At 67.2% G+C, this 111,353-nt stretch carries 107 protein-coding genes (2 of these 107 only partly in view); 56 read left to right on the top strand and 51 right to left on the bottom strand.

Translation table 11 applies throughout. The features are described from left to right. Positions 1-341, top strand: partial view of a DUF2852 domain-containing protein gene (locus tag ACQY46_RS04225; RefSeq protein ID WP_428699050.1) — the 3' portion only. The gene continues 94 nt to the left of window position 1, outside the view; the window shows 341 of its 435 coding nt (coding positions 95-435); its start codon lies off the left edge, out of view; its stop codon occupies positions 339-341. An 88-nt stretch (positions 342-429) separates the two neighbouring features. On the opposite strand, the gene secB is transcribed toward ACQY46_RS04225, so the two are convergent. After that, on the bottom strand, positions 430-921 hold the full coding sequence (gene secB, locus ACQY46_RS04220) for a protein-export chaperone SecB (protein WP_306027824.1): 492 nt from the start codon (positions 919-921) through the stop codon (positions 430-432). A gap of 256 nt (positions 922-1,177) precedes the next feature. On the opposite strand from secB, the gene ACQY46_RS04215 reads away from it, so the two are divergent. Further along, positions 1,178-2,581 carry an ActS/PrrB/RegB family redox-sensitive histidine kinase gene (locus ACQY46_RS04215; RefSeq protein WP_428700410.1) on the top strand — a complete coding sequence of 468 codons (1,404 nt, stop codon included), beginning with the start codon at positions 1,178-1,180 and terminating at the stop codon, positions 2,579-2,581. Positions 2,582-2,641: 60 nt separating this feature from the next. After that, the gene (locus tag ACQY46_RS04210) at positions 2,642-3,196 is read left to right on the top strand and encodes an ActR/PrrA/RegA family redox response regulator transcription factor (protein WP_428699049.1); all 555 of its coding nucleotides are present in this window, start codon (positions 2,642-2,644) and stop codon (positions 3,194-3,196) included. Positions 3,197-3,246: 50 nt separating this feature from the next. Here the strand turns inward: ACQY46_RS04210 and ACQY46_RS04205 are convergent, their stop codons facing one another. The 3 genes from ACQY46_RS04205 to trpS form a co-directional block, all read right to left on the bottom strand. Further along, a complete protein-coding gene (locus ACQY46_RS04205; RefSeq protein WP_428699048.1) occupies positions 3,247-4,122 on the bottom strand; it encodes a glycosyltransferase family 2 protein in 876 nt (291 codons plus the stop codon). A gap of 140 nt (positions 4,123-4,262) precedes the next feature. Next, a complete protein-coding gene (locus ACQY46_RS04200; protein ID WP_428699047.1) occupies positions 4,263-4,757 on the bottom strand; it encodes an MmcB family DNA repair protein in 495 nt (164 codons plus the stop codon). Between the two features lie 143 nt (positions 4,758-4,900). Beyond that, positions 4,901-5,977 (bottom strand): tryptophan--tRNA ligase, encoded by a 1,077-nt coding sequence (gene trpS / locus ACQY46_RS04195; protein ID WP_428699046.1) that lies wholly within the window; start codon positions 5,975-5,977, stop codon positions 4,901-4,903. A gap of 375 nt (positions 5,978-6,352) precedes the next feature. Here trpS and hemA point away from each other — a divergent pair, with 375 nt between their 5' ends. Then, entirely contained in the window at positions 6,353-7,573 is a 1,221-nt protein-coding gene (gene hemA / locus ACQY46_RS04190; RefSeq protein WP_428699045.1) for a 5-aminolevulinate synthase, read from the top strand. A gap of 102 nt (positions 7,574-7,675) precedes the next feature. Here hemA and ACQY46_RS04185 read toward each other — a convergent pair whose 3' ends face one another. The 7 genes from ACQY46_RS04185 to ACQY46_RS04155 all read right to left on the bottom strand — a co-directional run bounded on the left by ACQY46_RS04185 (position 7,676) and on the right by ACQY46_RS04155 (position 14,263). Beyond that, entirely contained in the window at positions 7,676-8,083 is a 408-nt protein-coding gene (locus ACQY46_RS04185) for a Rap1a/Tai family immunity protein (RefSeq protein ID WP_428699044.1), read from the bottom strand. 69 nt (positions 8,084-8,152) lie between these two features. Next, positions 8,153-8,434 (bottom strand): DUF2160 domain-containing protein, encoded by a 282-nt coding sequence (locus ACQY46_RS04180; protein ID WP_428699043.1) that lies wholly within the window; start codon positions 8,432-8,434, stop codon positions 8,153-8,155. A 23-nt stretch (positions 8,435-8,457) separates the two neighbouring features. Continuing rightward, positions 8,458-9,258 (bottom strand): carbohydrate ABC transporter permease, encoded by an 801-nt coding sequence (locus tag ACQY46_RS04175; RefSeq protein WP_428699042.1) that lies wholly within the window; start codon positions 9,256-9,258, stop codon positions 8,458-8,460. Positions 9,259-9,271: 13 nt separating this feature from the next. Next, a complete protein-coding gene (locus tag ACQY46_RS04170) occupies positions 9,272-10,135 on the bottom strand; it encodes a carbohydrate ABC transporter permease (RefSeq protein ID WP_417769090.1) in 864 nt (287 codons plus the stop codon). Positions 10,136-10,148: 13 nt separating this feature from the next. Beyond that, complete coding sequence (locus tag ACQY46_RS04165; RefSeq protein ID WP_428699041.1) at positions 10,149-11,228, bottom strand: ABC transporter ATP-binding protein; 1,080 nt, start codon at positions 11,226-11,228, stop codon at positions 10,149-10,151. 12 nt (positions 11,229-11,240) lie between these two features. Continuing rightward, positions 11,241-12,308, bottom strand: a complete 1,068-nt coding sequence (locus tag ACQY46_RS04160) for an ABC transporter ATP-binding protein (protein WP_428699040.1) — start codon at positions 12,306-12,308, stop codon at positions 11,241-11,243. Positions 12,309-12,526: 218 nt separating this feature from the next. Then, complete coding sequence (locus ACQY46_RS04155; protein ID WP_428699039.1) at positions 12,527-14,263, bottom strand: ABC transporter substrate-binding protein; 1,737 nt, start codon at positions 14,261-14,263, stop codon at positions 12,527-12,529. A 190-nt stretch (positions 14,264-14,453) separates the two neighbouring features. On the opposite strand from ACQY46_RS04155, the gene ACQY46_RS04150 reads away from it, so the two are divergent. Genes ACQY46_RS04150 through ACQY46_RS04135 form a run of 4 tightly spaced genes read left to right on the top strand, consistent with a single transcriptional unit; the run spans position 14,454 to position 18,885 of the window. Continuing rightward, entirely contained in the window at positions 14,454-15,281 is an 828-nt protein-coding gene (locus ACQY46_RS04150; protein WP_428699038.1) for a DeoR/GlpR family DNA-binding transcription regulator, read from the top strand. Next, positions 15,278-16,831 (top strand): glycerol-3-phosphate dehydrogenase, encoded by a 1,554-nt coding sequence (gene glpD / locus ACQY46_RS04145; protein WP_428699037.1) that lies wholly within the window; start codon positions 15,278-15,280, stop codon positions 16,829-16,831. Before ACQY46_RS04150 ends, glpD begins: the two co-directional genes overlap by 4 nt. Before the next feature lie 45 nt (positions 16,832-16,876). After that, positions 16,877-18,085, top strand: coding sequence for a CaiB/BaiF CoA transferase family protein (locus tag ACQY46_RS04140; protein ID WP_428699036.1), 1,209 nt, complete (start codon positions 16,877-16,879; stop codon positions 18,083-18,085). After that, entirely contained in the window at positions 18,082-18,885 is an 804-nt protein-coding gene (locus ACQY46_RS04135) for a citryl-CoA lyase (protein ID WP_428699035.1), read from the top strand. Before ACQY46_RS04140 ends, ACQY46_RS04135 begins: the two co-directional genes overlap by 4 nt. On the opposite strand, the gene ACQY46_RS04130 is transcribed toward ACQY46_RS04135, so the two are convergent. Continuing rightward, a complete protein-coding gene (locus tag ACQY46_RS04130) occupies positions 18,870-20,348 on the bottom strand; it encodes a sensor histidine kinase (protein WP_428699034.1) in 1,479 nt (492 codons plus the stop codon). The genes ACQY46_RS04135 and ACQY46_RS04130 overlap by 16 nt on opposite strands. Beyond that, a complete protein-coding gene (locus tag ACQY46_RS04125) occupies positions 20,341-21,018 on the bottom strand; it encodes a response regulator transcription factor (protein ID WP_428700409.1) in 678 nt (225 codons plus the stop codon). Before ACQY46_RS04125 ends, ACQY46_RS04130 begins: the two co-directional genes overlap by 8 nt. Before the next feature lie 172 nt (positions 21,019-21,190). Between ACQY46_RS04125 and ACQY46_RS04120 the strand changes: the two genes are divergently transcribed. From ACQY46_RS04120 to ACQY46_RS04105, 4 genes are all read left to right on the top strand, one after another. Continuing rightward, positions 21,191-22,291 carry an ABC transporter substrate-binding protein gene (locus tag ACQY46_RS04120; RefSeq protein ID WP_428699033.1) on the top strand — a complete coding sequence of 367 codons (1,101 nt, stop codon included), beginning with the start codon at positions 21,191-21,193 and terminating at the stop codon, positions 22,289-22,291. Between the two features lie 250 nt (positions 22,292-22,541). Continuing rightward, complete coding sequence (locus ACQY46_RS04115; protein WP_428699032.1) at positions 22,542-23,522, top strand: Bug family tripartite tricarboxylate transporter substrate binding protein; 981 nt, start codon at positions 22,542-22,544, stop codon at positions 23,520-23,522. 93 nt (positions 23,523-23,615) lie between these two features. Continuing rightward, on the top strand, positions 23,616-24,134 hold the full coding sequence (locus ACQY46_RS04110) for a tripartite tricarboxylate transporter TctB family protein (protein WP_428699031.1): 519 nt from the start codon (positions 23,616-23,618) through the stop codon (positions 24,132-24,134). A 3-nt stretch (positions 24,135-24,137) separates the two neighbouring features. After that, positions 24,138-25,676, top strand: a complete 1,539-nt coding sequence (locus tag ACQY46_RS04105) for a tripartite tricarboxylate transporter permease (RefSeq protein WP_428699030.1) — start codon at positions 24,138-24,140, stop codon at positions 25,674-25,676. 127 nt (positions 25,677-25,803) lie between these two features. Here ACQY46_RS04105 and ACQY46_RS04100 read toward each other — a convergent pair whose 3' ends face one another. The 11 genes from ACQY46_RS04100 to ACQY46_RS04050 all read right to left on the bottom strand — a co-directional run bounded on the left by ACQY46_RS04100 (position 25,804) and on the right by ACQY46_RS04050 (position 37,011). After that, on the bottom strand, positions 25,804-26,781 hold the full coding sequence (locus tag ACQY46_RS04100) for an ABC transporter substrate-binding protein (protein ID WP_428699029.1): 978 nt from the start codon (positions 26,779-26,781) through the stop codon (positions 25,804-25,806). Between the two features lie 34 nt (positions 26,782-26,815). Beyond that, positions 26,816-27,892: an ABC transporter permease gene (locus ACQY46_RS04095; RefSeq protein ID WP_428700408.1), complete on the bottom strand. Its 1,077-nt coding sequence runs from the start codon at positions 27,890-27,892 to the stop codon at positions 26,816-26,818. Between the two features lie 101 nt (positions 27,893-27,993). Continuing rightward, a complete protein-coding gene (locus ACQY46_RS04090; protein WP_428699028.1) occupies positions 27,994-28,914 on the bottom strand; it encodes an ABC transporter permease in 921 nt (306 codons plus the stop codon). Continuing rightward, a complete protein-coding gene (locus ACQY46_RS04085; protein ID WP_428699027.1) occupies positions 28,911-29,471 on the bottom strand; it encodes a hypothetical protein in 561 nt (186 codons plus the stop codon). Before ACQY46_RS04085 ends, ACQY46_RS04090 begins: the two co-directional genes overlap by 4 nt. Then, complete coding sequence (locus ACQY46_RS04080; RefSeq protein ID WP_428699026.1) at positions 29,461-30,267, bottom strand: ABC transporter ATP-binding protein; 807 nt, start codon at positions 30,265-30,267, stop codon at positions 29,461-29,463. The genes ACQY46_RS04085 and ACQY46_RS04080 overlap by 11 nt, the downstream gene beginning before the upstream one ends. A gap of 129 nt (positions 30,268-30,396) precedes the next feature. Continuing rightward, the gene (hydA, locus tag ACQY46_RS04075; protein ID WP_428699025.1) at positions 30,397-31,854 is read right to left on the bottom strand and encodes a dihydropyrimidinase; all 1,458 of its coding nucleotides are present in this window, start codon (positions 31,852-31,854) and stop codon (positions 30,397-30,399) included. Between the two features lie 77 nt (positions 31,855-31,931). Continuing rightward, positions 31,932-32,564, bottom strand: coding sequence for a LysE family translocator (locus tag ACQY46_RS04070; protein ID WP_428699024.1), 633 nt, complete (start codon positions 32,562-32,564; stop codon positions 31,932-31,934). A gap of 29 nt (positions 32,565-32,593) precedes the next feature. Beyond that, the gene (locus ACQY46_RS04065) at positions 32,594-33,853 is read right to left on the bottom strand and encodes a Zn-dependent hydrolase (RefSeq protein WP_428699023.1); all 1,260 of its coding nucleotides are present in this window, start codon (positions 33,851-33,853) and stop codon (positions 32,594-32,596) included. Positions 33,854-33,864: 11 nt separating this feature from the next. Continuing rightward, positions 33,865-34,152, bottom strand: coding sequence for a cupin (locus ACQY46_RS04060; protein WP_428699022.1), 288 nt, complete (start codon positions 34,150-34,152; stop codon positions 33,865-33,867). A 6-nt stretch (positions 34,153-34,158) separates the two neighbouring features. Then, positions 34,159-35,655, bottom strand: coding sequence for a CoA-acylating methylmalonate-semialdehyde dehydrogenase (locus tag ACQY46_RS04055; RefSeq protein WP_428699021.1), 1,497 nt, complete (start codon positions 35,653-35,655; stop codon positions 34,159-34,161). Between the two features lie 30 nt (positions 35,656-35,685). After that, a complete protein-coding gene (locus tag ACQY46_RS04050; RefSeq protein WP_428699020.1) occupies positions 35,686-37,011 on the bottom strand; it encodes an aspartate aminotransferase family protein in 1,326 nt (441 codons plus the stop codon). 482 nt (positions 37,012-37,493) lie between these two features. On the opposite strand from ACQY46_RS04050, the gene ACQY46_RS04045 reads away from it, so the two are divergent. The 3 genes from ACQY46_RS04045 (at position 37,494) to ACQY46_RS04035 (ending at position 39,748) form a co-directional block, all read left to right on the top strand. Continuing rightward, positions 37,494-38,192, top strand: a complete 699-nt coding sequence (locus ACQY46_RS04045; protein ID WP_428699019.1) for a TetR/AcrR family transcriptional regulator — start codon at positions 37,494-37,496, stop codon at positions 38,190-38,192. Between the two features lie 9 nt (positions 38,193-38,201). Next, positions 38,202-38,843: a TetR family transcriptional regulator C-terminal domain-containing protein gene (locus ACQY46_RS04040; protein WP_428699018.1), complete on the top strand. Its 642-nt coding sequence runs from the start codon at positions 38,202-38,204 to the stop codon at positions 38,841-38,843. A 101-nt stretch (positions 38,844-38,944) separates the two neighbouring features. After that, positions 38,945-39,748 (top strand): lytic murein transglycosylase, encoded by an 804-nt coding sequence (locus ACQY46_RS04035; protein ID WP_428699017.1) that lies wholly within the window; start codon positions 38,945-38,947, stop codon positions 39,746-39,748. Here the strand turns inward: ACQY46_RS04035 and ACQY46_RS04030 are convergent. The 3 genes from ACQY46_RS04030 to ACQY46_RS04020 form a co-directional block, all read right to left on the bottom strand. Continuing rightward, positions 39,745-40,710, bottom strand: coding sequence for a DMT family transporter (locus ACQY46_RS04030; protein ID WP_428699016.1), 966 nt, complete (start codon positions 40,708-40,710; stop codon positions 39,745-39,747). The genes ACQY46_RS04035 and ACQY46_RS04030 overlap by 4 nt on opposite strands. A gap of 4 nt (positions 40,711-40,714) precedes the next feature. Next, the gene (gene preA, locus ACQY46_RS04025) at positions 40,715-42,025 is read right to left on the bottom strand and encodes an NAD-dependent dihydropyrimidine dehydrogenase subunit PreA (protein ID WP_428699015.1); all 1,311 of its coding nucleotides are present in this window, start codon (positions 42,023-42,025) and stop codon (positions 40,715-40,717) included. Positions 42,026-42,090: 65 nt separating this feature from the next. Continuing rightward, entirely contained in the window at positions 42,091-43,446 is a 1,356-nt protein-coding gene (locus ACQY46_RS04020) for an NAD(P)-dependent oxidoreductase (RefSeq protein WP_428699014.1), read from the bottom strand. 449 nt (positions 43,447-43,895) lie between these two features. Between ACQY46_RS04020 and maiA the strand changes: the two genes are divergently transcribed. From maiA to ACQY46_RS04005, 3 genes are all read left to right on the top strand, one after another. Beyond that, complete coding sequence (gene maiA, locus ACQY46_RS04015) at positions 43,896-44,546, top strand: maleylacetoacetate isomerase (RefSeq protein WP_428699013.1); 651 nt, start codon at positions 43,896-43,898, stop codon at positions 44,544-44,546. 93 nt (positions 44,547-44,639) lie between these two features. Continuing rightward, positions 44,640-46,208 (top strand): fused MFS/spermidine synthase, encoded by a 1,569-nt coding sequence (locus ACQY46_RS04010; RefSeq protein ID WP_428699012.1) that lies wholly within the window; start codon positions 44,640-44,642, stop codon positions 46,206-46,208. Between the two features lie 75 nt (positions 46,209-46,283). Next, a complete protein-coding gene (locus ACQY46_RS04005; protein WP_306027783.1) occupies positions 46,284-46,604 on the top strand; it encodes a heavy metal-binding domain-containing protein in 321 nt (106 codons plus the stop codon). An 88-nt stretch (positions 46,605-46,692) separates the two neighbouring features. On the opposite strand, the gene cysK is transcribed toward ACQY46_RS04005, so the two are convergent. The 5 genes from cysK to ACQY46_RS03980 all read right to left on the bottom strand — a co-directional run bounded on the left by cysK (position 46,693) and on the right by ACQY46_RS03980 (position 51,107). Continuing rightward, entirely contained in the window at positions 46,693-47,655 is a 963-nt protein-coding gene (cysK, locus tag ACQY46_RS04000; RefSeq protein WP_428699011.1) for a cysteine synthase A, read from the bottom strand. 192 nt (positions 47,656-47,847) lie between these two features. Then, positions 47,848-48,297, bottom strand: a complete 450-nt coding sequence (gene dut / locus ACQY46_RS03995; RefSeq protein ID WP_428699010.1) for a dUTP diphosphatase — start codon at positions 48,295-48,297, stop codon at positions 47,848-47,850. A 128-nt stretch (positions 48,298-48,425) separates the two neighbouring features. After that, positions 48,426-49,634, bottom strand: a complete 1,209-nt coding sequence (coaBC, locus tag ACQY46_RS03990; RefSeq protein WP_428699009.1) for a bifunctional phosphopantothenoylcysteine decarboxylase/phosphopantothenate--cysteine ligase CoaBC — start codon at positions 49,632-49,634, stop codon at positions 48,426-48,428. 61 nt (positions 49,635-49,695) lie between these two features. Then, positions 49,696-50,913 carry a penicillin-binding protein activator gene (locus ACQY46_RS03985; protein ID WP_428699008.1) on the bottom strand — a complete coding sequence of 406 codons (1,218 nt, stop codon included), beginning with the start codon at positions 50,911-50,913 and terminating at the stop codon, positions 49,696-49,698. Then, positions 50,898-51,107, bottom strand: a complete 210-nt coding sequence (locus ACQY46_RS03980; protein WP_428699007.1) for a hypothetical protein — start codon at positions 51,105-51,107, stop codon at positions 50,898-50,900. The genes ACQY46_RS03985 and ACQY46_RS03980 overlap by 16 nt, the downstream gene beginning before the upstream one ends. Positions 51,108-51,148: 41 nt before the next feature. Here ACQY46_RS03980 and rsmI point away from each other — a divergent pair, with 41 nt between their 5' ends. The 8 genes from rsmI to ACQY46_RS03940 all read left to right on the top strand — a co-directional run bounded on the left by rsmI (position 51,149) and on the right by ACQY46_RS03940 (position 60,314). Beyond that, a complete protein-coding gene (gene rsmI, locus ACQY46_RS03975) occupies positions 51,149-52,111 on the top strand; it encodes a 16S rRNA (cytidine(1402)-2'-O)-methyltransferase (protein ID WP_428699006.1) in 963 nt (320 codons plus the stop codon). Positions 52,112-52,184: 73 nt separating this feature from the next. Continuing rightward, positions 52,185-52,358: a hypothetical protein gene (locus tag ACQY46_RS03970; protein WP_306027777.1), complete on the top strand. Its 174-nt coding sequence runs from the start codon at positions 52,185-52,187 to the stop codon at positions 52,356-52,358. Positions 52,359-52,376: 18 nt separating this feature from the next. Further along, positions 52,377-52,772, top strand: a complete 396-nt coding sequence (locus ACQY46_RS03965) for a YraN family protein (protein WP_428699005.1) — start codon at positions 52,377-52,379, stop codon at positions 52,770-52,772. Positions 52,773-52,950: 178 nt separating this feature from the next. Then, positions 52,951-53,874 carry a glutathione synthase gene (gene gshB / locus ACQY46_RS03960; protein WP_428700407.1) on the top strand — a complete coding sequence of 308 codons (924 nt, stop codon included), beginning with the start codon at positions 52,951-52,953 and terminating at the stop codon, positions 53,872-53,874. A 123-nt stretch (positions 53,875-53,997) separates the two neighbouring features. Continuing rightward, positions 53,998-55,524, top strand: coding sequence for a YifB family Mg chelatase-like AAA ATPase (locus ACQY46_RS03955; RefSeq protein ID WP_428699004.1), 1,527 nt, complete (start codon positions 53,998-54,000; stop codon positions 55,522-55,524). 64 nt (positions 55,525-55,588) lie between these two features. Next, entirely contained in the window at positions 55,589-56,608 is a 1,020-nt protein-coding gene (locus tag ACQY46_RS03950; RefSeq protein WP_428699003.1) for an LLM class flavin-dependent oxidoreductase, read from the top strand. A gap of 215 nt (positions 56,609-56,823) precedes the next feature. Continuing rightward, positions 56,824-59,154 (top strand): ATP-binding protein, encoded by a 2,331-nt coding sequence (locus ACQY46_RS03945; RefSeq protein WP_428699002.1) that lies wholly within the window; start codon positions 56,824-56,826, stop codon positions 59,152-59,154. 218 nt (positions 59,155-59,372) lie between these two features. Then, positions 59,373-60,314 (top strand): GNAT family N-acetyltransferase, encoded by a 942-nt coding sequence (locus tag ACQY46_RS03940; protein ID WP_428699001.1) that lies wholly within the window; start codon positions 59,373-59,375, stop codon positions 60,312-60,314. A 19-nt stretch (positions 60,315-60,333) separates the two neighbouring features. Here the strand turns inward: ACQY46_RS03940 and ACQY46_RS03935 are convergent, their stop codons facing one another. Further along, positions 60,334-60,813: a GNAT family N-acetyltransferase gene (locus ACQY46_RS03935; protein ID WP_428699000.1), complete on the bottom strand. Its 480-nt coding sequence runs from the start codon at positions 60,811-60,813 to the stop codon at positions 60,334-60,336. Further along, positions 60,810-61,112 carry a DUF1330 domain-containing protein gene (locus ACQY46_RS03930; protein WP_428698999.1) on the bottom strand — a complete coding sequence of 101 codons (303 nt, stop codon included), beginning with the start codon at positions 61,110-61,112 and terminating at the stop codon, positions 60,810-60,812. Before ACQY46_RS03930 ends, ACQY46_RS03935 begins: the two co-directional genes overlap by 4 nt. A gap of 259 nt (positions 61,113-61,371) precedes the next feature. Here ACQY46_RS03930 and ACQY46_RS03925 point away from each other — a divergent pair, with 259 nt between their 5' ends. Then, positions 61,372-63,534 (top strand): transglycosylase domain-containing protein, encoded by a 2,163-nt coding sequence (locus ACQY46_RS03925; protein ID WP_428698998.1) that lies wholly within the window; start codon positions 61,372-61,374, stop codon positions 63,532-63,534. Positions 63,535-63,543: 9 nt separating this feature from the next. On the opposite strand, the gene ACQY46_RS03920 is transcribed toward ACQY46_RS03925, so the two are convergent. The 4 genes from ACQY46_RS03920 to hrcA all read right to left on the bottom strand — a co-directional run bounded on the left by ACQY46_RS03920 (position 63,544) and on the right by hrcA (position 67,451). Then, positions 63,544-64,734, bottom strand: coding sequence for a multidrug effflux MFS transporter (locus ACQY46_RS03920; protein ID WP_428698997.1), 1,191 nt, complete (start codon positions 64,732-64,734; stop codon positions 63,544-63,546). A gap of 76 nt (positions 64,735-64,810) precedes the next feature. Continuing rightward, positions 64,811-65,542, bottom strand: a complete 732-nt coding sequence (locus tag ACQY46_RS03915; protein ID WP_428698996.1) for a M48 family metallopeptidase — start codon at positions 65,540-65,542, stop codon at positions 64,811-64,813. A gap of 5 nt (positions 65,543-65,547) precedes the next feature. Then, positions 65,548-66,354 carry a molybdopterin-synthase adenylyltransferase MoeB gene (moeB, locus tag ACQY46_RS03910; protein ID WP_428698995.1) on the bottom strand — a complete coding sequence of 269 codons (807 nt, stop codon included), beginning with the start codon at positions 66,352-66,354 and terminating at the stop codon, positions 65,548-65,550. A gap of 29 nt (positions 66,355-66,383) precedes the next feature. Continuing rightward, positions 66,384-67,451, bottom strand: coding sequence for a heat-inducible transcriptional repressor HrcA (hrcA, locus tag ACQY46_RS03905; RefSeq protein WP_428698994.1), 1,068 nt, complete (start codon positions 67,449-67,451; stop codon positions 66,384-66,386). 298 nt (positions 67,452-67,749) lie between these two features. Here hrcA and rph point away from each other — a divergent pair, with 298 nt between their 5' ends. The 6 genes from rph (at position 67,750) to nagA (ending at position 74,291) form a co-directional block, all read left to right on the top strand. Next, positions 67,750-68,463: a ribonuclease PH gene (rph, locus tag ACQY46_RS03900; protein ID WP_306027763.1), complete on the top strand. Its 714-nt coding sequence runs from the start codon at positions 67,750-67,752 to the stop codon at positions 68,461-68,463. A 7-nt stretch (positions 68,464-68,470) separates the two neighbouring features. Then, complete coding sequence (gene rdgB / locus ACQY46_RS03895; protein ID WP_428698993.1) at positions 68,471-69,112, top strand: RdgB/HAM1 family non-canonical purine NTP pyrophosphatase; 642 nt, start codon at positions 68,471-68,473, stop codon at positions 69,110-69,112. Then, a complete protein-coding gene (gene hemW, locus ACQY46_RS03890; RefSeq protein WP_428698992.1) occupies positions 69,112-70,275 on the top strand; it encodes a radical SAM family heme chaperone HemW in 1,164 nt (387 codons plus the stop codon). The genes rdgB and hemW overlap by 1 nt, the downstream gene beginning before the upstream one ends. A gap of 306 nt (positions 70,276-70,581) precedes the next feature. After that, positions 70,582-72,111 (top strand): polyhydroxyalkanoate depolymerase, encoded by a 1,530-nt coding sequence (gene phaZ, locus ACQY46_RS03885; RefSeq protein WP_428700406.1) that lies wholly within the window; start codon positions 70,582-70,584, stop codon positions 72,109-72,111. Positions 72,112-72,122: 11 nt separating this feature from the next. After that, positions 72,123-72,995, top strand: coding sequence for a BadF/BadG/BcrA/BcrD ATPase family protein (locus tag ACQY46_RS03880; protein WP_428698991.1), 873 nt, complete (start codon positions 72,123-72,125; stop codon positions 72,993-72,995). A 96-nt stretch (positions 72,996-73,091) separates the two neighbouring features. Continuing rightward, on the top strand, positions 73,092-74,291 hold the full coding sequence (nagA, locus tag ACQY46_RS03875; protein WP_428698990.1) for an N-acetylglucosamine-6-phosphate deacetylase: 1,200 nt from the start codon (positions 73,092-73,094) through the stop codon (positions 74,289-74,291). Here the strand turns inward: nagA and ACQY46_RS03870 are convergent. After that, the gene (locus ACQY46_RS03870; protein ID WP_428700405.1) at positions 74,252-75,925 is read right to left on the bottom strand and encodes a sulfatase-like hydrolase/transferase; all 1,674 of its coding nucleotides are present in this window, start codon (positions 75,923-75,925) and stop codon (positions 74,252-74,254) included. The genes nagA and ACQY46_RS03870 overlap by 40 nt on opposite strands. A 274-nt stretch (positions 75,926-76,199) precedes the next feature. Here ACQY46_RS03870 and ACQY46_RS03865 point away from each other — a divergent pair, with 274 nt between their 5' ends. From ACQY46_RS03865 to ACQY46_RS03855, 3 genes are all read left to right on the top strand, one after another. Further along, the gene (locus ACQY46_RS03865) at positions 76,200-77,237 is read left to right on the top strand and encodes a TRAP transporter substrate-binding protein (protein ID WP_428698989.1); all 1,038 of its coding nucleotides are present in this window, start codon (positions 76,200-76,202) and stop codon (positions 77,235-77,237) included. A gap of 111 nt (positions 77,238-77,348) precedes the next feature. Then, positions 77,349-77,873, top strand: coding sequence for a TRAP transporter small permease (locus ACQY46_RS03860; RefSeq protein WP_428698988.1), 525 nt, complete (start codon positions 77,349-77,351; stop codon positions 77,871-77,873). A 6-nt stretch (positions 77,874-77,879) separates the two neighbouring features. Next, entirely contained in the window at positions 77,880-79,202 is a 1,323-nt protein-coding gene (locus tag ACQY46_RS03855; protein ID WP_428698987.1) for a TRAP transporter large permease, read from the top strand. Here the strand turns inward: ACQY46_RS03855 and ACQY46_RS03850 are convergent. The 3 genes from ACQY46_RS03850 to ACQY46_RS03840 form a co-directional block, all read right to left on the bottom strand. After that, positions 79,196-80,212 (bottom strand): lysophospholipid acyltransferase family protein, encoded by a 1,017-nt coding sequence (locus ACQY46_RS03850; RefSeq protein ID WP_428698986.1) that lies wholly within the window; start codon positions 80,210-80,212, stop codon positions 79,196-79,198. The two genes, ACQY46_RS03855 and ACQY46_RS03850, sit on opposite strands and share 7 nt — an antisense overlap. Next, positions 80,209-81,723: a cytochrome P450 gene (locus tag ACQY46_RS03845; RefSeq protein ID WP_428698985.1), complete on the bottom strand. Its 1,515-nt coding sequence runs from the start codon at positions 81,721-81,723 to the stop codon at positions 80,209-80,211. The genes ACQY46_RS03850 and ACQY46_RS03845 overlap by 4 nt, the downstream gene beginning before the upstream one ends. 171 nt (positions 81,724-81,894) lie before the next feature. Continuing rightward, the gene (locus ACQY46_RS03840) at positions 81,895-82,485 is read right to left on the bottom strand and encodes a TetR/AcrR family transcriptional regulator (protein ID WP_428698984.1); all 591 of its coding nucleotides are present in this window, start codon (positions 82,483-82,485) and stop codon (positions 81,895-81,897) included. Positions 82,486-82,630: 145 nt separating this feature from the next. Between ACQY46_RS03840 and ACQY46_RS03835 the strand changes: the two genes are divergently transcribed. After that, complete coding sequence (locus ACQY46_RS03835; RefSeq protein ID WP_428698983.1) at positions 82,631-83,476, top strand: YdhR family protein; 846 nt, start codon at positions 82,631-82,633, stop codon at positions 83,474-83,476. Between the two features lie 75 nt (positions 83,477-83,551). On the opposite strand, the gene ACQY46_RS03830 is transcribed toward ACQY46_RS03835, so the two are convergent. After that, complete coding sequence (locus tag ACQY46_RS03830) at positions 83,552-84,841, bottom strand: amidohydrolase family protein (protein ID WP_428698982.1); 1,290 nt, start codon at positions 84,839-84,841, stop codon at positions 83,552-83,554. Positions 84,842-85,108: 267 nt separating this feature from the next. Next, a complete protein-coding gene (gene pobA, locus ACQY46_RS03825; protein ID WP_428698981.1) occupies positions 85,109-86,332 on the bottom strand; it encodes a 4-hydroxybenzoate 3-monooxygenase in 1,224 nt (407 codons plus the stop codon). Between the two features lie 138 nt (positions 86,333-86,470). On the opposite strand from pobA, the gene ACQY46_RS03820 reads away from it, so the two are divergent. Then, a complete protein-coding gene (locus tag ACQY46_RS03820; RefSeq protein WP_428698980.1) occupies positions 86,471-87,343 on the top strand; it encodes a helix-turn-helix domain-containing protein in 873 nt (290 codons plus the stop codon). Between the two features lie 7 nt (positions 87,344-87,350). On the opposite strand, the gene pap is transcribed toward ACQY46_RS03820, so the two are convergent. Further along, positions 87,351-88,841 carry a polyphosphate:AMP phosphotransferase gene (gene pap / locus ACQY46_RS03815; protein WP_428698979.1) on the bottom strand — a complete coding sequence of 497 codons (1,491 nt, stop codon included), beginning with the start codon at positions 88,839-88,841 and terminating at the stop codon, positions 87,351-87,353. A 234-nt stretch (positions 88,842-89,075) separates the two neighbouring features. Here pap and ACQY46_RS03810 point away from each other — a divergent pair, with 234 nt between their 5' ends. Then, positions 89,076-91,130 carry a VTT domain-containing protein gene (locus tag ACQY46_RS03810; protein ID WP_428698978.1) on the top strand — a complete coding sequence of 685 codons (2,055 nt, stop codon included), beginning with the start codon at positions 89,076-89,078 and terminating at the stop codon, positions 91,128-91,130. Positions 91,131-91,137: 7 nt separating this feature from the next. On the opposite strand, the gene ACQY46_RS03805 is transcribed toward ACQY46_RS03810, so the two are convergent. Next, complete coding sequence (locus tag ACQY46_RS03805; protein ID WP_428698977.1) at positions 91,138-91,425, bottom strand: ArsR/SmtB family transcription factor; 288 nt, start codon at positions 91,423-91,425, stop codon at positions 91,138-91,140. Between the two features lie 164 nt (positions 91,426-91,589). On the opposite strand from ACQY46_RS03805, the gene ACQY46_RS03800 reads away from it, so the two are divergent. The 6 genes from ACQY46_RS03800 to ACQY46_RS03775 all read left to right on the top strand — a co-directional run bounded on the left by ACQY46_RS03800 (position 91,590) and on the right by ACQY46_RS03775 (position 96,790). Beyond that, positions 91,590-92,015: a YeeE/YedE family protein gene (locus tag ACQY46_RS03800; protein WP_428698976.1), complete on the top strand. Its 426-nt coding sequence runs from the start codon at positions 91,590-91,592 to the stop codon at positions 92,013-92,015. 8 nt (positions 92,016-92,023) lie between these two features. Next, complete coding sequence (locus ACQY46_RS03795; RefSeq protein ID WP_428698975.1) at positions 92,024-92,470, top strand: DUF6691 family protein; 447 nt, start codon at positions 92,024-92,026, stop codon at positions 92,468-92,470. 50 nt (positions 92,471-92,520) lie between these two features. Next, the gene (locus ACQY46_RS03790) at positions 92,521-93,414 is read left to right on the top strand and encodes an MBL fold metallo-hydrolase (RefSeq protein WP_428698974.1); all 894 of its coding nucleotides are present in this window, start codon (positions 92,521-92,523) and stop codon (positions 93,412-93,414) included. A 13-nt stretch (positions 93,415-93,427) separates the two neighbouring features. Continuing rightward, positions 93,428-93,865, top strand: a complete 438-nt coding sequence (locus ACQY46_RS03785) for a TIGR01244 family sulfur transferase (protein WP_428698973.1) — start codon at positions 93,428-93,430, stop codon at positions 93,863-93,865. 68 nt (positions 93,866-93,933) lie between these two features. Next, the gene (locus ACQY46_RS03780; RefSeq protein ID WP_428698972.1) at positions 93,934-95,718 is read left to right on the top strand and encodes a SulP family inorganic anion transporter; all 1,785 of its coding nucleotides are present in this window, start codon (positions 93,934-93,936) and stop codon (positions 95,716-95,718) included. A gap of 7 nt (positions 95,719-95,725) precedes the next feature. Continuing rightward, the gene (locus ACQY46_RS03775; RefSeq protein WP_428698971.1) at positions 95,726-96,790 is read left to right on the top strand and encodes a hypothetical protein; all 1,065 of its coding nucleotides are present in this window, start codon (positions 95,726-95,728) and stop codon (positions 96,788-96,790) included. Between the two features lie 36 nt (positions 96,791-96,826). Here ACQY46_RS03775 and ACQY46_RS03770 read toward each other — a convergent pair whose 3' ends face one another. Then, complete coding sequence (locus ACQY46_RS03770) at positions 96,827-98,908, bottom strand: putative bifunctional diguanylate cyclase/phosphodiesterase (RefSeq protein ID WP_428698970.1); 2,082 nt, start codon at positions 98,906-98,908, stop codon at positions 96,827-96,829. A gap of 258 nt (positions 98,909-99,166) precedes the next feature. On the opposite strand from ACQY46_RS03770, the gene ACQY46_RS03765 reads away from it, so the two are divergent. Next, complete coding sequence (locus ACQY46_RS03765) at positions 99,167-99,475, top strand: septal ring lytic transglycosylase RlpA family protein (RefSeq protein ID WP_428698969.1); 309 nt, start codon at positions 99,167-99,169, stop codon at positions 99,473-99,475. A 326-nt stretch (positions 99,476-99,801) separates the two neighbouring features. On the opposite strand, the gene ACQY46_RS03760 is transcribed toward ACQY46_RS03765, so the two are convergent. After that, on the bottom strand, positions 99,802-100,722 hold the full coding sequence (locus ACQY46_RS03760; RefSeq protein ID WP_306027735.1) for a LysR substrate-binding domain-containing protein: 921 nt from the start codon (positions 100,720-100,722) through the stop codon (positions 99,802-99,804). Positions 100,723-100,909: 187 nt separating this feature from the next. Here ACQY46_RS03760 and ACQY46_RS03755 point away from each other — a divergent pair, with 187 nt between their 5' ends. The 3 genes from ACQY46_RS03755 to ACQY46_RS03745 all read left to right on the top strand — a co-directional run bounded on the left by ACQY46_RS03755 (position 100,910) and on the right by ACQY46_RS03745 (position 104,676). Continuing rightward, a complete protein-coding gene (locus ACQY46_RS03755) occupies positions 100,910-102,133 on the top strand; it encodes an acyl-CoA dehydrogenase (protein ID WP_428698968.1) in 1,224 nt (407 codons plus the stop codon). 90 nt (positions 102,134-102,223) lie between these two features. Further along, on the top strand, positions 102,224-103,405 hold the full coding sequence (locus tag ACQY46_RS03750; RefSeq protein WP_428698967.1) for an NAD(P)/FAD-dependent oxidoreductase: 1,182 nt from the start codon (positions 102,224-102,226) through the stop codon (positions 103,403-103,405). A gap of 89 nt (positions 103,406-103,494) precedes the next feature. Continuing rightward, complete coding sequence (locus ACQY46_RS03745) at positions 103,495-104,676, top strand: pyridoxal-phosphate-dependent aminotransferase family protein (RefSeq protein ID WP_428698966.1); 1,182 nt, start codon at positions 103,495-103,497, stop codon at positions 104,674-104,676. A gap of 31 nt (positions 104,677-104,707) precedes the next feature. Here the strand turns inward: ACQY46_RS03745 and pyrF are convergent, their stop codons facing one another. Next, complete coding sequence (gene pyrF / locus ACQY46_RS03740) at positions 104,708-105,463, bottom strand: orotidine-5'-phosphate decarboxylase (RefSeq protein ID WP_428698965.1); 756 nt, start codon at positions 105,461-105,463, stop codon at positions 104,708-104,710. 190 nt (positions 105,464-105,653) lie between these two features. Here pyrF and hisB point away from each other — a divergent pair, with 190 nt between their 5' ends. The 3 genes from hisB to hisH are packed head-to-tail and all read left to right on the top strand — an operon-like array spanning position 105,654 to position 107,516. After that, complete coding sequence (gene hisB, locus ACQY46_RS03735; RefSeq protein WP_428698964.1) at positions 105,654-106,247, top strand: imidazoleglycerol-phosphate dehydratase HisB; 594 nt, start codon at positions 105,654-105,656, stop codon at positions 106,245-106,247. A 33-nt stretch (positions 106,248-106,280) separates the two neighbouring features. Further along, a complete protein-coding gene (locus tag ACQY46_RS03730) occupies positions 106,281-106,817 on the top strand; it encodes a DUF2628 domain-containing protein (RefSeq protein WP_428698963.1) in 537 nt (178 codons plus the stop codon). 48 nt (positions 106,818-106,865) lie between these two features. Beyond that, a complete protein-coding gene (hisH, locus tag ACQY46_RS03725; protein WP_428698962.1) occupies positions 106,866-107,516 on the top strand; it encodes an imidazole glycerol phosphate synthase subunit HisH in 651 nt (216 codons plus the stop codon). Positions 107,517-107,538: 22 nt separating this feature from the next. Here hisH and ACQY46_RS03720 read toward each other — a convergent pair whose 3' ends face one another. Further along, entirely contained in the window at positions 107,539-107,820 is a 282-nt protein-coding gene (locus ACQY46_RS03720) for a hypothetical protein (protein ID WP_428698961.1), read from the bottom strand. A 349-nt stretch (positions 107,821-108,169) separates the two neighbouring features. Here ACQY46_RS03720 and hisA point away from each other — a divergent pair, with 349 nt between their 5' ends. From hisA to coaA, 4 genes are all read left to right on the top strand, one after another. Beyond that, positions 108,170-108,901, top strand: coding sequence for a 1-(5-phosphoribosyl)-5-[(5-phosphoribosylamino)methylideneamino]imidazole-4-carboxamide isomerase (gene hisA, locus ACQY46_RS03715; protein ID WP_428698960.1), 732 nt, complete (start codon positions 108,170-108,172; stop codon positions 108,899-108,901). Between the two features lie 99 nt (positions 108,902-109,000). After that, positions 109,001-109,777, top strand: coding sequence for an imidazole glycerol phosphate synthase subunit HisF (gene hisF, locus ACQY46_RS03710; RefSeq protein WP_428698959.1), 777 nt, complete (start codon positions 109,001-109,003; stop codon positions 109,775-109,777). Between the two features lie 34 nt (positions 109,778-109,811). Beyond that, complete coding sequence (locus ACQY46_RS03705; protein ID WP_428698958.1) at positions 109,812-110,135, top strand: phosphoribosyl-ATP diphosphatase; 324 nt, start codon at positions 109,812-109,814, stop codon at positions 110,133-110,135. 120 nt (positions 110,136-110,255) lie between these two features. After that, positions 110,256-111,221, top strand: coding sequence for a type I pantothenate kinase (coaA, locus tag ACQY46_RS03700; RefSeq protein WP_428698957.1), 966 nt, complete (start codon positions 110,256-110,258; stop codon positions 111,219-111,221). A 28-nt stretch (positions 111,222-111,249) separates the two neighbouring features. On the opposite strand, the gene ACQY46_RS03695 is transcribed toward coaA, so the two are convergent. Further along, positions 111,250-111,353, bottom strand: the end of a protein-coding gene (locus ACQY46_RS03695) for a bifunctional folylpolyglutamate synthase/dihydrofolate synthase (RefSeq protein WP_428698956.1). It continues 1,207 nt past the right edge of the window; only the last 104 of its 1,311 coding nucleotides appear in the window; the start codon falls outside the window, past its right edge — the gene reads right to left on this strand; its stop codon occupies positions 111,250-111,252.

Here is a 111,353-nt window from a genome sequence, read left to right as displayed (position 1 = left end):
TCGGCTTTGTCGTCTTCTGGCCGCTGGGACTGGCAATGCTCGCCTATATCCTGTGGGGCGACCGGCTTCCCGGTCTTGCCCGCGAGGCGCGCGCGCAATGGGATGCAAATCCCGTTCGTCGCGGCTTCGAGACCGGCATGTCCCGCAACACCGGCAATGCGGCGTTTGACGACTACAGGAACCGCGAACTGGGACGGCTCGAGGAAGAGCGGGCCCGGCTCGACCGGATGCGGGCGGAGTTCGACGACTTCCTGAGCGAGCTGCGCCGGGCGCGGGACCAGGAGGAGTTCGACCGCTTCATGGCCAATCGAGGCCGCGGGCCGGTTGGTGACGAGACCTGAACCGGCGGGACGTTCCTTCAAGACATGAAAAAAGCCGCGAACCTCAGGGTTCGCGGCTTTTTCGTTTCATCGATGACCGGCAGTCGGATCAGTTCGGCTTCTGCTCGGCCGCCGCCTGCGCCTGGTCGGCGTTCTGGCGATAGAGCGCCGCAAAATCGATCGGGTCCAGCATCAAGGGCGGGAAGCCGCCATTGCGCGAGGCCTCGGCAAGGATGTTGCGGGCGAAGGGGAACAGCATGCGCGGGCACTCGATCAGCACGAACGGATGCAGGTGCTCCTGCGGCACGCCGAGAACGCGGAACAGGCCCGCATAGACCAGCTCGATGGCGAAGACCGCCATGGTCGAGGTCTTCGCGCTGGCATTGAGCGTCAGCACGACCTCGAACTGGTTCTCGCCCATCGGCTGGGCCGAGACATTGACATTAATGTCGAGCTTCGGCTGCTCCTGCGGCTGCAGCGAGCCGGGTGCATTCGGGTTTTCGAAGGACAGGTCCTTGATGTACTGGGCGATGATGCTCATGCCCGGCGCACCGCCGGCTTCGTTGCCCTGGCCAGCGGCCGCGTCGTTGGTATCGCTCATTCGTCGGTATCCTGTCTCGGCAGTGATGCAATGTCTGGCGCGGACAAGCCGGGCCGGCAAAATGCCCCGCTCCCCGCGCGGGATCGAAGGTTCCGCTAGCATGCCGGGACGGCGCAGCACAAGGCCTGATTGGCCGGAACCCGGCCGCGCGGCGACCCGTGCGCGCCGCTTCCAGGGCATTTGACGTTGCCGGTCCGGCGCGCCACAAGGTTCAGGAGCAGGCACTTGCCGCCCTGACAGGACCTTGAAGGACATGATGCCGGAAACAGACCCGCCCGAACTGGGTTCGCCGCACCGCCGGCTGAAACTCGACACGCTGGTGCGGCTGCGCTGGCTGGCGATCGCCGGCCAGACGGCGGCCCTGCTCTTCGTGCATTTCTATCTGGCCTATCCCCTGCCGCTGTCGCTCTGCGCGGCGCTGGTCGCCGCTTCCGCCTGGCTCAACATCTTCCTGAAGGTCCGCTCGCCGCAGTCGCAGCGGCTTTCGGAACGCTCCGCCACGCTGCAGCTCGGCTACGATCTTGCCCAGATGGGCGGGCTCCTCTACCTCACCGGCGGGCTGGGGAACCCTTTCGCGTTCCTGCTTCTGGCCCCGGTGATGGTGTCGGCCACCGGCCTTTCGGCGCGCAAGACGGTCTATCTGGGCCTGCTGGCCGCCGGCATCGCCACCGTGCTCGCCGTGTTCCACCTGCCGCTCCCCTGGCCGGACGACCAGACGTTCCGGCTCCCGCCCGTCTACGCGACGGGCGTGTGGATCGCGCTGGTCTGCTCGCTCGCCTTCATGGGCGCCTATGCCTTCCGGGTGGCGGAGGAGGCGCGGCAACTGTCCGATGCCCTGACGGCGAGCGAGCTGGTGTTGGCCCGCGAGCAGCACCTTCACGCCCTTGACGGACTGGCGGCCGCGGCCGCCCACGAACTGGGCACGCCGCTTGCCACTGTGTATCTGACAGCAAAGGAGCTGGTGCGCGATCTTGAGAGCGCCGCCGGAGAGTTGCCCGCCCCCGACGCGCTGCGCGAGGATCTCGCGCTGATCCTGTCGCAGGCGGAGCGTTGCCGCGACATCCTTTCGAAACTGTCCTCGCTGCCCGACGACCGCGACCGTCACTTCAAGGGCGAGAAACTGTCGCATCTGATCGAACAGGTGATCGAACCGGCGCGCGCGTTCGGAACGCGGATCGAGGTCGATGCCGGCGGCGAGGGAGCCGAGCCTCTGGTCTGGCGCAATCCGGCCATCCATTACGGGCTCGGCAATCTTCTGGAGAACGCCGTCGACTTCGCCGAAAGCCTGGTCACCATCACCGCCCGCTGGACCGCTGCGAGCGTGGTGATCGAAATCGCCGATGACGGAAACGGTTTTGCGGCCGACGTGATCACCCGCCTTGGCGAACCCTATGTCACGGCACGGGGCAACCGGGAGGGCCGCCCGGGCCAGGGCGACATCGCCGGAGGCCTGGGACTGGGTTTCTTTATCGCCAAAACGCTGCTGGAACGCACCGGGGCGGACCTGCGCCTGCGCAACCGTCCGCCGCCCGGGCGCGGCGCTATCGTCCGCGTGGCCTGGCCCCGCGACGGCCGCTCCCCGTGGCAGGAAGGCGCGGGCGCAAATGCCGCAGACATAGGCAACCACGCGGATTTGCCCCCCGCGCAAACGCACATATAAAGACATCAATACAGGATCCGGCAACAGTCGGACCGATACGGGAAAACGCAGGACGGCGGCATGAACGAGCGGTCACAGACAGAAGACGCGACACCGAGAACCCTGCTGATCGTCGATGACGACCGGCCTTTCCAGCAGCGTCTGGCGAGAGCGATGGAAAAACGGGGCTTCGTCACCGAAACCGCGGACAGTGTGCGCGAGGCGCTGGACAAGGTGAGGATCGCCGCGCCGGAGTTCGCCGTCGTCGACATGCGGCTTGAGGATGGCAGCGGTCTCGACGTGGTCGAGGCCGTGCGTGCCCGCAGGCCCGATGCCAGGGTGGTGATCCTGACCGGCTACGGCAACATCGCCACCGCCGTCACCGCCGTGAAACTCGGGGCTGTCGATTATCTGGCGAAACCCGCGGATGCCGACGACGTGCTTGCGGCGCTGACATCGACTGACGAGGAAAAGGCGGCGCCGCCGGAAAATCCGATGTCGGCGGACCGGGTGCGCTGGGAGCATATCCAGCGCGTCTATGAACTGTGCGACCGCAACGTTTCGGAAACGGCCCGGCGGCTGTCCATGCACCGGCGCACCCTGCAGAGGATCCTGGCCAAGCGCGCCCCGCGCTGACCAGGGCAACGAGGCAGGTCGCCGGCAAGGTCAGTGGCGGGGTTTCGGGCTCAGTCCACCGTTTCGCCATGTCCGTAGAACCGGGGCTTCATGCCCGACAGGCCGACAAGGATGCCGACGGCCGCCGCCAGGTCGACGCCGGCACGCCGCGCGCGCCAGCCGGCACGCGGCGACCAGAACAGGTGATTGACCGCGTAGGCGAGTTTCGCCAGAAACTCGTGCAGACCCGCCGCCACTGCGCCGGCAAGCGTGGCATTTTCCTTGCGCGCACGATTTCCGAAATAGACGCCGTCGCGCAGCCCCCGCCGCAGGATGTAGCGCAAGGTCGCACGCTCGGCCGGCACGATGTCGTAGACGCGCGCCGAAGAGACCACCCCGTAGCGCGCGCCGTTGCTTGAAAGCCTGCCAAGGAACTCGTGATCCTCACCCCCCGTCACGGCATAATCGGGCTGGAACCAGTCGCCCTCACTCTGCGGCAGGCAGGCCAGGCGCAAAAACAGGTTTGCCGTCGTCGGCGTCTCGCACGCCTCGGCAAAGAAGCCGCCGGCGACGATCCAGCCGGCCGGCCTTTCCACGAACCGCGGCTCGATGGGACCGATCTGGATGTCGGCACCGCTCAGTTCGGCGGCCGCAAGATGCGCGGCGAGCCAGTCTTTGTCCGCGCATTCGTCATCATCGATAGAGGCGAGGAAGTCCGCGCCGCTCTCGCGGGCAAGATGCAGGGCACGGTTGCGGACAGCACTCAGCCCCGGCTCGCGCACCCGCTCATGGACAATGTCGAGCACATTTTCGAACGCCTCGACCACGGGCCGGGCCGCGACGCGGCCATTGTCGACGACGAAAACGCAAAACCTTGCCCCGATGCTCTGGTTCACAAGGGACTGCAGCGTACCGCGAAGCTGCTCGTGACGGTCGCAGGTGCACACTGCCACACAAATCCGCACATCCGCCCGCCCTGCTGCAACCGCAGTCGACGGTATTTCCATGCCAGATCCCCGCGCCGCTCGCGTTTCCGCAGGTTTAGTCGCAAAGGCCTGCAGGGATTGCAACGGAAAAACGCGGTCGTTCAGCCCAAACCGCCAGCGGAGGTGCGAAGGTCGGGGTCCAACGCGTCGTGCAGGCGATTGGCCGCGGCCTGGGCGAAGCGAAGCAGCACCGCCTTGCGGGTCGCCGCCGGCAGCCTGTGCTCGGGAGCCGATCGCAGAACCTCCGCGAAGTAGCCATCGGACAGGATCAGGCCCGCGTCCGGCGGAAACACCTCTGCGGGAACATCGGCATGGCTTGCAAAGAAAAGCCGGTCGCAATGGGCGCGGTAGTCCGGCCACTTCGTGTCGGCACGGAAATCGGCAAGCGAGGACTTCACCTCCACGATCCACACGTCCCCTTTCGGTCCGACCGCCGCAAGATCCGCCCGCCGCCCGGAAGCCAGCGTCAGTTCACCGACGCAGGCGAAACCCGCGGCGCGCAGCATCCGTGCCGTTCCACGCCAGACCCGCGCGGCGGCGTCCGACTGACGCCCGTCACTGAGGGGGTCATCCAGCAGGATCCGGTTGGTGATCATGGATACGGGTTTCCGTTCGCGAGATTGTTCCGTCTTTGTTCCGGAGAAGATTAGTCCCCCGCACCCGCAACTGGCAAGGGCCGCACCGGAAATCCGGCGCGGCCCTTGCGTATCGCTCGCTATCGTCGAGAACGGCCAGCCGTTCAGCGGCACTCCAGGAAGCCGCAGATGCGGCGCGCATCGTGCAGGATCGGTTCGGCGATGGCGCTGGCCCGTTCGGCGCCGTCGCGCAAGACGGCATGGATATGGTCCGGTTCGGCCATCAGGCGGTTCATCTCGTCGGCCATCGGCGCCAGCTGCTCCACTGCCAGATCGGCCAGGGCCGGCTTGAACACCGAGAACGGCTGGCCGCCGAAATCGGACAGCACCTCGTCCTTCGTCCGGCCCGAGAGCGCCGCATAGATCCCCACGAGATTGGCCGCCTCTGCACGATCCGCCAGCCCTTCGATGTCGCCCGGCAACGGCTCGGGATCGGTCTTCGCCTTGCGGATCTTCTTGGAGATCTCGTCGGCCGTGTCGCGCAGGTTGATGCGCGACAGGTCGGAGGGATCGGACTTCGACATCTTCTTGGTGCCGTCGCGCAAAGACATGATCCGGGTCGCGGGACCTGCGATCATCGGCTCCGTCAGCGGGAAGAAGAGTTCCCCCGGCAGTTCCGGGCTCGGCGTCGGGTTGGGCACACCGACGCCCAGTTCGGCGATCCGCTCGGCGAAGTCGTTATTGAACTTCTGGGCAATGTCGCGCGTCAGTTCCAGGTGCTGCTTCTGGTCATCGCCAACCGGCACATGGGTCGCCCGGTAGGCAAGGATGTCGGCCGCCATCAGCGTCGGATAGGCGAACAGCCCGACGGACGCGTTCTCCCGGTTCTTGCCCGCCTTCTCCTTGAACTGGGTCATGCGGCTCAGCCAGCCCATGCGGGCGATGCAATTGAAGATCCAGGCGAGCTCGGCATGCTCGCGGACCTGGCTCTGGTTGAAGATGATCGCCTTCTTCGGATCGATGCCCGCGGCCAGATAGGCCGCCGTCACTTCACGCGTGGCGACCGTCAGGGCGGCCGGGTCGTGCTTGACGGTGATCGCATGCATGTCGACGACGCAGTAGATCGTCGGCATCTCGTCCTGCAGCGGGACGAAACGCGAGATCGCGCCGAGATAGTTGCCGAGATGGAGATTGCCGGTGGGCTGTACGCCGGAGAATACGCGCGGCTGGAACTGATTCAAGAAACTGTCCCCCAGTTTGGACCTCGGGTTGAACGCGACCGGGCCTTTCCCGTGCCGCGCGCGGCAGAGTTGTACCGCGTTTGGCGGGTTATGGCGAAGCCGATGCCTGAGCGCAAGGCGGAAGCCGGGACGGCGGCGTTTTCCGCAATTCCCTTGCGTTGACGCCACAGTGCCGGCCTCCTCGCGCGGGCGCCTGGCCGGCCCGCGATCCGGCGCGCCTGCGTCGAAACGACCCTTCAGGGATATTCCCAATTCACCTTGCCCATGTATATGGGCTATAGACTGGAACGAGACTAAAGTGCGAGCGTTTGAATGCACGCGGGAATCGGCGGACAATCTTCGCCAGGGTGGTAGCAAGAGGTCCCGGAGGCCGGAATGGATTACGAGAGCTTCTTTCGACGCGAGATCGAAGGGCTGCATACAGAAGGTCGGTACCGGGTTTTCGCGGATCTGGAGCGTCATTCCGGAAGTTTTCCGAAGGCTACGCGCTATACGCAGGACGGGACCCACGAGGTCGCCGTGTGGTGCTCGAACGACTATCTGGGCATGGGCCAGAGCCCGATCGTGACCGACGCGATGCATGAAGCCATCGACCGCTGCGGCGCGGGAGCGGGCGGCACGCGCAACATCTCCGGCACCAACCACTATCATGTCCTGCTTGAGCAGGAACTTGCCGACCTGCACGGCAAGGAAGCCGCCCTTCTGTTCACCTCCGGCTACGTTTCCAACTGGGCAGCGCTTGGAACCATCGCCGCGCACCTGCCGGGCTGCGTGGTGCTGTCCGATGCGCTCAACCATGCCTCGATGATCGAGGGCATCCGGCATTCGCGTGCCGAAAAGCGTATCTGGAAACACAATGACGTCGCCGACCTGGAGCGCCAGTTGGCCGAGATCGAACCGGGCCGTCCCAAGCTCGTCGCTTTCGAGAGCGTCTACTCCATGGATGGCGACATCGCGCCGATCCGGGAGATTTGCGACGTTGCCGAGAAATACGGCGCCATGACCTATCTCGACGAGGTCCATGCCGTCGGCCTTTACGGCCCGCGCGGCGGCGGCATCGCCGAGCGCGAGGGGCTGATGGACCGGCTGACGGTGATCGAGGGCACGCTCGGCAAGGCCTTCGGCGTGATGGGCGGCTATATCGCGGCCTCCGCCGCGCTTTGCGACTTCGTCCGTTCCTTCGCCTCCGGCTTCATCTTCACCACCGCCCTGCCGCCGGCGCTGGCGGCCGGCGCGCGCGCCTCGATCCGCCATCTTAAGTCGGCGGAAGGCGAGCAGTTGCGGGCTCGCCATCGCGAGCGCGTCGCCACCTTGCGGCGCAAGCTCGATGCGGCCGGCATCCCGCATATTGTCAATCCGAGCCATATCGTCCCGGTGATGGTCAAGGATCCGGTGAAGTGCAAGATGCTCTCCGACATCCTGCTCGACACTTACGGGATCTACATCCAGCCGATCAACTATCCGACCGTGCCCAAGGGGCTGGAACGGCTGCGCATCACTCCCTCGCCGCTGCATGGCGACGGCGACATTGACCGCCTTGTGCGCTCGATCGAGGCCCTGTGGTCACAATGCGCGCTGGCGCGGGCCGTCGCCTGACGACCGGCCCTTTGCCGAAACGAACAAAAGCGCCGGATCTTCCGGCGCTTTTTTGTTGAGGCTTTCTGCCGCGACTTGGCATCGCCGGACGGTGTGTGGGACTCAGCGGGTGTAGGCCGGCATCTGCGCACATGCGGGCCAGGCCGCCCTGAAGGCATCATAGACAAGCATCGGGCCGCTGGCCGACACGCGCTCGGGATGCTTTTCGAGATGCTCGATCACGACCTGCCGAAGGCCGTTGGCATCGGTGCCGGGCGGGACGCAATTGGCCCGCCCCAGCAGGAAGGCGTCCAGCGTTCCCTGAAGGTAGCCAAGGCAGAACGTCACCGCGACGGCGTTGGCTCGAGGATCGGCCCGGCAGATACTGGCGACCTGCGCACCGCTTTGCCATCCGTCGGCCCGCGCCGCAGACGCACCAACGGCACAGGCGAGCGCGGCGAATGCAAGGCCGAAGGAGATCCCTGCCGCTCGCAACCCGCCCGCGCCCCGCATCGCTTTCCTGCCAATCATCCCGTCTGCCCCGGACCGTTTACCTCCCGGTAACAATCCCGGGAGTCGCCGGATCAGGCAAGCCCGGCCCTAAACCCAGCGAAAGACGCAACCGGCATAGATGACCGCAATCGCCAGCGGCGCCCAGAGCGGCGTTCCGACGAGACCGAGCCATGCAAGGAAAATGAACGCGCTGCCAAGCAGCGAGATGAACAACCTGTCGCCGCGTGTCGTGTCCAGCCCGAGCGCGCCATGGCGCGGGCCGCCGCCGGGGGCGACGTACTCCCACACGGACATCGCGGCGAAGCACAGCGCAATGAAGATGAAGAAGGCGGCGGTCGGCCCGGTCCAGGCCATCCAGCTCAGTCCCATGACATGTCTCCCAGACGAGCCGCCTAGACGCGGCCGAGCGCGAAGCCCTTGGCGATGTAGTTGCGAACGAAATAGATGACGAAGGCACCGGGGATGATGGTCAATGTTCCCGCCGCGGCGAGAAGCCCCAGCTCATAGCCGGACGTGCTCGCCGTTCGCGTCATCGTCGCCGCGATCGGTTTCGCCGCGACGGAGGTCAGCGTCTTCGCCAAGAGCAGTTCCACCCAGGAGAACATGAAGCAGAAGAACGCCGCGACGCCGATGCCGGCGGCGATGGTCGGCACGAAGATCTTCAGGAAGAACGACCAGAACGAGTGACCGTCCACATAAGCGGTCTCGTCGAGCTCCTTCGGCACGCCGGACATGAAGCCCTCAAGGATCCAGACCGCGAGCGGAATGTTGAACAGGGTGTGGGCCAGCGCCACGGCGACCGGCGTGTCGAACAGGCCGATCGCCGAATAGAGCTGGAAGAAGGGCAGCGCGAAGACGGCCGGCGGCGCCATCCGGTTGGTCAGCAACCAGAAGAACAGATGCTTGTCGCCGAGGAAGCGGTAGCGCGAGAACGCATAGGCCGCCGGCAACGCCACCACGACCGAGATCGCCGTGTTGATCAGCACATAGGTCAGCGAATTGACATATCCCATGTACCAGGTCGGATCGGTGAAGATCGTCACGTAGTTCTCGACCGTGAACTGGTTGGGAAACAGCGTGAACGACCCGAGGATCTCGTTGGTCGTCTTGAACGACATGTTGACGAGCCAGTAGATCGGCAACATCAGGAAGAGGATATAGAGCGCCGGAACGAGGCGTGACATGCGTTTCATCGGACAGTCTCCGTCACTGCTGCTCGTTGCGCATCATCAGGGTGTAGAACACCCAGCTGAGCAACAGGATGATGAGGAAGTAGATGAGCGACATGGCGGCCGCCGGCCCCAGGTCAAACTGGCCGAGCGCGATCTTGACCAGATCGATCGAGAGCAGCGTTGTCGCGTTGCCCGGTCCGCCGCCGGTCAGGACCGAAAGCTCCGTGTAGATCATGAAGCTGTCCATGAAGCGCAGCAGCACCGCGATCGTCAGCACCCGCTTCATCTTCGGCAGCTGGATGTAGCGGAAGATGGCGAAAGGCCTCGCCCCGTCGATCTTGGCCGCCTGGTAATAGGCGTCCGGAATCGAAACGAGGCCCGCATAGGCGAGCAGAACCACCAACGACGTCCAGTGCCAGACATCCATCAGGATCAGCGTGAACCACGCATCTCCCGGCTGTCTGGTGAAGTTGTAGTCGAAACCGAGCGCGTTGAGGCTGCGGCCGAGCAGGCCGATATCGGGCAGGGCAAAGATGTTCCACATCGCGCCGACCACGTTCCACGGAATGAGCAGCGGCAAGGCCATCAGCACCAGGCAGACGGGAACCCAGGGGCCCTTGCGCGGCATGGTCAGCGCGATGGCGACCCCGAGCGGTATCTCTATGAGGAGGATCGTGAAGGTGAAGATCAGCTGCCGGGTCAACGCGTCATGGAAACGCGGGGACCGCAGGATCTGCTCGAACCAGGTCACGCCCGCCCAGAAGAACACGTTGTCGCCGAACGTTTCCTGGACCGAATAGTTAACCACCGTCATCAGCGGAATGATGGCGTTGAAGGCGACGAGCGCCACCACCGGAAGGACGAAGAGCCAGGCCCTGTTGTCGTGTGTCTTGTTCATCTCGCTCTCCCCCTCAGGCCACGATCCAGCCGTCGCGATAGACGGCGGTCCGCTCCGGATCGAAGCGCAGGGCGGTCTCCTCGCCCGGAATATCGGCGCCTTCGGGCACAAGCAGCTTGACCGCCTGGCCCGCGGCCTGCGCCTCGACGATGCGATAGCGCCCGGCATCGCTGACCTTCACGACCCGTGCCGGAAGGACACCGTTCTCGCCTTTCTCCGCGAAGGTCACGAATTCCGGGCGAACCCCGACCTCCAGCCGGCCGGCGGCAGCGGCCAGATCGCCCCCGGATGTCGTTCGCAGGGCAACGCCATTGACCCGGGCGCCGCCGTTCGAGACATCGCAAGGCAGCACGTTCATGCCTGGCGAGCCGATGAAATGGCCGACGAACGTGTGCTGCGGCCGCTCGAAGAGCTCGACCGGCGTGCCGATCTGCACGACCTCGCCCTGGTTCATGACGACCACCTTGTCGGCGAAGGTCAGTGCCTCGGTCTGGTCGTGGGTCACGTAGATCATCGTGGTACGCACCCGCTGGTGCAGCTCCTTCAGCTTCGAGCGGAGCTGCCATTTGAGGTGCGGGTCGATCACCGTCAGCGGCTCGTCGAACATGATCGCGTTGACGTCCGAGCGCACGAGGCCCCGGCCGAGCGAGATCTTCTGCTTGCCATCCGCCGTCAGTCCGGCCGCCCGGTTCGCCAGCATGTGCGTCAGGTCGATCATCCCGGCGATCTCGCGCACGCGGACGTCGACCTCCGCCTCCGGGACGCCGCGGTTGCGCAACGGGAAGGCAAGATTGTCGTAGACCGTCATGGTGTCGTAGACGACCGGGAACTGGAAAACCTGGGCGATGTGGCGCTCGTCCGGCGGCAGATCGGTGACGTCGCGTCCGTCGAACAGCACCCGTCCCCGGCTTGGCCGCAGCAGGCCGGAAATGATCGACAGAAGCGTGGTCTTGCCGCAACCGGAAGGACCGAGCAAGGCATAGGCCCCGCCGTCCTCCCATTCGAGATTGAGCTCCTTGAGCGCCCAGTCGCTTTCGGAAGCCGGATTGGCCACATAGGCGTGGCGCAGGGTGTCGAGTAGGATTTTCGCCATGTCCGCTTCTCCCTAGGCCACGATGCGCCGGCCGTCCGCATCGAAGACCATCGCCTTGGCCATGTCGGCATAGAGGCGCTGCCGCGTGCCCACCTCGAACGGATGGATGCCATGCGACTGCGAGACCCATGTCTCGCCGTGCACGACGAAATGAATGATGCTTTCCGAACCGGAGAGTTCCGTCACCAGAACCTCGCCATCCACGGCAACCGCCATATCGCCTTGCGGCGCCGGCGCCACATGGTGCGGCCGCACGCCGATCGTGTAGGCACCGTCGGCGAGCCCGGCATAGGCGGCCGGAACCGCGAAGTCCTCTCCGGCGGCAAGACGGAACCTTTCGCCCGTCTTGGTGACCGCCGCGACATTGATCGGCGGGTCGGAAAAGACCTGCGCGCTCGTCAGGTCCAGCGGATTCCTGTAGATGTCGCCGGTCGACCCGAACTGCGTGACGCGCCCTTCGAATAGACAGGCGGTCTGGCCACCGAAGAGCAACGCCTCGACCGGCTCCGTCGTCGCATAGACGACAATGCAATCGCGGTTGGCGAACAGGCGGGGGAGCTCGTCGCGCAATTCCTCGCGCAGCTTGAAGTCGAGATTGGCCAGCGGCTCGTCGAGCAGGACAAGGTCGGCGTCCTTGACCAGGGCGCGGGCCATCGCCGTGCGCTGCTGCTGGCCGCCGGAGAGTTCCGAGGGCCGGCGTTCCAGCATCGGCGACAGCTTGAGCAGTTCCGCCATGGTGCCGACGCGGCGCTTGATCTCGTCCTCGGCGATCCGCGCAACGCGCAGCGGCGAGGCGATGTTGTCGTAGACGGACATGTTCGGATAGTTGATGAACTGCTGATAGACCATCGAGACATTGCGGTGACGCACCGAAACGCCGGTCACGTTCCTGCCCGAGAACCAGACCTCGCCGGAGGTGGGGCGCTCGAGGCCGGCCATCAGTTTCATCAACGTGGTCTTGCCGGCGAGCGTGGTGCCAAGCAGGATGTTGAAGCTGCCCGGCTCGCACACGAGGTCGGTCGCATGGATATGGGTCTCGGCGCCGGCGCGCAGGCTTACGCGCCTCAGTTCAAGGGACATCTGTCGGCCGCCCTTTTTGGATGTGACGATGATCGTGTCCGGACAGCGGTTCCGGTGCCGCGCCAGGTCTCGGACGACGGACAGGACCCTTCTGCGCCTCGCCGCCGGCCGGGACCGGACAGCCGCACACCCGAAACGGTGAATGCCGGCGCGATAGGATCTTTCCGGGAGATGGACCCGGGGTCGCCCCCGGGTCGCTCAGTCGCGGAAAACCGCGATCAGTTGGAGGCCCACTGCTTGACGAGCTCATCGTAGTTGATGGTTTCGCCCTTGGGCTTCTCGTTCTCCAGCTTCGCCTTTGCGCCACCCTTGCCGAGCCATTCGGACGGATCCTTCGGCTCGTTCAGGCGCGGTCCGCAACCACCATAGGTGTTGCTCGCCTCGTCGGCCCGCTGCATGCGGCCCATGATGGTGTCCATCTCGCCGGCGAGACGATCCATCGCCTCCTGCGGCGTGAAGGCGCCGGAGTTCACGTCACCGATCTGCTGCCACCAGAGCTGGGCAAGCTTCGGGTAATCGGGAACGTTGACGCCGGTCGGGGTCCACTGGTCGCGTGCGGGCGAGCGGTAGAACTCGACGACACCGCCAAGCTTGGGGGCACGTTCGGTGAACGACTCGTGCCGGACCGAGCTGTCGCGGGCGAAGGTCAGGCCAAGATGGCTCTTCTTCAGATCGACGGTCTTCGAGGTGACGAACTGGGCATAGAGCCATGCGGCCTTGGCCCGGTCGGTCGGCGTGGATTTCAGGATCGTCCAGGATCCGACGTCCTGGTAACCGACCTTCTGACCCTCTTCCCAATAGGGACCGTGCGGGCTCGGAGCTGCGCGCCACAGCGGCGTGCCCTCGTCATCCACGGTGTTGTTGCCTTCCGACTTGGGCTTGACCATGTCGGCGAGGAACGCCGTGTACCAGAAGATCTGCTGGGCGACGTTGCCCTGGCTGAGCGCGGGAAGCGACTGGTAGAAGTCGTAGTCCGCCGCACCCGGAGGCGCGTATTTGCGCAGCCATTCGTCCCACTTGGCGATCGCGTAGACCGCCGCCGGGCCATTGGTCGCCCCGCCGCGCGCAACCGAGGCGCCGGACGGATTGCACGACCCCTCCTCCATGCGAATGCCCCATTCGTCGATGGGACGGCCATTCGGCAGGCCCTTGCTGCCGGCACCGGCCATCGACAGCCAGGCGTCGGTCATGCGCCAGCCCAGATCCGGGGCACGCTTGCCGTAGTCCATGTGGCCGTAAATGCGGACGCCGCCGACTTCCTTGACGTCCTCGGAGAAGAATTCGGCGATGTCCTCATAGGCCGACCAGTTGATCGGCACGCCGAGATCGTAACCGTATTTCGCCTTGAACTGCTCCTTCAGGTCTTCCCGGTCGAACCAGTCCTTGCGGAACCAGTAGAGGTTCGCGAACTGCTGGTCGGGAAGCTGATAGAGATCGCCATCCGGCCCGGTGGTGAAGCTCAGCCCCATGAAGTCGTCGAGATCGAGCGTCGGCGACGTCACGTCCTTGGCCTCGCCCGCCATCCACTTGGTCAGGTTGACCGCCTGCTGGAGGCGCGAATGCGTGCCGATGAGATCGGAATCGTTGACATAGGCGTCGTAGAGATTTCGGTTCGTCTGCATCTGCGTCTGAACCGCCTGCACCACCTCGCCCTCGCCGAGGATCTGGTGGTTGACCTTGATGCCGGTGATTTCCTCGAAGGCCTTGGTCAGAACGCGCGATTCATAGTCATGTGTCGGAATGCCCTCCGACAGGACGTTGATCTCCATCCCGCTGAACGGCTCGGCTGCCTTGATGAACCAGTTCATTTCCTCCATTTGCTGATCCTTTGTCAGCGCGGAGGGTTGAAACTCGCTATCAATCCACTTCTTGGCCTCCTCGGAACCGGCAAACGCCGCACCCGAACCGGCAAGAAGAGCGACGGCCGCAACGGCCGTCAGCATCTTATGTCGCATGTGAAGTCCTCCCTTGCATTGCTGCGGCTTGACTATCAAACGAAAAAAAGCGAACGTCAACCCGAAAACCTGCTTGCCATTTTTTACCCAATCGAGGCAAAATCTGGCTGTTCCTAGCGCCTTACTGCACCTGCGAACGAAATCGATGCAAAACAATCAAGAATATCGAAAAAAAACGAAAGGCCGGTAGATGGAGCCGGTTACCCCTCGCCAAACAGAGATTCTCGACCGCGCGCGACGCGCTGGCCGGGTCGACGTGGACGGGCTGGCGCACGAGTTCGACGTCACCCCCCAGACAATCCGGAAGGACCTCAACGAACTGTGCGAACGAGGCATGTTGCAGCGGGTGCATGGCGGCGCGGTGCTGCCGTCGGGGATCGCCAACTATGCCTATGACGCGCGGCGCCAGCTTGCCGCCGACGAAAAACGGCGGATCGGTCTGAGGGCCGCCGGACTGATCCCCGACAATGCCTCGATCATGCTGAACATCGGCACGACGACGGAGCAGGTCGCCCGCGCCCTGCGCCAGCATGACGGGATCATGGCGATCACCAACAATATCAATGTCGCCAACATCCTGCGTGCCGCTCCGGCGATCGAGGTGATCATCGCCGGCGGACAGGTGCGCCCCTCGGACGGTGGCATCGTCGGCGAGGCGACGGCCGACTTCATTCGCCAGTTCAAGGTGGACTACGCGCTGATCGGCGCCTCCGCCATCGACGCCGACGGCACCATCTTCGACTACGACTTCCGCGAGGTGCGCGTGGCTCGCGAGATCATCACCCATGCCAGGCAGACCATCCTGGTCGCCGACAGCATGAAGTTCGAGCGCAGCGCCCCGGTGCGGATTGCCCATATGTCGCAGATCGACATCTTCGTCACCGACAAGATGCCGCCCGGGCCGGTGCTCGACATCTGCCGTGAGCATGGCGTGCGTGTCGAGGTGGCCGGAGAGGGCAGCACCACGGAGACCGCTGCGGCGGCACTGGAAGACGGGCCGGGAGGCCACTTGGAATGAGCGAACCACGAAAACGCAGCGACTTCGATATCCTGATCGTGGGAGGCGGCATCAACGGTTGCGGCATCGCGCGCGACGCGGTCGGCCGAGGCTATTCGGTTTGCCTGGCGGAGATGAACGACCTTGCCAGCGGCACATCCTCCTGGTCGACGAAGCTCGTTCATGGCGGCTTGCGCTATCTCGAGCATTACGAATTCCGGCTCGTGCGCGAGGCCCTGAGCGAACGCGAGCTGCTATGGGCAAACGCGCCGCACATCATTCGCCCGCTGCGCTTCGTGCTGCCGCACCAGAGGGGCCTCAGGCCGCGCTGGATGCTCCGGCTCGGGCTGTTCCTCTATGACCATCTTGGCGGCCGCAAGCTGCTGCCGGCAACCCGTACGCTCGATCTGCGCCACGATCCGGCGGGAGCCCCTCTCAAGGACGGTTTCTCCACCGCCTTCGAGTATTCCGACTGCTGGGTCGACGACGCGCGGCTGGTGGTTCTCAACGCCCGCGACGCGCAGGCCCGCGGCGCGCAGATCAACACCCGCACGAAGGTTGCCTCGGCCGAGCGCGCCGACGGGCTCTGGCACGCGACCCTTCAGGACACCCGGGACAACTCCACGCGCGAGGTGAGTGCGCGCCTCCTCGTCAATGCGGCCGGCCCCTGGGTCGACCGATTGCTGGAGGGTGCCCTGAAACGCAATGACGCCCACAATGTCCGGCTGGTGCAAGGCAGCCACATTGTCGTCCGCAAGCTGTTCGACCACGACCGCGCCTATATTTTCCAGAATGCCGACGGGCGCATCATCTTCGCCATTCCCTACGAGCAGGATTTCACCCTGATCGGCACGACCGACCGCGACTATGACGGCGATCCGGCCGACGTGGCGGCGACCGAAGAGGAAATCGTCTACCTGGCGGATGCCGCCAGCGAGTATTTCCGCCAGCCGATCCCCCGAAGCGACGTGGTGTGGACCTATTCCGGTGTGCGCCCGCTCTTCGACGATGGCGCCTCGAAGGCCCAGGAGGCGACCCGCGACTACGTGTTGCGGCTCGACAGCGGAGGCAAGGGGACCGAAGCACCGCTGATCAACATTTTCGGCGGCAAGATCACCACCTATCGCCGCCTCGCCCTGTCCGTGATGGAACAGATTGAGGAGGCGATCGGCGGCGGCGGCCCGGCCTGGACGGCGAAGGCCGCGCTTCCCGGCGGCGACTTCCCGACCGAGGGCCTGGCCGAGCTGACACGCTCCCTGGCGAAGGGACGCGAGGCGCTTCCCGGCGGACTTGTCGAACGGCTCGCGCGCAACTACGGCACCCAGGCGCATGCGATCCTCGAAGGCGTCGCCACGCAGGAGGACCTGGGCGAGCATTTCGGCGGCGGCCTCTTCGCCCGCGAGGTGACCCACATGATGGACCACGAATGGGCTCGCGAGGCCGAAGACGTCTTGTGGCGGCGCAGCAAGCTCGGCCTTCGGCTTTCGAAGGAGGAGGCGGCAAGGCTTGGCCGCTGGATGAAGGAGCGCTATAGCGGGAAACGTTCCGCGCGCGATGCACGCCAGGCCTGACGGGCCGGCTTACCCCAGTCGGCGCGGCGAACCGAAAGGCGCTTCATGGACGCTTCGCCCGCCACTCCGCTTTCCGGCATCCGCGTGCTCGATCTGACGAATGTGCTGTCCGGGCCGTTCTGCTGCCATCAGCTTGCGCATTTCGGCGCCGAGGTGATCAAGATCGAAGTGCCGGGACGCGGCGATCTTGCGCGCCAGCTCGGCGCCGACCCGGAACTCAACGCCGCGGACATGGGCGTCTCGTTCCTGGCACAGAACGCCGGCAAGAAAAGCCTGACGCTCAACCTGAAGAGCCCGCGCGGCGTGGAGTTGCTGAAGCGGCTCGCCGCCACCGCCGACGTGGTCGTCGAGAATTTCAGGCCCGGCGTGATGGATCGCCTCGGCGTCGGCTTCGACGACCTTGCGCCACTCAATCCACGGCTCGTCTATTGCGCGATATCGGGCTTCGGCCAGGACGGGCCGATGCGCGCCATGCCCGCCTATGACCAGATCGTGCAGGGGCTTTCCGGCATCATGTCGGTCACCGGCGATGCCGAAACGGCGCCGCTGCGTGTCGGTTATCCGGTCTCCGACACGATCGGCGGCATGACCGCCGCTTTCGCCATCTGCGCCAGTCTCGCCGGACCGCGCGAGAAACCTGTCTTTCTCGACATATCGATGCTGGAGGCAACCCTCGCCACGATGGGGTGGGTCGTTTCCAACTGGATGATTGCCGGCCAGCGTCCTGCCGCCCATGGCAACGAGAACACGACCTCCGCGCCCTCCGGAGCGTTCCGTGCACGGGATGCCGCACTCAACATCGCCGCCAACAAGGACGAACAATGGCGGTTGCTGTGCGAGGAGCTGGATCGTACGGACCTGCTCGACCATCCCGACTACGCCACTCGCGAGACGCGCAAGGCCAATCGCCATGCCCTTCGCGCCGAGATCGAGAAGAGCCTCGCCTCCCGCGATGCCGCCGACTGGGTCGCACGGCTCAGCCGTCGCGGGATCCCGGCCGGCGAGATCCTCACGGTTCCCGAAACGCTCGCCCATCCGCAAGTGGCCGAGCGCGGCATGATTGCCGAGTTCAGCGAGGTGCCGGGCGTCGGCCGGCCCATCCGCACGATCCGCACCGGCATCAAGGTCAATGGCACGCCGCCATCCGTCGACACACCGCCGCCGGTGCTGGGGCGCGACACGGTCGATATCCTGGAAGAGCTTGGCATCACCGCCGAGGAAATCGAGCGGCTGCGACAGGAAGGCGCGATATGAGCGAGAACAAGGTCACCGACCCGGTCGCCGACTGGTGGCACACATCCATCATCGACATGGAACCCGGCCGGATCGCCTTTCGCGGCCATCCGGTGGAAGAGCTGATCGGCACTCTCTCCTTCCCGCAGATGATCTGGCACATGGTGATGGGCACGCCGCTCGACGCGGGCCGCGCGCGCCTCTTCGAGGCCGCACTCGTCGCCGCTGTCGACCATGGGCCCCAAGCGCCCTCGATTGCCGCTGCGCGGATGGCCGCCACGTGCGGCGTCGGTCTCAACAACGCGATGGCGACCGGGGTCAACATGCTCGGCGACGTTCATGGCGGGGCCGGTGAACAGGCCGTGGCGCTCTACCAGGACATCGACGGGCGATCGGAAGCCTGCGGGCTTGAAGACGCCACCACACAGGCCCTCGATACCTTCCGCGCCAACAGGGGCAAGTTCATCCCCGGCTTCGGCCACCGCTTTCACAAGCCGGTCGATCCGCGCGCGCCGCGGCTTCTGGGCCTTGTCGACGAAGCCGCGGCCATCGGTTCGGTGTCCGGGCGGTTCGCCGCGATCGGCCGCGCGGTTGAAGCGCGCCTTGCCACGGAAAAGGCCAAGCCCGTGCCGATGAACATCGACGGGGCCACTGCCGTGATCTTCGCCGAGCTCGGTTGCCCGGCGCCGTTGGCACGCGGCTTCTTCTGCCTGTCCCGCTCGGTCGGCATCCTCGCCCATGCGTGGGAGCAGACCTGCCAGGGCGGGCGCAACAAGGGGCCGACGCCGCCGGCCCATCGATGGACCTATGACGGCGTCTGATCCGGCGCCGTCGGCAGTGTGATGCGCACTCGCAGCCCGCGGCCAGTGCCGCCTTCGGACAGTTCAAGCCGTCCGCCCGCCAGCGCGGCGATCTCCGCAACGATGGCAAGGCCAAGCCCGGCGCCATCCGCATCCCCCTGCGACGACAGCCGTTCGAACCGCTTGACCGCCCGCGACCGGTCTGCGGGACGGATGCCCGGACCGTCATCCTCCACCTCGAGAACGGCAACCCCTCCGCGAGGCTCGACACGCACCGTGGCGGCATGCCCCGGACCGGCATAGGCAATCGCGTTCTCGATAAGGTTGCGCAGCATTTCGCCGATCAGCATGCCGTTGCCGCGCACGGCCGGACCGAGGGTGCCGGCGGCCGGTCCCTCATAGCCGAGATCCAGACCCGAACGCGCCGCAACAGGCTCCATTTCGGCCGCCATCCTGCGCGCCAGCCGCGCCAGATCGACGCTTTCCCCACCGGGCCGGTCGACCGAGACCTCGTCGACCCGGGCGAGCAGCAAGAGCTGGGCAAGCGTGCGTTCGCTCTGGGCGACAGCCAGGTCGGCCGTCCTCAGAGCCGCCAGCATCGCGTCGCGCCCCTCGGCCCGGCGGGCAAGCTCGATCTGCGTGCGGATGATCGTGAGCGGTGTCCTGATCTGGTGCGAGGCGTTGCCGGTGAAGCGCCGAAGCGCGGCCAATGAATCCGACAACCTGGCCATGAAGCCGTTGATCGCGCCGACGAGCCGGTCGACCTCGCGCGGCACCGAATGACGGATCGGACGCAGGTCGTCCGGGCTGCGGCGGTCGAGCGCCTCCTCGAGCCGCGCCAGCGGGCGCAGGCCGCGGCGAATGCCGAGCAGCACGGCGACGGCCGCGATTGCAATCAGCAGCACCTGCCGGGCGGCCGAATTCAGAAGCACGTCGCGGGCAAGGTCCCGGCGGGCGGTGGTCGTCTCCGCCACCGCAACCCGATAGGCGATCGAGCTGTTGCCGGAGGAGGCGGCTCCCGAGAGAATCACCATGCGGATCGGCTCGCCGCGGAAGACCGCATCGGCAAACCGCGGCTGATGGGCGACCTGCGCCGCCTCCCCCGCTTCGGGCACCGGCAGGTTGCGATAGCCGGTCACGAAGGTTCCCGGAGGCCCCTCGACACGGTAGAAGACCCGGTCCTCGGCGGCGCTGGTCAGCATTTCCAGGGCGACGTAGGGCACGTCGATCTCGATCGCGCCGTCATTGCCGACCGCGACGCGCTCGGCAATAGCCAGGGCCGAGCCGGTCAACACGCGGTCGAGCACGGTGTTCACGGTCTCCCTTGCCTCGCGATAGGTGTCGAGGAGGTCGTAGGCGGCAAGCAGGCTCAACGGAGCAAGCAGCCAGACCAGCAGGCGGGCGGAAAGCGAGCGCGGACCACGGCGGCGAAGAGCACGCGCGTCACGGCCCCCGGCCTCCTGTCCCGGCGGCGGCTCAGCCATGCCCGTCGGTCGCCTCGAGCGCATAGCCAAGCCCGCGCGCGGTACGGATCCTGAGGCCGCAGGGCTCCAGCCGCTTGCGCAGACGCGAGATGTACTGTTCGACCGCATTGTCGGAGAGATCCGCGTCGAACTCGCTCAGTCGCTCGCTGATATGCTGCTTGGACACGACCCTTTCCGGACGCTGAACAAGGATCTGCAGCACATTCAGTTCCCGCGCCGTCAGGTCGAGCGGCCGCCCGTCGACCGTCGCGATCCGCTCTGTCAGGTCGAAGACAAGACGGCCGCATTCGAGGCGGCCGCCCCGGGCACCGGCATGCCGGCGCAGCACCGCACGGATACGCGCTTCCAGTTCGCCGAACTCGAAAGGCTTGGTCATGTAGTCGTCGGCGCCCAGATCAAGGCCCTTGATCCGCTCATCGAGCGCCCCGCGCGCGGTGAGCACCAGCACCGCGCAAGGCAGGCCGCGTGACCGGATCGTGCGCAACAGCGTCATCCCGTCGGTGTCGGGCAGCGACAGATCGAGAAGCACCAGATCGAAGGCATCGGTCGCAAGGGCCGCCTCCGCATCTTCGCCCTCATGCACGGCATCGACCGCATAGCCCGCCCCGCGCAGCATCTGCGTCAGGCCGTCGGCAAGCGTACGGTTGTCCTCGACGATCAGCAGGCGCACCTGGGCCACCCTTTCGCAATCCGTTGGCGTTTCCAGCCGAAGATCTCATGCCTTCGTGCGGCGAGTTTAACCGCAGGCGCGCAACACAGCGCAAGCGGCGATTGGCACGGGGTCCGCGTTCGGTTGCGGCCATGCTTGTTTCGCTACGCCGGATCGCCGCATACTCGCACCCATGATGCGATCCCTCTCGACCTGGGCCATGGCCCTGCTGCTCCTGCTCGCCGGCGCCCACGGCCTTGCACGCGCCGACATGACGGAAGCCCCCTCGGTCAGCCTCGAACCGCTTTCCCCGTCAGGCGACGCTCGTGTCCTGCGGATCTATTCCTCGCTCGACGCGAAGATCGCCGCCCCCTTGCTCTCCGCGTTCCGGGCGACACGACCGGGCATCGGCATCGACTATTTCGAGCTCCAGACACAGGACATCTATGCCCGCATCATCGAGGAGAGTGACGAGGCCGGGCTTACCGCGGATCTCGCCTATTCCTCGGCCATGGACCTTCAGGTGAAGCTGGCAAACGACGGTTACGCCCAGAGCGTCCGGCTGCCGAACGCCGGTGCCCTGCCCGAGTGGGCGCAGTGGCGCGACACGGTCTACGGCACCACCTTCGAACCGGCGGTGATCCTCTATCACAAGCCGTCCTTTCTCGGAACCGAGCCGCCCCGGACACGCCCGGACTTCGCCGCCTATCTCAAGGCGCGCGAGGCGGAAACCTATGGCCGGGTCGGCACCTACGATGTGGAACGGGCCGGCGTCGGCCTGTTTTTCCTTGCCCGGGACAGGGAGCACAATCGCGAAATCTGGGATCTCTTCAACGCGCTCGGCGCCAGCGGCGTGAAGCTCTATTCCAACTCCTCGGCGATCGTCGAGCGGGTCGCCGACGGACGCTTCGTCCTCGGTTACAACATTCTCGGCTCCTATGCCTCCGCCTGGGCGCGCACCGATCCGGATCTCGGGATCGTGCTGCCGGAGGACTATACGGTGGTCATGTCGCGCACCGCGCTGGTCCCCCGCAACGCCGCCGCGCCGGATCTTGGCGCCGCCTTTCTCGATTTCCTCGTCTCGCGCGAAGGCCAGAAGGTGATCGCCGAGCAGGTCGGCCTTCCCGTCCTGCATCCCGACCTCGATGGAGAGAACACCGCCAACGCCATGCGGCGCGCCTTCGGCAATCGCCTGCGCCCCATTCCCGTCGGACCCGCGCTCGTCGTCTATCTCGACCAGGTCAAGCGCAACCGGCTGATCGAACGCTGGAACCGTGCACTGAAGGTCCAATAGGCCGCGCGACGCCATCCGCGCTGCGTTGCACCTTTTCTTTTTGCGACGCAGCGTCAGCTTCACGTCAGCCAGCCATGTCAGTCTTTCTCCATCGGCGCCGACTACGGAGACGGCATTTGCGATCCGCGGAGACGGGAGGAACCGTTCGCCTGCGCGCATTCGCAGCCGTCGCCGCCGCGCCGCTTGTGTTTGCAAAGGCAACAGTCACCGGCCGCCAGCCGCGGTCCACGGTGATCCTGGGAGGAAAGACATGACCAAGACGACACGGCGCGGCCTTGCGGCCGCCGCAACCGCGTTCGGCCTCTTGTTTGCGGCCACCACCGCGCAGGCTGCGGATCTCGACAAAGTCCACTTCATCATTCCCGGCGGCGCCGGCGGCGGCTGGGACAGCACCGCACGCGGCACCGGCGAAGCCCTGACCAAGTCCGGTCTCGTCGGCCAGGCATCCTACGAGAACATGTCGGGCGGCGGCGGCGGTCTTGCCATTGCCCACCTGATCGAGATCGCCGGCAAGGCCGATGACACGATCATGGTCAACTCGACCCCGATCGTCATCCGGTCCCTGCAGAAGGTCTTTCCGCAGTCCTTCCGCGACCTGACCCCGATCGCCGGAACGGTGGGCGACTACGCCGCGATCATCGTCGCCAAGGACAGCGACATCGCCGACTTCGGCAGCCTCGTGAGCGCAGTCAAGGCCGATCCGACCAAGATGCCGATCGGTGGCGGGTCGGTCGCCGGCGGCATGGATCATGTCGTCGCCGCGATGGTGATGAAGGGCGCGGGCGCGAGCCCCACCTCGGTGAAATACGTGCCCTACGATGCCGGCGGCAAGGCCATGGCAGGCCTTCTCTCGGGTGAGATCAAGGCGCTGTCGACGGGCTTCGGCGAGGCGATCGAGCTTGCCAAGCAGGACCAGGTGCGCATCCTGTGCGTCACCGCGGCAGGTCGTGTCAACGCCGCCAAGGACGTGCCCACCTGCGACGAGGCCGGCGCGACCGGCATCGAGTTCATCAACTGGCGCGGTTTCTTCGGCGCGCCGGGGATGAGCGCCGACAAGCAGCAGGCCTATATCGCGGCTTTCGCCAAGATGTACGAGACCCCGGAATGGGAAGAAGTGCGTGCCCGCAACGGCTGGGTGAACATCTTCAATCCGGGTGAGGACTTCTCTGCCTTCCTGGAAAAGCAGGAAAAAGAGATCGCCGACCTGATGAAGGAACTCGGCTTCCTCTGATCGCGGCAGGACGGGCGCGCGCCGGTCATCCCGGCTCGCGCCCTTTTTGCAGGCATCTTCCCCTCGACCCTCTTGCACAGATCGGCCCAAGCCATGCTGACCCGCGACCGTATCGGCGCGCTTCTCATGCTCGCCTTTTCCATCGGCTACGGCGTGATGATCTTCCGGATTCCGCTGCTGCCGTTCCAGATGAACGACGCCTTCACCGCCCGCTCGATGCCCCAGGCACTCGCCGTTCTGGGTTGCGTGCTGTCGCTCGCCATCCTGTTCAAACCGATGAGCGACGCCGACCGGACCGAAAACGCACGCTGGGTGGATGCCATGAAGCACCTTGCCCGGCCGATCGCCGGCCAGGGCTTTCCCCTGATGCGGGTCATCGTGCTTTGCGGCCTGATGGTCTTCTACGGCCTGACGGTCCGTCCGCTCGGCTTCCTGGTCTCGACGTCCGTGTTCCTGATCACCTGCATGCTGGTTCTGGGCGAGCGGCGCTTCATCATGGTTCTGCTCTCCTCGGTGAGCATCGTCGTCTTCTTCTGGGTTCTGATGACACAGTTTCTCGGCGTCTATATCGCGCCGCTGCCCGAAGTCCTTGTCGACATGATCGGAGGCTGAGCCATGCTTGACGGTATTCTTGTCGGTCTGTCGACCGCCGCTTCCCCGATCAACATCCTGATGGTGGCGGTCGGCTGTTTCGCCGGAACCTTCATCGGCATGCTGCCGGGCCTGGGTCCGATCTCGGCCATCGCCCTGATGATCCCGATCACCTACGGCTTCGAACCGGCCACAGGCATGATCCTGATGGCCGGCGTCTATTACGGCGCGATCTTCGGCGGTTCCACGTCCTCGATCCTGATCAACGCCCCTGGCGTCGCCGGCACCGTGGCGACCGCTTTCGACGGCTATCCGATGGCCAAGCAGGGTCATGCCGGAAAGGCGCTGGCGATCGCTGCCTATTCTTCCTTCTCCGGTGGCACCATCGCAGCCCTGTTCCTGCTCGTCGCGGCGCCTTCGCTCGCCGTCGTCTCGCTTGCTTTCCAGTCGACCGACTATTTCGCCCTGATGGTCCTCGGCCTCACCGCCGTTGCCGCCTTCGCGGGACGCGGCAAGGTGCTCAAGGCGCTGATCATGACCGTGCTCGGGCTCATGTTGTCGACAATCGGCACCGACGAGACGCAGGGCATGCAACGCTTCACCTTCGGCATTCTCGATCTGATCGACGGCATTTCCTTCCTGCTGCTGGCCATGGCGACCTTCGCCCTGTCGGAAGCGCTGATGTCCGTCCTCAGGCCGAAAACCCCGGAGGAGGCCGCGCGCGAGAAGGATGCCAATGCCAGCCTCGGCTCGATGCGTCTCAACAAGGAGGAAGTGCGCGAGATGGTGCCCGTCATCGGCCGGTCATCGATCCTCGGCTTCTTCGTCGGCGTCCTGCCGGGAGCCGGCGCGACGATCGCATCGTTCCTTGCCTACGGCATGGAGCAGCGGATCGCCGGCCCGATCAAGGGCAAGCTGTTCGGCCACGGTTCGATCCGCGGCCTTGCCGCTCCGGAGACAGCCAACAACGCCGCCTGCTCGGGCTCCTTCGTGCCGCTTCTGACCCTCGGCATTCCGGGGTCGGGTACAACGGCGATCATGCTCGGCGCGCTGATTTCCTACGGCGTGCAGCCGGGGCCGCGCCTGTTCACCGACAACCCGGAAGTGTTCTGGTCGGTGATCATCTCCATGTATCTCGGCAACGTGATCCTCTTGGTGCTGAACCTGCCGCTGATCCCCTACATCGCCCGTGTTCTGGCCCTGCCGCACACCGTGCTCGTGCCGATGATCCTGTTCTTCTCCCTGATCGGCGTCTACTTCGTCACCTTCAACACGTTCGACATCCAGTTGATGGTGATCTTCGCGGTCGGGGCGATGGTGCTCAGGCTTCTCGACATGCCAATGGCGCCGATGTTGCTCGGCTTCATCCTCGGCGGCATGATGGAGGAGAACCTGCGCCGGGCGCTGATCATCAGCAATGACAGCTGGGCCTTCGTGTGGGAGCGGCCGCTGACCGCCACGATCCTGGCGATCGCCTTTCTGATCCTGGTGGTGCCGATGCTGACGCCGATGCTCGGCCGGTTGATGGCACGCCGCCGGGACGCTGCCGGCGAAGGCGGCTGAGAACCGGAACTGTCCGCCGCGACGGCAACGCCGCCAAGACAGGAAAGGCCGCCGGGACCGGATCCCGGCGGCCTTTTTGCTTGTTGAAACGACCGGCCGGCTCGCGAAGCGGCGGGCCTGTCCGCTTTCAGAGCTTGTCGGTCACCACGGTGGTGGTGGCGCCCGAGGGCTCCTTGGTGATCACCGGGTCGGAACCTCCGCCCAGCAGCGTGTTCACCGTGCGCTGGTAGTCCTCCATGTCGAGACGACCATCGGAGCCTTCCGTCAGCTTGTTGATCTCGCGGACCATGCGCTTCTGGTGGGTCTCGGTCTGCGCACCGGTGGCATCGTTCTCCAGAACGATGTCGGCTGCCTCGTCCGGATTCTCGCGGGCATAGTCCCAGCCCTTCATGGAGGCGCGAACGAAACGGGCCATCCTGTCGACGAAGGCCGGATCGGAGAGCTTCTCCTCGACCACATAGAGACCGTCTTCAAGGGTCGCGACGCCCTGATCCTCGTACTTGAAGAGCACCAGCTCGCTCTCCGGGATGCCGGCGTCGATGACCTGCCAGTACTCGTTGTAGGTCATGGTCGAGATGCAGTCGGCCTGCTTCTGCAGCAGCGGGTCGACGTTGAAGCCCTGCTTGAGGACCTTGACGCCGTTGTCGCTGCCATCGGTCGGAATGCCGAGCTGGCTCATCCAGGACAGGAACGGATACTCGTTGCCGAAGAACCAGACGCCGAGCGTGCGGCCGCGGAAATCCTCCGGCTTGGTGATGCCGGTTTCCTTCAGGCAGATCAGCATCATGCCCGACTTCTTGAACGGCTGGGCGATGTTGACGAGCGGCACGCCGCGCTCGCGACTGGCCAGCGCCGAGGGCATCCAGTCGACGATCACGTCGGCACCGCCCCCGGCGATCACCTGCGGCGGGGCGATGTCGGGACCGCCCGGCTTGATCGTGACATTGAGGTCTTCCTCGTCATAGAAGCCCTTGTCCTTGGCGACATAATAGCCGGCGAACTGGCCCTGGGTGACCCATTTGAGCTGCAGCGTCACGTCGTCGGCCGCATGGGCCGGCCCGAAGGCAAAGGCAAGCGCTGCCGCGGCAAGCAAAGTCTTCTTCATGTCCTACTCCCTCTGGTGTGGCTGCCGCCGCCCGTTATCCCCGGACTGACGGATGCCAGAACGTGACCACCCGTTCGACGAGGGTCACCAATCCGTAGAAAAGAGATCCGGCCAGCGCCGCTACGGCGATCGAGGCCCAGACCATGTCTACATTCATCCGCCCCACCTCGGTGGAGATGCGGAAGCCCATACCGACGATGGGCGTGCCGAAGAATTCGGCAACAATGGCCCCGATGAGGGCGAGCGTCGAGTTGATTTTCAAGGCATTGAAGATGAAGGGCATGGCCATCGGCAGGCGCATCTTGACCAGCGTCTGGCGATAGTTTGCCGCGTAAGTGTGCATCAGGTCGTGCTGGATGCGGTCGGCGGCGGCAAGGCCGGTGACCGTGTTCACCAGCATCGGGAAGAAGGTCATGATGATGACGACGGCCGCCTTGGACGGCCAGTCGAAGCCGAACCACATGACCATGATCGGGGCGACACCGATGATCGGCAGGGCCGAGACGAGATTGCCGATCGGCAGCAGGCCGCGGCGCAGGAACGGTACCCGGTCGACCAGGATGGCGACCAGGAAGCCCGACCCGCAGCCGATGGCGTAGCCGACCAGCACGCCTTTCAGGAACGTCTGTCGGAAATCCGCCCACAGGATCGACGGCGAGGCGAGGAGCCGGGTCCAGATGTCGTCTGGCGCCGGCAAAAGCACCCTGGGAACGGCGAAACCCACCACCAGAACCTGCCAGAGGATCAGCAGCCAGACGCCGAAGGAGAGCGGAATGGCAAGCGACACCAGCCGGCGTACCAACAGGTTGCGCGGCGACAGGGCCGCCATTTCCTCCACCGAGAGCCATGCCATCGCCCAGGCAACCGCGACATAGGCCCAGAAGCCGTGACCGGCCATGCCCGGATGGCGGCCGATCAGGGCGATCAGGGCGAAGGCCAGCCCGTAGGAGACGCCGGCAAGCGCGAGAACCGCGAGGGGTCCGTGGAAGAAGCGGAACCGGTAGGGCGTGAGCACGAGGACCGCGGCCAGCGCCGAAACGGCCAGGAACGGGCTTTCGAAAAGGCCCAGAAACGCGGCCTCGCCGGAAATCAGCGGCAACATGCTCGCCATCACCGCGAGGACGAGGGCGGCGGTCGAAAGCAGCCGTGTCACCGGCGACAATTTCGCGCCCATGCCGAGCGAGTCCGGTCCGCCTGGAAGCTGTGCCGTGTTCATTGCCCCATCCCCATGCGCTTCAGGACAATCCTCTCGGCAACCCCGATCAGCGCCACCAGCGAGGCGGCGATCACCGCGGCGACGATCAGCGCCGACCAGATCTGAACCGTCTGGCCGTAATAGGATCCGGCGAGAAGCCGGGCACCCAGCCCCGCCACCGCACCCGTGGGAAGCTCGCCGACAATGGCGCCGACAAGGCTCGCGGCGACGCCGACCTTCATCGAGGCGAAGAGATAGGGCGCGGCGGAGGGCAGGCGCAGCTTCCACAGTGCCTGGGCGCGGCTTGCCGAATAGGTCTTCATCAGGTCGAGCTGGATCGTCTCGGGCGAACGCAGGCCCTTCACCATGCCGACGGTGACAGGGAAGAAGGAGAGATAAGTCGAGATCATCGCCTTGGGCAACAGGCCGGAAATGCCGATCGCGTTGAGCACGACGATGATCATCGGCGCGATGGCGAGGATGGGGATCGTCTGCGAGGAGATCACCCAGGGCATCAGGCTCTTGTCGAGCACGCGGCTGTGCACCACGCCGATGGCCAGGACAATGCCGAGCCCGGTGCCGAGGACGAAGCCGAGCAGCGTCGAGGAGAGCGTGATCGAGCTGTGATAGATCAGGCTGCGCTTCGAGGTCACGGCCTTGTTGGCAGTGGTCTCCCAAACCTCGACGGCGACCTGATGCGGCGACGGCAGCACGGGCCGGTCCTGCGACAGCGTGTCGGCGACAAGCTGTGCGAGCGAGGCATCCTCCGCTCCGCCGCGCTTGTAGATGTCGCGCTGGAACGGCGTGTTGAGCAGAACGGCGGCGAGATACCAGATCGCAATGATCGCCGCGACGACAACGATCACCGGCCCGGCCGTTCCCTGCATCAGGCCGGCCATGGGCGAGCGGGAAGGTGCGGAAAGCGCTGCCGAACTCATGGGGTCCCCTCCTCCCGTTCCATCCGCGCCAGAATCGCGCCGCGCAGGGTCTCGGCCTGCTCCAGCGTCACACCGGACACCAGCCGCTGCGCCGCAGCCTCGCCAATCTTCACCTCGAGGCCGTAGCCTGGCCAGTCGACCGGCTTGGTCTTGGCCTTTCCATATTCCGTTTGCAGCGTCGAGACGCGCGACAGCGCGTTGAGCGGCCATTTTCGGGTCGGCCCCAGCGGCACTGTCCCGATGCCGGGAAGCACCAGCATCGAGGCTGCCTCGACCTCCCTGCCGAGACGCAGCAGAACCACGCGGAAATTCACCCGCACGAGTTCGAAAAGCATGTAACCGACGAGACCGAGCATCAGGAGCGCGACAACATCGGCATGCGCCGTGACGTAGGTCGCCGTTGCCCCGCCAAGGAGTACGACGGGAACGCCACCAATGATCGTGGCGGCGGGCTTCTGACTGGAAGCAACCGTGAAGAGATCGCTTTCGCCCTCACGCTCGTGGCGCATGGCGGTCGAGTGCCATCCGATCCGGTTGCGCGCCGCCTCAATCATCATAGCTGTGCCCCGCCCTCAAGCCTTCGCGAACGCGGTGGGCGATCTTCAGAAACTCCGGCGTCTCGCGGATGTCGAGGGTGCGTTCGCGCGGCAGGTCGCTCTCGATCACGTCGTAGATGCGGCCCGGACGCGGGCAGAGCACCACGATCTTGGTCGACAGGAACACCGCTTCGGGGATCGAATGGGTGACGAAGACCACCGTCTTGCTGGTCTTGGCCCACAGTTTCAGCAGCTGCTCGTTGAGATGGTCGCGGACGATCTCGTCGAGCGCGCCGAAGGGCTCGTCCATCAGGAGCAGGTCCGGGTCGAAGGAGAGCGCCCGGGCGATGGACGCGCGTTGCTGCATGCCGCCCGAAAGCTGCCAGGGATACTTGCGCTCGAAGCCGGACAGATTGACCAGCTCCATGTTGCGGCGGATGCGCTCTTCCCGCTCGACCTTGGAAAAGCCCATGATTTCCAGAGGCAGGGCGATGTTGTCGGCGATGGTCCGCCACGGGTAAAGGGCGGCCGCCTGGAAGATATAGCCATAGGCGCGCTTCAGCCGCGCCTCGTCCGGCGTCATGCCGTTGACGGAGATCGAGCCACCGGTCGGCGTCTCCAAGTCGGCGATCACCCGCAGAAGCGTGGTCTTGCCGCAACCGCTCGGCCCGATGAAGGAAACGAAATCGCCGGCATCGATCCTGAGATCGATGTCGGAAAGTGCATGAACCGGACCGTCATTGGTCTCGAAGGTGAGCGAAAGCTTGGCGATGTCGATGACGGGCGATGCCGCCTCTTCCGCTGGCTGTGCTTGCATTCCGGCACTGTCTCCCTCGATCCGCGGCCGCATGCCCCGCCGCCGCTGTCCTGCCTTGTCAATCCGTCCGCCTGCCATGTCAGGAGAGCAAGGAGCGGGCCATTTTGACCAGCGGCCCGCCCTTTCCCCTCACACGCCGCTTTGCGGAATACCGGACCGCTCCACCTTGCGCGGCGCGGTCAGGTCCTTCCAGGTCGACAACGCCCTGTTGACCGCCTGGAACGGCTGGCGCGCGACGAACTCTCCGTGGCCCTCGCGGGTCTTCACCGCGCCGTCGTCGATCGCCACCTCGCCGCGGGTCAGCGTGAAGCGCGGCAGGCCCTTCACATGCTTGCCCTCGAACACATTGTAGTCGATGGCCGACTGCTGGTTCGACGCGGAAATCGTCTTTTCCTTCGCCGGGTCCCAGACGACGATATCGGCATCCGCCCCGACCAGGATCGCACCCTTTTTCGGGTAGATGTTGAGGATCTTGGCTATGTTGGTCGAGGTGACGGCGACGAACTCGTTCATGGTCAGCCGGCCGGTGGCAACGCCCCGGGTCCACAGCATCGGCATGCGATCCTCCAGGCCACCGGTGCCGTTGGGGATCTTGGTGAAATCGCCAAGGCCCGTGCGCTTCTGCTCCGTGGTGAAGGCGCAATGGTCGGTCGCCACCACCTGCAGCGTGCCGGCCTGCAGGCCGGCCCAGAGACTGTCCTGGTGCTTCTTGTCGCGGAAGGGCGGCGACATCACGCGGCGTGCGGCATGGTCCCAGTCGGCGTTCCTGTATTCGCTGTCGTCGAGCGTCAGGTGCTGGATCAGCGGCTCGCCATAGCAGCGGATGCCGTTCTGCTTGGCCCGGCGGATCGCCTCATGCGCCTGCTCAGAGGATGTGTGCACCACATAAAGCGGCACGCCGGCCATGTCGGCGATCATGATCGCCCTGTTGGTGGCCTCGCCCTCCACTTCCGCCGGGCGCGAATAGGCATGCGCCTCCGGGCCGTTGTTGCCCTCGGCCATCAGCTTGGCCTGAAGCTGGGCGACCACGTCGCCGTTTTCCGCATGCACCATCGGCAATGCGCCGAGTTCTGCACAGCGCTGGAAGGACGCGAACATCTCGTCGTCATCCACCATCAGCGCGCCCTTGTAGGCCATGAAATGCTTGAAGGTGTTAATGCCCTTGTCGCGGACGACCGTCTCCATGTCATTGAAGACCTGCTCGCCCCACCAGGTGACCGCCATGTGGAAGGAATAGTCGCAATTGGCCCGTGTCGACTTGTTGTCCCACATGGTCAGCGCCTCAAGCAGCGACTGGCCGGGCGCCGGCAGGCAGAAGTCGACCACCATGGTGGTGCCGCCGGCAAGCCCGGCGCGGGTGCCGCTTTCGAAGTCATCGGCCGAGTAGGTGCCCATGAAGGGCATTTCCAGATGCACATGCGGGTCGATGCCGCCCGGCATCACGTAGCAGCCGGTGGCATCGAGCACCTCGTCGCCGGAGAGACCTGCGCCGATCTCGACGATGCGACCGCCCTCGATCTTCACATCCGCTTCGTAGCTCAGGTCCGCGGTGACGACCGTGCCGCCCTTGATCACTTTGCTGGCCATGTCTGGTTCCCCTCGTGTTCCGGTGTGTCTGGTCGCCAGGATCCCGTGGCTCCCGACCGTTCCTTCCGTTTTTGCCCCTACGGCTCGTAGGTCGCCAGCCTGGCGCCGAAGCCGAGGAACACGACCCCCGTGACGCCCTTGATCCAGCGCTGGAACGTCCCGCCCCGCGCCGCCGCCGCAAGTCTCGAAAAGGCCATCACCATCAGGCTGAACCAGACGAGATTGAGCATCGAATGGATAAAGACCAGCGTGAACGTGTTGGCCGGCGTCGCCAGTCCGGGCGGCAGGAATTGCGGGAAGGCCGCCAGGTAGAACATCGAGACCTTCGGATTGAGCGCGTTGGTCAGCAACCCCTCCCAGTAGGCGATGACGAGCGTGCGCCGACGCCGCGCCGGGGAGATGTCGGTCGGGGCAATGGTGCCGCGCCATGCGTCCCGCAGCGCCTTGAGGCCGATCCAGCACAGATAGGCGGCGCCCAGCATCTTCACGGCGAAGAACAGTTCCGCAGAGCGGACCAGAAGGACCGAAACACCGAACACCACCAGCGCGCCATGCAGGTAGAAGGCGGTGATGAAGCCGGCGATATTGGCAAAGCCGGCCAGCCGGCCCGAGGTCGGCACCGTGCGCGCGATGAGCACGCCGTTGGGGCCCGGCGACATCACCAAGAGCCCGGCAACCGCGACGAAGGAAAGCACTGTCGAAAGATCCATCAACCTGTCCTCAGTTGGCGCCGCGGCGCCTATTCCGTGATTTCCGCCGCTTCCAGCACCGCATGCAGCAGCACGTCGGCGCCGGCCCGGGCCCAGTCCTTGGTGATGTCCTCCGCCTCGTTGTGCGACAACCCGTCGACGCAGGGGCACATGATCATCGCCGTCGGGGCGACCTTGTTGACCCAGCAGGCATCGTGGCCGGCACCCGAGATGATGTCCTGATGCGAGTAGCCGAGTTTCTCGGCCGCATTGCGCACCACCCTGACGCAGGTCTCGTCGAAGGTGACCGGGTCGAAATGACCGGCGACCTCGATGGTGACCGAAAGTCCCAGGTCCTCGGCGATCTTCGGCGCCTTCTCCTCGAACTCCGCCTTCATCGCGTCGAGCGTCTCCTGGTCGGGCGAACGGAAATCGATGGTGAAGACCACCTTGCCGGGAATGACATTGCGCGAATTGGGATGGACGTCGCAATGGCCGATGGCGCCGACGGCGCGCGGCTGGTGCCGCATGGCGATCTCGTGCACGAGTTCCGTCATGCGCGCCATGCCAAGCCCGGCGTTCCTGCGCATCGGCATGGGAGTCGAGCCGGTGTGGCTGTCCTTGCCGGTGACCGTCACCTCCAGCCACCACAGGCCCTGGCCATGGGTGACGACGCCGATATCCTTGCCCTCTGCCTCCAGGATCGGCCCCTGCTCGATATGCAGCTCGAACATGGCGTGGATCTTGTCCTTGCGCGCCCCGACCTCCTCATCGCCGACCCAGCCGACGCGCTTCAACTCCTCGCCGACGGTCTTGCCGTCCGCGTCCTTGCGGGCATAGGCCCAGTCGAGATCGTGAACGCCGGCAAAGACACCGGAGGCGAGCATGGCGGGCGCGAAGCGCGTGCCCTCCTCGTTGGTCCAGTTGGTGAGCACGATCGGCCGGCGCGTCCTGATATCGAGGTCGTTGAGGGCGCGGATGACCTCGAGCCCGCCCAGAACGCCGAGCACGCCGTCATATTTGCCGCCCGTCGGCTGGGTGTCGAGATGCGAGCCCATATAGACCGGGTCGGCGTCCGGATCGGTGCCGGGCCGCGTCATGAACATGTTGCCCATCGTGTCGACGCCCATGGTCAGGCCGGCCGCCTCGCACCAGGTCTGAAACAGCTTGCGACCCTCGTTGTCGGCATCGGTCAGCGTCTGGCGGTTGTTGCCACCGGCAACGCCGGGGCCGATCTTCGCCATCTCCATCAGGCTGTCCCAGAGCCGGTCGGGATCGATCCTGAGATTCTGGCCCGGTGCTGCTGCCATGATGCGCGCTCCTATTTCAGTTCGGTTTCGATGAAGGACATCGTCGCCGTGCCCTCGTTGATGACGTTGTGCTCGACGCCCTCGTCGCGCCGGTAGACGGTGCCGGCCGGGACCAGCACCGAGCGACTGGCGCCGCCCGGCTCCTCCAGCAGCATGTGGCAGTCGGTCAGTGTCGTGATCACGTAGTCCAGCCCGTGGCGATGCCAGCCTGTCTCCGCGCCGGGCACGAAGTCGAAGCGGGTGACGCGCACCTTCGCATCATCGATCAGGGTCGTGGCCTCTGCCGTGGCACGGTGCATTGCTGATCACTCCATGTTCGGGAAGGTGTAGACCGCGCCGTCCTTGATGCCGGCGGGCCAGCGCGTCGTCACCGTCTTCAGCCGCGTGTTGAAGCGCACGCCTTCCGCGCCGTAGATCGCGTGGTCGCCGAACAGCGACCGCTTCCAGCCGCCGAAGGAGAAATAGGCGACCGGCACCGGGATCGGCACGTTGATGCCGACCATGCCGACCTCGATGCGGTCGGCAAAGGAGCGCGCGGCATCGCCGTCGCGGGTGAAGATCGCCGTGCCGTTGCCGTATTCGTGCTCGTTGATCAGCGTCAGGGCCTCCTCGTAACCCTTGGCGCGCACCACCGAGAGAACCGGACCGAAGATCTCCTCCCTGTAGATCGTCATGTCACGCGTCACCCGGTCGAACAGGGTGCCGCCGACGAAATAGCCGTTCTCGTAGCCCTGCAGCGAGAAACCGCGACCGTCGACGAGAAGTTCGGCGCCTTCCTTCTCGCCCTGGTCGATGTAGCCGAGCACCTTGCGCATATGCTGTTCGGTAACCACCGGGCCCATTTCGGCGTCCTTGTCGGTCGCCGGCCCGATCTTCAGCGCCTGGACGCGCGGCACGAGCTTTTCCACCAGGCGGTCGGCGGTCTCCTCGCCGATGGGAACCGCCACCGAGATCGCCATGCAGCGCTCGCCGGCGGACCCGTAGCCCGCGCCCATCAGCGCGTCGGCGGCCTGGTCCATGTCCGCATCCGGCATGACGATCATGTGGTTCTTGGCACCGCCCAGTGCCTGCACGCGCTTTCCGTGCGCGGTGCCGGTCGAATAGACGTATTCGGCGATCGGCGTAGAGCCGACGAAGGACACCGCCTTGACGTCCGGATGGGTGAGGAGGACGTCGACCGCCTCCTTGTCGCCATGCACGACGTTGAGCACGCCGTCGGGGAAGCCTGCTTTCTGAAAGAGATCGTAGACCACCATCACGGCGGACGGATCGCGCTCCGACGGTTTCAGGATGAAGGTGTTCCCGCAGGCGACCGCGATCGGATACATCCACAAGGGCACCATGGCGGGGAAGTTGAACGGCGTGATGCCGGCGACGACGCCGAGCGGCTGGCGGTCGGAATAACTGTCGATGGCGGGGCCGACATTGCGGGCGAACTCGCCCTTCAGCAGATGCGGGATGCCGCAGGCGAATTCCACCACCTCGATGCCGCGGGCGACCTCGCCGAGCGCGTCGTCATGGGTCTTGCCGTGCTCGGCCGAGACCGCCCGGGCAATGTCGTCTGCATGGGCGGTGAGCAGCTCCTTGAAGCGGAACATCATCCGCGCGCGCTTCAGGGGAGGCGTGTCGCGCCAGGCCGGGAAGGCCGCCTTCGCGGCGGCGACGGCCTCGGCGACTTCGTCGGCCGTCGACAGCGGCAGCGTCGCCGACTGCTCGCCGGTCGCGGGATTGAACACGCCCTGCGTGCGGGTCGAGCGGGAGACGGCACGCTGGCCGCCAATGGCATTCTCGATGGTGGTCATGGTCTGTCCCGGTCGGAGCTCGCTCCGGTTTCAGTCTAGGCTTTCCAGCACGTCGCGGATCGTGTCGACGAGCTGGTCGATATGCCCCTTCTCGATGATCAGAGGCGGCGACAGCGCGATGATGTCGCCGGTGGTGCGGATCAGCACGCCCGCCTCGTAGGCTTTCAGGAAGGCGGAGAAGGCACGCTTGGTCGGCTCGCCGGCGATCGGCTGCAGCTCGATGGCGCCGATCAGGCCAATGTTACGGATGTCGATGACATGGCGGGTGCCCTTGAGCGAATGCAGCGCGTCGGCCCAGTAGGGCCCGAGTTCCGCGGCACGGGTCAGCAGGCCCTCCTCCTCATAGGTGTCGAGCGTGCCGAGCGCGGCCGCGCAGGCGACCGGATGGCCGGAATACGTGTAGCCGTGGAAGAACTCGATCAGGTGCTCGGGCCCGGTCATGAAGGCCTCGTGCACATGGCTGGCGCAGAACACGGCACCCATCGGGATGACTCCGTTGGTGATGCCCTTGGCCGTCGTCACCAGATCCGGCGTGACGCCGAAATGGTCGACGGCGAAGGGCGAGCCAAGGCGGCCGAAGCCGGTGATCACCTCGTCGAAGATCAGCAGGATGCCGTGCTGGTCGCAGATGGCCTTCAGCCGCTCCAGATAGCCCTTCGGGGGGATCAGCACGCCGGTGGACCCGGCCACCGGCTCGACGATGACGGCGGCGATGGTCGAGGCGTCGTGCAGCTGGATCAGCCGGATCAGGTCCTCGGCATATTCGGCGCCGCTCTCCGGCTGCCCGCGCGTCCAGGCGTTGCGGGTGATGTCGTGGGTGTGCGGCAGGTGGTCGACGCCGCCCAGAAGCGTGCCGAACATCTTGCGATTGGAAACGATGCCGCCAACGGAGATGCCGCCGAAATTGACGCCGTGATAGCCGCGCTCGCGGCCGATCAGCCGCGTCCGGGAGCCTTCACCTCGCACCCGGTGATAGGCGATCGCCATCTTCAGCGCGGTCTCGACGGATTCCGATCCCGAATTGGTGAAGAACACATGGTCGAGCGGCGAGGGCATCAAGGCCGAAAGGCGCGCCGCCAGTTCGAAGGCATGCGGATGCCCCATCTGGAAGGCCGGTGCGTAGTCGAGTTCGGCGATCTGGCGCTGCACGGCTTCGGTGATGCGGGGCCGCGCGTGGCCGGCATTGCAGCACCACAGGCCGGCGGTGCCGTCGAGCACGTCGCGGCCGTCGGCGGTCTTGTAGAACATGCCCTCGGCGCCGACGAAGAGCCGCGGGTTCTGCTTGAACTGGCGGTTCGCCGTGAACGGCATCCAGAAGGCGTCGAGATTGTTGCTGGTAAGCGCCGGCTTCGACATGTTGCTCCTCCCCCGCCGCCCGTCCCGGTCGCGGGACGCGGCGCACCTCTAGTGACTGCATTCGGCCGGGCCGGATCCGCTGCCGGAGGCCTTGCGGGCCAGGCCCGCATGGCGCCCGGACGGCTCGTCACCGCCGGCCGGTTCCCGTACCCGGATATCGCGAGAGGACATGCGCCCCGCCTCGACGCGAATGCGTCCGGCGCGGCTGCGTGTTTCTGTTGCCCGGGCGGCCGGCTGCCCTGCTTGCGCATCGTGGCGGTCCGGCCGAAATCTGGAAGTGCGCGGCCACCGGTCTTGTTGGTCTGGCGCCGAAGGTCCGCTGCGTCTTTGCCATTGCGCCAGGCTGAAAAACCTGACCAAATGGTCAAATCGAGCCTAGGAAGGCTTGACCATCCGGTCAAGATCAATTTTCGGCGCGCCTGCCGAATTGGCAGTCACGGACGAAACGGTCTAAGCAATGGGCCAAGCAACGGCCAGGAGCGATGCGCGGCAGCGACAGGACACACAAGAGCGCCATCCGGGCGGAGAACGAGCGCGCGATCCTCAAGGCGGCCGAGGAAGTCTTCGCCGAAAGCGGCTTTCGCGGCGCCACCACCGGCATGATCGCCGACCGCGCGGGCATTCCCAAGGCGAACCTGCACTACTATTTCCCGACCAAGGAGGCGCTTTACCGCCGTGTCGTGGAGCACATTTTCAACATCTGGCTGGATGCCGCCAATTCCTTTGACGAGAGCGACGACCCGGTCGAGGCGCTGACCGCCTACATCTCCAAGAAGATGGACATTTCGCGCGAGCATCCGATGGGCTCCAAGGTCTGGGCCAACGAGATCCTGCACAAGGCTCCGGTGATCCAGGACTATCTTGAGACCACCTTGCGCGACTGGACAGCCTCGCGCGTTGCCGTGATCGAGCGATGGATCGCGGACGGCAAGATCGCCCCGGTCAATCCGCAATATCTGCTCTACATGATCTGGGCGACCACACAGCACTACGCCGATTTCAACCATCAGATCGATACGCTGAACGGCGGCCGGGCGCTCGGCGCGACCCAGTTCGAGGAGGCGAAGCAAACGGTGATCGGGATCATTCTGGCGGGGATTGGCGCCACCGCACCCGCGCTTGGCAGTGCAGCGGCACGGACCGCCCGCAACGGCGACGCAACCGCGCCGGCGGGAAGATAGGCAGGGACCATGGACAGCACCGCCCCGCAACAGGACACTCCGCGCACCCGTATCCAGGAGAAGAACCGGGCGCGGATCCTCGATGCGGCGCTTTCCGTGTTTTCGCGCTTCGGCTACCGCGGCGCCCGCGTCGACCAGATCGCCGAGGACGCGGGCATGTCGAAGTCGAACCTGCTCTACTATTTCGGTTCCAAGTCGGAGATCTACAAGGCGGTGCTGGCCGACCTGCTCGACCGCTGGCTGGCGCCTCTGCGCACCCTCGACCCCGAAGGCGATCCGCGTACTGAACTCACCGCCTATATCGAACAGAAACTGCGCTTCTCGGCCGAGTATCCTGAAGCCTCGCGGCTCTTCGCCAACGAGGTGATGCAAGGCGCGCCGATGATCCGGGACGTTCTGGAAGGGCCGCTGAAGGCGCTGGTCGACGAGAAGTCCGAGGTGCTGCGCCATTGGGCCGCCTGCGGCCGGATACTGCCCGTCGATCCGCATCACCTCATTTTCCTGATCTGGGCGACGACCCAGACCTATGCCGATTTCGCCCCGCAGATCGAGGCGATCACCGGCACCGGCATCGACGATCCGAAATTCCGCAAGCAGGCCCTGGCCTCGCTCACCGACCTGATTTTCGGCGGGCTGCTGCCACGCGCTTGATCTTGGCCTTGCGGCTTGTATCCTGCGTTCCCAAGGCTGGCGTGCGGTCGCGGATCCGGTTGGCGGATCGCGTCGCGCCATGCCACAGGACGGGAGATTCCATGCGCAAGGCCCTTCTCATTGCCGGCATGCTGTTGCTTGCGACCGGAACCGCGGAAGCCGCCAAGTGCGGCAATAATGCCAAGGGGTTTCCCACGTGGCTTGCCGCGTTCAAGCGCGAGGCGGTCGCGTCGGGCATCTCCAGCCGCACGGTCGAGGCCGCGCTCGGGAACATGAGCTACAACTCCAAGGTCATCCGCCTCGACCGGAACCAGAAATCCTTCAAGCTGTCGTTCGAGCAGTTCCTCGCCCGGCGCGCGCCGCCCTCGACCATCGCCATGGGCAAGCGCCGGATGCAGCAGCATGCAAGGGTGCTCGACCGGGTCGAGCGCAAATACGGCGTGCCCAAGGAAGTCATCGTTTCGATCTGGGGGCTGGAATCCGGCTTCGGCAGCTTCATGGGCAACATCCCGATCTTTTCCTCGCTCTCGGCGCTCGCCTATGACTGCCGTCGCTCGGCGTTCTTCACCAAGGAACTGATGAGCGCCCTTCGGATCGCCGACCGCGGCCAGATGCGGATTTCCGACATGAAGGGCGCCTGGGCCGGCGAGATCGGCCAGACCCAGTTCCTGGCCTCCAGCTACGAGCGCTTCGCGGTCGATTTGGACGGCGACGGGCGCCCCAACCTGATCCGCAGCACGCCGGACGTCTTTGCCTCGACCGCCAATTTCCTGCGCCAGCATGGCTGGAGCAAGGGGGGCGACTGGTCGCCGGGCAGCCGCAACTACGGTGTTCTGAAGGACTGGAACCGGGCCGAGGTCTATCGCAAGACCATTGCCCATTTCGCCACCCAGCTTCGACGCTAGAGACCGGAGACAGGACCTCGCGACCGGTCCGGCGCTGCAGGAGGCCGGCGCTGCAGGAGGACGGTCGCGACCGCCGTCACCAGCACGCCGGCAACGGTCCACAGGCCAGGCCAGGGCGCGCCCAGCGCCAGCGTCTCGGCCAGCACGAAGGACGGCAGCAGATAGGTGTAGGCCATCACCGGTCCGGACGGCAGGCGGAGGCTCGCATAGGTGGCGCAGAAGAAGCTGGTCGCCGTCGGAAAGACGGCAAGATACGCAATCCCGGCATAAACGGCCGGCGGCACCGCGGTCCAGTCCGTCGCCGCCAGTTCCTCGCGGCCGTAAACCAGCAGCATCACGGCCCCGCAGACCAATATCCAGAAGTTGAAGTGCTCGAGCGGCTCACCCTTGTTGAGGAGCCGCATCAAGGGTGCATAGAAGGCATAGGCGGCGACACCTAAGAGGTAGATCCGCTCCCCTTCGCCGAACTCAAGCCTTGCGAGCCGCGAGAGATCCGAGCCGAACAGCACAAGCAGCGCACCTCCAGCCCCGACCGCCAGGCAGATCGCCTGAAAGCGCGAGATCCGCTGGCCGAGCAGCATCAGGCCGGCGAGCGCGGTAAAGGCCGGCAGCAGCGTGAAAACGGCGCCCGCGTTGAGGGCGCTCGTCAGCCTCAGCGCCTCGAACATGGTCACGAAGAACACGTCGAGCAGCAGCGCGATCAAAAAATAGACAGGCAGGCGCGCAAGTTTCGGCCGATGCCACTGCCGCTTGGCGGTGGCCATGCCGGCAAAGATCGCCGCGGCGATGCAGAAGCGCAAGGCAGTGAGTACGGCCGGATCGAGCGCGGCGGTGATCGCGTGTCCGACGGGAAAGGATGTGGAGACGAGAAACACGAAACCGAGCATCGCCAAGTGGGCGCGCCCGGTCTCGTCCGTCTGCGGTGCGGTGCCGACCGTCACCGCACCCGCCGTGTCGCACAATGGCTCATTCAGCCGCGTCCTGCACCCGGTTGGGGTTGTTGGGATGGGTCGTCCAGTTGGCATAGGCCGGATCGATCTTGCTGCCCGTGCGGGGATCTGATCCGTCCGTCAGCTGCTCCATGGTGATGCAGTCCTCGACCGGGCAGACCGATACGCACAGGTTGCAGCCGACGCATTCCTCGTCGATCACCTCGAAGTGCCGCAACCCGTCCTTCATCGCGGTGATCGCCTGGTGCGAGGTGTCCTCGCAGGCGATATGGCAGCGGCCGCACTGGATGCAGGCATCCTGGTCGATGCGCGCCTTGACCACGTAGTTCAGGTTGAGCTGTTGCCAGTCGGTGACATTGGGCACGGCACGGCCGACAAACTGGTCGAGCGAGGTATAGCCCTTCTCGTCCATCCAGTCGGACAGGCCGTCGATCATGTCCTCGACCACGCGGAAGCCGTAGACCATCGCCGCGGTGCAGACCTGCACCGTTCCGGCGCCCAGCGCCATGAACTCCGCCGCGTCGCGCCAGTCGGTGACGCCGCCGATGCCGGAGATCGGCAGGCCGCGCATCTGCGGATCACGGGCGATCTCCGCCACCATGTTGAGCGCGATCGGCTTCACCGCCGGCCCGCAATAGCCGCCATGGGCACCGCGCCCGTCGATTGTCGGGTTGGGCGCCATCTGATCGAGATCGACCGAGACGATGGAGTTGATCGTGTTGATCAGCGACACGGCATCGGCCCCACCGGCATGCGCCGCGCGGGCCGGATTGCGGATGTCGGTGATGTTCGGCGTCAGCTTGACGATCACCGGCATGCGCGTGTGCTGCTTGCACCAGCGGGTGACCATTTCGATATATTCCGGCACCTGGCCGACCGCCGAACCCATGCCGCGCTCGGACATGCCGTGCGGACAGCCGAAATTGAGCTCGACGCCATCGGCCTCGGTCTCCTCCACGCGGCGCAGGATGTCGATCCAGTTCTGCTCCTCGCAGGGCACCATCAGCGAGACCACCAGCGCCCGGTCGGGCCAGTCGCGCTTGACCTGCTTGATCTCGCGCAGGTTCACCTCGAGCGGGCGGTCGGTGATCAGTTCGATATTGTTGAACCCGATGACGTTGCGATCACGGCCGTGGACGGCGCCGTAGCGCGGACCGTTGACATTGACCACCGCCGGGTCCTCGCCAAGCGTTTTCCACACGACACCGCCCCAGCCCGCCTTGAAGGCGCGCACGACGTTGTATTCCTTGTCGGTCGGTGGCGCTGAGGCCAGCCAGAACGGATTGGGCGACTTGATGCCGAGAAAGTTGGTGCTGAGATCGGCCATTTCGAAAACCTCCCCACGGATGTTTCGGGGGTGAAAGGGAATGTGCTGGAGAGCCCGGCAGCGCCTCAGGCGCGGAGGGCCGCATGGATCGCGGCGGCGGCGATCTTGCCATCCTCGACCGCGGCGACCGTCAGGTCTTCGCCGCCCTCGATACAGTCACCGCCGGCCCACACATCGGGCAGCGATGTACGGCGGTCGGCATCGACGTCGATGCGCCCGCCATCGAGCTGGAGCGCGTCGGCGCCGCCGATCCCGTCCGGCATGAAGGTCTGTCCGATGGCCTTGAAGACCTGGTCGGCTTCCAGCGTCACGGTCTCGCCCGTACCCGACAACCGGCCGGAGCTGTCGGGAACGACCCGCTCCAGCTCTATGGCCCGCACCTGTCCGGCCTCGCCGATCAGGCGCTTCGGGGCCAGACACTCGCGAATGACGACGCCATTGGTGAGCGCGACTTCCTGCTCGTAGGCGCTGGCCTTCATCGCCTCGCGGTCGCGCCGATAGGCGATGGTCACCTCCTCGGCGCCAAGGCGCTTGGCCTGCACGGCGATGTCGATGGCCGTCATGCCGCCGCCGATGACCACGACCTTGCGGCCGATGGGCAGGGTTGCGAGATCGCTCGCCTGGCGAAGGTCGGCGATATAGGCAACAGCGTCGATGACACCGGCAAGGTCCTCGCCTTCCGCCCGCAAGGCGTTAACGCCGGCAAGCCCCATGCCGAGGAACACCGCGTCATGGTCGCGGCGCAGGGCTTCAAGCGTGATGTCGCGCCCGAGTGCCTTGTTACACTCGACCGAGATGCCGCCGATGGAGAGGACGAAATCGACCTCGTCCTGGGCGAAGTCGTTGGTGGTCTTGTACGCGGCGATGCCGAACTCGCTGAGACCGCCAAGCTTCGGCCGCGCCTCGTAGATGGTGACATCGTGGCCCTGGCGCGCCAGGGCATGGGCACAGGCAAGGCCCGCCGGACCGCCGCCAACGACCGCGACATGCTTGCCCGTCGGGGCCGCACGCTCATACGGGTGCTTTTCGGCGCGTTCGAAATAGGTGTCCGTCGCATGCCGCTGCAGCAGGCCGATCGCGACCGGCTTGTCCTCGGCAAGGTTGCGGACGCAGGCTTCCTCGCACAACGTCTCGGTCGGGCAGACGCGGGCGCACATGCCGCCAAGGATGTTCTGCTCGAAGATCGTCTTCGCCGAACCGAGCGGATTGCCGGTGGAGATCTGCCGGATGAACTTCGGGATGTCGATCGAAGTCGGACAGGCGATCGTGCAGGGCGCGTCGTAGCAGAAATAACAGCGATCCGCCTCGACCCGCGCCTCGTGCACACCGAGCGGCGGGTGCAGGTCGTCGAAATTCTCCAGATAATCGTCCGCCGTCAGGCGCCCCGCGCGAATGTCGGGACTAACGAGCGCGTCAGCCATGGCTGCACCTCCGCATTGGCCGGACCGTCCCTGACGGCTGCCCGGCGCTGGTTTACCCCTCTGGACCGGCCGGCGTTCGATCGGAGCCGATGGAACGTCTGGAAGGCCGGTCGACCTCAAAGTCCGGAGCGACGTTTCCGTCTCCGGCGATGCCGGATGCTCCAGGGCGCAGGACGTGCGGTTTCGCGGTTCTTGTCGGGACCGGAAGAGGGTCCCGTTCGTCCAGCGCCAGCTCTGGCGATTGCATGCGGCCCGCGCCTCGTTCGCCGGGTTCGGGTCCGCCGGATGTCATTGGGCCGAATTTTGACCAAATAGTCAAATTTTTTGTCGCAAGGACCGACCCCGACCTGCCGCTACGGCACTCCGGCAGGGCTTGGCCGGGGGTTCCGGCCGTGCGATATCGGGCCAGCGGCGCGGCCTGCAGGCGCCATCCAGCCAGGGAGAACCCCGTGACACGACCCGTCCTTTACGACTACTGGCGCTCCTCGGCGAGTTACCGGTTGCGCATCGCGCTCAACCTGCTTGGCCTCGAGCACGACACGGTCGCCGTCAACCTGCTGACCGGCGCGCACCGGGCCGATGACAACCTTGCGCGCAATCCGCAGGGCCTCGTTCCGACACTGACGATCGACGGCCATGATCTCACCCAGTCGCTGGCGATCATCGAGTATCTGCACGAGACCAACCCGGACCGATCCTCGTTGCTGCCGAATGACGCCGCCGGCCGGCACAGGGTGCGGGCGCTTGCACATGCCATCGCCATGGAGATCCATCCCGTCTGCAACCTGTCGGTCGCGGCCCATGTAGCCGACCTCACCGGGGGCGGCGACGCGGCCAAGAAGGCCTGGATGCAGACTTTCATCTCGAAGGGTCTTTCGGCGCTGGAACGAATGGTCGACCAACCCGCAACGGGACGTTTCTGCCATGGCGACGCGCCGACAATGGCCGACCTCTGCCTGGTGCCGCAGATGTACAATGCCCGGCGCTGGGGGATCGATCTCGCCCCCCTGCCGCGTCTCGTCGCCATTGACGCCGCATGCGCCGAAATGGCCGCCTTCGCCGATGCCCATCCGGACCGGATCGGCCCGCCACAGGCGTAAGGCGCCCCGCATCGCATCCGCTGTTTCGAATTCGTGCAATTTCCGCGCAGCGGACGCTTTGCCCGGCGCCGCGGCAAGGGTAGGCTTCACCGCATGAATGACGTCATCCCCGCCGCCGGCGCGCAATCAGTCCCGTCCGCCGTGCCCTTCTCCTTCCTGCTTGCCGCGCAATTCCTCGTTGCGGCCGCAGGCCTCGTGGTGGAGATCGTCGCCGGACGCATGCTGGCGCCCTATGTCGGCATGTCGCTCTACACCTGGACGGCCGTCATCGCAGTGGTGCTCGCCGGCTTTTCCGCCGGTCACTGGGTCGGCGGGCTCGTCGCCGACCGGCCGGCCCGCTCCGGTCTCGGCTGGCTGGCAATCTCCGGCGCACTCGGCGCTGTCGCCACCATCGCCGCGCTGCCGCTGCTCCGCCATCTTTCGGGTCCGGTCCTCTCGACACTCACGGATCCGGTTGCCGGCATTGTCGCATTGACGGGCCTCTTGTTCTTCCTGCCCTCCTTCGCCGCGGGCATTCCCTCGCCGATCCTGGCGCGGCTCGCCATCGAGGGTCGCGAACAAAGCGGCCGCGCGCTCGGAGCCCTGCATGCCGTCTCCGCCATCGGTGCCATCGCCGGCACGCTGGCCGCCGGCTACCTCTTCATTTCCTGGATGGGAACTGCCTGGACGCTGATCGCGGTGGCTGCCGCCTATGCCTTGTTCGCGCTGGTCTGCCTGTGGATGGCGCACCGCGAACCGGCACACGTCGGCGGAGCGACGCTGCGGGCCGGCCTTGCCGCAACCGTTCTGTCGCTGGCGGCAGTGGCGTCGGGACCGGCCTTGACCACACGCGCCTGCATGGTGGAGAGCCGCTACTATTGCATCCGCTCGCTCGACGTCACCGCCGACTTCGGCGCCCCGACGCGCCTGATGGTGCTCGATCACCTGGGCCACGGCATCAACGTGCTCGACGATCCGGGGCGGCTGGTCATGCCCTATGCCGCGATCATCGACACGGTGACGCGCGCGCGTCTCGGTGATCTGCCGGAACGCGCCTATTTCATCGGCGGCGGATCGCTGACCCTGCCCCGTGCCTGGACGGCGGAGACACCGCGACCCGGCATTGTCGTTGCCGAGATCGATCCGCAGGTCACCCGCGTTGCGGCATCGGATTTCGGCGTCGACCCGACGCGCTTCACCGTCCGGCACGGCGACGCCCGCGCCCTGCTGCGGGGATACAGCGGCCTGCAACTGGTCATCGGGGACGCCTTCACCGACATCGCGGTTCCCGCGCATCTGGTGACCCGCGAGTTCTATTCGCAGGTCGGCTCGGCTCTCGCGCCGGAGGGTTTCTACGCGATGAACCTGATCGACCACATGGACCGGCTGCAGGCGCTCGCCGCAACCGTTCGCACGCTGCGCCAGGTCTTCGACACGGTCGAGGTCTGGGTGGAGGCGGAGGACTTCACCGCCGGCGGACGCACCACATTCGTGCTCGTCGCCGGCCGCGCTCCCACGTCGCAGGCCCGCTTCGTGCTGCCGCCGGATGCTCCGGGGAGCAGTGCTCGCATCCTCGGGCGGATGCCGGCGGCGCGTATCGACGCGCTGGTGGCGACACTCGATCCGCCGGTACTCACCGACGACTATGTGCCGATCGACCGGTTGATGGGACCCAAACCCTGATCCGCCTCCAGCTTGATACCGGCGCGCACCGACGCCATCTCCCGAGCGTACGGACAACGGGAGACCTACCGACCGATGCTGATCACCACGACCAACACGCTGCAGGGCCGCGAGATTTCCGACTACAAGGGGATCGTCACGGGCGAGGCCATTCTCGGCGCCAACATCTTCAAGGACCTCTTCGCCGGCATCCGCGACATCGTCGGCGGCCGATCCGGCGCCTATGAGGAAGAGTTGATGAAGGCCCGCGAGATCGCCCTTGGCGAGATGCAGCAACGCGCCGCGCAGCTTGGCGCCAACGCCGTGATCGGCGTCGATCTCGACTACGAGACCGTCGGCCAGAACGGTTCGATGCTGATGGTCAGCGCGACGGGAACCGCCGTCACCATTCGCTGAGCCGCGCGCAAAACAAAAAACGGCGGGGTCATCCCCCGCCGTCACTGCCTGACATGCATCCCGCCGCGTCTCGCGGCGGCGCCTCACCTCAGTCCAGTCCGTCGAACAGCGCCGTGGACAGGTAGCGCTCGGCGAAGGAGGGGATGATGACGACGATCCGCTTGCCCTTCATCTCGGGACGCGCGCCGACCTTCAGCGCCGCCGCCAGCGCCGCGCCCGAGGAAATGCCGACAGGCAGACCCTCGATGCGGGCCGCCTTGCGGGCCAGTTCGAAGGCCTCGTCATTGGCGACGGTGACCACCTCGTCATAGGCCCCGGTGTCAAGCACGCCCGGCACGAAGCCGGCGCCGATGCCCTGGATCTTGTGCGGGCCGGGATTGCCGCCGGACAGGATCGGGCTGTCGACCGGCTCGACGGCAACCACATGGAGATCCGGATTGCGCGCCTTGAGCACGCCGCTGACACCGGTGATCGTGCCGCCCGTGCCGATGCCGGAAACGAAGACGTCGACCTTGCCGTCGGTGTCGTTCCAGATCTCCTCGGCGGTGGTGCGGCGGTGGATCGCCGGATTGGCCGGGTTCTCGAATTGCTGCGGCATCACCGCACCGTCGATCTCGCCGACCAGTTCCTCCGCCCGGGCGATCGCGCCCTTCATCCCCTTCGGCCCTTCGGTCAGTTCCAGCTCCGCACCGAGCAGTTTCAGCATCTTGCGTCGCTCGATGGACATGGTCTCGGGCATCACCAGGATCAGCCGATAGCCCTTGGCGGCGGCGACGAACGCGAGCGCGATGCCGGTGTTGCCCGATGTCGGCTCGACCAGTGTCGTCTTGCCCGGAACAATCGTGCCGTCCGCCTCCAGCGCCTCGATCATCGAGACGCCGATGCGGTCCTTGACGCTGGAGATCGGGTTGAAGAACTCGAGCTTGCCGAGAATTTCCGCCTCGACGCCGGCATCCTTCGCGAGCCGGTCGAGCCGGACAAGGGGCGTGTCGCCGATGGTTTCGGTGATCGAGGCGTAGATGCGGCCGCGGCCGGGTTTCTTGTCGCTCATGCGAGGCTCCCTGCTTGGCCGGGCCGCGTGGCGCCCGGCATCTCGTTCTCCCGTCAATCTAGGCACTGACTGCGGCGCTGGCGAGACCCCGGCCAATCAGCCTCACTCGAAGAGTGGAACCAGATACCTCTAATCTCCCAATTTACGGAACGAGATTTCACGCAAGGCCCGCAGCGGTCGCGGGCGACCCGGTCAGTGGTGCCCGGTCGATCCGAACCCGCCCTCTCCCCGGCGCGTCTCGTCGAGGACGGAAACCTCGACGAGGCTTGCCCTGGAGACCGGGGCGATGACCATCTGGGCGATGCGGCTGCCACGTTCCACGGTGAAGGGCTCATGGCCGAGATTGATCAGGATCACCTTGATCTCGCCGCGATAATCGGAATCGACCGTCCCCGGCGTGTTGAGAACCGTGACGCCGTTTCGGGCGGCAAGCCCCGAGCGCGGCCGGACCTGGGCTTCCGTTCCCGGCGGCAGGGCAATGGCAATGCCGGTGGGCACCAGCGCACGCGAGCCCGGTGCGATCACCAGCGGCGCCTCGACGGCCGCCAGAAGGTCAAGGCCGGCGGCCTCCTCGCTCTGATAAGCGGGCAGCGGCAGGTCGGCGCCATGGGGCAGACGGCGAACTTGAACGGGAAGGGTCATGGCGTTTTTCCGGGTCGGCAGCTTCGGGAACGGCGCGGGAGGGGTTCCTCCGTAGCGGTGATCGCATCGCACGGCGCCCGGATCAAGCGCTTCGCCCCGCTCTTCCACGCCAGATCAGGCACGCCAGATCAGGAAAGCCGTCGCGCGATCTCGGCGACCAGCCGCCGCGCAACCTCATCCTTGGGAAGCGTCGGCCAGTCCTCCACCCCCTCGCGGCTGACGAGACGCACCGTGTTGGCGTCCCCGCCCATCACGCCGTGCTGGGGGGAAACGTCATTGGCGACGATCAGGTCGGCGCCCTTGCGGTCGAGCTTGGCCCGGGCATTGTCGACGACGTCGTTGGTCTCCGCCGCGAAGCCGACAACCAGACGCGGACGCAATGTCGCGTGGCGCCCCACGGTCGCAAGAATGTCCGGGTTCTCGGCAAGCGCCAGCGCCGGCACCTCGCCGCTGCCGTCCTTCTTGATCTTGCGGCCGCTGGCCTCCGCGGCACGCCAGTCGGCAACCGCCGCCGCCATCACGGCGACATCGGCGGGCAGCGCCGCGTCGACCGCCGCCAGCATCTCTCGCGCCGTCTCGACCCTGATCACGTCGACGCCCGGCGGATCGGGCAACGTCACCGGGCCGCTGACCAGCGTCACCCTGGCGCCGTGACGCGCCATCCAGCCGGCAATCGCGTGGCCCTGCTTGCCCGACGAACGGTTGGCGATGTAACGCACCGGATCGATCGGCTCGTGGGTCGGACCGGAGGTGATCAGGACATGACGGCCGGCAAGGCTCGGCGTCACCGGCTCCAGCATCGCCTCGAGCGCCGCGACGATCTCCAGCGGCTCCGCCATCCGGCCGATGCCGGCCTCGCCGCTTTCCGCCATCTCGCCGGCATTGGGACCGACAATGGCAAGGCCGTCGGCGGCAAGCCGCGCGACATTGCGCCGGGTCGCCGGGTGGTTCCACATGGCAGGGTTCATGGCCGGCGCCAGCAACACCTTCTTGTCGGTGGCAAGCAGCAGCGCGGTCGCAAGATCGCCTGCCAGCCCTGCCGCCATCTTTGCCATCAGATCGGCGGTCGCCGGCGCGACGATGATCGCGTCAGCCTCGCGCGACAGGCGGATATGGCCGACATCATGCTCGTCGTCGCGATCGAAGAGGTCCGTGAAAACCTTGTCGCCGGTCAGCGCGCCGACAGCCATTGGCGTGACGAACTGGCGCGCGCCGTCCGTCATCACCGCGCGGACACGGGCCCCGCGCTCGCGCAGGCGGCGCACCAGGTCGAGGCTCTTGTAGGCGGCGATGCCGCCACCGATGACGAGAAGAATGCGCTTTTGCGAAAGATCCACCCGGATTACTCCCCGGTTCAGACGGCGAATGCCGGTCGGCAACGGCTCGCTCGGGGCCGTGTCAGCTTCCCGAGCCGAACGCACGCGGCGCCGGCGAAACGACACGCGACCCCGACCCCGTGACCTCGTAGATCGCAAGCCCGCGCTGGTTGCCGCCGTCCCGCTCGAAACGGAACACCCCGTCAATGCCGAGGAACCCGTCGCGATTGGTCAGGACCCGCTCGGAAAACCGCGCCTGCCCGGCCGACCGCACAAGCCCGGCGGCAAGGATCGTCGCGTCATAGGCGAGCGAGGCGTTGCGCGGCGGCTGGCTTCCATAGGTGCTGCGATAGCGGTCGGAAAATGCCTGGAAGCCGGCGCTGTCGGGTCCCGGGTACCAGGCACCGGTCAACGGCGAGGCATTGAGAACCTGCGGCGTCTCCCACTGGCCGCTGCCGAGCAGCCGGGTCGTCGCCAGGTTCACGCCGCCGGTGGTCAGCGTCTGCGCCACGAAGGGCGCGACGTTGCCGGCAGGAACGAAGATCGCGTCGATCTGTGCCGCGTTGGCCGCGATCCGGCCGGCCTTGGCAGCAATGTCGGACGTGTCGTTGCCCTGCAGGCTGTAGCGCTCGATCGACACGATGCGTCCGCCGGCCCGGCCGACTTCCTGGCGGAACGCCGCCTCCGCCACCGCGCCATAGGTGTCATCGGGCAAGAGGGCTGCAAAGGACCGTTTGCCCTGGCGAGCAGCATGCGAAACGATCCGCGCCACATCGCTGCGCGGCAGGAAGCTCAGCAGGTAGACCCCGCGCGATCCGACGGATTCGTCGCTGGAAAAGGCAACGACCGGCACGCCGGCCGAGCGCGCGGCCGATCCGGCGCCGCCAACGGCCGGCGCGAAGACCGGACCGATGATCAGTTCCGCGCCCTCGGCGATCGCCGCCTGGGCGGCGGCCTGACCGCCCTGCGCGGTGCCGCCGGTATCCTTGACCAGGATCTGGATGTCGGCGCCCTGGAAGTCGGACAAGGCCAGTTCGGCCGTGTTGCGGAAGACCGTCGCGATCGAGGTCGCGCTGCCACCGCCGCTCATCGGCAACAGCATGGCGACACGGACCGATCCCGTGCCGATGGTCTGGCCGCTCACCGGCGGCTGGCCGCCCGGTGTCGAGGGATAGCCCGGATATTCGCCAAGGCTCGATCCGGAACAGCCGGCAAGCGCCATCGACGCGCCAAGCGCCAACCCCTGCACGGCCCGTCGCCCGCAGCCAACGCCGAAAGTCTCTTTCACAATTCGAAGCACTGGGCCCGATCTCCCCGTATCGGCAGTCCATGTCCGCGGTCCGCCACCCCGCCGCGGGCAGCTTGCGCGCGATCCGCGCGCGCGTTGCGTTCCCGCAAATGCTTACCAGTACGCCCGGCGCGCTGCAAACCTTCGCTGGCCAGCTTGGCCTTGCAGGTGATTCCTGTCAAAACGGACAGGATCGATCCGGCCATCTACGCTTCGCCGGCTCCCGTCTCCCGCTCCCGGACCCGCCATGACTTCTCCCGACCCAGACACTTTCCCCGACGCCGGCGACGGCACAGGCGATCCGGCCGCGCCGGGCGAAACGGGCAGGGCGGGCGACCGGTCCTTCTTCATCGGCGCGCACAGGCTGGACGCCCCCCGCATCGAAACCGGCCTCTACATCGTCTCGACACCGATCGGCAATCTCGGCGACATGACCATACGCGGGCTGGAAACGCTGGCCGCCGCCGACATCGTCGCCTGCGAGGACACCCGCGTGACGGCAACGCTGATGCGCCGTTTCGGGTTGAAGACGCCGCTGACCGCCTATCACGAGCACAATGCCGAGCGCGCCCGCCCGAAACTGATGGCAGCCCTTGCAGAGGGAAAGGTCGTGGCGCTCGTTTCCGATGCGGGTACGCCGCTTGTCTCCGATCCCGGCTACCGGCTGGTGCGCGACGTGGTCGAGGAAGGGCACCGCGTCTTTCCCGTGCCCGGCGCCAACGCACCGCTGGCCGCGCTTGTCGGATCCGGACTTCCCTCCGACACGATCTGCTTCGCCGGCTTCCTGCCGCAAAAAAGCGGCCAGCGCCGAAACCGACTGCAGGAGCTCGAGGCTCTTCCGGCCACGCTGATCCTGTTCGAAAGCCCGCACCGCATCGCCGCCTCGCTCGCCGACATGGCGGATGTTCTGGGTGGCTCCCGGCAGGCGGCGGTGGCGCGCGAACTGACCAAACGCTTCGAGACGTTCGAGCGCGGCACGCTCAAGGAGCTCGGGCGGCGCTATGACGGCGAGGCCGTCAAGGGCGAGATCGTCGTCGTCATCGCGCCGCCGGAGGCGCGCCCGGCTGCAGATGCCGCCGATGCGGACGCGCTGCTGAGCGCGGCACTGGCGACGATGAAGCCGGCGGGGGCCGCCAAGCACGTCGCCGGCCTCACCGGTCTCGATCGCAAGGATCTCTATGCCCGCGCGCTTGCGATCAAGGCCGGCTGAGCGCCCGGTTTTGCCGGCTGGCGGAAAGCATGCTAGGCCAGCCCTGCAATCGGCCCGCTTTCCGGAGACGCGCGTGACCAAGATCATCATGGTGTTTTTCGCCGCCGTCGCCGCCATCCAGCTGATCAAGCCGCTCGGCTGGCCCGGCCTGCACCATCGCCGCGATGCCTGGAAGCTGGCCGCCGGCGGGTTCCTGGTGACCGTCTTCGCGGTGATCCTCGCCGCCATGTTCCAGCCCGCCGCCTGAACAGTCCGCGAGATCGTCATGACACGCCCCGACCGCCCGGACATGCCAAGCGGACGGAGGCGCGGGGCCTATCGCCTCGGGTTGCGCGCCGAGACGCTTGCCGCCGCGCTCCTGCGGCTCAAGGGCTGGCGGATCCTCGCCCGTCGCTACCGGGCGGGGGGCGGCGAGATCGACATCATCGCAAGACGCGGGGCGACCATCGCCTTCGTCGAGGTGAAGGCGCGCGCCGACCGGGACCAGGCGCTTGCCTCGATCACCCCGCGCGCGCAGAGGCGCATCGCGTCGGCGGCGCGGTCCTGGTGCGCCGGCCGCGAGAACCTCGGCGCGGCGACGCTGCGCTTCGACGCGATCCTCGTCCTGCCCTGGCGGCTCCCCGAGCATGTCGCCGACGCCTTCCCCGCCCCGCCCGACTGAGCGCGGGAGGCGGCGCGCACGGGCTGCGACTGGACAAAGCCCCGCGCGGATCGCATATGCTCTTCAACCCTTCCGGGACCGTGTCCCGTCTTTTCCATCCGCCTGTCCGGGCGCCGGAGACCCTCCCATGCCGTCTTCCACACAGCCGACCTCCCGTCCCCTCAAGGTCGCGGTCCAGATGGACCACATCTCCAGCATCAACATTGCCGGCGACAGCGCCTTCGCGCTGATGCTGGAAGCCCAGGCGCGCGGCCACGTCCTGCACCACTACACGCCGGAGCGGCTCGCCATGAACGGCGACACGGTCACGGCGGCGCTCGAGCCGGTCACGGTGCGCGACGAACCGGGCAACCATTTCTCGCTCGGGGACAAGCGTCTCGCCGACCTTTCCGAGATGGACGTGATCCTGATGCGGCAGGACCCGCCCTTCGACATGGCCTATGTCGCGGCGACCCACATGCTGGAGAAAATCCACCCGAAGACCCTGGTGGTCAACGACCCGGCATCGGTGCGCAACGCGCCGGAAAAGCTCTTCGTCACCGAATTCGCCGACCTGATGCCGGAAACGCTGATCACCCGCGACCGGGACGCCATCGATGCCTTCCGCGCCGAGCACCGCGACATCGTCATGAAGCCGCTGTTCGGCCATGGCGGGGCGGCGGTCTTCCGCATCACCGCCGACGACCTCAATTACGGCTCGCTCTATGATTTCTTCGCCGCCACCTTCCGCGAGCCCTGGGTGATCCAGCGCTTCCTGCCGGAGGTCTCCAAGGGCGACAAGCGCATCCTGCTGGTCGACGGCGAGTTTGCCGGCGCGGTCAACCGGGTGCCGCAGGCAGGCGACCTGCGCTCCAACATGGTGCGTGGGGGCGCCGCGCGCGAGGCCGACCTCACCCCGCGCGAGCGCGAAATCTGCGCCCGCCTCGGCCCCGCCCTGCGCGAGAAAGGCCTGATCCTTGTCGGCATCGACGTCATCGACGGCTGCCTGACCGAGATCAACGTGACGGCACCGACCGGCATCCGCGCCGTCGCCCGCCTCGGTGGTCCCGACATCGCAGGCAAGGTCTGGGATGTTGTGGAGGCCAAGCGCGCCGCGATCTGATCCTCCTTCCGCGAGCCGCCGCGCCCGTCTCCCGTCCCGGTTGTGACCGACTTCCGGTTGCGCTAAGTTGCAGTCGATCCAGTTGCGCCGGTCGCGCGCAAGGCTGCGGAGGCGGGAGGGGCGATGGTTTCGCGGGTCACGACGGTCGCGTTCCAGGGAATAGAGGCGCAGCCGGTCGACGTGCAGGTGCAGATCGGCCCCGGCCAGGTCGCCTTCACCATTGTCGGCCTGCCGGACAAGGCCGTCGGGGAAAGCCGCGAGCGGGTACGGTCCGCGCTGCTGGCATCGGGCCTGTCGCTGCCGGCCAAGCGCGTCACCGTCAACCTTGCGCCCGCCGATCTTCCCAAGGAAGGATCCCATTTCGACCTGCCGATCGCACTGGCGCTGATGGCCGCCATGGGCGCGGTGCCGGCCGCCGAGCTGGAGCGCTACGTCGTGCTTGGCGAACTGGCGCTGGACGGCACGATCTCGGCCGTCGCCGGTGTGCTGCCGGCGGCGATCGGCGCCAACACGCTGTCCAAGGGCCTGATCTGCCCGGCGGCCTGCGGTGCCGAGGCCGCCTGGGCCGATCCGGAGATGGACCTGCTCGCACCGGTCTCGCTGATCCAGCTCGCCAACCATTTCAAGGGCACGCAGATGCTGTCGCGCCCGGCGCCGAAGCTGAGCGCCAACCCCGCAGTGCTGCCGGACCTTTCGGAGGTGCGCGGCCAGGAGACCGCCAAGCGCGCGCTCGAGATCGCGGCCGGCGGCGGCCACAACCTCTTGATGATCGGACCGCCGGGCGCCGGCAAGTCGATGCTCGCCACAAGGCTGCCGTCGATCCTGCCGCCGCTCAGCCCGAAGGAGCTGCTGGAAGTGTCGATGATCTCCTCGATCGCCGGCGAACTGGCGGACGGCCGGCTGACCGACCGGCGGCCGTTTCGCGCGCCGCATCATTCCGCCTCCATGGCGGCGCTTGTCGGAGGCGGCATCCGGGCCCGGCCCGGCGAGGTATCGCTTGCGCATAACGGCGTGCTGTTCCTCGACGAGTTGCCCGAGTTCCACCCCCAGGTGCTCGACAGCCTGCGGCAGCCGCTGGAAAGCGGCGAGACGGTCATCGTGCGCGCCAACCACCGCACCAGCTATCCCTCGCGCGTGCAGCTGATCGCGGCGATGAACCCCTGCCGCTGCGGCCATGCGGGCGAACCCGGCCACACATGCCGGCGCGGCGAGCGCTGTGCGAGCGAGTACCAGTCGCGCCTGTCGGGCCCGCTGCTCGACCGGCTCGACCTGCGCATCGAGGTGCCGGCGGTCTCCGCCGCCGACCTGATCCGGCCGGCAGACGCGGAAAGTTCAAGCGCCGTCGCCGGCCGCGTGGCGGCGGCGCGACAACGGCAGACGCAACGGTATTCCGCCCTCGGCGTCCCGGCACGCACCAATGCACAGGCCGGAGCCCGGCTGATCGAGCAGGTCGCCGCCCCCGATGCCGCCGGGATGGAGCTTCTGCAGGGCGCAGCCGACGCCCTGCAGCTCTCGGCGCGCGGTTATCACCGGGTGCTCAAGGTCGCACGCACGCTGGCCGATCTGGACGGCGCCGAAACCGTCTCGCGCCTGCATCTGGCCGAAGCGCTCAGCTACCGGGGTGCCAGTCTCGAGCGCCGGGCGGCCTGAGCCACCGTTCGGCCCTTGGTTGTCAGCTCCCTGCTTCCTAAATGAGGCTCCAACGGAGATCCTCATGCAACATTATTCCCTTCTCGATCTGGCCCCCGTGCCGGAAGGCAAGACGGCGGCCGACGCGCTTGCCAACACCACCGACCTGGCGCGCAAGGCGGAAGCTGCGGGCTATCACCGCTACTGGCTTGCCGAGCACCACAACATGCCCGGCATCGCCAGCGCGGCGACCTCCCTCGTCATCGCCCAGGTGGCGGCGGCGACAACCACCATGCGCGTGGGGGCGGGAGGCATCATGCTGCCCAACCACGCGCCGCTGGTCATCGCGGAGCAGTTCGGCACCCTTGCAACGCTGTTTCCCGGACGGATCGACCTCGGCCTCGGCCGGGCGCCCGGAACGGACATGGCGACGGCCCGGGCCCTGCGCCGGCACATGTCCGGCGAGGACAATTTCCCGCAGGACGTCGTTGACGTCATGGCCTATCTCGGCGATCCGTCCGAAGGCGGGCCGGTACGGGCCATTCCGGGAGAGGGCAGCCATGTGCCGGTCTGGATTCTCGGCTCGAGCCTTTACGGCGCACAGCTTGCGGCAGCTTTCGGCCTGCCCTACGCCTTCGCTTCCCATTTCGCGCCGGCGATGCTGGAGGAGGCGCTTGCCGTCTACCGCAGCACGTTCCGGCCCTCGGAACAGCTTGCCGAACCGCGCGTGATGATCGCCGCCGGCGTCTTCGTCGCGGACACGGATGCCGAGGCCCGTTATCTGCGATCCTCGCAGGTGCTGTCCTTCGCGCGGCTTCGCACCGGCCACCCCGGAAAGCTGCCCGCCCCGGTCGAGGACGTTGGCGCCGAGATCCCGCCCCAGGTTCTCGCGCAGGTCGACCAGGCGCTTAGCGTGTCGGCCACCGGATCGCCCGAAACCGTCCGGCGCGAGCTGGCTGCGATCCTCGACCGCTACCGGCCCGACGAACTGATCGTCACCGGAATGATCCATGACCACGGCGCCCGGGTCAGGTCCTTCGAGCTGGCGGCCGGGATCCTGGACGATCTGGCAGAGGGCGAGCGGCGGTTGGTCCGAGGAGCGTGATGCTCCCGCCTGCGGACGCATCGGCCGCCGCTTCCAGGGAGCCCGCTTCCGGCCGCGCCGGGTTGCATTAAGGCCTGCGACCCGGCTGACGCGCGCCGCGCCGCCCGAGACGCCCCGCCCAAGGCCTTTTGCCGCAACGGTTTCTCAATCTCTCCGACTGACACTGGACAGGCTCGCGCGCCCAGCGCGGACCAGCCGATTGACGAGGAGAGCAGGTGGCCGCCCCGAAACGCCATGACCGCACGGAGCAACGCGACGCCGGAACGACCGCATCCGAGCAGGGCGAGGCTTCGGCGCTCGCCGCGCCGCGCACCCTCGCCGGCGTTCTTGGCGGCCTTGTGCCTGTCGCCGCCTCCTTCGCCGCCTTCTTCGGCGGCGCGGCCCTCGTCGTGGCGGTCGTGCCGGAGACGCTGCGCCTTGCCATTGCCGGCGCGGCGCTTGCGGCAACCGGACTTGCGACCGGCGTCTTCGGCCTGGTCGAGGCCCGCCGCCGCAGCGACCGACAGGCGCTTGCCGACGCCACGGCGCGGATCGATGCGCTGGTTGGCGAGAGACTGTCGCTTGCCCGCGACAACGAACGCCTGCGCGACGAGACCTGGCGGCTGAAGGAAAGCGACGCACGCCTGCGCGACGTGCTCGACACACTCGGCGACGTCGTCACCCGGTGGCGCCTCGGCGGCGAGATCGTCTATGCCAATGACGCCGCGCAGGGGCTGTTTCCCGAAGGATTGGCCGCGGCGCTGCACGGCAATGCGGATCGTACGGCCCGGGAGCCGCTTGCCGGCCCCGTCGAGACGACCAGCGGCGACATCCTGATCGAGACCGCCAACGGGGCCAGGTGGTTCGCGCGCCGCGACGTCGCGGTGCGTGACGGCAAGAGCGGCGAACCGTTGATCCAGACCATGCTGCGCGACGTGTCGGACCGGCGCGGCATCGAGGACGCCCTCGTTGCCGCCCGCAACCAGGCCGAAATCGCGAGCGCCTCGAAAAGCCGCTTCCTGGCCACCGTCAGCCACGAGATCCGCACACCGCTCAACGGCATTCTCGGCATGGCCGGACTGCTCCGCGACACACGGCTGACCGCCGAGCAGCGCAGCTATGTGGAGGCGGTGCGCAGCTCCGGCGAAATCCTGCTGCTCCTGATCAGCGAGGTGCTCGACCTCTCGCGAATCGAGGCCGGACGGCTCGACCTTGTCCCCGACGAGGTCGAAATCGCATCGCTTGCCGAGGGTGTCGTGGAACTTCTGGGACCGCGCGCGCAATCGAAGGGACTTGAGATCGGCTGCTTCATCGCGCCCGACATGCCACGGCGTATTTCCATCGACCCGACCCGGCTGCGCCAGATCCTGTTCAATCTTGCCGGCAACGGCCTCAAGTTCACGGAGACCGGAGGCGTCGAGGTATCGATCGAAACCGTTTCGGCCGACGCTTCCGGATCACACAGGTTCGCGATCGCCGTGCGCGACACGGGCATCGGGTTCGCCGCAGGTGAAGGCGAGCGACTGTTCGAGGAATTCGAGCAGGTCGACCATGGACCGGCGCGCCGTTTCGACGGGGCAGGCCTCGGACTGGCCATCTCGCGCCGACTGGCGCGGTTGATGGGCGGCGACGTCACGGCACACTCGGATCCCGGCAAAGGGGCCTGTTTCCGCGTCGAACTGCCCCTCGAGGTGCTCGAGCACGCACCGGACGGCCTCGCCGATCTCGGCGCGGCGCAAGTTGTCATCGTCTCGGCCAGCCGGATCGAGGCGCCGCTCGCCGCGCGGTCCCTGAAGGCGCATGGCGCGCAGGTCGCGCTGGTAACGCCCGGCGACGAGGCCGGCGACGAAAAGCTGCTTGCCGCCGATCTCGTGCTCCTAGACCCAGCCTGCGTCGCCGATGCAGGCGCCTGGCTTGCCGGTGCCCGCGCCGTCGGGGTCCGGGCGCCGGCCGCTGCGCTTATCGCGCCCGCCGACCGGGACCGGCTGCCGCGCCTGCGCGAGGCCGGCTTCGGCGGCTATCTGATTCGCCCCGTACGCTCCGCGTCGCTGGTGAAGCTGGCGCACACCCTGCTCGGCCACGAGAGCGAATGGTGTCCCTGGGAGCAGGCGAGCGGAACGACGCAGGTCGCCGGCCAGGCACCGGACACGGGGGACACGGCCACAGCGCCGGCACCCGCGCGTCCGTTGCGGGTTCTGGTCGCCGATGACAACGATATCAACCGGATGCTGAGCGAAGCCCTGCTGCGCAAGCTCGGCCACGAGCCGATCGTCGTGGGCGACGGGGCGGAAGCCCTGGACGTGGCCGCGGACGGCGGTTTCGACCTGATCCTGATGGATCTTCACATGCCGGTCGTCGACGGGGTCACCGCGATCCGCCGGTTCCGCGCGATGGAGCATGACGGCAAATGGTCGCGCATTCCGGTGTTCGCGGTGACCGCCGATGTGACCCCGGATGCCGAGGAGGCCGCGCTTGCCGCGGGCGCCGACGCGGTTTTCGCCAAGCCCCTCGACCCCGACCTCCTGAGCCGGCGCATCACCCGGGAACGGGACTCCAACCGGTTCTGACGCCGGCTTGTCAAAAACATCGTCAATTGTCACGCAAGTGTCGGGAAAGTATGATCTACGGCACGCTCGACGCGATTGATCGCGCGATCCGGCATGCTCGTCCGCATTCGGCTCCTTAACCGGGTGACTTGTAAAACGGACGAGGGCAGCCGAGATAATCATAAGCGGGATGCCTTGGAAGCATCCGCTCGGGGGCAGTCAGGGAAGGCATCGGGGCCATGACGAGGAACGCACTTTTGTCGCCGCGCAGTCTTGTGCGCAAGTTCGTTCCCGCAGCGGCCGGCGCGGCCTTGCGCCACGCCTGGCTTCCGGGCGCCAAGACCGCTCCCGCCGGTCGTCATACGCCAAGCCTCGGCCGCATCGGTCCTCTCGAGGTTCGCCTGGCGCGCACCGCCAAGGAGATCCGCAAGGCGCAGGAGCTGCGCTACCACGTCTTCTACGAGGAGATGTCGGCGGTCGCCGACCCGCACACCGCGACACTCGGCCGCGACGTCGACGCCTATGACACGATCTGCGACCATCTTCTGGTGCTGGATCACGAGACAACGGAGCGCAACGCGCTCGGCCGGCGCAAGCCCCGGATCGTGGGCACCTACCGGCTGCTGCGCCAGGATGTCGCCGAGCGCCACGCCGGCTTCTACACGGCCAGCGAATTCGACATCCAGTCGCTGGTGGACGCCCATCCGCGCCTGCAGTTCCTGGAACTCGGCCGCTCCTGCGTCCTCAAGCCCTACCGCACCAAGCGCACGGTGGAGCTGCTCTGGCACGGGATCTGGGCCTATGTGCTGATGCATCGCATCGACGTGATGGTCGGCTGCGCCTCGATCGAAGGCACCGATCCCGAGCGCCTGGCCTCGCAGCTGGCCTTCCTGCACCACAATGCGCGGGCGCCGGAGGAATGGCGCGTGCGGGCACTCGACACCCGCTATGTCGACATGAACCGCCTGCCACGGGCCGAGGTCAACGAACGCCAGGCTCTTCGCGAATTGCCGCCGCTGATCAAGGGCTACCTGCGGCTCGGCGCCTATATCGGAGACGGCGCCGTGGTCGACCATCAGTTCGGCACGACGGATGTGCTGATCGTCATGCCGGTGCAGGCGCTGAACAGCCGCTATGTCAACCACTACGGGGCTGACGCGGGACGCTACGCCCACCAGTAGCCGGCCTGCCGCACCGGTTTCAGATCCGCCGGACCCAGGCCACAAGCCCGCGTGTCCGCGCCAGTTCGCGAATTCCGCCGGCGAGCCGCTCGCCGTCGAGCCGCAGGAACCCCACCCGTTCCAGAAAGGCGTTTTCGCCTTTCGGCGCCAGCGCGACCAGTGCCGGATACTGGGCCCATTGTCCGTATCCAAGGACAGCGGCCAGCAGCGAGCTCGCCAGTCCGCGTCCCCGGCAGGCCCGGGAAACGCCGAACACCGACAGCCACAGGGCCCCGTCCAGATCGCCCGCCGCGGCAAGCGCAACAGGGGATCCGCGCTGAAAGGCCGCCCAGACCCGTCCTTCCGAAGCGAGGATGTCGAGTTCCTCGACAAGCCCCTGACCGCCGGAGGCCGGCCGCCAGTCACCGCGATCCTCGGCCGCCTGCCACAGCGCATGCAGCGCATCGACTTCCGAGCGTTCCACCGGACGCACCACGAAGGCGCCGGCCGGCCGGGTCACGGTTGCGGGCCGTCATAGCCCTCGATGATGACCAGGTCAGAGACCGCCTGCCCGAGACGCAGCGACATGGCGCGCCCGTAGGCCTCGCTCTCGTAGCATTCGAGCGCCTTCTCGTAGCTGTCGAACTCGATGACGACGTTGCGCGCCCGCGCCGCACCTTCCTTGCACTCGAACCGGCCGCCGCGCACGATGAAGCGGGCGCCATAGGCATGAAACGCCTCCGCATTGGCCGCGATATAGTTCTTGTAGGCATCGGCATCCGTCACATCGACCCGCGCCACCCAGTATCCCTTCGCCATGCCGTCTCGTCCCCTGACCTTGTCGCGCACGCCTTGCCGGCGGCTGTTTCGCGTTCAGGCGTAGCCCGCCGCGCCCATGCCTGTAAAGGCGCGCCGGTCGCCGCTTCCGCCGCGACGCGGCAGACTTAACACCCCCTTAAATCGCCGCATTTAAGCTTCACCCCGACATCGGGGACACAGGAGCCTTTCGCTCCCAGGGAAGACACAGACCGCAGGCATGGCACGAGGACCGTCAACCGGAAAACGGCGCGAACCGCGCGTGGAACCGCGCCTCGACAGAGCCGAGGCCGGCACGCTCGACATGCGGCTGACGGGCGCGGACAGGCCGGCGGCCGGCGGCAAGCCGTCCCGCCAGCGCGCGCCCCGAGGACGGAAGGGGGAAGCGGAGACAAAGGGCCGTTCCGGCGGCAACGGCCGCCCGCCCCGCGGCGGCGGCCGGAAGGGCAAGGCACGGCGTCGGCGCGGCGGGCTTGTCGGGCTGATCCGCCGGGCGGTCTACTGGGGCTTCGTGCTGTGCATCTGGGCCGGCATCGGCGGCGCCGGCGTGCTCATCTATTACGCCGCCTACCTGCCGCCGACCTCGGAATGGAAGGTGCCGCAGCGCCCGCCCAATGTCCGCATTGTCGCGGCCGACGGCACATTGATGGCAAATCGCGGCGACACCGGCGGCGAGGCGGTGCGCCTGGAACAGTTGCCGCCCTATCTGCCGCAGGCGGTGATTGCCATCGAGGACCGGCGCTTCCGCTCGCATTTCGGTCTCGATCCGCTCGGCCTTGCCCGCGCCGTGTTCACCAACGTGACGTCCGGGCGTCTCGTACAGGGCGGCTCGACGCTGACGCAGCAGCTCGCCAAGAACCTCTTCCTCGAACCCGACCGGACCTTGAAGCGCAAGGTGCAGGAGGCCGTCCTGGCGATCTGGCTGGAAGCCAGCTACTCCAAGGACGAGATCCTGGAGATGTATCTCAACCGGGTCTATTTCGGTGCCGGCGCCTATGGTGTCGACGGAGCGGCGCGGCGCTATTTCGGCAAGTCCGCGCGGCTCGTCAGCATCGCCGAGGCGGCAACGCTCGCCGGCTTGCTGAAGGCGCCGTCGCGCTACGCCCCGACCCGCAACCCGGATCTTGCAGCGGAGCGCGCCGCGACCGTTCTCGGCGCAATGGCCGAGGAGGGCTATCTCACCGAGCGTGAGGCGACCGACGCCATCGCCGCGCCGATGCGTGTCGTCACCCACCACACCTCGGCCAGCGAGAACTACGTCGCCGACTGGGTGATGGAGCGGCTCCCGGGTTATGTCGGCGCCGTCGATACCGACATCATCGTCGACACGACCATCGATCTCGGCCTGCAGATCATCGCCGAGGACGCACTGCGCCGGGCGCTTGACGAGGAAGGCGCCAAGCGCGGCGTCGGCCAGGGCGCGGTGGTGACGCTCGACGGATCCGGCGCGGTCAAGGCGCTGGTGGGAGGGCGCGACTATTCACGCAGCCAGTTCAACCGCGCCGTCAATGCCCGCCGCCAGCCGGGCTCGGCCTTCAAGCCGTTCGTCTACCTGGCGGCGCTGGAGCGCGGCCTGACGCCAGGCACCGTGCGCCAGGACGCCCCGGTCAGGATCGGCAAGTGGGCGCCGCAGAACTATTCCAAATCGTATCGCGGGCCGGTGACCCTGACCGAAGCCCTGTCGCTGTCGCTCAACACGGTCGCCGCGCGGCTTGCCAACGAGGTCGGCCCGAAGGCGATCATCCGCACCGCGCGCAAGCTCGGCATTTCCTCGCCGCTTGCCTCCAACCTGTCGATCTCGCTCGGCACCTCGGAAGTGACGCCGCTGGAAATCGCCGCCGCCTATGTGCCCTTTTCCAACGGCGGTCACGCGGTCGTGCCGCACGTCATCCGCTCGATCCGCACCATGGACGGCAAGCTGCTCTATGCCCGCAAGGGCGATGGCGGCGGCCGGGTGATCGACCACCGGACCCTGTCGGACATGAACATGATGATGGGCGAAACCCTGATGACCGGCACCGGCAAGGCCGCGCATCTGGGCGGTCGTCCGGCCGGCGGCAAGACGGGCACCAGCCAGGATTTCCGCGACGGCTGGTTCATCGGCTACACCGGCACCATGACCACCGCCGTCTGGCTCGGCAATGACGACAATTCGCCGACCAAGCGGGCAACCGGCGGGTCGCTCCCGGCAAAGGTCTGGAAAGAGGTGATGTCGGCCGGCCACCAGGGCCTGCCGGTCGCCGGCCTCCCCGGCATTTCCGACCGACCCGTCCAGGTGGCGGAACCGGCCACCCCGCTCGACATGCCGATGCGCGACATTCCCGCGGAAGGCGACCCGGCCCGCCGGCTGGCCCCCATGCGTGACGGCGACGGCGAGGGCGGCGGCGGACCGCTCGACCTGCTCAACCGGATCTTCGGAGGCTGAGGCTCCGGGCTACACGCCAGCCGCCCTTGCCCGGCCTGTTGCGAGAAAGACAAATGCGGCGCCAAGGCCGTTTGCGGCGATGATCAGGGCCAGCGGCAGGGCCGTGCCGCCATGGGTCATGCCGACGGCGATACCGACAATGGCTGCCACGCTCATCTGGCAGATGCCCATCAGCGAGGAGGCCGTTCCCGCGCGCCCGGGAAAGGGCATCAGCGCGGCCGCCTGGGCCTGCGGCATGGCAAGACCGACGCCGGCCATGTAGAGCATCATCGGCAGCACGACGGCGAGCATCGAAGGCGCCACCAGCACCGCCACGATCATCGCCGCGCCGGCCGCCCCCATCAGCAGGCAGCCGATCAGGATCGTCGCCTCCGCGCCCCTTCTCGGCGCGAGCCGCTGCCCCGCCAGCGTGCCGGCCACATAGGCGAGCGCACAGATGCCGAACGCGATGCCGAAACCTGCAGGGCTCAGGCCGAAAATATCCTGCAGGACAAAGGACGAGCCGGAGATGAACGCGAACAGGCCGGAATAGGTCAGCGTCACGATCGCCAGATGGGCCGCGAAGGCCCTGTGGCGCAACAGGCCGGCGAAGGCGGACACCAGCGCCCGCGCCGAGAACGGCGCGGTCTCGCGGGCGCTGATCGTTTCCGGCAGGCGCCGCCAGATGGCGACCAGCACCGCGGCGGCGAAGGCGAGCGACACCAGAAACACCAGCCGCCAGCCGCCAGCCGACGCGATCAGCCCGCCGAAGAAGGGCGCAACGGCCGGCGCAAGACCCATGATCGAGCCCATCCGGGCCAGTTCCTGGCCGGCGCGAGGTCCCTCGTAGAGATCGCGGACAATGGCCCGGGCAAGCACCACCGGCCCTGCCGCGCCGAACGCCTGGAAGAAGCGCGCGCCGATCAGCACCTCGACCGTCGGGGCGAGGGTGCAGGCAAGGCACGCGCCCGCATAGATCGCCAGTCCGGTCATCAGGACCGGCTTGCGGCCCAGCCGGTCGGCAAGCGGACCGTAGAAGACCTGACCAACCGCGAAGCCGACCAGGAACACCGACAGGGTCAGCTGTACCGAGGCATGCACCGTATCGAGATCGCGCAGGATCGCCGGCAGCGCCGGCAGATACATGTCCGTGGAGAGCGGCCCCAGCGCCGTCAGGCAGGCGAGCAGGATGGTGAGCGCCCAGGTGTCGGGCTTGAGCATGTGACGAGCACCTTTTCGTGCGGTTGCGGCGGGGTCGTCGCGGGTGAAATCGTGCAGCGACAGCAGGTCGGCGACCCTAGCCGTAGAGATGCAGGCGGCCGCCCTCGCGCCGGAGCCAGCCACGCGCCTCCTCCGTGCGCGGCGCGAGACGCCGGCACAGGGCCCAGAACTGCGGGCCGTGGTTCATCTCGGCGAGATGGGCCACCTCGTGGGCCGCGACGTAGTCGAGGATGAAGGGCGGCGCAAGCACAAGCCGCCAGGAAAAGGACAGGCGTCCGTCGGAGGTGCAAGAGCCCCAGCGGCTGCGTGTGTCGCGCAAGGTGATGCCGGCATGTCGGTGCCCCAGGGCATCGGCATGCAATTCGACGGCGCGGCTCAGGTCCTGGCGCGCCTCGCGCTTCAGCCAGTCAGTCAGCCGGCGCGCGAGATGTTCCTCGGCGCCCGGCACATGCAGCACCGCCTCGCCGGCCTGCTCCCCGACCCGCACGAGACCGCGCAAGCCTCCGGCAGCGGCGATCCGGTGCGGTTCCCCGCGCAGCGGCACGAGCCCCCCCGCGGCAAAGGCGACCGCGTCCGGCCTGCGTTCGAGCTGTGCGGCGAGCCAGTCGCGCTGGCGCTCGGCGAAGTCGCGTGCCGTGGCGAGCGTCCCCTTCGCCGGAACGGTGAGCACCGGATCGCCCCCCGTTGCCGGCAGCCGCAGGATGTAGCGCCGCGCATTGGCGTTGCGGCGCAGCTCGATGCGCTGCTCGCCGCCGGCCAGCGCGACGGTGATGGCCTCCGGAAGCGGCGCCGCGCGCATCCCGAACATGACCCTCACGCGCCCGCCAGTTCGTCGAAACGGAGCGGCGCCGATCCGTTAAGCGGGTTCTTCGCCGACCAGCGGTAGCGGATGGTCTCGAAGCGCATCGAGCGCGCGTCGACCAGCAGCAGCCGGCCGAGCAGTCCCTCGCCGAACCCGGCGATCTCCTTGATCGCCTCCATCGCCTGCATGGTGCCGATCATTCCGGTCAGGGCGCCAAGCACCCCGGCTTCCGCGCAGGTCGGCAGCGCGCCGTCGGCCGGGCGGTCGGGAAACAGGCAGCGATAGGTCGGATTGGGCGTGCCCTCGGCATCCGCCGCGTAGGGCTTCAGCAGCGTCAGCGAGCCGTCGAGGCGGCCGACGGCGCCGGTGACGAGCGGCTTGCCGGCGAAGAAGCAGGCATCGGAGACGAGATAGCGCGTGGTGAAATTATCGGAGCCGTCGACGACAAGGTCATAGCGCGAGATCAGCGCCAGCGCGTTCGTCGCCACCAGCCGCACGGGATGCGGCTCGACGCTCACATGCGGGTTGAGCCGGGCGATCGCCTCCGCCGCGCTCGCCACCTTGGGCTCGCCGAGCTGGTCGGTGTCGTGAATCACCTGGCGCTGCAGGTTGGAGAGCGACACGGTGTCGTCGTCGACGATGCCGAGCGTGCCGACCCCGGCGGCGGCCAGGTATTGCAGCACCGGCGCGCCAAGACCGCCGGCGCCCACGACCAGCACCCGCGCCGCCTTGAGCTTCTGCTGCCCCGGCCCGCCAACGTCCTGCAACACGATATGGCGGGCATAGCGTTCGAGTTCGGCGGGCGTCAGGGTCGTCATGAAGTGTCCGTTGAAAGATTGGGGGCCGGTCAGCGCAGCAGCCGGCCGACCAGGCGTGCGGTGTAGTCCACCATCGGGATGATGCGGGCGTAGTTGAGGCGGGTCGGCCCGATCACGCCGAGCACGCCGATGATGCGCTCGTCCTGGTCCCGGAACGGCGACACGACGATGGAGGATCCCGACAGCGAGAACAACTTGTTCTCCGAGCCGATGAAGATGCGCACACCCTCACCGCCCTCGGCCGCAGCCAGAAGCTGGATCAGGTCGCGCTTGCTTTCCAGATCGTCGAACAGGAGGCGGATGCGTTCCAGGTCCTGTTCCGCCTCCAGATGGGAGAGCAGGTTCGAGCGGCCGCGCACGATCAGCGAACCGGCATCGCCGCCGGATCCGCCGCGCAGGGCGATGCCTGCCTCGACCAGCTTGGCGGTGAGCTCGTCCAGTTCCTTCTGGTGGCGGTCGCGCTGGCTCTCCAGCTCGCGCCGCGCCTCGGCAAGGGTGCGCCCGCGAATCAGGCTTGTCAGATAGTTCGAGGCCTCGATCAGCGCCGATTGCGGCAGGCCGGGCGGCAGGTCGACAATCCGGTTCTCGACCGAACCGTCATCGCCGACCAGCACGACCAGCGCCTTCAGCGGCTCGATACGGACGAATTCGACATGGCGCAGGCGCACATCGCCCTTGTGGGTGAAGACCACGCCGGCGCCGCGCGACAGGCCGGACAGCATCTGGCTGGCCTCGGTCAGCAACTGCTCGCTGGTGCGCTCGCTGCGCGCCGCCTTGACCTGGATCTCGATCTGGGCGCGCTCCTCGCGCGTCAGGTCGCCGACCTCCAGCAAGGCGTCGACGAAGAAGCGCAACCCCCCTTCGGTGGGCATGCGGCCGGCGGATGTGTGCGGCGCATAGAGCAGGCCGGCATGTTCCAGGTCAGCCATGATGTTGCGGATCGAGGCCGGCGAAAGCTGGATGGAGGGCAAGCGGGACAGATTGCGCGAGCCGACCGGCTCGCCGGTCTCCAGATACGATTCGACGATCGCGCGGAAAATCTCGCGCGAGCGCCGGTCCAGTTCGCTCAGGCTGACGGATGGCACGCCAAGTGTCATGCTTCCGGTCCCCGGTCCTCTTGCATCACCGTCCTCTTGCCTCGCCGTTTCCGGCCATGGACGACTTCCCGCCATGCGGCGGACTGCGGGCGGGCTGCTCCGCCCCTTGCGGCGAATATAGTGCGTCTTCGCCGCGATTGCCCACCGCAAACACGCCGCCGCGACGCACGCCGTTGCGTCCCGCTGTTCGAGAAAGCTCAGACAGGCATTTCATTCCGGCCCCATCTTGGATTAAGAGGGACGCCTGACAAGAGCACGGGCACAGCGCCCCTGCGGGACCGGTTTGAAGGGGATCGACATGCGGCCATCCAAACGCGCAGCCGACGAGTTGCGCGCCGTGACGCTGGAACGGAGCGTTTCCAAACACGCGGAAGGCTCATGCCTGGTCAAGTTCGGCGACACCCATGTGTTGTGCACGGCGAGCCTGGAGGAGCGCATTCCGCCCTGGCTGCGCGGCCAGGGTCGCGGCTGGGTGACGGCGGAATACGGCATGCTGCCGCGCGCCACGGGCGAGCGCATGCGCCGCGAGGCCTCGGCCGGCAAGCAATCGGGACGCACCCAGGAGATCCAGCGGCTGATCGGCCGCTCCTTGCGCGCCGTGGTCGACCTGACCGCGCTCGGCGAGCGCCAGATCTCGGTCGATTGCGACGTCATCCAGGCCGATGGCGGCACGCGAACCGCCGCGATCACCGGTGCCTGGGTCGCGCTGCATGACTGCATCGCCTGGATGCGCGCGCGCGACATGGTCACCAAGCCGGTGCTCCGGGACCATGTCGCCGCCATATCCTGCGGCATTCACGGCGGGCAGGCCGTTCTCGACCTCGATTACGCCGAGGATTCGGAAGCCGAGACGGACTCCAATTTCGTCATGACCGGAGCCGGCGGCATCGTCGAGATCCAGGGCACGGCCGAGGGCACGCCCTTCACCGAGGAGGAGTTCGCCCAGCTTCTCGGTCTTGCCAAGGCCGGTATCGGCCAGCTGGTCGACCTGCAGAAACTGGCCATCCTGTGAGACGCGCATGACCGACACGCCCGCATCCGCCCCGACACCGCGCCGGCTGGCGCCGGGCCGTATCGTGCTGGCCAGCCACAATCCCGGCAAGCTGCGCGAGTTCGACGCACTGATGGCACCGTTCGGCTATGATGTCGTCTCGGCCGGCAGCCTTGACCTGCCGGAGCCGGAAGAAACCGGAACGACCTTCGAGGCCAATGCGGAACTGAAGGCGCGGGCGGCGGCCGAGGTCTCGGGACTGCCCGCACTTGCCGACGACAGTGGCTTCTGCGTTGCCGCGCTCGACGGCGATCCCGGCGTCTATTCGGCCCGCTGGGCGGGGCCGGAAAAGGATTTCGCCATGGCGATGCGCACCATCGAGGAAAAGCTCCAGGCGGCCGGCGCCACCACGCCGGAGCATCGCGGGTCCTCTTTTGTCGCGGTGCTCTGCCTCGCCTGGCCGGACGGGCATGTCGAGACGTTCCGCGGCGAGGTCGAGGGAACAGCGGTGTGGCCGCCGCGCGGAAGCGGAGGCTTTGGCTACGACCCGATGTTCCAGCCGGACGGCGAGAGCCGCACCTTCGGCGAGATGCCGACGGCGGAAAAGCAGGACATGTCGCACCGCGCCCGCGCCTTCGCGGACTTTTCGGCACGGTGCCTGGAGGGGTGATGGCTGACACGACGAGGATCGACGGCGGTTTCGGCATCTATGTGCACTGGCCCTTCTGCGAGGCCAAATGTCCGTATTGCGACTTCAACAGCCATGTCCGTCACGCCGGCGTCGACCAGCCTCGTTTTGCCGCCGCCTTCGAGCGAGAGCTTTCCCATTTCGCCGCCCGCACCCGGGGGCGCCGTGTCGATTCGATCTTTCTGGGCGGCGGCACGCCGTCCTTGATGGATCCGGCGACCGTCGGCCGCGTGCTCGATGCGATCGCAGGGTTGTGGAGCGTGGCGCCGGACGCGGAAGTCTCGATGGAGGCCAACCCGTCCTCCGTCGAGGCGGACAGGTTTCGCGGCTACCGCGCGGCCGGCGTCAACCGGTTGTCGCTCGGCGTGCAGGCGCTCAATGACGGCGACCTGCGCCGCCTCGGCCGGCTGCACGACGTTGCCCAGGCGAAGACCGCGATCGGTATCGCCCGCGCCACCTTCGAGCGCATTTCCTTCGACCTGATCTATGCAAGGCCGGGCCAGGATGGCGCGGCCTGGCGGCAGGAACTGAACGAGGCCATCGATCTTGCCGCCGACCACCTGTCGCTCTACCAGCTCACCATCGAGCAGGGCACGCCTTACTTCGAGCTGCACCGGGCCGGCAAGCTGGTGGTTCCCGATGTCGACACGGCCGCCGATCTCTACGACCTGACCCAGGAGATCTGTGCCGGTCGCGGCATGCCGGCCTACGAGGTCTCCAACCACGCGGTGCCCGGCGCCGAATGCAGGCACAATCTCGTCTACTGGCGTTATGGGGATTATGTCGGCGTGGGTCCGGGCGCTCATGGCCGGCTCAGCGGCGGCAACGGCAAGTTCGCCACCGCGACCGAGCGTCACCCCGAAACCTGGCTTGCCGCGGTCGAGGCGCGCGGCGAAGGCACGGTGGAGGATCTCGCGCTGACCCAGGAAGAGCAGGGCGATGAATACCTGCTGATGGGTCTGCGGCTCGTCGAGGGCGTCGATCTCGCCCGCTACGAGGCGATCGCCGACCGCCGGATCGACCCGCGCCGGGTGGCGGACCTTGTCGAACACGGCATGGTGGAGCGACTCAGCGACACGCGCATGCGGGCCACACCGGCCGGTTTCCTGGTGCTCGATGCGGTCGTCGCCGATATCGCGGCGTAATTTTTACCTAGTTCTTTTGCACGATCCCGTCGCTCCCGGCCATCCGGCAGCGGCGCCCGGAAGCCGCTGTGGCGGCGGGTCTTTTCGTCCCTGCATCCGGCTTCATCCCATCTGTTCCCGTGACAAATGCCCCGGTATCTTCTTCGCACCGCGGCATATCGACGTCCGTATCGGTTGATGCGACGCACATCTTTGTCATACTATTTTTGCAATGCGAAAAAATGCGCGGGCGATGTTGCGCCGCGTCCGCCAGACTGCGAGGTCGGTCACGTGTTCTACCAGGTCTATGAATTCAACCATGCGGCAATGAGTCCGGTGCGGGCCACTGCCGACATGACGCGGCTCTATTTCCAGAACCCCCTGAACCCCCTGACGCACACGCCGTTCGGACGCTCGATGGCCGCCGGATGCGAGCTGATCGAGCGGATGACGCGGCGCTACGGCAAACCCGAGTTCGGCCTCGGCCAGACGACGGTCAGCGGCGTCAAGGTCCCGGTGCGCGAGGAAATCGTCTGGAGCAAGCCGTTCTGCAACCTTCTGCATTTCGACCGCAAGCTCGGCGCGAAGCAGCGCAAGGATCCGAAAATCCTGATGGTGGCACCGATGTCGGGCCACTATGCGACGCTGCTGCGCGGCACGGTCGAGACGCTGCTGCCCGGCGCGGACATCTACATCACCGACTGGATCGACGCCCGCATGGTGCCGCTCACGGACGGCCGCTTCGATCTCGACGACTACATCGACTACCTGATCGAGATGCTGCATTTCCTCGGCCCGGACACCCATGTGATGGCGGTCTGCCAGCCGTCGGTGCCCGCGCTCGCGGCCGCCGCGGTGATGGAAGCGCATGACGATCCCTTCGCCCCCGCCAGCCTGACGCTGATGGGCGGGCCGATCGACACCCGCATCAACCCCACCGCCGTCAACGATCTTGCCGAACACAAGAGCATCGAGTGGTTCGAGCGCAACGTCATCATGAAGGTGCCGTTCCCGCAGCCCGGCTTCATGCGCGATGTCTATCCCGGCTTCCTGCAGCTGTCCGGCTTCATGAGCATGAATCTCGACCGGCATGTCAGCGCCCATCACGAGTTCTTCCAGCATCTCGTCACCAATGACGGGGACAGCGCCGAGAAGCACCGCGATTTCTATGACGAGTATCTCGCGGTCATGGACCTGACGGCGGAGTTCTACCTGCAGACCGTGGACACGGTGTTCATCCAGCATGCGCTGGCGCGCGGCACGTACCGCCACCGCGACGAGCTCGTCGATTGCGGCGCCATCCGGCGCACCGCGCTGCTCACCATCGAGGGCGAGAAGGACGACATCACCGGTCGCGGCCAGACCCGCGCCGCCCACGACCTTTGCACGGGCCTGGGGCCGGACATGCAGGCCCACTACATGCAGCCCGATGTCGGCCATTACGGCGTCTTCAACGGCTCGCGTTTCCGCTCCGAGATCGCACCGCGCATCCTCGACTTCATGCGCACCCACTGGACGCGCCCGGAGACCGCGCCGAAAGCCGCGGCCGCCGACGCTCCCGTGGCGGAAGCGCGCAAACCCGCCGCGAAACCAGCCAAGGCATCCGATCCGCTGGCCGAGGTGCTGCTCGCAAAGCCGCGCGGCGTCGCCGACGACCTGACGGCGATCACCGGCGTCGGTCCGAAGCTGCAGACCGCCCTCAACGGCGCCGGCATCTTCCACTTCTGGCAGATCGCGGCGCTGACCGACGTGCAGATCGCCGCGCTCGACAGCCGCCTCGACTTCCGCGGCCGGATCGATCGCGACGGCTGGATCGAGCAGGCCCGCGGCCTCGCCGCACAGCCGACCGCTTCCTGACGACGCGGGCCATGGGCGGCTACCTGATCGCCGTCGACGGCGGCGGCAGCACCTGCCGGGCCGCCCTGGCGGCGCACGATGGCCGCATCCTTGCCCGGGGCCGGGCAGGGCCGGCCAATATCGCCACGGACCCGGGCGAGGCTGCGGCCAGCATCGCGGAGGCGGCCCTTGCCGCCATTGCCGATGCCGGCCTGCCGGCGGACACGATCCGCGATTGCGCCGCCCTGCTCGGACTTGCCGGCGCCAGGCAGGCGGCGGCAACGGTCCGGGCGTTTCTCGGCGACCTTCCGTTTTCCCGAAGCGAACTTACCGGCGATGCCGAGATCGCGCTGGAAGGCGCGCTGGGATCCGGTGACGGCGTCATGGCGATCCTGGGCACCGGCTCCGCCTTTCTGGCCCGGCGCGGCGACGAGATCCGCAGCGTCGGCGGCTGGGGCCTGCAGCTGGCCGACCAGGGTGGCGGCGCGCGGCTCGGACGGGAGGCCTTGCGGACGGCACTGCTGGCCCGCGACGGCGTGCGCCCCCACGGTTCCCTGTCACGGGCGCTGCTTGCCGCCTTCGATGACGATCCCGCGCAGATGGTGGCCTTTGCCGGAGCCGCCCGGCCTGCGGATTTCGGCCGTTTCGCGCCGCAGGTCTTCGACGCGGCGGATGCCGGCGACCCGGACGCGAACGGGCTTCTGCAGACCGCCGTGGCGGACGTTTGCGAAATGATCGCGCACCTCGACTGGCCGGACGGTCCGCGCATCGTCCTGATGGGCGGTCTCGCGCCGCTTTACGCCCGCCACCTTCCTCCTGTATTGCGCGACCGGCTGTCGGAACCGCTGGGCGACGCGCTCGACGGCGCCGTCCGTCTCGCGGTGCGGACCTTCTCAGGGCGCTGAACCGGGCGCGCAGCGCGTCTTGCGCCGGCGCGCCGGCTGGCGCATGAAGGCGGGGCACGCTGTCTTCAGCAAACCGCCCGGAGGATCGCAGCGCGGATGACCGAACTCACAGCCCTTGCCGCCGCACGGATCTTCGACGCGGAACGCTGGCATGACGACGCGGCGCTGCTGATGGAGGGCTCTCATGTCACCGGCATCGTGCCGCGCAAGGACGTTCCCGCCTCCGCCCGCCTGGTGGAGGCGCGCGGGCGGATCATCGCGCCCGGCTTCGTCGACCTGCAGGTCAATGGCGGCGGCGGATGCCAGTTCAACGACGCCCCCGACCATGACACCATCGCCCGCATCGCCGGGGCGCACCGCGCCTTCGGCACCACCGCGCTGCTGCCGACCCTGATCACCGATACGCCGGAGACCACCGCGCGGGCGATCCGCGCCGCCGCCGGGGCCAGCCGTTCCGTGCCCGGCTGCCTCGGCCTGCATCTGGAAGGGCCGCATCTTTCGCTCGCACGCAAGGGCGCCCATGACGCGCGCCTGATCCGGCCGATGCAGGAGGCGGATCTCGACGCGCTTGTCGATGCGGCCCGGCTGCTGCCGGTGCTCATGGTGACACTGGCGCCGGAAAGCGTCTCGGCCGAACAGGTCGGCCGGCTCGCGCAGACAGGCATCCGCGTCAGCCTCGGTCACAGCGACTGCGATTTCGAAACCGCGTCCGCCTATGCGCGGGCCGGCGCGCGGCTCGTCACCCATCTGTTCAACGCGATGAGCCCGCTCGGTCACCGCGAGCCGGGCCTTGCCGGCGCGGCGCTCGCGCTGCCGGGCCTGTCGGCCGGGTTGATCGCCGACGGCATCCATGTCGCCGACCCGGTGGCGGCCCTTGCGCTCAGGGCCAAGGCCGGGCCGGGGAAGATCTTCCTCGTCACCGACGCGATGGCACCGCTCGGTTCCAAGGCGGAAGGCTTCACCCTCAACGGCCGCGAGATCGCCCGCCGGCGGGGGGCGGACGGAATTGGCCGGCTGACACTTGCCGACGGAACCCTGGCAGGAGCGGATATCGACATGGCCGCCTCGGTCGCGCGTCTGGTGGCAGGGCTCGGCATCGCGCTTGACGAGGCGTTGCGCATGGCCTCGCTCTACCCGGCCGAGGCGATCGACGCGGCACAGCGCAAGGGTCGTCTGGCGCCAGGCCACGACGCGGATATCGTCGAGCTGGACGAGACCCTCAAGGTGCGCGGCACCTGGATCGGCGGCAGCCGGTTCTACCCGTCCGGGGAAATGCGCGGCGCCCGGCCGGAATAGACGGCAAGCTCCTCCACCGAGACATCCGTCTCGTCATAGGCACCGATCAGCACGCCGGTATTGCCGGCCGCCCCGCGCCGCCTTGCCAGAATGGCCGCGTCGGAGACCGTGGTCCGCTGGCTGAGGCGCAGCGCCCAGTCCGAAAGCAGGGCGCGCAGCCGCGCCACCTCGCCCGCATGGGCCGGATCGCGGCCGAGGTCGACAAATTCGGACGGATCGCTTTCAAGGTCGAAGAGCATCGGCGGCAACCCGCCTTCGGCGTGGATGAGCTTGTAGCGCCCGTCGAAGACCATGAAAAGACGGGCGTCCTCGACGGAAACCCCGAGCCGGTCGGCCATCGGCGTGCAGGAATAGTCGTATTCGCTGATCGCCGCCTTGCGCCAGCCTTCCGGCGTCTCGCCATGCAGGAAGGGCAGGAGCGAACGCCCCTCGAGAATCTGCGAGGGAAAGTCCCGGGTGCCGTCATCCGCGACCCCGACGAAGGTGGCGGCGAGGTCGATCGCCTCGACCAGCGCCCCGCAGGTCGTGCCGCGCGTGCCATCGGCGGCCTGCGAAGGATCGTAGACGATCAGCGGCACCTTGACCGAGGGCTCGTGGAACAGGTCCTTCTCGCCCATCCAGTGGTCGCCGAGATAGTCGCCATGGTCCGAGGTGACGACGATCAGCGTGTCGTCGAGCGCGCCTGTTTCCTGCAGATGGTCGAGCAACCGGCCGAAATGATCGTCGCATTGCCGGACAAGGCCCATATAGGCGGGGATCGCGGCCTCTCGCACCTCGTCCCGGGAGAAGCTGCGCGACACGCGCGAGGCCATGAAGGCGGCATGGACCGGGTTCGGGTCCTCGCGCTCGCGCGGATCGCGAATGGCCGGCAGCACATGCTCGACCCCGTACATGGCGTGATAGGGCGCCGGCACGATATAGGGCCAGTGCGGCTTGATATAGGAGAGGTGGCAGAGCCAGGGCACGGCGCGGCGGCGGGTCTCACGGCCGTTCAGGAATTCGAGCGCCCGGTCGGTCAGCCAGGGCGTCTCGCTGTCCTCCTCGCGGATATTCGCCGGCTCAAGGGCGTTGCGCATCAGCCAGCCGCTGCCGATCTCCCCGAGCCCGTCCGCGTCCAGCTCCTCCGACAGGCCGGAATTGGCATGGTCGTGCCAGGGATTGCGCGGCGTGTAGCCCCTGGCGCGCAGGAAGTCGTTATAGGGCGAGGGCTTGGCGTCGTAAGGACCATCCGGGCCTTGTGCCCACAGCCCGTCGTCGCGCACATGCGCGTCGAAGCCGCATTCGGCGATCCGCGCACCGATAATCCCCTCACGCGAAATGCCGAGCCGATCAAGGCCGGCACCATCGACCTTCATGTGGGTCTTGCCGATCAGCACCGCATCCATGCCGCGTTCGCGCAGGTGGTCGCCGAGCGTCATCTCGCCCGCCTTCAGCGGATAGTTGTTCCAGGCGGCGCCATGCGAGTGCACATAGCGGCCGGTGTAGAAGCTCATCCGCGAGGCGCCGCAGATCGGCGACTGGACATAGGCGTTGGTGAAACGGACGCCCATCGCCGCCAGCCGGTCGAAATTCGGCGTCGCAAGATGCGGATGCCCGGCGCAGCCGAGATAGTCGAAGCGCAGCTGGTCATACATGACGAAGAGAATGTTGCGGGGATGTCTCGGCACGGCGGCAGCTTCCTCGGCTTCGGACGACATGCGGTCCACGGGCGGCAATTGATCCGGTCTGCCGGCCTCCCCGGCAAGCGGGAAACACGCCGCGAAGGCAAAATTCCCCGACGTTCGGTTATACAAAGCGGCTCAAATCTCATTTTACATTACCATTTGCATGGCCCATCCTTCTGTACTCGAGATCCCGTCGCACTGTCCCATCGACGGACGCGGGTCCGAAGCCGTGGGAGGAGACACAATGATCGGAAAATTCATGACGACGATGGTGGCCGCGACCGCCATCGCCGCGGTCGCCGGCATGTCGGCGCAGGCACAGGACGTGACCCTGCGCGTGCACCAGATGCTGCCGATGCAGGCGGCCATCCCGGCCAAGGCGATCACGCCGTGGATCGAGGCGGTCGAGGCCCAGTCGGGCGGACGCATCAAGGTCGAGCACTATCCCTCGATGCAGCTCGGCGGCGCCCCGCCCTCGCTCTATGACCAGGCCAAGGACGGCGTCGTCGACATCGTCTGGACGGTGCTCGGCTACACGCCCGGCCGCTTCCCCAAGACCGAGGCCTTCGAACTGCCCTTCCTGGGCGCCGGCGGCGAAGCCACCTCGCGCGCCTTCCATGCCTTTGTCACCGAACATGCCATGGACGAGTTCGAAGGCGTGAAGCCGATCGCCCTGCATGTGCACGGACCCGGTCTTCTGCACGTCAAGGGTGATGGCGTCGGCAATCTCGATGACATGCAGGGCCTGAAGCTGCGCGGGCCGACGCGCATCGTCACCAAACTGCTGGAAAAGCTCGGCGCAACCGCCATCGGCATGCCGGTGCCGGCGGTGCCGGAAGCGATCTCCAAGGGTGTCATCGACGGTGCCGTGGTGCCCTGGGAAGTGACGCTGCCGCTCAAGCTGACCGAGCTGGTCAACACCCATACCGGCTTCGACGATCCGCGCGGTCTCTACACCGCGACCTTCGTCTTCGCCATGAACCAGGCGAGCTACGACAAGCTGCCCGACGACCTGAAGGCGATCATCGACGCCAATTCCGGCATCGAGACGGCCGGCATGTTCGGCCGCGCGATGGATGAGGTCGACAAGATCGGCCGAGCCAAGGCGGAGGCGAGCGGCAACAAGATCATCACGCTGGATCCGACCGAAACCGCCCGCTGGAAGGCGGCGGCCGATCCGATCGTCGCCGAATGGATCGTCGAGATGAACGGCAAGGGCGTCGACGGCGCCGCGCTGGTCGAGGATTCGCGCGCGCTTGTCGCCGCCGAGGCCGGCAAGTAAGACAGTAGGGCAGGCAAGCCGCCCGCGCCCGGCAGACCGCCGGCCCGCGTCACCGCGGGCCGGTTTTTCCGGATAGGGTTGCCGGCCGGCGGCGGAGGGAGGGGTCAAAAGGTGCGTCACTCCATCGAACGCGTGCTCGAGCGGCTCGCCGCCGCCCTTGCCATCGCGGGCGGCGCCGTGCTTGTCGCACTGACGGCCACCACAGTGATCTCGATCTCCGGCCGTGCCCTCAACTGGGCCGGTCTCGGCCCCATCCCCGGCGACTACGAGCTGGTCGAGGCGGGTACGGCCTTTGCCATTTTCGCCTTCCTGCCCTGGTGCCAGCTGAGGCGCGGCCATGTGACGGTCGACCTGTTTCTGGCCCGCTTCGGGCCGCGCGCCAATGCGGCGGTCGACGTCGTCTCCAACCTCCTGATGACCGCCGTGTGCGCGCTGATCTGCTGGCGGCTCTGGCTTGGCCTTCTCGACAAGAAAGCCTATGGCGAGACCACGTTCATCCTGCAGTTTCCGCTCTGGTGGCCCTATGCGGCGGCCATGGCCGGTGCCGTTTTCGCGATCATCGTCAGCGCCTATACCGTCTGGCGCAGTCTCGATGAAACCCTTGCCCGGCCGAGCGCCGCGCCGCGCCAGGAGTAGCCAGACGTGACGTCCCTCGAATACGGGCTGTGGTCGATCCCGATCCTGCTGGCGCTGATCTTCGCGCGCATGCCCATCGGCCTTGCGATGTTCCTTGTCGGCGTGGCCGGCACCAGCTTCGTCACGGGCTCGACCGTGCCCATCCTGGCGCAGCTCAAGTCATTGGTCTACAGCACCTTTTCCAACTACTCGCTGTCCATCGTGCCGCTGTTCCTGCTGATGGGCCAGTTTGCCACGCGAGGCGGCATGTCGCGCGCCCTGTTCAAGGCCGCCGAGACGCTCGTCGGGCACCGCCGCGGCGGTGTCGCCATGGCGGCGGTCGCCGCCTGCGGCGGCTTCGGCGCGATCTGCGGATCGTCGCTCGCAACCGCCGCGACCATGGGCCAGGTGGCGCTTCCCGAGATGCGCCGCTGCGGCTATTCCGGCGCGCTGTCGACCGCCTGCCTTGCCGCCGGCGGCACGCTGGGCATCCTCATTCCGCCCTCCGTGGTCTTGGTCATCTACGCCATCCTGACAGAGCAGAACATCGCCAAGCTGTTCATGGCCGCCTTCATTCCGGGCATTCTCGCCGCCGCCGGCTACATGCTGACCGTGTCGCTCTATGTCCGCTTCCGGCCCGAAAGCGCCGGCAGCCAGGAAAAGGCGAGCTGGGCCGAACGGGGTGCGGCCCTGGTTGCCGTGTGGCCCGTGATGATCATCTTCATCGTGGTCATCGGCGGCATCTATTCCGGTATCTTCACGCCGACCGAAGGAGCGGCGGTGGGCGCCGCCGGCACCGGCATCGTGGCGCTCCTCAATGGCGGCCTCGACCGCAAGGGACTGGTGGAGTCCTTCCTGTCGACGGCCAGCGCCACCGGCATGATCTTCTTCATCGTGCTCGGCGCCAGCGTCTACAACGGCTTCCTCGCCTTCTCGCAATTGCCCCAGCAATCGGCGGCCTTCGTCGTCGATCTCGGCCTCAATCCCTGGACGGTGCTGGTGCTGATCCTGGTCTGCTACCTGATTTTCGGCTGCATCATGGATTCGCTCTCGATGATCCTGCTTACCATTCCGATCTTCTTCCCGATCGTCTCGGTTCTGGATTTCGGGCTGCCGCCGGAAGAGTTCGCCCTGTGGTTCGGCATCATCGTGCTGATCGTCGTCGAGGTAGGTCTGATTACCCCGCCGGTCGGCATGAATCTCTTCGTCATCAACTCGATGGCGCCCGACGTACCGCTGTCGCAAACCTTCAAGGGCGTGGTGCCGTTTATCGCCAGCGATATCGTGCGCGTGGCGATCCTGGTGCTGTTCCCCGGCCTGACACTGTTCCTGGTGCGGTTGCTCTACTGAGCCGCCGCATCGCCGGGCGGACGGGCGACGAAACCGGGCAGGCGCAGTTCGGGCAGCATGTACCACTGCTCGACATGGGCGCGCACAAGCGGGTCGAAATACCGGTCGAGCGCCACCACGCCGCCTGAAACCGCAAGGCTTTCCAGACCTTCCCGGTCAAAGACAAGCGGCGCGCCGACCACGAAGCGGTATTGGGCCGTCCCGGTGCGCAGGACATGGACAGGCACGAGCGGCGCGCCGGTCTTCAGCGCAAGCTTGACCGCCGTGACCGCGTTGCCGCGCGCCGGAAGGTCGCGGCCGAAGGCAGGAAGGTGAACCTGCCGGTCCCGGACCTCGTCGACAAAGAGGATCGCGTCGAACCCCTCGGTGACCACAAGCCGGTGCAGGTGGCGGGCCGAACGCTGGCCCGGCGGGAAGGCGAAAATCCCGTAGCGGGCCCTGAGCCTTGCGAGAATGGCGTTGGACGCGTTCGACGGTTCCGGCTGCCAGGTGCCGACAGCCTCGCGGCCAAGCCTGTTGAGGATCGTCTCGAAACAGAGCTCGAAAGGCCCGAGATGGACACAGGCAAAGACCGCCGGTCCATCGCGGGGAAGCGCGGCAATGCTGCCCTCCGGATCGTCGATCTCCAGCCGGCCGGCAGCCCCGAGCCGCTCCAGCGTTGCATACTCGGCGAAAACGGCGCCGGCCCCTTTCCACCAGCGGGCCAGCGCTTCGGCATGCGCCGTACCGGACAAGGGGCCGGCGGCATGCAGCCGGTCGAGGTTCCAGGCGATGCGACGGGCAAAGATGCGGCTGCCATTCATCCGCTGCACGAGCGGAGCAAGCAGCCGCCCCAGGCGCGGAGCGAACCCAACCGGCAGCCGGCGCAGGATCTCGTGCAGGGCCTGCTTGAGAAGATCGCGCGGCCACGCCCGCAAGCGACGGGCCAGCGAGGGTGCCGGGATTTCCGGAGCCCGGGTCTCCCCGAAGGCGACCGGCGGAATGCGGCGGCGGCCGCGGACCGCGCTCACGGTCGGCGCGGAACGAGCCGCATCGGCAGCCTGTCGCCTGGCCGCAGCGTCAGCCGGCAGACCGGCTGGATGTCGACGCCGGTCTCAAGCTTCAGGTCGAAGGCCTGGGCAAGAAGCGCGAGCGACAGGATCGATTCCGTCATGCCGAAGGCAAGACCGGCGCAGATGCGCGGGCCTATGGCGAAGGGCACATAGGCGAATTTCGATTGGCCGCCGCGGGCACCACCGAGAAAACGTTCCGGCTCGAAATGATCGGGCCGCTGCCAGAGCTCGGGATTGCGGTGCAGCAGCCAGGGCACGACCATGACGATCGAGCCCTTCGGCGTCGCCATGCCGCCGACCGTCTCGTCGGCCAGCGCCTCGCGGGCAAGGATCGGCACCGGCGGGTAAAGCCGCAGGGTCTCCTCGATGACGGCGCGGGCATAGGGCAGGCGGGCGATGTCGTCGAAGCCGGGCATCCGTCCGCCGAGCACCTGATCGAGTTCCGCGTGCAGGGCGCGGCGCGCGGCCGGCGCCTGCGACAGCAGGAACCAGGCCCAGGCGAGCGTGTTCGCCGTCGTCTCGTGGCCGGCCATGAAGATCACGGCCGCCTCGTTGCAGATCGCCTCGCGCGACAACGGCCGGCCGTCCTCGTCGCGGGCATCGAGCAGCCCGCCGATCACCGAGGTCTCGCCGTCGCGGCTCTTTTGCTGGTAGCGCGAGATGACCTCGTCGAGAACCTTGTCGATGCGCGCCACCGAGCGGCGGATCGCCCGGCCGCGCCGGCGCGGCAGCCAGTCGGGCAGGCCGAGCAGGGAGAGAAGGTCGATCTGGTCGATATGACGCTGGTAGTCGGAAAAGCTCTCGACCACCTCGGCGGCATAGTCGCGCCCGAGCGCGCTGCCGAAGATGGTGCGGCAGATGATTTCCGCGGTCAGATGCGCCATTTCCTGCAAGGCGTCGACGGGTGCGTCCTCGCCCGCCGCCGCCCAGGCATCGCGCCGTTCGGCCACCGTTTCCGCCATCACCGGGAAGAACTCGCGCACCTTCGAGGCATGGATGATCGGGGCGACAACCTGGCGGCGGCGGCGCCAGGTCTCGCCGTCGGAGACAAACAGGCCGTCACCGAGCAGGGGCTCGAGCGCATGGCGCATCTGGGCGCTCTTGCGCTGGAAGGTCTCGTGCTTCCTGACGAAGGCCTCCTGCACCGTTTCCGGGCTGTTGCAGACGAAGATCTGCTTGCGCAGGACCGCGATCCTCAGCCAAGGCCTGGCAAAGGCCGAGGCCGGCCAGACCGAGAGAAAGCTGCGCCGGGCGAGCCCCAGCAGCCGGTAGACCGGCAGCGCCTTCACATGCCGGAACGGATAGGGCGGCACATAGCCGTCGCCGGCAACCGGAGGCGACCCTGCGGCGACGGGGATATCGTTCGCGGCACCGCCGCCGGCCGCGGGCACAGGCCCTGGATGAACCGGGCACAGCCCGCTCCCCGTCGCGCGCTCCGCACCGCTGTTCGTCCCTGTCGGTTCATCCATGGCTCTCATCCGGCGCGCGTGGCAAGTGGGGCTTTATCGCCCGGACAGGGCCTCTCTCCAAGCCCCGACAGTGGGCAAAATTTCAGCTGAATCCGGTGCAATTTCGACAATTCTCGACAAGAATTTGCGAAAACTTGTTCGATTCTTTTTCGAATTTGCAGCATTTTTGATTCATCGTCGGCCCGGGCCGGCGATTGCCAGCGCCATCTGCCGGACGTTTCCCGCGACCGCATCGGCCTGCGCTCCGTCCGGCATCGCCCGGATGACAGTGAGGCCGCCGATCAGGATCGACAGGAAGCCCCAGGCCCGGGCCTCGGCGTCGCTCTCGCCGGCAAGGCCGCCCGCGACAATCCCCGCAATGCGCGCCATGCGCTCCTGATAGGTCACCCGGCTTTCGTCCGTGCCGCGCATCACCTCGCCGGTGAGCGCCGCCATGGCGCAACCGCAGGCCAGATCGGCGCGATGGGAGGCGCCGAGATAATAGTCGGCGAAGGCCGCCGGCCAGGTCTCGCCATGCTCCCGGCGAAACTCCGGCAGGCGGGCAAGGGTTGCGTCCAGACCCGCCTCGAGCGCCTCCTGGAAGGCCCCGGTCTTCGACCCGAAATGGGCATAGAATGCCCCCGAGGTGACCCCCGCCTCGCGGGCGATGCCATCAACGCCGACCCCGGCATAGCCGTGCTGCTTGAAACCGCGCTCTGCCGCCTCAAGCACCAGCGCCCGGGTTTCCTGCTTCTTCCGCCCCTTGGGGCCACCGTCAGCCATCGGTCAGCATCCATTTAAATAACGATCGTTATATTTTCGATTGACGAGATAACGACCGTTATGCAACATCATCCATAACGATCGTTATATTCCCTTTGACCCATCACGGCAACGGCCCGGGACGCCGCCGTGCAGGAGACATCTCATGACAGACACGCATGCGCCGGGCGACACCCGGCCGGCACCATCGCCGTCGCCGGCACCGAACCGCCGGCAGATCCTCGTCCATGGCCTCAAGGGCGCCGCGCTAACGGGCGTCATCGCCGGCTCCGGCCTGCTCGCGGCACCGCGCGGGTTCTCCGTTTCACCGGCAATGGCCGGCACCATACCGACCACCCTTTCCGACAAGGACCGTTCCATGACCCCGAAAGCCTTCGTCTATACCGAAGTCCAGATCGCCGTTCCCTTCGAGCAGGCGCCCTGGAAAGCGATCAACCAGGCCATCCTCCAGCAGCCCGGCTTCCTCAACAAGACGTGGTTCGCCGGCAGCAGCACCAATTCGCTCGGCGGCATCTACGCCTTCGACAGCATCGGCAACGCCGAAGCCTTCGTCACCGGCTACTTCCCGCGCGAGGCGGCCGGTTTCGGCGTTGCCCACACGACCCGGATTTTCGATGCGGCGGCAACGGAGGAGGCGAGCCGCGACCTTGCCTCGCCGCATTTCGGCGCAAGGCCGACAACCGCGCCCGGTGCCTTCGTCTATACGGAACTGCAGGTGAACATGCCTTTCGCGCAAGTGCCCTGGCAGGACCGCAACCCGGTCCTGCGGGCGCAGAAGGGGCTCCTGTCGAAGACCTGGCTGAGCGGCCTGCACACCGGCACGATCGGCGGGGTCGACGCCTTCGACACGCTTGAAAACGCAAAGGACTTCGCCGTCAACGTCTTCCCGGAGACGGCGGCAAGGATGAACGCGGCGCTCTATACCCGCGTCTTCGACGCCGCCGCGATCGAGGTTGCCAGCCGCGAAATGCACTCGCCCTACTACGTCTGAGCGCATGGCCGGCCCGCCGGCCGCAGGCAGACCCGGCAAGGGGCGGCAGCGCGTCGCCCCTTGCCTCTTGTCGTCTCAGCCTTTCGGCGCGTAGGTGGCCGGATCGACCCTTGCGGGACGCCCGTCAAGGGAAAGGCGGGTGATCGCGGGATCGCTCTCGGCAATGACCCTGCCCGCCCGCACCACGGCAAGGCGGCGGGCGCGCAGGCGGATCGCCTCGATCGTGTCGGCCGCCTGCAGCAGGACGAAATCGGCCCTGCAGCCCTTTTCCAGCCCGTAGCCCTCCAGCCCCATCGCGCGGGCCGGATGGAGCGTGACGCAGTCGAAAGCGTAACGCATCTCCTCGCGGCTCATCATCTGGGCAACATGCAGGCCCATCGAGGCGACCTCCAGCATGTCGCCGGACCCCATCGAATACCAGGGGTCCATGACGCAGTCATGGCCGAAGGCGACATTGATGCCATGGGCGCGCATCTCCGGCACCCGGGTCTGGCCACGGCGCTTCGGATAGGTGTCGTGGCGACCCTGCAGGGTGATGTTGATGAGCGGATTGGCGATCGCATGAACGCCGGCCTCGGCGATCAGCGGCAGCAGCTTGGAGACATAGTAATTGTCCATGGAATGCATGGAGGTGAGATGCGAACCGGCGACGCGGCCCTCAAGGCCGAGGCGCTGCGTCTCCGCCGCCAGCGTCTCGATATGGCGCGACAACGGATCGTCGCTCTCGTCGCAGTGAAGGTCGACCATCAGTCCGCGTTCGGCCGCGATCTCGCAGAGCGCGCGCACCGAGCGGGCGCCGTCCTCCATGGTGCGTTCGAAATGGGGAATGCCGCCGACCACGTCGACGCCCATGTCGAGCGCCCGCAACAGGTTCCGCTCCGCATCGGGCGAGCGGTAGAGACCGTCCTGCGGAAAGGCGACGAGCTGCAGGTCGAGATAGGGAGCCACCTTTTCGCGAACCTGAAGCAGCGCCTCGACACCGGTCAGCCTCTCGTCGCAGACATCCACATGGGAGCGGATGGCAAGCAACCCTTGCGCGACCGCCAGGTCGCAATAGGCAAGCGCCCGCTCGACCACCGCCTCTACGGTGAGCAGCGGTTTCAGCTCGCCCCACAGCGCAATGCCCTCCAGCAGCGTGCCGCTCTCGTTCATGCGCGGCAGGCCAAGGGACAGCGTCGCGTCCATGTGGAAATGGCTGTCGACGAAGGGCGGCGAAACGAGGCGGCCGCCGGCATCGATCACCCGGCCGGCCTGGGCCTCGATGCCGGGCTCGAGCGCGACGATGCGGCCCCGCTCGCAGGCAATGTCGATGTTCTTGCGCCCGTCGGGCAGGGTCGCGTTCTTGACGAGAAGATCGGGAGACATGGCGGATTTTCCGGGTAGAGAGACGGAGGGGCTGCGACGGCGACAGCGCGTGTGTCGGGCAGTTTCGACCGCAACCGCGCCCGTTTCAAGCGCGCGCTTCGCTCACGGGCAGAAGCCGGCCGTTTCGGCAAGCAGGCACTCCGCGACGCGGGCAACCGCGCGGCAGCGCCGCATGGCGGACGGCAAGACGAGCGGCAAGGCGGGTAGGGAGGAAGGCGGCCGGACGCAAAGCGAAAGGCGCGACCTGTGGGAAAATGCCGCCTCGTCTCAGTAGGGCAGGCCGACATAGTTCTCGGCAAAAGCGGCCTGAGCCGTCCGCGAAGTGGCGAGATAGTCGAACTCGGCCTGCTGCATGCGGGCGCCGAACTCGCCCGTGTCGGGAAAGCTGTGCAAGGTCGAGGTCATCCACCAGGAGAACCGCTCCGCCTTCCAGACACGGGCAAGGGCCCGATCCGAATAGCGTTCGAGTGCGAGATCGTCGCCGGCCGTGTAATGGGCGATCAGGCCCTCGGACAGGTAATGAACGTCGGAGGCGGCAAGGTTCAGCCCCTTGGCGCCGGTCGGCGGCACGATATGGGCGGCATCCCCGGCAAGGAACAGGCGGCCGTGGCGCATCGGCTCGGCGACGAAGGAGCGCAAGGGCGCAATGCTCTTCTCGATCGACGGGCCGGTGACGAGACGGGCCGCGACATCGGCCGGCAGATGGGCGGCAAGCGTCTCCCAGAAGCGGTCGTCGGACCAGTTCCCGGCATCCTCCTCGAGCGGACACTGGATGTAGTAGCGGCTGCGGGTCGGGGACCGCATCGAGCACAGGGCGAAGCCCTTCTCGTGGCTGGCATAGATCAGCTCGTCGCTGACCGGCGGCACGTCGGCGAGGATGCCGAGCCAGCCGAAGGGATAGACCAGTTCGAAGAGCTTCAGCCGATCCTCCGGGATCGAGCGACGCGAGACGCCGTGGAACCCGTCGCAGCCGGCGATGAAATCGCAATCGATGCGGTGCGTCTCGCCGCCAAGCGTGAAGGTCGCGAAGGGGCTCGCGCTCTCAAGACCGTGCAGGGCGACGTCCCCGGCCTCGTGCAGGATGGTGCCGCCCATGGCGTCGCGCGCGGCATAGAGATCGGCGGTCACCTCGGTCTGGCCGTAGACCATCACCGTCCTGCCACCGGTCAGCCCGGCCAGGTCGAGACGCAGGCGCCGGTCGCGAAAGGAGATCTCGACACCGCCGTGGAGGAGCCCCTTGCGGTCCATGCGGGCGCCGACGCCGGCCTGCCGCAGCAGGTCGACCGTGCCCTGCTCCAGCACTCCGGCGCGGATGCGCGAGAGCACATAGGCGCGCGAACGACGCTCCAGCACGACATTGTCCACGCCTGCGCGATGCAGCAACTGGGACAGCAGCAGCCCGGCCGGGCCGCCGCCGATGATGAGCACCTGCGTGCGGGCCGGAACGGCGCTGGCACCGGCAGAAAGGGAGCCGGAGGTATCTTCGGTCATGGCTACGGCTCGTCCTGAATGCGTCACGGGTGTCGTTGGCGGACATCGCGGCGCAAGTCGCGGCGACGCGGCCGCTTTTTTTCAGATCCTGCCGGAAGGAGCTGGACAAGGGAATGAAGAATTCGCTCCAATACATGGATGAATCGAACACTCCCTTTCGCTCCCGATTTCAGCCTTTATGGGGAACCTGCCGCTTCCGGGTTTCCGGATACGCTGCATATCGAACGTCTCTCGGTACGCAGCGGACCGCGGCGCTGGCGCATTTCCCCCCATCGCCACCCGTCCCTGCACCAGCTGTTCTGGATCGAGCGCGGCGGCGGCACCCTCTTCCACGAGGGCGGCGAGAGCGCCCTTTCCGACGCCAGTTTCGTCAACATGCCGGCCGGGACGACGCATGGCTTCCGCTTCGCCCCGGGCACGCAGGGCTCGGTCCTGACGCTGCCCGACACGGTGTTCGAGCCGATCCGCGCACGCATCGATCCGGATCGCCGGCTGATGCGGCTGCAGGTGGGGGCGGCGCGCGCCGCGCCGGCCGAAATGGAAGCGCTGATTGCCGAGCATGGAGGGCGGCGCGCCAACCGGGGCGAGGCACTGGCGGCGCTTGCCGCGCTCGCCTTCGTCTGGACGCTCAGGCAAATGGACGCCGCGCCGGGCACGGCGGCTGCGGGAGGCGGCGCCCCGGCGCGGCTGGCGGAACGTTTCCAGGGGCTGCTCGACCGGCATCACGGCGAATGGCACGCGGTCGGCGCCTATGCGGCGGCGCTCTCGGTGACGCCGCCGCACCTGTCGCGCGCCTGCCGCGAGGCACTCGGAAAGCCGGCCTCGTCCCTGATCCGCGAGCGGCAGATGCTGGAGGCGCGGCGATTGCTCGCCTATACGCAGGCGGGCGTTGCCGAGGTCGCCTATCGGCTCGGATTTTCCGATCCCGGCTATTTCTCGCGGGTGTTCGCCTCGCAGACGGGCGTCTCGCCGCGCGACTTCCGCCGCCGCTTCACCTCGGGCGCCGGATAAGGGCCGCCTACAGCGCCTCCTTCAACCGGCCGACCAGGGTGCGCAGCACCTCGACACGGGCAAAGCGCTTGTCCTCGGCCGGGACCAGATGCCACGGCGCGTAGCTGGTCGAGGTGCGATCGATCATGTCGCCGGCCGCCTGGGCATAGGTGTCCCATTTCAGCCGGTTGCGCCAGTCGTCGTCGGTGATCTTGAACTGCTTGTAGGGTGTTTCCTCGCGCTCCTTGAAGCGTGCGAGCTGCTCCTGCTTGCTGATCGCCAGCCAGAACTTGACGACCAGCGTGCCGGCCTCGTGCAGCTCGGCCTCGAACTCGTTGATCTCGTTGTAGGCCCGCATCCAGTCGGCTTGCGAGCAGAACCCCTCGACCCGTTCGACCAGCACCCGTCCGTACCAGGAGCGGTCGAAGATCGCGGTGTGTCCGAGCTGCGGCAGGCGCCGCCAGAACCGCCAGAGATAGGGGCGCGCACGTGCCTCCTCGCCCGGCGCCGCGATCCGGTGCACCCGATAGCGGCGCGGATCGAGCGGCCGCGTCACCCGCCGGATGGCGCCGCCCTTGCCGGCCGCGTCATTGCCCTCGAAGGCGACGACCAGCGACATCTTGCGAAACGCCTTCCTGGCCGCGAGATGGGCAAGCTCGCCCTGCCAATGGTCGAGTTCGGCCTGGTAGCGGTTCTTCGAGATCCGGCTGGCAAGGTCGATCGCCTCCACCGCGCTGCGCCGCCCGCCGTCGGCACCGACCCCGGTGGCAACGGCGGGAAGCGCCGGAGCGGACGGGGTGGCGGGCGCCTCCACCGTTTCGAGCCTGCGGCTCAGCGCCATCTCGAGGCAGCGTCCGGCGGCCAGGTCGCGGGCGTGCGGATCCTCGCTCGGAATGACAATCCACGGGGCTGCCGGCGTCGAAGTGACCAGCGCCGCGCGTTCGAACACCGCGCGGGCCTGGGCAGCCCGGCCGATGTCGGTCCACTCGGCCAGGATGTGGCGGGCACGGGCCTTCCTGCCCAGCCCCTTGAGGCGCTCCTTCTGCACCTTCGGCGCGAGAGAGAACCAGAATTTCAGCACCAGCACGTTTTCGCGCGCCAGCAGTTCCTCGAACCGGTTGACACGGGCAAGCGCACGTTCGAACTCCGTCTCGTCCGTCCGTCCGAGGGCAAAGTCGCGCATGGGCGCATTGTACCAGGAGGAGACGACAACGGACATCTCGCCCAGCGCCGGGAGGTCGCGCCAGTAGCGCCACATGCCCGGCCGCTCGCGCTCCACATCCGTCTCCCCGTCATAGGCGTTGCAGGTGACGTAGCGCACGTCGAGCCATTCATGCAGGCGGGCGATGGCTTCGTTCTTGCCGGCGCCGTCGATGCCGGCCACGACGATGACGATGGAGAAGGGCTTCGTCTCGATCACCTTGCGCTGGGCCGCAAGCAGCTCGGTGCGCAGAGCCGGCTCGAGCGCGTCGAAATCGGCGCGTGACAGATCGACGGGAAGCGAAGCCGACTGGAACATGAAAACGGGTACCTTTCTCGGGAAAGCGGGACGCCAAGGGTGGCGCGTCGCGCCGGCCGGCGCAATCGCCAAACATGCCAAACCCGCATGGCGACGAAGAAAACGGCGCGACCAAGGATTGGCGGAGCGCCCCGCAGCGCGTACATGTAGCGGGCCCTGCCCCATTGGGCATCGTTTCATCCCGGTGGCCGCACCGCCCTTCAGCGATTTTGCCATGATGCCGAGCAGCGACCCGTGACCGACCTTCTCAACCAGCTCGTCGCCTTTATCGGCGAGCACCCGACGCTTGCCAATGCCGTCGTGTTCCTGATCGCCATGGGCGAGGCGCTGTTCATCATCGGCATGGTCGTGCCCTCGACCGTGGTGCTGGTGGGGGCCGGGACGCTGGTCGGGCTCGGCAAGCTCGACCCCTGGCCGATCTTCATCTGGACCGTGCTGGGCGCCATCGCGGGAGATGCCATCTCCTACTGGATCGGCCATTTCTACAAGGACCGGATCAAGGCGGTCTGGCCGTTCAACCGCTACCGGACGCTGGTCGACAGGGGCGAGGCCTATTTCCTGCGCCATGGCGGCAAGAGCGTCTTCATCGGCCGCTTCGTGCCGGGCGTGAAGGCGATCGTGCCCGGCATCGCCGGCATGGTCGGCATGCCGGCGGGGCGGTTCACCTTCATCAATGTCACCTCGGCGATCGCCTGGAGCATCGTCCACCTGGGACCGGGCGTCATCGCCGGCACCGCCTTCAGCGCGCTTGGCGAGATCAGCGGACGGCTGGCGACGATGCTCGGCGTCTTCATGGTGCTGCTGTTCCTCGCCGTGATGATCGCGCGCTGGATGATCCTGATCGTGCTGCCGCTTTATGCCGGCAGCCGGCTGCGCACCGTCGACTGGCTGGCGCGGCGCCACCACGGGGCGGCCAAGTGGCTGGCCCGGGCGCTCGACCCCAGCCATCCGCGCTCGGCCGGCATGATCCTTTCGGCGCTGGCGATCATCGTCACGGTGCCGCTCTTCGTCGCGCTGGCCGCGGCGATCTCGCCCGACAACGGCCTCAACCGCGCCGACACGGCGATCCGCAACCTGTTCCACGACCTGCGGACCCCCGTCGGCGACGACATCATGACCTTCCTGACGATGCTGGGCGACGGCGTCGTCACCGCCTGCGTCGCCGCTGTGGTGGTCGCCTATCTCTTCGCCCGGCGAGCCTGGCGGCGGGCGAGCGGGCTGCTGATCGCGATCGCCGGAGCGGCCGTGTTCGTGCCGCTGTTCAAGCTGCTGTTCCACCGCGAGCGGCCGATCGACATCTATTCCGGCGCCGACGCGCTGTCCTTCCCCTCCGGCCACGCCACCCTGACGACGGTGCTCTACGGCATCATCGCGGTGCTCGTTGCCCATGACCGTTCTCCCCTGACCAAGGCCGGCGTTTTCTCGGTCGCGGTGCCGCTGATCGGCGGCGTCGCCTTTTCGCGCATCTATCTGGGCGCCCACTGGATGAGCGACGTGGTGGGCGGACTGGCCTTCGGCACGGCGATGGTGGCCGCCTTCGCCTTCGTCTTCGGCTCGATCCACAACGAGAAGATCGGGCGCTGGGCCCTGGCGGGACTTGCCTGCGTGACGCTGGCAACTGTCGGCGGCCTGCATGTCATGCGCAATTTCGACAGGACCGCGGCCATGTACCGGCCGGCGACGCCGGTGGTGTCGATGTCGGCCGACGACTGGCTTGCCGACGGCTGGCGGCAATTGCCCTCGCACCGGATCGAACTCAACGGCGAACGCGAGGAACCGCTGATCCTGCAATGGAGCGGCACCCCGAAGGCGCTGGCCGAGGCGCTGGCGCCGGCCGGCTACATGCCGGCGCAGGGCTGGTCGCTGACCACGTTTGCCGGCTTCCTTACGGGGCAAACCGCGCCGGAAGACCTGCCGGCGCTGCCGCGCGTGCACAACGGACGGGGCGCGGAACTGGTGCTGGTGCGCCGCGACAGCGACAGCAAGGGGCCGGAAGGCGGCGGCGGAGACACCGGACAGGACGGCGAGCCGGCGCCGGGCGGACGCTGGGTGCTGCGCCTGTGGCCGACCCGCTACGAAGTTCGCCGGGGAGAGGCGGGCACGCAGCCGGTCTATGTCGGCTCGCTGATCCACGAGCGGATCCTGAGGCCGCTCAACGAGCTGTCGGCGCCGCGCACGGACCGGGACCTGCCGGAAGCGAAGGACAACCCGCTGCCGGGATTGCCGGGCACGGCACTGCGCAGCCGCCGCAACGGCTCCGGCGTGGTGCTGGGCGGGCTCGACAGGTAGAAGAGCGTCAGGACGCCGGCGAGCAGTAGAGCCCGTGAAGCGTCTCCAGCAGGGCCCGGACCTTCTGGCTGGCAAGGCGGTAATAGACCGTCTGGCCGTCGCGGCGGGCATCGACGAACCCTTGCGCGCGCATGCGCGCCAGGTGCTGCGACAGCGCCGACTGGCTGAGGCCGACCCGCTGGGCCAGCACCCCGACCGAGCACTCGCCCGAAACGAGATGACACAGCACCATCAGACGGCGGGAATTCGCCATCGACGCCAGCAGGGCAGCCGCCTGATCGGCGTTATTTTCCATTTCCTGAATATTCATTCTTGCTAATTTAATTGATTCTCTTATATTGCCAATTCGATAAACCCCTTACGGGTCGGATGGTCGCAACTGTGCTTTAGTGCAATTGACAGGTTCCGCGACCCGTTGGTCCTCCCCCATCTCGAGACACCACCCCGCGAGACTGTCAGATGAATGACTTCACCCCCCTTTCCTCCACGGCCGGCGGCCTGCTGATCGGCCTTGCCGCGGTGCTGCTGATGGCCGGGCTTGGCCGCATCGCCGGCGTCGCCGGCATAGCCGGCAGCCTGCTGCCGCCTCTTTCGGCGGATCGGGGCTGGCGGGTCGCGTTTCTCGCCGGCATGGTCGCCGCCGCGCCGCTGCTTTACCTGGCCACGGGCCGAATGCCTGAGATCGAGGTGCCGGTGTCCCTGCCGATGCTTGCCATCGGCGGCCTGGCAGTGGGCATCGGTGTCTCCTTTGGCAATGGCTGCACCTCCGGCCACGGCGTGTGCGGCATTGCCCGCCTGTCGAAGCGCTCGCTCGCCGCAACCCTCGTCTTCATGACGACGACGGCGGCCACCGTCTTCGTGCTGCGCCACGTGGCGGGAGGCTGAGACCCTTGATGCGGATCGCACTTTCCTTCGCCGCCGGCCTCGTCTTCGGTGCCGGCATCCTGATCTCGGGCATGGCCAATCCGGCCAAGGTGCTGAACTTCTTCGACCTTGGCGGCATTGCCGCCGGCAGATGGGATCCGAGCCTCGCCTTCGTCATGGGCGGCGCGCTGCTTGTCACCGCGATCGGCTACCGGCTGGCGCTGCGGCGTCCCGCCCCGCTCGCGGAGAGGCGCTTCCACCTGCCGGACAAGACGGCGCTCGATGCGCGGCTCATCGGCGGCGCCGCCCTGTTCGGCATCGGCTGGGGCGTCACCGGCTTCTGCCCCGGCGGGGCGGTGCCGGCGCTCGGCCTCGGCCGTCTCGAACCTCTCGTCTTTGTCGCGACAATGTTCCTTGGCATGATCGCTGCTAGAAATTTCGAAAACCGCGCGGCCTCCCGCCCGCGAGCCGCCTGAGACAGCGCCGGCCGCACGGACCCCGACCGCGCCATCACGGAGCACCAGCCATGACCGACACGACCTATCCGATCGACCCGGCGACGAAGCCGGAGGTCACCGCCTTTTTCGATCCGCAGACCAACACGATATCCTATGTCGTCCAGGACCCGGGCTCGGATGCCTGCGCCGTCGTCGACAGCGTCATGGACATCGACTACGCCGCCGGCCGGATCTTCTTTGAATCGGCCGACCGGATCATCGCGCATATCCGGGAAAAGGGCCTCAGGCTCGAGTGGCTGATCGAGACCCATGTCCATGCCGACCACCTGTCGGGGGCGCCCTATATCCAGGAAAGGCTCGGCGGACGGATCGGCATCGGCGAGAATATCCGCATCGTCCAGGACACGTTCGGCAAGGTCTTCAACGAAGGCACCGAATTCCAGCGCGACGGCTCGCAATTCGATCACCTGTTCGGCGAGGGCGACACCTACAAGGTCGGCGGGATGACCTGCTTCGCCATGCACACGCCGGGCCACACGCCGGCCTGCATGACCCATGTGATGGGCGATGCGGCCTTTGTCGGCGACACGCTGTTCATGCCGGACGGCGGCACGGCGCGGGCCGACTTCCCCGGCGGCGATGCGGGCGAACTGTATCGCTCGATCCGCAAGGTGCTGGCATTGCCGCAGGACTTCCGCCTGTTCATGTGCCACGACTACGGCCCGAACGGCCGCGACATCCGCTGGGAAACCACGGTGGGCGAGGAGCGGGCGCACAACATCCACGCGCGCGACGGCGTCGCGGAAGAGGAATTCGTGGCCATGCGGACGGCGCGCGACGCGACGCTCGACATGCCGAAATTGATCATTCCCTCGATACAGGTCAACATGCGCGCCGGCAAACTGCCGCCCAAGGACGACAGCGGCAAGACCTTCCTCAAGGTGCCGGTCAACGGATTGTAAGGAACAGACAGAAATGCAAAGCGCCCGGGTCGACGACACGCTCACCGTCGCCTACCAGATCGAACCCGCCGATGTCGACGCGATCCGCGCGGCCGGCTTCGTCGCCATCATCAACAACCGGCCGGAAGGCGAGGCGCCCGACCAGCCGGGCGGCCACGAGATCGAGGCCGCCGCAACCGCCGCCGGCCTTGCCTACACGGCGCTGCCGCTTGGCCGCGACGGGATCAGGCCCGAGCTGATCGACGGCTTCCGCCAGGCAATGGACGCGGCCGGCGGCCCGGTCTTCGCCTTCTGCCGCACCGGCACGCGGTCGATCAACCTTTGGGCCCTGTCGCAGGCGGGTCGGCGCGACGCGTCCGAGATTGTCGGGCTTGCCGCCGATGCGGGCTACGACCTCACCGGGCTGGTGCCGATGCTGCAGCAACTGGCCGGCTCCAGGGCCGGCGGCTGACACAAAGCCCGGGCGGGCGCGGTCCCCGCGCCGTCCGCGCACCCCGGATCCGGCAGCGACACAACGACATGAAAAAACCCTCGTCCTACCTGCCGATCCTCGACTGGGGACGCAGCTACACGCGCGCCACGGCGACCGACGACCTTGTCGCCGCGGTGATCGTCACGATCATGCTGATCCCGCAGTCGCTCGCCTATGCGCTGCTCGCCGGGCTGCCGCCGGAGATCGGCCTTTATGCCTCGATCCTGCCGCTCGTCGCCTATGCCATCTTCGGCACGAGCCGGGCGCTCGCCGTCGGGCCGGTCGCCGTCGTCTCGCTGATGACCGCCTCGGCCGTCGGCGACATCGCCGCGCAGGGCACGCCGGAATATCTGGGCGCGGCAATCGCGCTCGCCGTCCTGTCCGGCCTGATGCTGGTGGCGATGGGCCTGCTCAGGCTCGGGTTTCTCGCCAATCTCCTCAGCCATCCGGTGATTTCCGGGTTCATCACGGCGAGCGGGCTGATCATCGCCGCCTCGCAGATCAAGCATCTCGCCGGCATCCAGGCCTCCGGGCACACGCTGGTGGAGATCGCCGGCGCCCTCGCCTCCCGGATCGGCGAGACCAACCCCTACACGCTGGCCGTCGGGCTTCCCGCCACCGCCTTCCTGTTCTGGGTGCGGAGCGGCCTGAAGCCGCTGCTGATCCGCGCCGGTCTTGGACCGCGCACCGCCGACATCATCGCCAAGTCGGGACCGGTGGCCGCCGTCGCCGCAACGACCGCCGCCGCCGGAATATTCGACCTCGGCGAAAAGGGCGTGAAGCTCGTCGGAGCGATCCCTTCCAGCCTGCCGGTGCCGGCGCTGCCGGGCTTCGACCCCGCACTGTGGTCGCAGCTTGCCGGCCCGGCGCTGCTGATCTCGGCGATCGGCTTCGTCGAATCCGTCTCCGTGGCGCAAACGCTGGCAGCCAAGAAGCGCCAGCGCATCGTTCCCGACCAGGAGCTAATCGGACTGGGCGCGGCCAATCTCGCCTCGGGCCTGTCCGGCGGCTATCCGGTGACCGGCGGCTTTGCCCGCTCGGTGGTCAATTTCGACGCGGGCGCGGCGACACCCGCCGCCGGCGCCTTCACCGCCGTCGGCATCGCGATGGCAACCCTCTTCCTGACGCCGCTGATCGCCAACCTGCCGCAGGCGACGCTGGCGGCGACGATCATCGTCGCGGTGCTGTCGCTGGTCGACTTCAAGGCGCTCGCCCGGGTGCATGCCTATTCGAAGAGCGACTTCACGGCGATGGCCGGCACCATCCTGGTGACGCTCGGCTTCGGCGTGGAAACCGGCGTCGTCACCGGCGTTGCCGTGTCGCTGGCGCTTTATCTCTACCGCAACTCGCGTCCGCACATGGCGATCGTCGGCATCGTGCCGGGCACCGAGCATTTCCGAAACGTCAACCGGCACAAGGTGATCACCGGCGACAGGGTGCTTTCCGTGCGCGTCGACGAGAGCCTGTTCTTCGCCAACAGCCGCTTTCTCGAGGACCGCCTGACCGAACTCGTCGCGGAGCGGCCGGCGCTCAAGCATGTGGTGCTGATGTGCCCGGCGGTGAACGAGATCGACGCTTCGGCGCTGGAAAGCCTGGAGGAGATCAACCGGCGACTGCTGGATGCGGGCGTCGGCTTCCATCTTTCCGAGGTGAAGGGACCGGTGATGGACCGGCTGCAGCGCACGGATTTCCTCAAGCACCTGAACGGCGAGGTGTTCCTGACCCAGTACGAGGCCTTTGCCGCGCTCGATCCGGACACCGCCCATATCGCCGAGGCGCGCAAGCCGCGCAAGGCGACCCGCGCCGATTTCTGGATCGGCCCGGAGATCTGAGGCGGCGATGACGGGGAACGCGGCCGGCTTCGAGGGGTGCGATGCGGCAAGCGGCCTCTCCTGGCGCTTCCGCCCGGCACCGCGTGCGGAGAGCGCCGACATCCTCGCCGTGGTCTTTTCGCAGATGCGGGTGCCGGAGGGCCGCTTCGGCCTGGAAAGGCTTTTCGCCAACACCCGCCACCCTTGCCTCTTTCTCAATTGCCCCGACCCGGTCTGGTATCTGGGCTGCGAGACGGCGGTCGACCGCGAGATCGCGCGTGCCATCAAGGCCACCGCGCCCCGGCGGATCGTCTATTACGGCGCCTCCAAGGGCGCACACGGGGCACTGGCAACGGCGCTGCGGCGCGGCGACGGCGAGGCGTTCGCCTTCGGTCCGGAGCTGGCGCTCGGACAGCCGGGCAGCCAGAGCGCCAGGGTCCTCGCGCCGGCAATGGCGAGCGCCCCCGACCTTGCCGGCCCGCTCGCGGAAGCGAAGGTTCCCGTGACGCTGGTCTTCGGCATTTTCGATCCGGTCGATGCGGGCGGGGCGGCAGCGCTTGCCGGCAGGTCGCTGCCGGAGGCGGTCCGCGTGTTGCGGCTCGCCTCGCCCCATGCCAGCCATGACCATCTCTACACGCTCAACATCGCGCGCAAGCTGATCGCCGGGTTCGACCGGGATCTTGCGGCGCTTTGCAGCGAGCGCGGCCTGATCGCAGCCGACACCGATGCGGAACTTGCAGGCTTCTCCGGCTTCGCATCGGCGCGGGCGACAGGACGGCTGACGGCGGACGCCATCGCGGCGGCGCGGCGCGATCCCCATCGCGCCCGCAATCCGGGCCATGCGCTGGAAGTGGCCCGGGCGCTCGCCGGTCTCGGCGCGCCGGTCGAAGCCGCGCAGGAACTCGCCCTGGCGCAGGCGGCGATCGATGCGAGCCCGGGCGCACGGGCCCTGCCCAAGCGCTGGCTCAAGACGTTCTGGCGGGAGCGGATCGCGGCCCTCAGGGCCGGCGGCGAGGATCGCGCGGCGGATGCGCTGGCACGGGAGGCCGGGCAGCGCTTCCCCACGGATGCCGGGTGGATGCAGGAAACGTGAGCCGGCGCGGTCCCCGGCCGCCGCGCGCCCGGGCCCTCAGCTCCAGGCCTGCGGCGGGGCGACGGCGTGCCCCTGGGCATAGGTCACGCCCAGGCCGCGCAGGATGTCGAGATGCAGCGGCTCGGTCACGTATTCGGCCACCGTCGGCAGGCCGAGCGCCTCTGCGAGGCCGACGATGCCGGACACCGCTGCCCGCTTGACGGGATCGCTGGCGAGGCCGGCGGTCAGCACCCTGTCGATCTTGATCAGATCGAAGGCATTGGCGCGCAGCTGGGTGAAGGAGGCAAAGCCCCGGCCGAAATGGTCGAGCGCGACCCGGCAGCCCCGGTCGCGCAGGTCGGACAGCAGGGCCCAGGCCTCCGGCTTGAGCCGGGCAAGCACGCTCTCGGACACTTCGAAGACGAGCAGCGACGGGATCGAGGCATGGTGCTCCAGCCGGTCCAGCAGCAGGCGCGCGAAGACCGGGCTGTGCAGCGATTCGGAGGAAAGATCGAGGCAGACCGGCATGTCGAGACCGGGCTCGGCGGTCTCCAACCGGGCCAGAACGGCGGACAGGACCAGCCGGTCGACCGCCCGCATCAGCCCGTGCCGCTCGGCCGTGGCACGGATCATCGACGGTCCGTGCAGACCGCCGTCGGCGCCGGCGAGCCGGGGCAGGACCTCGCGCATGGCGGGCGAGCCGGTGGCCAGGTCGATGACCGTCATCTGGTGAAGCAGGAACCCGTCCTCGGCAATCGCCTTTTCCACCGCCAGCAGATGGCGCATCTCCGCCTTGCGGTCCTCGCCGGAACGGTCCGCGCCGTCATGGGCAACGATCCTGTGACCGCCGGCGGCCTTCGCCTGCATGCAGGCGAAATCCGCCCATTGCAGCACCCGCCCGACGGTGACCGCCTGTTCCAGCCTGTCCCCGCCGTCCTGCCCGGCGAGGGGGGCGATCGTCGCCAGCCCGACGCTGGCGCTGCTGCGAAAGGTCATGCCCTCCCAGTTGAAGCGGTGCACCTCGAAGGCGGAGAGAAGGCGGTTGCAGATCGCATGGGCGGCGACCCCGTCCTCGGTGTCGATGATCAGGCCGAACTCGTCGCCGCCGATGCGCGCGACGCGAACATCCTCGCCGGCGAACTGAACGAGAATGCGGGCGATGTCCTGCAGAAACCGGTCGCCGGCACCGTGGCCGACAGTGTCATTGACCAGCTTGAAACTGTCGAGGTCGATGAAGACGACACTGAAGCCGGGGATCGCGCCGGCGCGGAAGGCGGCAACGCGCTGCTCCAGCCACTTCTCGAAGGCGCGGCGGTTGGCAATGCCGGTCAGGTCGTCCTGCAGGGTCAGCCGTTCCAGCCTGTCGGAGAGGCGGCGGGTCTCGGTGACATCGCGCAAGGTGACGACGGCGGCCTCGATCTCGCCGACCGAATTGCGGAACGGCTCGAGCCGGGCGCCCATGACCACCGAAGATCCGTCCGGCGCGGTGTCGTCGTAGTGATACTCGACCGTCTCGCCGGCAAGGCAGCGTTCGAGGCTCGGCAGGATTTCGTCGCGGAAGCGCTCCTCGCCGACCATGCCGATCAGCTCGAGGCCGCGGAACGTGTCGCGGGGGCGATCATGCCACCGGGCGTTGCTCTCGTTGGTGAGGATGTAGCGGAAGGACCGGTCGATGATCGAAAGACGGTCCGACATCTGGTTGATGACATTTTCGTAGAGGCGCAGCGCCTCCTCGGCCTGCTTGAGGTCGGTGATGTCGCGGCCATAGGCGGCGACCCCCAGAAGCATGCCGTCATCATCGTGAACGGGCTGATAGCGGACATCGAAGAACCGGCGGCCGGATCCCGGCACGTTCATCCAGTCCTGCAGGACGGCCGCCTCGCCGGCCAGCGCCCTGGCCAGATAGGGCTTGCGATGTTCGAAGGCCGGCGCGCCGGCAACTTCCTGCACGGTGCGGCCGATGGCCTGCTCGCGCGTGAAGCCACCGATGGCAGCGTAGGGTTCGTTTGCCTCGCGGATGATGTAGTCGGGCGAACAGAAGTAGATCGGGTCCTGCGACGCGGCAATAATCGCGGCGTGAAGATTGCCAGTCCATTCGCGCGATCCCGTCGCGCCGCCCCCCTTGCCTTTGTCGCTCATCGCGGATTTCCGTCGCGAATGGCGTTGCCGCCGCCTGCCCCGTGCCCAAAGCAAAGCCCCGAACAATACGGCGGAGATCCGGCCCCCGCCTTAACAAGGTCATAAAAAATGATCATGCCCCAATAGACTCGTCAATTGAGGGAGCCGTAGAGACGGACTCCGAAAATCTGTCAAGACTCCAAGTATGAGTGGCCTGAGATGATTCGCAAGCCTTGCCTATACGTAATTGCGGCAGTTTCTGCCTTAGCGGCACCGGCATTGGCAGCGGCCGAGTGCGGCGGTGCGTCCTGGTACGAACTGCGCGGCCGCACGGCGAGCGGCGCAATGGCCGATCCGGAAAAGATGACCGCGGCCCATCGCAAGCTGCCCTTCGGCACAAGGGTGACCGTCGAGAATCTCGCCAATGGCCGGTCGGTGACGCTGACCATCGTCGACCGCGGCCCGTTCGTGCGCGGCCGGGTGATCGACGTCTCGCGGCGGGCGGCGCGGGAGCTGAAGTTCATCAACAGGGGCGTGACGCGGGTGCGCGTCACCGTTGCCGGCAGAAAGGCGCCCGCCTGCGGGTGACAGCGTTGGTTCAACGCGAAATGACCGGTGTCCGGGAGATCGAGCAGGATGGAAGCGGCCGCGACGGAAAAATGGTCCTGACCGCAGGGAGGGAGGGGGGGAACCCCACGGTCAGGACCGCCGCATCTCCTTTACGAAGACAGTCAGATACCAGCAGGATTCGCGCGGGATGCAAACCCGAAATTTTGCCTTGCGTCCGAACGCCGCGAAACTTGCACGATCCCGCAGCCTCGCCCGCGCGGCTGCACGAGATCTCCCGTGCCTTGCGAAGGCTTCAGAATTCTCTTTATATTCAACGTCTTGACGCCGCCTCCCTCGCGCCCTGCTCAACCCGGTAGCCAGGCCCTGTCGCCATTGCCAGCGGCGGCCTCGGCCAGCAGCCAGTCCCGGAAGCGCGCCGCCACCGGCCGCAAGCCCCGGTTTTCCGGATAGACCAGGTGATAGGCGGACGGCAGCCGGAGAACCGTGTCGAACAACTGCACCAGGCGCCCGCTGGCCAGGTCCTCCGAGACGAAGAAGCGGGGCACGAGGGCCGCGCCCAGATCGTTGGCCGCGGCCTCCGCCATCATCACGAACTGCTCGAAACGCGGCCCCTGGAAGGCGAGATCCGTGTCGACGCCGGCGGCCTCGAACCATTGCCGCCAGGCAAGCGGCCTCGTCGACTGGTGCAGCCGCGTCAGGCCGGCGAGATCGGCCGGGCCTGAAATGCGATGGCGGGCGCGGAAGGACGGCGAGGACACCGCGACCACCTCCTCGCGAAACAGCGGTTCGGCCACCGCGCCGGCCCAGACCGGATCGCCGTAATGGATCGCCGCGTCGAAGGGCTCCTTGGCGAAGTCGAAGGGCCGCAGGCGCACGGCGATGTTGAAGCTCGCCGACGGGTGCGCCGCGATGAAGCCGGCGAGGCGCGGCGCCAGCCAGTGAGTGCCGAAGGACGGCAGGGTTGCAAGGTTGAGAACGTCCTCGTTGCCGGCGAAGGACATCACCTGCCGGGTGGCGGCGGTGAGGCTTTCCAGCGCGCCGCGCACATCGTGCAGATAAAGCCGGCCGGCATCGGTCAGCACGATGCGCTGGCGCACGCGCTTGAACAGCTCGACACCGAGACGCACCTCCAGATGACGCACCTGCTTCGACACCGCGCCCTGGGTCAGGTGCAGCTCCTCGGCAGCGCGGGTGAAGCTGCCATGCCGCGCCGCGCATTCGAAGGCGATCAGGCTGTCGGCGTGGGGAACGAAACCGCGTTTCAAAACCTATTCCATTCGCTCATGAAGTCGGGACAACATATCACTTTGCGCAAGCCTGCACAGGCCAGACACTTCGGCCTCGCGATCAACACCGGCCCGGGGCGGAAAACCGGGCTTTATGGCCAGGAATGACGGTGCGGCGGCGCGCTCCCGCGCCCCGCAAGCCAGGCCCGCCAGGAGGAGACAGAACATGACCGCACAGGCCGCAACCAAGCCGAAATCCGATCCGACCGGGGGTGGGCGGTTCGCCTGGGACGACCCGTTCCTGCTGCGCGACCAGCTCAACGAGGACGAGATCCTCATCATGGAAACGGCCCGCGCCTACGCCCAGGAAAAGCTGATGCCGCGCGTGCTCGAGGCCTACGGCCAGGAGCGCACCCATCGCGAGATCTTCAACGAGATGGGCGAGCTCGGCCTGATCGGCGTGACCCTGCCGGACGACTATGGCTGCGCCGGCGCCTCCTATGTCGCCTACGGCCTTGTCGCCCGCGAGATCGAGCGCGTCGACAGCGGCTTCCGCTCGATGAACTCGGTGCAGTCGTCGCTGGTGATGTATCCGATCTATGCCTATGGCAGCGAGGAACAGCGGCGCAAATACCTGCCGAAGCTCGCCTCGGGCGAATTCGTCGGCTGTTTCGGCCTGACCGAGCCGGATGCCGGCTCCGATCCCGGCGGCATGCGCACCCGCGCCGAGAAGATCGACGGCGGCTACCGGCTGAAGGGATCCAAGATGTGGATCTCCAATTCGCCGATCGCCGATGTCTTCGTCGTCTGGGCGAAGTCGGAGGCCCATGACGGGGCGATCCGCGGCTTCGTGCTGGACAAGGGCATGAAAGGCCTGTCGGCACCGAAGATCGGCGGCAAGCTGTCGCTTCGCGCCTCCGTCACCGGCGAGATCGTGATGGACAATGTCGAGGTCGGCGAGGACGCGCTGCTGCCCAACGTGTCCGGCCTGAAGGGCCCCTTCGGCTGCCTCAACCGGGCCCGCTACGGCATTTCCTGGGGCGCGCTGGGCGCCGCCGAGGACTGCTGGCACCGGGCGCGCAACTACGGGCTGGAGCGCAAGCAGTTCAACCGGCCGCTGGCCCAGACGCAGCTGTTCCAGAAGAAGCTCGCCGACATGCAGACGGAAATCGCGCTCGGCCTGCAGGGCTCCTTGCGCGTCGGCCGCCTGTTCGACGAGGGACGCGTGGCCCCCGAGATGATCTCCATCGTCAAGCGCAACAATTGCGGCAAGGCACTGGATATCGCCCGCCAGGCCCGCGACATGCACGGCGGCAACGGCATCCAGGAGGAGTATCACGTGATGCGCCACTCCCAGAACCTGGAGACGGTCAACACCTACGAGGGCACGCATGACGTCCATGCGCTGATCCTCGGCCGCGCCCAGACCGGCCTGCAGGCGTTCTTCTGATCGCACGCACTGACGCGGCTCCTCACGGGGCCGCGTCCCGCCCGGACCGGGCACGAGGCACCACCCGCTTTCGACAGGACGCGTTCAAACGTGACCGCCAGGAACCATGATGTCGTGATCGTCGGCGGCGCGGTGATGGGTTCCTCCATCGCCTGCCACCTCGCCATGGACCCGGACTTTGCCGGCTCCGTGCTCGTCGTCGAGAAGGACCCGTCCTACCGGGCCTGCGCCTCGGCGCTGTCGGCGGCCTCGATCCGCCAGCAGTTCTCCGATCCGACCAACATCGCCATCTCGCTCTACGGCATCGACTTCCTGCGCGAGATCGGCACGCGGCTTGCCACCGGCGACGAGCGCCCGGCGATCGACCTGCACGAGGGCGGCTACCTGTTCCTGGCGACGCCGGACAAGCGGCCGATCCTGGAGGAGAACCACGCGCTGCAGACCCGCATGGGCGCCGATATCGCCTTCCTGGAGCCGCACGAGCTTGCCAACCGCTTCCCCTGGCTGAACGTCGAGGACATCGCCGCCGGCTGCTGGGGTCGCACGGGCGAGGGCTGGTTCGACGGCTACGGGCTGATGCAGGCCTTCCGCAAGAAGGCCCGCGCGCTCGGCGTGCCCTATCAGGCGGCCGAAGTGACGCTGGCGGCGCGCGAGGGCGAGGGCTTCCGCCTGACGCTCTCGGACGGCGAGGAGATCTCCTGCGGGCGGCTCGTCAACGCGGCCGGCGCCAGCGGCGCGGCGCGGCTTGCCGGCCAGCTCGGCGTCGCCCTGCCGGTCGAAAGCCGCAAACGGATGATTTTCACCTTCAACTGCCGCGAGGCGGTCTCCGGCTGTCCGCTGCTGATCGACCCGAGCGGCACCTATGTGCGCCCGGAAGGGGCCGGCTTCCTGTGCGGATCGGCACCGCCGGAGGAGCGCGATCGCGAAAGCTGCGATTTCGACGTCGAGCACGACTTCTTCGACGAGCACCTGTGGCCGACACTGGCCGCGCGGGTGCCCGCCTTCGAGGCGATCAGGCCGGGCCAGGCCTGGGCCGGGCACTACGACATGAACCTGTTCGACCACAATGCCATTCTCGGCCCGGTCGAGGCGGTTCCCGGCCTGTTTTTGTGCGCCGGCTTTTCCGGGCACGGGCTGCAGCAGGCGCCGGCGGTCGGACGCGGCATCGCGGAACTGGTTACGCACGGGCGCTACCGGTCACTCGATCTGACACCTTTCGCTTTCGCGCGCATTGCGCAAAACCGCCCGGTGTTGGAAAAGAACGTGGTCTGAGACTTTCCTCAGACGCGCCATCTCCCCTGGACCGGGCTGCGCCGGCTCGCGCGCTCCGGTCCTCCCCCAAGAGCTGCCCAGAGGTTTCCATGACGCTCGCCAAAGGTCGCGAATTCCTGATGATCCCCGGCCCGACCAACGTGCCGGACGAGGTGCTCAGGGCCATGCACCGGCCGGCCATCGACATTTATGACGGCGCCCTTCTCGTCGTTACCGACACCTGCATGGCCGACCTGAAGACGGTGTTCGGCACGGCAGGCATGCCGTTCATCTATGCCGCCAACGGGCACGGCGCCTGGGAGGCGGCGCTTTCCAACACGCTGTCGCGCGGCGACAAGGTGCTGGTGCTCGATTCGGGCCGCTTCGCCCGCGGCTGGGGCGAGATGGCGACCAAGCTCGGTCTCGAGGTCGAGGTGCTTGCAGGTGACTGGCGCCGTGCGGTCGATCCGCAGGCGGTGACGGCGCGGCTTGCAACTGATACCGGCGGCGAGATCAAGGCGGTGCTGGTGGTGCAGGTCGACACGGCCTCGGGCGTGATCAACGACATTCCGGCGCTGCGGCGCGCGATCGACGCCGCCGGCCATGGCGCGCTGTTCATGGTCGACACGATCGCCTCGCTCGGCTGCGTGCCTTACGAGATGGACGCGTGGGGCGTGGATCTCACGGTCACCGGCGCGCAAAAGGGCCTGATGACGCCGCCGGGCCTTGCCTTTGTCGCCGCCGGCGCGAAGGCGATGGCCGCTCATGAAAGCGCCGATCTCGTCACGTTCTACTGGGACTGGACCTTCCGCCAGGGCTCCGAGCACTACCAGAAATATTGCGGCACGCCGCCCGAGCACCTGCTCTACGCGTTCCGCCAGGCGCTCGACATCCTGCTCGGCGAAGGGCTCGAGGCCGCGCATCTGCGCCACGCGCTGCTCGCCGGCGCAGTGCGCGCCTGCCTCACGGCCTGGGCCGAAGGCGGCGCGATGGAGTTCAACATCCTCGACCCGCGGGAACGCTCCGACTCGGTGACGGTGATGCGCACCCCCGGCTTCGACCCGAAGGCGCTGAAGACCTTCTGCCAGGAGACCTGCGGCGTGACCATCGGCGGCACGATCGGCGAGATCGCCGGCCAGGGCTTCCGCATCGGCCATATGGGCCATGTCAACGCGCCGATGGTGCTCGGTACGCTGGGCGCGATGGAACTGGGGCTTGCCGCGCTGAAGATCCCGCACGGGCGCGGCGGGCTGCAGGCGGCGATCGACCACCTCGCCGCCGCCCTCGGCTGAGGCCGGCGGCGCGCCGGTTCAGTCCGGTCCGTCAGAGCGCCGCGTCGATCTCCGCGACGATCGCCTCGGCGGCGGCGCGCGGATCGGGCGCCTGCACCACCGGCCGGGCGACGACGATATAGTCGGCGCCGGCGCGGATCGCATCGCCCGGCGTCATGATGCGTTTCTGGTCGCCCGCCTCTGAGCCGGCGGGGCGGATGCCCGGCGTCACGGTGACGAGCGAGGGGCCGACCGCCTCGCGCAGGGCGCCGACCTCGTGCGGCGAGCAGACGATGCCGCCCATCCCTGCCAGCCGCGCATCGGCGGCGCGTTCCCGCACCAGATCCCCGACGCTGCCGGCATAGCCCGCGTCATGCAGGTCGTCCTCGTCCATCGAGGTCAGCACGGTGACCCCGAGCAGGCAGAGATCGCCGCCGGCCGCCTCAAGTCCGGCCACGGCGGCACGCATCGCCTTGGGATAGGCATGAATGGTGACGAAGCGCATGCCCATGCGGGCGATGTTCTCCACCCCCTTCATCACCGTGTTGTCGATGTCGAGCAGCTTGACGTCGAGAAAGATGCTGTGGCCCTCGCGGGCAAGCTCGCCGGCAAAGGCCAGGCCGCCGGCGAATTGCAGCTGCATGCCGATCTTGTAGGTGCCGACCGCCCCCTTCGTGCGCTCGACGATGGCGCGCGCCTCCTCGACCGTCGGCACATCGAGGCCGACCATCAGGCGGTCGCGCGCTGTCGCCGGCGCGAAGCGGGACGGGATACGTTCGAGTGTCTCGGTCTGCGGGTCCGGCTGCATGGCGGGCTGTCTCCGGTTGCGGTTGATGTCTGGCGTTTTCTCCTCATACCCAAGCAGCGGCCAAATGGCCAGAACGGGGCGATGCGCGGTATTTCATTGCGGCAAGCCTCCTGTTACAAGGCGTGGCTGCCCGAGCAGACTTGGCCGGCGCCCTTCCCGGGCCGGCGCGACACGAAGGACATGGCCGCCCATGCGCAACGCGACGATCTCGCGCACGACCAGGGAAACCGACATCAGCGTCACCGTCGCCCTCGACGGAACCGGCGCCTATGCGGTCCAGACCGGCATCGGCTTTCTCGACCACATGCTGGAGCAGCTCGCCCGGCATTCGCTGATCGACATCACGGTCAAGGCGACGGGCGACACGCATATCGACTTCCACCACACGGCGGAGGATGTCGGCATCGCGCTCGGGCAGGCCTTGAAAAAGGCGCTCGGCGACATGACCGGCATCACCCGCTACGCGGACTGCCATCTCGCCATGGACGAGGCGCTGACGCGCTGCGCGCTGGATGTGTCCGGACGGCCGTTCCTGGTCTGGGATGTCGCCTTCCCGCGCGACAAGGTCGGCGATTTCGACACGGAGCTGTTCGAGGAATTCTTCCGCGCCTTCGCGATGAATGCCGGGATCACGCTGCATGTCGCCAATCTGGCCGGCACCAACTGCCACCACATCGCCGAGACCTGCTTCAAGGCAGTGGCGCGGGCGCTGCGCACGGCGATCGAACCGGACCCGCGCCAGGCGGGCCGGGTGCCCTCGACCAAGGGCCAGCTCGGCGGCTGAGGCCGCCACCCGCCAGGGGGCAGGGAGGACGCGATGTCGGTTTACATGGTTTTGATCCCGCCTGGCGCACAGCTGGAGGCGATGCGGCTGCGCGATCTCGACCGCACGGTCCTGATCAAGGACGGCTTCTGCTGGCCGGCGCTGTTCTTCTCGCTGCCCTGGCTGCTGGTGCGACGGCTGTGGCTGGTGCTGGTCGTCTATCTGGTCGCCGGATTGCTGCTCGAGGCCGGGGCGCGGCTGGCGGGCGGCCCCGCGCCGGGCGTTGCCGCCGTCCTCTTTGCCCTGTTCTTCGCGCTGGAGGCCAACGGGCTGCGCCGCTGGACGCTGGAACGGCGCGGCTGGCGGCAGGTCGCGACCATCGAGGCGCGCAACGCGGTCGAGGCCGAGCAACGCTTCTTCTCTCGGCTGTCCGCCTCCGCGGGCGGCCAGCCGGCCGACACCGGCGAGGCGGCGTCTGAACATGCGCCGGCGCCAGACGTCCGTTCGGCGCAGGCATCGGCCCGCGGGCTGGTGCCGAGGATCGGCGGCGAACGCGTCGTCGGCCTCAGCCTCGGCCCGGCACAGGGCTGAGGCTGCCCACCTGACCCAGTTATCCTTGCGCCACGGAATTCTCGCATCATGCTGATCGCCATCATCGACTACGGATCCGGCAACCTGCGCTCGGCGCAAAAGGCGTTCGAGCGCGCGGCCCATGCCCACGCCCGCAAGCCGCAGGTGCGGGTGACGGCCGATCCGGACGTGGTGGCGCGCGCCGACAAGGTGGTGCTGCCGGGCGTCGGCGCCTTCGCCGACTGCCGGCGCGGGCTCGCCGCCGTCGACGGCATGACCGAGGCGCTGCTTGACGCCGTCGAGGCAAGGGCCCGGCCGTTCTTCGGCATCTGCGTCGGCATGCAGCTGATGGCGGCGCGCGGGCTCGAATTCGAGACGACGCAAGGCTTCGGCTGGATCCCCGGCGACGTCACCGCGATCACGCCGGACGATCCGGCGCTGAAGATCCCGCATATGGGCTGGAACACCATCCGGCTGGCGCGCGAACACGCGCTCTTTGCCGGCATCGAAACAGGGGACGACGGCCTGCACGCCTATTTCGTCCATTCCTACCACCTGAAGGCGGCCGACCCGTCACATGTGCTGGCCACCGCCGACTATGGCGGGGAGATCACCGCCGTGGTCAGCCGCGACAACATGGTGGGCACCCAGTTCCACCCGGAAAAGAGCCAGCGGCTCGGCCTTGCGCTGATCGCCAATTTCCTCGACTGGGCGCCGTAAGGTGCCCAGTCGTGCAATCGTACTAGACGCCGAAGTCCAGTTGCGTCTCACTATGCGTGGGTAGAACGCGATACTTTGGTTTACTGTGAACAGGATGAATACGTGAGGCCAAAATTGGATCTTGTGCCGTCAGTCTCACATGCGCCACTTTGACAGCATCAGGATGCGCTTGGCCCTGCCACACTTCGTACAAACGTCGAGGATCGACATCAAAGCGCGATGCCAGTTCTCTTATCTTCTCACCTTTCCAGCGAGACAGGGTGACCTCAACGGCTTCATCAAACGTCAATCTTCCGTCTGCCATCGTTCAAGGCTCCTTTGAGCAAGCCTCGGCATAGGTTCAAAGAGCAATTTGGCAGGTTGACGTGCACCGCCTTTCGTGATTCCGTCTTCCTGCATCACCAAGTGCAATGTCCATATCTGCCGAGGCAATTTGGACAAGAAGAGCCGGGGGCCGAATCCCGGCTCTTCTTTTGGACCGCGTCGATTCGTAACCTCTTTTACGCTGCGTAATCAAGAGGCTCACGGCAGCAGTTCCCATTCTGTTCTCCTTCACTGGGGTGATGATCTAGAATCATAACGAAAAATCAGAATGTTAACCGCTAAGCTGACGCTGCTGCGTGTACGTCATTTGGCAATTCCGGACTTCTCACATGCCCATTCTCTTTCCCGCCATCGACCTGAAGGGTGGCCAGTGCGTGCGCCTGAAGCTTGGCGACATGGCGCAGGCGACCGTCTTCAACGACGATCCCGCCGACCAGGCGCTGAGCTTCCAGAACCAGGGTTTCAGCTATCTGCATGTGGTCGATCTCGACGGCGCCTTTGCCGGTGAAAGCCGCAACGGGGCAGCGGTCGACGCGATCCTTGCCGCGACGACCAATCCGGTGCAGCTCGGCGGCGGCATCCGCAGCCTTGCGCATGTGGAAGCCTGGCTCGCCAAAGGCATCGCCCGGGTGATCCTGGGCACCGTGGCGGTGCGCGACCCCGAACTGGTCAAGGCGGCCTGCAGGGCCTTTCCGGGCAAGGTCGCCGTCGGCATCGACGCGCGCGGCGGCAAGGTGGCGGTCGAGGGCTGGGCGGAAACCTCGGAACTCTCCGCCGTCGACCTGGCGCGCCGCTTCGAGGACGCGGGCGTCGCCGCGATCATCTACACCGACATCGACCGCGACGGGGTGCTGGCCGGCATCAACTGGGACGGCACGCTGGCGCTCGCCGAGGCGACCTCGATCCCGGTGATCGCCTCCGGCGGGCTCGCCTCCATCGACGATGTCAGGCGGCTCGCGGAACCGGATTGCGCGCGGCTCGAAGGCGCGATCTCGGGGCGGGCGCTCTATGACGGGCGGCTCGATCCGGCGGAGGCGCTGAAGGTGCTTGCCGCCGGGTGAGGCGCCAGCCGGCGGGCATCTGAGATGCTTTCCCGACTTTGCACCGGGGGCAAGGGCCTGTATGCTGCGCCTGCGAAATAGGCTGGAAACCCTGCCAAGATGTTGAAAGCACGTGTTATTCCCTGTCTGGACGTGAAGGACGGCCGCGTCGTCAAGGGCGTGAACTTCGTCGATCTGGTGGATGCGGGCGACCCCGTCGAGGCCGCCAAGGCCTATGATGCGGCCGGCGCCGACGAGCTCTGCTTTCTCGACATCACCGCAAGCCACGAGAACCGCGACACGATCTTCGACGTGGTCCGGCGCACGGCCGAGGCCTGCTTCATGCCGCTCACCGTGGGCGGCGGCGTGCGCAAGGTCGAGGACATCCGCAAGCTGCTGGTGGCCGGTGCCGACAAGGTGTCGATCAACACGGCAGCGGTAAGGAACCCTGACTTCATCCGCGAGGCGGCGGAAAAATTCGGCGCGCAATGCATCGTCGTCTCGATCGACGCCAAGCAGGTCAACGCGCCGGGCGAGCCGGAGCGCTTCGAGATCTTCACCCATGGGGGACGCGAGGCGACCGGCATCGATGCGGTCGCCTTCGCACGCACCGCGGTCGAGCTCGGCGCGGGCGAGTTGCTCGTCACCTCGATGGACCGCGACGGAACCCGGCTCGGCTTCAACCTGGCGCTGACGCGCGCCATTGCCGACGCGGTGCCGGTGCCGGTGATCGCCTCCGGCGGCGTCGGCACGCTCGACCATCTCGTCGAGGGCGTGCGCGAGGGCCATGCGACGGCAGTGCTCGCCGCCTCGATCTTCCATTTCGGGACGCACACGATCCGCGAGGCCAAGACCCACATGGCGCGCGCCGGCATCCCGATGCGGCTCGACGCCTGATGCGCACCCGCGCGAGAAAGACAGTTTCAGACCAATGACCGGCTTCACTCTTTCCGATCTGGACCGCATTATCGAGGCGCGCGCGACAAGCGGCGACCCCGGCTCCTACACGCGCAAGCTGATCGACAAGGGCGTGCCCAAGATCGCGCAGAAGGTCGGCGAGGAAGGGGTCGAGGCGGCCATCGCCGCCGTCATGGGCGACAATGACGGCCTCACCGGCGAGGCCGCGGACCTGCTCTATCACCTGCTGGTGCTGCTCCGCGCCCGCGAGGTCCCGCTTTCGGCGGTGATGGGCGAACTGGAGCGGCGCACGGCGCAGAGCGGACTGCAGGAAAAGGCGTCGCGCACGGACCGGTGACCGGATCCCGCGCGGGTGCTTGAAAACAAGACGATCGACGGCGACGCGTCCGATGAACGGGCGGGGCCGGTCGGTCCGGACGGGTCGGGAGCCCGGCGGGATCGGGATAGCTTGGTCACGATGGAACACAGTCTGAACCGGGTCGCCGAAGACGATCTGTCGCCCTACCGGGTGTTCACCGAGGCCGAATGGGCAAAGCTCAGGGCCGACACGCCGATGACGCTGACGGGCACGGAAGTGCGGCGGCTGCAGTCGCTCAACGATCCGGTCTCGATCGCCCAGGTGGAATCGATCCTGCTGCCGCTGTCCAGGCTGCTTGCCTATTATGTCGAGGCAACACAGCAGCTGCACCGCGCGACGAGCCGGTTCCTCGGCAGCAACGACGTCAAGAACCCCTTCGTCATCGGCATCGCCGGGTCGGTGGCGGTGGGCAAGTCGACGACGGCGCGCCTGCTGCAGGCGCTCCTGGCGCGCTGGCCGGCGAGCCCCAAGGTCGACCTCGTCACCACCGACGGCTTCCTCTATCCGAACGCGGTGCTGGAGGCGGAAGGGCTGATGCGGCGCAAGGGCTTTCCGGAAAGCTACGACCGGGCAACGCTGCTGAAGTTCCTGTCCGACCTGAAGGCGGGCCGACGGCATGTCGCCGCGCCGGTCTATTCCCACTTCTACTATGACGTGATGCCCGGCCAGTACGTGACGGTCGACCGGCCGGACATCCTCATTCTCGAAGGGCTCAACGTGCTGCAGACGACGAACCTGCCGCGCGACGGCAAGGAAGTCCCCTTCGTCTCCGATTTCTTCGATTTCTCGATCTACATCGATGCCGACGAGGACGTGCTGCACGACTGGTACGTGTCGCGCTTCATGCGGCTGCGGGAGACCGCCTTCCGCGACCCCGGCTCCTATTTCAACAAGTATTCGAAGGTCTCCGACGCGGAGGCGCTGGAGATCGCCGAGAGCCTGTGGAGCGAGATCAACCTGGTCAACCTGCACGAGAACATCCAGCCGACCCGGCCGCGCGCGGATCTGATCCTGCGCAAGGCCGACACGCATGCGATCAACGAGGTGCGGCTGAGGAAGCTGTGAGGCGCGGCGGGCCTCGTCGGCGCGTGAATCAGGCCGGCTTCATGCCGTTGCGCGCCAGCACCTCGCCGGCGAGATAGAGCGAACCGCAGACGAGCACGCGCGGCGGCACGTCGTCGGCGGCGGATCTTTCCC

The sequence above is a fragment of the Stappia sp. genome, assembly GCF_965276915.1.
Taxonomy (GTDB): domain Bacteria; phylum Pseudomonadota; class Alphaproteobacteria; order Rhizobiales; family Stappiaceae; genus Stappia.
The sequence above is the reverse complement of the archived record's forward strand: the minus strand, read 5'-3'. Positions and strand labels throughout refer to the sequence as shown.

What these genes read in the sequence shown, in the direction of transcription:
- ACQY46_RS04020 (WP_428699014.1), bottom strand. Translation starts at nt 43,446, where the DNA reads ATGGCTGACGCGCTCGTTAGTCCCGACATTCGCGCGGGGCGCCTGACG.
- ACQY46_RS04060 (WP_428699022.1), bottom strand. Translation starts at nt 34,152, where the DNA reads ATGCACCGTGCCACGGCAGAGGCCACGACCCTGATCGATGATGCGAAG.
- coaA (WP_428698957.1), top strand. Translation starts at nt 110,256, where the DNA reads ATGGAACACAGTCTGAACCGGGTCGCCGAAGACGATCTGTCGCCCTAC.
- ACQY46_RS03785 (WP_428698973.1), top strand. Translation starts at nt 93,428, where the DNA reads ATGCAAAGCGCCCGGGTCGACGACACGCTCACCGTCGCCTACCAGATC.
- ACQY46_RS04115 (WP_428699032.1), top strand. Translation starts at nt 22,542, where the DNA reads ATGACCAAGACGACACGGCGCGGCCTTGCGGCCGCCGCAACCGCGTTC.
- ACQY46_RS03980 (WP_428699007.1), bottom strand. Translation starts at nt 51,107, where the DNA reads ATGGCCGGATCGATCCTGTCCGTTTTGACAGGAATCACCTGCAAGGCC.
- ACQY46_RS04140 (WP_428699036.1), top strand. Translation starts at nt 16,877, where the DNA reads ATGGACGCTTCGCCCGCCACTCCGCTTTCCGGCATCCGCGTGCTCGAT.
- hisB (WP_428698964.1), top strand. Translation starts at nt 105,654, where the DNA reads ATGCGCAACGCGACGATCTCGCGCACGACCAGGGAAACCGACATCAGC.
- ACQY46_RS04210 (WP_428699049.1), top strand. Translation starts at nt 2,642, where the DNA reads ATGAACGAGCGGTCACAGACAGAAGACGCGACACCGAGAACCCTGCTG.
- ACQY46_RS03865 (WP_428698989.1), top strand. Translation starts at nt 76,200, where the DNA reads ATGATCGGAAAATTCATGACGACGATGGTGGCCGCGACCGCCATCGCC.
- ACQY46_RS04120 (WP_428699033.1), top strand. Translation starts at nt 21,191, where the DNA reads ATGATGCGATCCCTCTCGACCTGGGCCATGGCCCTGCTGCTCCTGCTC.
- hisH (WP_428698962.1), top strand. Translation starts at nt 106,866, where the DNA reads ATGCTGATCGCCATCATCGACTACGGATCCGGCAACCTGCGCTCGGCG.
- hemW (WP_428698992.1), top strand. Translation starts at nt 69,112, where the DNA reads ATGGCTGACACGACGAGGATCGACGGCGGTTTCGGCATCTATGTGCAC.
- ACQY46_RS03755 (WP_428698968.1), top strand. Translation starts at nt 100,910, where the DNA reads ATGACCGCACAGGCCGCAACCAAGCCGAAATCCGATCCGACCGGGGGT.
- ACQY46_RS03805 (WP_428698977.1), bottom strand. Translation starts at nt 91,425, where the DNA reads ATGGAAAATAACGCCGATCAGGCGGCTGCCCTGCTGGCGTCGATGGCG.
- ACQY46_RS03770 (WP_428698970.1), bottom strand. Translation starts at nt 98,908, where the DNA reads ATGAGCGACAAAGGCAAGGGGGGCGGCGCGACGGGATCGCGCGAATGG.
- ACQY46_RS03820 (WP_428698980.1), top strand. Translation starts at nt 86,471, where the DNA reads ATGAATCGAACACTCCCTTTCGCTCCCGATTTCAGCCTTTATGGGGAA.
- ACQY46_RS03955 (WP_428699004.1), top strand. Translation starts at nt 53,998, where the DNA reads ATGGTTTCGCGGGTCACGACGGTCGCGTTCCAGGGAATAGAGGCGCAG.
- preA (WP_428699015.1), bottom strand. Translation starts at nt 42,025, where the DNA reads ATGGCCGATCTCAGCACCAACTTTCTCGGCATCAAGTCGCCCAATCCG.
- ACQY46_RS04175 (WP_428699042.1), bottom strand. Translation starts at nt 9,258, where the DNA reads ATGAAACGCATGTCACGCCTCGTTCCGGCGCTCTATATCCTCTTCCTG.
- ACQY46_RS03915 (WP_428698996.1), bottom strand. Translation starts at nt 65,542, where the DNA reads ATGTTCGGGATGCGCGCGGCGCCGCTTCCGGAGGCCATCACCGTCGCG.
- hemA (WP_428699045.1), top strand. Translation starts at nt 6,353, where the DNA reads ATGGATTACGAGAGCTTCTTTCGACGCGAGATCGAAGGGCTGCATACA.
- ACQY46_RS04065 (WP_428699023.1), bottom strand. Translation starts at nt 33,853, where the DNA reads ATGGCAGCAGCACCGGGCCAGAATCTCAGGATCGATCCCGACCGGCTC.
- ACQY46_RS04035 (WP_428699017.1), top strand. Translation starts at nt 38,945, where the DNA reads ATGCGCAAGGCCCTTCTCATTGCCGGCATGCTGTTGCTTGCGACCGGA.
- rph (WP_306027763.1), top strand. Translation starts at nt 67,750, where the DNA reads ATGCGGCCATCCAAACGCGCAGCCGACGAGTTGCGCGCCGTGACGCTG.
- pap (WP_428698979.1), bottom strand. Translation starts at nt 88,841, where the DNA reads ATGTTCCAGTCGGCTTCGCTTCCCGTCGATCTGTCACGCGCCGATTTC.
- secB (WP_306027824.1), bottom strand. Translation starts at nt 921, where the DNA reads ATGAGCGATACCAACGACGCGGCCGCTGGCCAGGGCAACGAAGCCGGC.
- ACQY46_RS04155 (WP_428699039.1), bottom strand. Translation starts at nt 14,263, where the DNA reads ATGCGACATAAGATGCTGACGGCCGTTGCGGCCGTCGCTCTTCTTGCC.
- ACQY46_RS03830 (WP_428698982.1), bottom strand. Translation starts at nt 84,841, where the DNA reads ATGTCTCCCGATCTTCTCGTCAAGAACGCGACCCTGCCCGACGGGCGC.
- ACQY46_RS04130 (WP_428699034.1), bottom strand. Translation starts at nt 20,348, where the DNA reads ATGGCTGAGCCGCCGCCGGGACAGGAGGCCGGGGGCCGTGACGCGCGT.
- moeB (WP_428698995.1), bottom strand. Translation starts at nt 66,354, where the DNA reads ATGACGACCCTGACGCCCGCCGAACTCGAACGCTATGCCCGCCATATC.
- ACQY46_RS04045 (WP_428699019.1), top strand. Translation starts at nt 37,494, where the DNA reads ATGCGCGGCAGCGACAGGACACACAAGAGCGCCATCCGGGCGGAGAAC.
- ACQY46_RS03795 (WP_428698975.1), top strand. Translation starts at nt 92,024, where the DNA reads ATGCGGATCGCACTTTCCTTCGCCGCCGGCCTCGTCTTCGGTGCCGGC.
- ACQY46_RS03930 (WP_428698999.1), bottom strand. Translation starts at nt 61,112, where the DNA reads ATGGCGAAGGGATACTGGGTGGCGCGGGTCGATGTGACGGATGCCGAT.
- rsmI (WP_428699006.1), top strand. Translation starts at nt 51,149, where the DNA reads ATGACTTCTCCCGACCCAGACACTTTCCCCGACGCCGGCGACGGCACA.
- ACQY46_RS04070 (WP_428699024.1), bottom strand. Translation starts at nt 32,564, where the DNA reads ATGGATCTTTCGACAGTGCTTTCCTTCGTCGCGGTTGCCGGGCTCTTG.
- ACQY46_RS04150 (WP_428699038.1), top strand. Translation starts at nt 14,454, where the DNA reads ATGGAGCCGGTTACCCCTCGCCAAACAGAGATTCTCGACCGCGCGCGA.
- ACQY46_RS03790 (WP_428698974.1), top strand. Translation starts at nt 92,521, where the DNA reads ATGACCGACACGACCTATCCGATCGACCCGGCGACGAAGCCGGAGGTC.
- ACQY46_RS04080 (WP_428699026.1), bottom strand. Translation starts at nt 30,267, where the DNA reads ATGCAAGCACAGCCAGCGGAAGAGGCGGCATCGCCCGTCATCGACATC.
- ACQY46_RS04040 (WP_428699018.1), top strand. Translation starts at nt 38,202, where the DNA reads ATGGACAGCACCGCCCCGCAACAGGACACTCCGCGCACCCGTATCCAG.
- ACQY46_RS03745 (WP_428698966.1), top strand. Translation starts at nt 103,495, where the DNA reads ATGACGCTCGCCAAAGGTCGCGAATTCCTGATGATCCCCGGCCCGACC.
- hrcA (WP_428698994.1), bottom strand. Translation starts at nt 67,451, where the DNA reads ATGACACTTGGCGTGCCATCCGTCAGCCTGAGCGAACTGGACCGGCGC.
- ACQY46_RS04135 (WP_428699035.1), top strand. Translation starts at nt 18,082, where the DNA reads ATGAGCGAGAACAAGGTCACCGACCCGGTCGCCGACTGGTGGCACACA.
- nagA (WP_428698990.1), top strand. Translation starts at nt 73,092, where the DNA reads ATGACCGAACTCACAGCCCTTGCCGCCGCACGGATCTTCGACGCGGAA.
- ACQY46_RS03720 (WP_428698961.1), bottom strand. Translation starts at nt 107,820, where the DNA reads ATGGCAGACGGAAGATTGACGTTTGATGAAGCCGTTGAGGTCACCCTG.
- cysK (WP_428699011.1), bottom strand. Translation starts at nt 47,655, where the DNA reads ATGAGCGACAAGAAACCCGGCCGCGGCCGCATCTACGCCTCGATCACC.
- hydA (WP_428699025.1), bottom strand. Translation starts at nt 31,854, where the DNA reads ATGGCCAGCAAAGTGATCAAGGGCGGCACGGTCGTCACCGCGGACCTG.
- ACQY46_RS03705 (WP_428698958.1), top strand. Translation starts at nt 109,812, where the DNA reads ATGACCGGCTTCACTCTTTCCGATCTGGACCGCATTATCGAGGCGCGC.
- ACQY46_RS04160 (WP_428699040.1), bottom strand. Translation starts at nt 12,308, where the DNA reads ATGTCCCTTGAACTGAGGCGCGTAAGCCTGCGCGCCGGCGCCGAGACC.
- ACQY46_RS04110 (WP_428699031.1), top strand. Translation starts at nt 23,616, where the DNA reads ATGCTGACCCGCGACCGTATCGGCGCGCTTCTCATGCTCGCCTTTTCC.
- ACQY46_RS03965 (WP_428699005.1), top strand. Translation starts at nt 52,377, where the DNA reads ATGACACGCCCCGACCGCCCGGACATGCCAAGCGGACGGAGGCGCGGG.
- dut (WP_428699010.1), bottom strand. Translation starts at nt 48,297, where the DNA reads ATGACCCTTCCCGTTCAAGTTCGCCGTCTGCCCCATGGCGCCGACCTG.
- ACQY46_RS04090 (WP_428699028.1), bottom strand. Translation starts at nt 28,914, where the DNA reads ATGAGTTCGGCAGCGCTTTCCGCACCTTCCCGCTCGCCCATGGCCGGC.
- ACQY46_RS03800 (WP_428698976.1), top strand. Translation starts at nt 91,590, where the DNA reads ATGAATGACTTCACCCCCCTTTCCTCCACGGCCGGCGGCCTGCTGATC.
- ACQY46_RS04200 (WP_428699047.1), bottom strand. Translation starts at nt 4,757, where the DNA reads ATGATCACCAACCGGATCCTGCTGGATGACCCCCTCAGTGACGGGCGT.
- ACQY46_RS04100 (WP_428699029.1), bottom strand. Translation starts at nt 26,781, where the DNA reads ATGAAGAAGACTTTGCTTGCCGCGGCAGCGCTTGCCTTTGCCTTCGGG.
- rdgB (WP_428698993.1), top strand. Translation starts at nt 68,471, where the DNA reads ATGACCGACACGCCCGCATCCGCCCCGACACCGCGCCGGCTGGCGCCG.
- hisA (WP_428698960.1), top strand. Translation starts at nt 108,170, where the DNA reads ATGCCCATTCTCTTTCCCGCCATCGACCTGAAGGGTGGCCAGTGCGTG.
- ACQY46_RS04180 (WP_428699043.1), bottom strand. Translation starts at nt 8,434, where the DNA reads ATGGGACTGAGCTGGATGGCCTGGACCGGGCCGACCGCCGCCTTCTTC.
- ACQY46_RS04085 (WP_428699027.1), bottom strand. Translation starts at nt 29,471, where the DNA reads ATGATGATTGAGGCGGCGCGCAACCGGATCGGATGGCACTCGACCGCC.
- hisF (WP_428698959.1), top strand. Translation starts at nt 109,001, where the DNA reads ATGTTGAAAGCACGTGTTATTCCCTGTCTGGACGTGAAGGACGGCCGC.
- ACQY46_RS04010 (WP_428699012.1), top strand. Translation starts at nt 44,640, where the DNA reads ATGAATGACGTCATCCCCGCCGCCGGCGCGCAATCAGTCCCGTCCGCC.
- phaZ (WP_428700406.1), top strand. Translation starts at nt 70,582, where the DNA reads ATGAGTCCGGTGCGGGCCACTGCCGACATGACGCGGCTCTATTTCCAG.
- ACQY46_RS04170 (WP_417769090.1), bottom strand. Translation starts at nt 10,135, where the DNA reads ATGAACAAGACACACGACAACAGGGCCTGGCTCTTCGTCCTTCCGGTG.
- gshB (WP_428700407.1), top strand. Translation starts at nt 52,951, where the DNA reads ATGGACCACATCTCCAGCATCAACATTGCCGGCGACAGCGCCTTCGCG.
- ACQY46_RS03845 (WP_428698985.1), bottom strand. Translation starts at nt 81,723, where the DNA reads ATGGATGAACCGACAGGGACGAACAGCGGTGCGGAGCGCGCGACGGGG.
- ACQY46_RS04165 (WP_428699041.1), bottom strand. Translation starts at nt 11,228, where the DNA reads ATGGCGAAAATCCTACTCGACACCCTGCGCCACGCCTATGTGGCCAAT.
- ACQY46_RS04215 (WP_428700410.1), top strand. Translation starts at nt 1,178, where the DNA reads ATGCCGGAAACAGACCCGCCCGAACTGGGTTCGCCGCACCGCCGGCTG.
- ACQY46_RS04095 (WP_428700408.1), bottom strand. Translation starts at nt 27,892, where the DNA reads ATGGCGAGCATGTTGCCGCTGATTTCCGGCGAGGCCGCGTTTCTGGGC.
- ACQY46_RS04055 (WP_428699021.1), bottom strand. Translation starts at nt 35,655, where the DNA reads ATGACCACCATCGAGAATGCCATTGGCGGCCAGCGTGCCGTCTCCCGC.
- pobA (WP_428698981.1), bottom strand. Translation starts at nt 86,332, where the DNA reads ATGACCGAAGATACCTCCGGCTCCCTTTCTGCCGGTGCCAGCGCCGTT.
- glpD (WP_428699037.1), top strand. Translation starts at nt 15,278, where the DNA reads ATGAGCGAACCACGAAAACGCAGCGACTTCGATATCCTGATCGTGGGA.
- ACQY46_RS04105 (WP_428699030.1), top strand. Translation starts at nt 24,138, where the DNA reads ATGCTTGACGGTATTCTTGTCGGTCTGTCGACCGCCGCTTCCCCGATC.
- ACQY46_RS03775 (WP_428698971.1), top strand. Translation starts at nt 95,726, where the DNA reads ATGACGGGGAACGCGGCCGGCTTCGAGGGGTGCGATGCGGCAAGCGGC.
- ACQY46_RS03880 (WP_428698991.1), top strand. Translation starts at nt 72,123, where the DNA reads ATGGGCGGCTACCTGATCGCCGTCGACGGCGGCGGCAGCACCTGCCGG.
- ACQY46_RS03940 (WP_428699001.1), top strand. Translation starts at nt 59,373, where the DNA reads ATGACGAGGAACGCACTTTTGTCGCCGCGCAGTCTTGTGCGCAAGTTC.
- ACQY46_RS03920 (WP_428698997.1), bottom strand. Translation starts at nt 64,734, where the DNA reads ATGCTCAAGCCCGACACCTGGGCGCTCACCATCCTGCTCGCCTGCCTG.
- pyrF (WP_428698965.1), bottom strand. Translation starts at nt 105,463, where the DNA reads ATGCAGCCGGACCCGCAGACCGAGACACTCGAACGTATCCCGTCCCGC.
- ACQY46_RS03730 (WP_428698963.1), top strand. Translation starts at nt 106,281, where the DNA reads ATGTCGGTTTACATGGTTTTGATCCCGCCTGGCGCACAGCTGGAGGCG.
- ACQY46_RS03780 (WP_428698972.1), top strand. Translation starts at nt 93,934, where the DNA reads ATGAAAAAACCCTCGTCCTACCTGCCGATCCTCGACTGGGGACGCAGC.
- ACQY46_RS03840 (WP_428698984.1), bottom strand. Translation starts at nt 82,485, where the DNA reads ATGGCTGACGGTGGCCCCAAGGGGCGGAAGAAGCAGGAAACCCGGGCG.
- ACQY46_RS03870 (WP_428700405.1), bottom strand. Translation starts at nt 75,925, where the DNA reads ATGTATGACCAGCTGCGCTTCGACTATCTCGGCTGCGCCGGGCATCCG.
- ACQY46_RS04005 (WP_306027783.1), top strand. Translation starts at nt 46,284, where the DNA reads ATGCTGATCACCACGACCAACACGCTGCAGGGCCGCGAGATTTCCGAC.
- ACQY46_RS04050 (WP_428699020.1), bottom strand. Translation starts at nt 37,011, where the DNA reads ATGTCGAAGCCGGCGCTTACCAGCAACAATCTCGACGCCTTCTGGATG.
- ACQY46_RS03950 (WP_428699003.1), top strand. Translation starts at nt 55,589, where the DNA reads ATGCAACATTATTCCCTTCTCGATCTGGCCCCCGTGCCGGAAGGCAAG.
- ACQY46_RS03835 (WP_428698983.1), top strand. Translation starts at nt 82,631, where the DNA reads ATGACAGACACGCATGCGCCGGGCGACACCCGGCCGGCACCATCGCCG.
- ACQY46_RS04185 (WP_428699044.1), bottom strand. Translation starts at nt 8,083, where the DNA reads ATGATTGGCAGGAAAGCGATGCGGGGCGCGGGCGGGTTGCGAGCGGCA.